The following is a 115343-nucleotide window of genomic DNA, read 5'->3' on the forward strand; positions in this document are numbered from 1 at the left end:
TGTTGTTAGGGAATGAAAATTTTATTGTTAAAAAGGATGTTAAGTATGATAAGATTCTTGGGTATTACAGAAGAACATATTATGGAAAAGCATAGTTCCATCAATAATCTTGATTTTGAAAAATATAGCCGCTTTTGGGTTGATATAAATGCACCAACAGATGAAGAGAGTAAATGTTTATCCGATATTTTCCATTTTCATCCTCTTGCTATTGAAGATTGCCTGAATAAAATACTTCAAAGACCCAAATTAGATTACTATGATGACCATACATTTTTTGTTACACATATTGTTCGTGAGGACGAAAAGGAAATCATAAAAGAAGAGTTAGATTTTTTTGTGGGCGAAAACTTTATCGTGACTTTTCAGCTTATGCCGTCAAAAGAGGTTTCTCAAGTTTGGGATGAAGCATCTACGCAGAATAATGTAGAGAAATTTGGCAGTTTACATGTATTTTACCGAATTCTTGACAAAATAGTGGATAATTACTTCCCGATCATTAACAGTATTGAAGATAAATTAGATGAAATAGAAGAAAATACCTATAATAAACCAATGAACAATTTATTGAAAGAATTGTTTGATACAAGATACTTGTTACTTAATTTAATGCACACGGTTAATCCAATGCGTGATTTGCTATATCGTATGTTAAACTCCCATCGTCTTAGCGATATAATCAATAGAAAAGAATACTTCTCGGATATCTATGACCATCTTTTAAAACTCTCGGATATGGTCATGTCGAATCGTGAAATAACAGCCGACATTAGGGAAAATTATCTGTCAATAAATTCACATCAGACCAATAATGTAATGAAATTTTTAACCATCATGACCTCTATTTTTGCTCCATTAACCCTAATAGCAGGAATTTTTGGAATGAATTTTAGGCACATGCCCGAATTGTCATGGAAATATGGCTACGGGTATTCGCTTGGATTAATGGGGGTCATTGGAATATCGATGTTTCTTTGGTTTAAGAAAAAGGGATGGTTTTAAATTCAAATAGATTACCTAAAAAGATCCCCGGCGAATGACTTCGCCGGGGATTTTTTGTGTTATTTAAATCTAGTTTGACTAATACATCACTCTTTTTTATAGTGGTGTTTTGACCGGTCTACTGGTATAAAACCCTTTGGAGAGTAGAATCTCATTAAATCACCATTTACCACTTTATCTGATAGAGTTAGCTTTTCATTCACCATTTTCTGGTCTTTCTCGGCAGACGATAACTGATCCTCAGGTAATTCCTGACCTGTAGCTGTGTCATAGTATTTTCCTTCAATCGCGGTTATTTTCGAACTAACAAAATCACCATTGCGGAAAGGTATCAGATCATCATGCTGTTTCGACAGCAAATCAGTACCGAATTGAATATATTCTTTGGAATCAATTCCTAACAAGTGAAGAAGTGTCGGAAGAACATCAATCTGGCCGCCATATTCGTGGTGTAGCCCGCCCTTTATACCAGGAACATGAATGAATAAAGGCACTCGTTGTAATCCGGTGCTCTCAAATGGAGTGATTTCCTTCCCGAGCACTTTCCCCATTTCCGGATTGTTTTCCTTTGAAATTCCATAATGGTCCCCATATAAAATAACAATCGTATGATCGGCCAATCCGGATTCTTTTAGATCACTAAAAAACTGTTTTACAGCTTCGTCCGCATAGCGGGCAGTTTGAAAATACGAATCAACAGATGGGACACCGGTTGAGGCTGGTTCGATTGTGGCGTCTTTTTTATCAATAGGAAATGGAAAATGATTCGTCAGGGTTATGAGCTTCGTATAAAAGGGCTGTTGTAACGTTTTTAATAGCGGCATGGACTGCTTTATAAACGGCTTATCCATCAGACCATACTCTGTCAACTCTTCTGGATCCATCATATAGTAATTAGAATCAAAAAACTGATCATAGCCAAATGATTTATAAATGACATTACGGTTCCAAAAGCTTCCCGCATTACCATGAAAGACTGCAGAGGTGTACCCTTGCTGGCCTAATATCGCAGGAGCCGCTTGATAGGTGTTGTAGCCTTTTAACATGTAAGCAGAACCTTGTGACAGCCCATATAAAGAATTTTCCAGCATAAATTCAGCATCAGAGGTTTTACCATGTGAAGTTTGATGGAAAAAGTTATCAAAATATAAGGTATTTTTATCATTGGACAAGGAATTTAAGAATGGAGTCACTTCTTCTCCATGTAATTTATAATTAATTAAAAAGTTCTGGAAGGATTCAAGATGATAATATATGACATTCATTCCCTTGCCTTTTCCAAAGTACTCGGGATTTGGTTCCGCATAATTGGATTTTGTATAATTGTAAACTTCTGTAATATCGTTACTGTCAGCCAAAACTTTTTGTGCGGATGCTTTTGTGTTTTGAACGACATCATTAATGGCATAATTGTATAAACCAATATATTTGATTAAATAATTGTGGTCAAACTCTCTTGTTAATAATTCAGGACGGTCTATTTCGGCAAGACCTATATTGGTACAAAGAATGGTTGCCGTTAGCGAATAAAACACGCTAACTTTCCGACGTTTTACATCTTTCATATCGATTTTTACAAATTTGAGACCTAGTAGTACAAGCAGCACGATCAAATCGATAAAGAATAAAAAGTCATAAGGTTTTAATAAGGAAACTACACTACCGCCTATTTCTCCGGCGTTTTTTGTCTGAGTCAACGTCGGTAAAGTAATATAATCACTAAAGAATCTGTAATATAAAATATTGCTGTACAACAGGGCGGATAATAGAAAATAGATGACCATCAGCCAGGTATATTTTTTCCGTCCTTTTAAAAAGTGAGCTAGTCCTAAAAAAAGAAGGGCAGAACCCAAAGGATTGATAAATAATAAAAACTGCTGGAATGGGCCATCAATTCCCAATTTAAACTGTGTTAATTGAGCTAAATACGTTTTAATCCATAAGAAGAGAACAGCTACAGTGAAAAATCCAAAATACCTGTTCATCATTTGTTGGCCTTTTTGTAGTAGATTACTCATGCTGCTCCTCCATCTTGTTCGATCTGATCTTCAATGTTTCTTTCATTTTATGTATATCGGACATATTGGTTTTTGCCATAAATAAATAACATAAAGAAGAAGGTATAAGAAAAATCTCTAGGAATGATAAGGTCATGATATAGTTAGTTGGTTCCTGATAGTGGACGGTGATAACGCCCAGGAGAGTTCCGAATCCCAAATTCCCAACCGTTCTTCCTAAACTATTAAAGAGGTTAGCAACACTAAAGGCAGTGCCGCGATGTTCTGGAAAATTCACATCAGTGATAAGCGCAAGCCAGTTTGGCGTATTAGCTGACTGTGCTGCAGAAGCAAAAAAAGATACAACAAACAGGAAAGCAATCCACGGATTTAGAAAGATTTGTTTAATTAAATTCACTAAAATCAGAATAGCATTAGGATCTTGTGGCAAGATCAGGTTATTCATTGGGACAATAAACATCACTATATAAAAAGGCATTGTAAGAAAGACAAAAATGGCTGTAAAAAAAGCTCTCCCTTTATAGGATTTTTTTTGAAATTTGTCGCCAAGATGACCAAAATATGCGGATGTCATTCCACCAATTTGAAAGATTGCGTACAGATAACCCGACGCGATCATAGCTGTTCCCATACTATATCCTTGTTGTTGAATTTTGAAAATAAACAAGGTCGGTATCCAAATTAGACTTCCCGTTGAAATATTCATAAAAAATGCCTGTAAAAATAGTAACACATTACTTTTTTTTAATAAAATAGAACGGATTTGCTTTGCATCAATAAAATGATCATAGGCCTGTCCGTTTTTAACGAGATTGATCAATTCAGGGTCAGACTGGCCTCTCGTTGGTTCTTCAACAAATAGATATAAAAATATCAGTAAAAAACCAATAATACCTACGACTTCAAAGGGCCATCTCCAACTATGAGTAGTTGCAGTTAAAGAAGCCAATAACGATCCAGAAATCCCCCCCAGACCTTGTGCCATGCCCCAAAGACTTAATACCGTACCTCTTTTTTCATAGTGAATAAAATCTGTTAATATACTAAAGCCGATCGAAGCAATACAACCTAAACCAATTCCCGTTACTATTTGAAAAAGGATCAGTTGCAAGTAGCTTTTGCTTATGGCCGTCAAAAACACAGCTGCAACCCAAATTAACGTTCCGATGATAATCAATCTTTTCCGTTTGAATTTCCCAGAAAGATAGCCCCAATAAACGGAAGAGATGGCTGTTACTATAATATTGACAGCGGAAACTATCCCCAATTTAGCAATATCGACATTTAGGTCCTGTGCGATAAACTTGAATAGTGGTGGAAATAATCCGATGATAATATTATCAAAAGCTGCCAGCGCAATAAATACTGCTATCGTGAATTGCGTTTTGGCATTTCTACTTTCCAAATACATTAACCCCCCAACTGATTTGCCACTGCAGAAAAAGACTTCCCATCGTATAGAAAAGGTGCGGAACATATCGTTCCTCACCAATAGTCTTCCTAATATATAGGCTGTGTTAAATTTGAATGTTGATTTCCGTTCCGGGCGCTCGCTTTCCGCCGGCGTGCCGGGGAGCCTCCTCGGCGCTAAAGCGCCTGTGGGGGGGTTCCCTAGCCCCATAATCCCGCAGGACTTTGTATTTGCATCGTCGAATCCGCCCACGTACGAAGGAAATGCGATAGCATTTTCGAGGAGTCTTCGCGCCTTCCACTCCAATCAACATTGCTTAAAATCAACAGCATTTACTAACACAACCTTTATCTAAATAAAACTCTTTTCCTACTATTAGGCAAGCTGCAGCTCCCTTTCAGATTGATTTTCTACCTCTAAAAGGAATTGAATAATTTCTTCTGCCACTTCAGGCTTTATATAACTTTTTTGACATTCGATAATATTTTTTAGTTTCTCCGCTTCATTGGCAAGCAATTCGCTAATCATATGTTTAATTTCACTTGTTCCCTCACATATTACTCCCAAATTTAAGCTTTCGGCAAAGTAGGGATTGTCCTCTTCTTGGCCAGGTAAAGCTCCTGTTATAATAATTGGCGTATTGGAAGAAATTGCCTCAAACATTACATTCGGGCTGCCTCTTGTAAACGCGATATCGGAATCGAACATAAGATCTTGAATATTTTCGGTAAAACCAAAAATCTCCACTTTATCTCCATATTTACTGTTGAGCGATTGCTCTAACAATGATTTTAACTTTTTATTTCTTCCTGCTACTATTTTTACATTGCAATCAAAATGATCGAGCAACACTTCGGCAATATTCATCATATTGCCCACACCCTCGCCACCGCTCATGATTAAACATTTTAAAGGTTCCGCACCGCTATAACTAACCTTTTTATTCATACTGTCTCTAAAAAATCTGGAGCGTACAGGAAACCCTAAGACTTTTAGCCTCTCTACTGGTAAGCCATATTCGATACACTTGTCTCGTGATTCAGTCGTGGGACAAATCGTATAATCAACTCTCTTATCGGCCCATAGCGGGGATATGTTTACAAGATCGGCAATAAGAACAAAAAATGGTATTTTAATAGTATGTTTTTCTAAGATATTTAAAATCGACCCATTAAAATTTGGATGAACCGATAAAATTAAATCAGGTTTTTCTGCAATCAATAATTTTAAAAAAGTATCTTTTATTAAATTTTCTATAAATTTATTAATTAACTCTGGGTTTTTAGCTGAAAAATTAAATACCATTTTCCATAGGTTTTCTGACATTCTTGTTATCGGACCATAAGACTTGCCAATCTTCATCAATAATGGTCCGCCTAGTGAAAAGCCGTCTATTACTTTGACCTCAATATTAGTGTCGAGTTTGAATTTTTCATTCAATGATTCTGTAATACTTTTATGTCCATGTCCTGTATTATCAGAAGAAATAATTAATACTTTTTTCCCCATGTTTATAACCTCGCTTAAATCCGAATATTCCAAGTAGTTATCGATCATATAACTATCATTAAAAAAGCTGAAAGTGTTTAAACACCATTAAACGGGTTAGAAATATCCAAATTTATTGATGCACCATTTTATTACAGCCTAACCTTAAATATATACCCTTTCTATTTTAAAAAAAAGAAAATTTACATTAAAATTGTATTATTTATTTATGAAATGAGCAAAGGAAAACTATTATTGATAACTACCAATTATTCTATCAAAGAAAAAAGACTTGAGTGACAGGACACTCAAGTCTTTTTATCGGTTGGTAAAATAGAGATGTTTATTTATTTGAAGCAAACGCAAACGCAAAGCCAAATCTTTTTTTCTTCACAGGCACATACTCCTGTTCTTCCACCGAGAGCAGAAAATTCAAAATATCATCGGCTGCCTGCTGGTTGATAAAGTTTCTTTGCGATTCCCTGATAGAGGTTAAACGTTCCCCATTATTTGCTAACATTCCTTTGATAATGGAAGTAAGGTGTTCAGTATTTTGGCAGAACACACCTAAATTATGCTTTTCTGCAAAACTTGGATTGTCTTTTTCTTGCCCCGGCAAGGCTCCTGTTATAATAATAGGTAAGTTTGTCGCAACAGCTTCAAACATTACATTCGGGCTTCCTCTAGTAATCGCAATATCTGCTGCCTGCATCAAATCTTGAATATTTTTAACAAACCCATAAATTTGTGCTCGGTCTCCAAAACGTTCTTTTAATGATGATTCCAATTCCATTTGCAATTTTTCATTTCTGCCTGCAATGATGCTAACAGTACAATCAAAGTGTTCTAGCAGTTTTTCTGCACTCACACGCATATTACCTACTCCTTCACCACCGCTCATCATTAAAAAGTTGAGAGTGGATCTTTCATTGGTCCGCTTGCGTGAATAGCGATGAAATCTTTCCCTAACAGGAAATCCAACTACACGGATTTTTTCTTCCGGAACGCCAAATTCTAAACATTTTTCTTTAGCTTCCTCCGTAGGGCTAAGGATAAAGTCTACTCGTTGGTCTGCCCATAAAGGATAAATATTCACAAGATCGGCTATCAGGGTGCCAAATGGAACGTGAATGTTTTCTTTTCTCAGGATATTTATAACGGATCCATTGAAATTTGGATGAATCGATAATATCAAATCTGGTTTCACTTTATTTAGTAAAGACAGGAAATTTTTTTTAATCAGTGCTTCAACGAATTTATCCACTAAAACAGAATTCTTTGCAGATAAATGCCAAATGGTGTCCCACAGTTTTGCAGAATAACGGGTAATCGGTCCGTACGATTTACCAATGTTTAATAAAGCTGTTCCCCCTAGAGCAAAACCATCGACCACATGGATATCAATCTGGGTATCTACATTGATTTTTTCATGTAAAGCTTCAGCGATACTTTTATGTCCATGACCGGTATGGTCAGAGGAAATCACTAGAATTTTTTTAGTCACAGAATCATTCCTTTCAAGAAACTTCAATCGAACGAACATGTTAGTTAAAATAATTCTACAGCTTTTCATGAGGAAATTTGCTTTTAAATATTAATCATGCGAAAAAGCTTTCGATAAAATCTTCGGTTAATAAGGTATCTATGAATCTTTTAAAGAATCTTGAATCATTATATGTAAAATCGTTTAGATAATAAAGAATTTATTTATGGAAAATCTATGAACGTTTAAATTTATTTTGCTGGAACCAAATATAATCACCCTCTAAATTTAGGTGGTACTCTGTTTTCCCGATGGCAAATTCTTATAGACTTACCTTTTTGAACCAAATGATTAAAGTTTTATTAACAAACTATGTCTTTTATGATTTATATTATAATAGGTAGAAGGTAAATGATTGAAAACGATTGAGGGTGCAAAATGTTTAAAAAAATAGTCATCGTCATTATGCTCATTACCATCTTAGTTGTTGGAATGACTCAAAAAAATATTCTGATTGAAATGGTTAAAGATGGCGGTAGTCATGCAATTCTCCTTAGTATATTACTGCTTACGATAAACGTTTTCTTTCCACTAGTTCCTTTTGCCGTTTCAACTGGTATTATCGGAGCTGTTTTTGGAACCCTACAGGGAACGGTAATCTCCCTTTCTGGCTCCATGCTTGGTACTGTCCTTCTCTTTTTTGTAACCAGATATGGCTTTAGAGATTGGGCACAAAAGAAATTAAAAAAGTATCCTAAGGCTCAACAATATGAAGAAGCCCTTAATCGCAAGTCCTTCTTAGCAATTTTAACAGCACGATTAATCCCTATCATTCCCGCGCCAGTCGTTAATGTCGTTTGTGGCCTAAGTAAAGTCGATTGGATTGTGTTTTTTGCAGCTTCAGTTTTAGGCAAATTACCAAATATATTTGTCCTTTGCTACGCAGGAGCAAATTTCCATCAAAATACGTGGGTCTCTATTTTGATGTACGCTTTCTACTTTACCGTTATTCTTATCTTCAACTTGGTGATTGTTTTTCGAAAAATACCTAATGATCGCTCTATAACTAAATAACCCGCCATCTTATTAGAATCATGGTCATATCCTAAAAAATATTTCACCACAAATAACTGCCAAAATGATAAGAATATCGAATATGATGAGTGTCAAAATGAAGTATTTCATGTAATAATCTTCCTTTTGTGTATTTTGAGGTGCTAAATAAAATACTCCTAAACGATTATTAATAGATTACCATTTTACACGCTTTAAGACTACAACTATCCATAAACGAAAAATGGAATCGTCCGTTTAAATAATAAAAGCGCACGCGGCTGCATGCGCTCTTGTTTCCAAAATGTTTACTTCCAATCCTCATAAGCAACGGTGCCTCCTGTTAAATCGATGGTATTCCGTTCCCCTTTATAATAAGTCTTTCCATTTTTTTTAACCAAAAAATTATCATAGGTGTAGACCTTTTGACCATTTGGTAAGTGAATCACCACTTTTTCTCCTAATTGTTCTGCAGGTGCGTCAATTTTTATCGTACTTTGATAATAATAGCGAAAAACAAAGAAACCGGCAGTTAAGATTAAACTTGCTGCTAAGGAAAAAATTAGACCCTTCCACGGTAACTGCTTCGTTTTTTGTTGATGATATAGTTCTAATCTGGTCAACTTTTTCTCCTCCCATTGTATAAAACAGATTGATTCAAGGTGCTCCCCTATTTTTTCTTACTATTTCGTATTCCCTTTATTCCCAGATTCAATTGTATTTATTCCCCAAAAATAAAAATACGACACTTGTTAACGTATGCATCAAATGTAAAAAGTTGACCATAAGATGGTTTAGAACCACTTCTTTTGCCAAGATTAGGTATAATAAAAGAGAGTGAAACAGAAAAGGGGTAATGAAAAATGAACCAAATCAATTCAGAAGAAACAATGAAGCTGATTGCCGATTTAGTATCCATTCCGAGCCCAACCGGAAATACGAATAAGGTCATCACTTTTGTAGAGAAGTTCCTTCAAGAGCTAGAGGTTGATACATATCGAAATCGAAAAGGCGGCTTAATTGCCACCTTAAAAGGACAAGACAGCAGCAAACAACGGATGCTTACCGCCCATGTGGATACCCTTGGGGCTATGGTAAAAGAAGTAAAAGCAAATGGCAGATTAAAAATTGACTTAATTGGCGGTTTTAAATATAACTCGATTGAAGGTGAATACTGCCTAATTGAAACGCAAAATGGCAAAAAATATAGCGGAACTATCCTGATGCACCAAACCTCTGTCCATGTGTATAAAGATGCGGGCAAAGCCGAGCGGAACCAAGATAATATCGAAATACGGATTGATGAAAAAGTACATACTGCGGAAGAAGTGCGTGCGCTTGGAATTGAAGTTGGTGATTTTGTTGCGTTTGACCCGCGTGTAGAACTTACCCCAAGCGGCTATATTAAATCACGCCATTTAGATGATAAGGCAAGCGTAGGGATACTTCTTCAATTGATCAAACAAATCAAAAATGAAGGAATTATTTTGCCTTATACGACTCATTTCTTAATCTCTAACAATGAGGAAATCGGCTATGGCGGGAATTCCAATATTACACCAGAGACAGTTGAATACTTAGCAGTCGACATGGGGGCTATGGGTGATGGCCAATCCACAGATGAATACACCGTTTCTATTTGTGCAAAGGATTCTAGTGGCCCTTATCATTATGAGTTACGGAAACACTTGGTACGTCTTGCCGAAGAAAATAAGATTGGCTACAAACTAGATATTTATCCCTTTTATGGTTCAGATGCTTCTGCGGCGATTCGCTCCGGACATGATATCGTTCATGGCTTAATCGGGCCTGGTATTGACTCCTCACATGCTTTTGAACGGACTCATGTATCTTCGATTGAAAATACAGCCAAGCTTTTATACTTCTACGTACAATCAACTCTTGTTATTTAAGATTGACTTATTTTAAAACCACGGCCGGAATACTTTTCTCTCCGGCTGTATCCTTCAAAAAGGGATATCTCCAATTTATATATCAACTAAAATCCCCCACCATGGACTGCACTTCTCATTAAAATTTCATAATTTCAATCTATAATTTAAAAAGATTAAGAAAAGGTGTGTGATTAACATGAAACAAGATTCCCTTTCGCACAGAAAAACTGGTTTCTTAGCAAACTTTATTCCAAATCCTAAAGAACGGGAAAGAGTTAATCTATTTTTGATCGTCACGGTCTGTTTAATTTTAGTTGAAGTACTGTTTGTATATTTATACCGCCATACATTAATGACTCAAGATTTCCGGCAATATAAGGGTACTTTTAAGCAATTCGGTTCGATTGCGCAAATTGGATTTTATGCTGCCCTCTCTATTTATCCAATCTTTTTATTATTAAAAATGAAAAAGCTCAAAGGCATTAAATGGGGAGCAATCGAGTTAAAAGCAATTTTACAATTTATCGGTAAATTGGTGCGCAAGTGGCATGTTCCTGTTGCACTCCTATCGACAGGAGTCGTTATTCTGCATGCCTATATGGCGATTTTACGTGGATTTAAACTGGACTTCACCTATATTTCTGGAATTATTACAGCCATTGGTCTCTTTCCCTTACTATTTATGGGACTTAAGCGTTTTAAAAGAAATGACCGCAATTGGCATTTCAAACTTGCAATTACTTTCTTAATTTTATTTTTCATCCATGCGAACTTCTCTTAAACATTCTTCACTAGTACAATAGAAAAAAAAACGTTATAATAGCGTTGAAATAGTTACAACTCATCACTAGGAGATGAAGAAATGTTTTCTAATATTGGTGTACCCGGATTAATCTTGATTTTAATAGTGGCTTTAGTAATCTTCGGACCAAACAAACTTCCTGAAATCGGACGAGCATTTGGGAAATCGATTCGCGAATTCAAACGAGCAACTGAGGGAATTGCAGAGGATATTAAGGAAGAAATTAAAGAGGATATCATTGAAGCAAAGAAAGACCAAATCGATCTTAAAAAGTAGGGAATTAACGGAGGCATCCCCTGGCTTGTCAAGGGATGCCTCCGGTTTTACCCTTTTTTTGTTTTTGCGTGGAACTGAAAATGGTACCTGTTTTTTACTTTGATAGTTTATCTTTCATTAACTGATTATGCTGTTTAGTTTGATCTAATAGCCGATTTAAAAGCATCGCTGCTTGTTTATTATCCTTTTTATCAACAGCTATTCTTAGTTCATGGAAGGTTTTCCAATGTCCCATCTCTTTTCCGCCATGTGCTTGTTTAATAAACTCCTCTTTAGTGATCTTACCTGATTCAAATTGCTTCTTCAGGCCCTCAATTTTAGCGATTCTTTCTTTTTTCCATTGCTCACGTTTGGCGGAATTTTCCGGGCTCATCCATTGGGTACGGAGGTCTTTCTTTTCCTTGAGAACCCTAGTCCATTCTGCCTTTTTTTCAGGGGTATATTGACCTACCCATCCAAGGAGCTTTTGCTCTCTTTCTGCCATCATGGCCTGCCAATCTTTATGGTTCATATGGTGGCGGTTTCCTTCTTTACAATCACACGGTTTCGATTCATGATTCGCAGGGATCGTATCATTAGCCAGCGCAGCAGCAGGCATTATGAAAAATGCTAGTGTGAAAACTAATCCTCTAAGCTTCATTTTTCTAACTCTCCTTCCGGTTGTCTTAAATTTTCTTTTTGCACGGAATTATCATGCCCCATTCGTCAAAAAAAATTTACCAATCTGACAAATTTTTAGTTAAAAACCTCTTGAGATTTTTTTAGGATTAGCGTATCCTAAAAGCATCAATTATTGTGAATTATTTCACAATATTTAAAAAGGAGCTCGGCTCTATTTTTTTAACAAATAGAATGTGAATGAATTCACAAAAAAATATAGATAAATAAAGTTTGGAGTGGGGAGTTAAATGAATAAGCCAAAAGTTGTAATCTTAGGTGCCGGTTATGGTGGAATTATCACAAGTAAAAGTCTTGAAAAATTATTAAAATCAGGAGAAGCAGATGTTACCCTGATTAATAAGCATGAATATCACTACATTACCACGCAGCTTCACAAAACAGTAGTTGGGACAGCAGCCGATCGTCAAATTGCAATGTCTATTCCTGAACTAATTGATCCTAGCAAGACTCGCTTTCTCCAGGCAGCTGTTTCATCTGTCGATATAAATAAACAAGAAGTCTTCCTTGAAGGCGGCGATAGTGTACAATATGATTATTTATTAATCGCGCTTGGATTTGAGGTTGAAACATACGGAACGCCTGGTATCAAGGAAAATGCCTTTCAAATTAGAAGTTTTCGAAGTTCAAAAGCTATTTACAATCAAATTATTAAACAGTTTAACTTATATAAACAGGATCAAGACCCTTCTCGCTTAACTTTTGTTGTTGCCGGTGGTGGTTTTACTGGTGTCGAGCTGCTGGGAGAGTTTGCGGATGGGCTTCCTAAATTATGTAAAGAACACAATATTCCGTTTGAAAAAGTAAAAATCATAGCCATTGAGGCGGCACCTTCTGTGATTCCATTCTTCCCTAAGCAATCGATTGAATATACAACAGAAGTCTTAGAAAAGATGAATATTGAACTGATTACAGGTAGAAAAATTCTTGAATGTACACCTGAAAAGGTTGTCATAGATCCGAATATCGACATTCAAACCCGGACTTTAATCTGGTCTTGTGGTGTCAAGGGAAATTCGATTGTTCATAATTGGGGACTGCCAATTGTAAAAGGAAAAATTGAGGTTGATTCGTACCTTCGCGTTAAAGACATGAAAAATGTCTTTAGTCTAGGAGATTGCTCGCTATTTATGAAGGACGAAAAGAATGCACTGGCACCAACAGCCCAAGTTGCTCTGCAGCAAGCACCTGTATGTGCGAAGAATATTATTGCTTCCATTCGCGGAGAATCCTTAAAGGCTTTTGAATATCATCATAAGGGCTCTGTTGCCTCGATTGGGCTTAAAGTAGGTGTCGGAAAGGTTGGCAGTGTCCGGTTATCCGGCCTAATTGGAGCTTTTATGAAATTGGTTATTGAAGCTCGCTATCTGTTTAATCTTGGCGGTCCATCTTTAATACTCAAACAGCATTTTGGAGTCGACCGTGCACCTATTAAAACAACAGCAAAAAGCAAGATAAATTAATTTGTTCTTTTCCTAGCAGAGGAATCCCCCTCCTCTCTGCCAATGATTTGATAGATCCCGAAAAATGATTGCCTGGTATCCCCCGATAGTAAGGCGCACCCCCTATCCCCTAATGGGATGGGGGTTTTTATTTTACAAAATTCTGTTAGTCCCATTCAATAAATTCAAGACGATTGCCAAATGGGTCAAAGACATGAATCCTACTCGCCCCTGTTAGGTTATCATCTTCTGTAAAAGCAATTTCTTGCTCTTTTAGGTGGCTTTTTAAGCCTTCTATATTTTCAACGATTAATGCTGGATGTGCCTTTTTAGCAGGTAAGAACGGATCTTCTATGCCTATATGCAGCTGAAAGGTACCAAACTCAAACCATACTCCACCGCGTTTTTTTAACTCTTCTGGTTTTTCCACCTCTGTTAATCCAAGGATGCCTGAAAAAAATTCTCTTGCGGCTTCCTCACACCCTTTTGGACCGGCAAGCTGGACATGGTCAATTTTTTTTACCGCAAATGTCATTGGGATCCCTCCTTTTTTCGTGTTTCAACACTATTTTATAAAATTAATAATATTCAATCAAATTTTAAGAAATGCCACTTTTCACTTACCTTACATAACTAAGACCACACAAAATAAGCTATTCCAAGAATAGGAATAGCTTCAAAGACTAATAAACATCTTTTTTTGTAAATACCGTGAAGGAAATAAGTAAAGCGACAGCCCACCAAATAAATAATACCATCATGGAGAAGGAGAGATCCATGCCCTCTATCGGTGGAGCTGTTCCCTTCATGTAATCCGTTAACCGTAAATTGACCATAAAAAAATATTTGGCCGATTCCCATGAAGATACCATATTACTTAAGATTGCTCCTGAGATGAGCGCTGCGAGCATAACCCCCATTCCGGCGGCGGTGCTCCGGATAAGAACAGACAACATGAACGATAACGTACCAACAACTATCGCCACAAACCAAACTAATCCAAAATCCATCAATAGAAATTTCCACAGGCTGAGAAGTTTTACATCTGTCGTATTTAATCCTGTATCTGTCACGTTAAATCCTGTCAGGATTGGCGCCCCCCAGCCTTTATAGCCAAAAACTAATCCAGAGATTAGATAGGAAAGGAAACCGGTAATGGCTATGATTAACGACACCGCTAAACAAAGTGTGATGTATTTACTTAACAGCACTTTCCATCTTTTTACTGGCCTTGTCAAGAGCAGCTTAATTGAGCCAAGACTATGTTCTGAAGAAACCAAATCACTGGCAATGACCATGACCATCAAAGGGATAAATAAATCAATGGAATTCTCCAAAAAGATACGGATGAACGTGGGTGCACCGGGCTCAGATGGGTTGATATCATGATCTAAATAGTATTGCTGCTGCTGTAATGAGATTTGCAGCTGCTTTTTCCATTCGTCTGATAATCGGCTGCTGCTTAAACGGTTGGTCGTATCGACAATTTGCTGCTGCAATATCGTACGCCAATCACTTGTTCCTAATTTTTCTCGCTGCGTCTCGACTTGCTTATATTGGGCATATGTAAACAATAAGACTAGTACACCAATAATCAGGGCAATGACCACTAGCCTTTTCTTGGCAATCAGCTTCATCATTTCATTTTGGATTAATTTATTCAATTGAGTCACCCCCCGTTAATTCGAGGAATAAATCTTCCAACACAGGCATTTTCCGATTAATTTCCCTGACGGAAATCCCTGCCGCCACTAGCTGTTTATTCCATTCCGGTATTTTCTGTTCATCATATTCCGTTACAAACGTCCCATCGTCACTTTCCTGCAATTCAGTAACTGTACTTAATACTTGTTTCCCTTTTTCAAATGGAGAAACACGCCAGACAGCCCGTTCACGATTCGCAAGGAGCTGCTCAACTGTATCAATTTTTATAATCTCTCCTTTTGAAATAATCGCAACCCGATCACACAATAACTGAATTTCACTTAATAAATGACTCGAGACAAGAACGCTTAGTCCTTCCTTTTCTGCCAAGAAACGGATAAATTGCCGCATTTCCCGAATTCCAGCCGGGTCTAGACCATTTGTTGGTTCATCTAGGATTAAAACCTTGGGCCCGCCTAAAAGGGCTTGGGCGATCCCAAGACGCTGCCGCATTCCCAACGAATAAGTTTTCACTTTATCGTGTACCCGGTCCGTTAAACCAACAAGCTCGGTGACCTCTTTAATACGCTCTTCGCCAATCCCATCAAGCATACGGGCAAAATGAAGCAGGTTGTTATAGCCAGATAGGTAAGGATATAATTCTGGGTTTTCCACAATGCAGCCGAGATTGCTCATCGCCTGTTGGAATTGATCAGCTACATTGTAGCCGCAAATTTGAATGTTTCCAGCAGTCGGTTTGATTAGTCCAACCAGCATCCGGATGGTGGTCGTTTTCCCTGCACCATTTGGTCCCAAAAATCCAAATACTTCCCCTTCGTGCAGATCAAATGTTAATCCTTTTATAATTTCTCTTTTTCCAATGACTTTTTTTAAATTTTCAACAGCTAAGGTAATGTTTTTCTCCATATTTTCTTCTCCTTACCAGGTAAGCAGTGAAGCTACACGTTCTGCAATTAAACGATAACCTTTTGAGTTCGGATGAAACTTATCTGAATATAGATAATCATTTACTTTTAATTCAAACAAGTCAAATGTTGGCACAAAGACAATTTTCGGATATGCTGCACTTACCTCGGCACTGTCATAATTCCAGTGGCGGACCACCTTTGACATCTCTTTACCCTGATCTAACTCAATAAATGGATTGTATAATCCAATGAAAAAGACATTGGCCGTTTTGTTGTTCTTACGTATCTGCTCCAAGATAAACTTTAAATTTTCTAGATATTTTTTTTCAATAGCTGCGATATTTCCTGTTGAATAATCAGTTAATCCTTGACCTCCGCGAAACAAATCATTTCCGCCAATCGTTACTAACACCATGTCAGCCTTTTTGATTTGCCGTCCGACTTCTGTTTGCAGGACCTGTTTACGAAGTTGGTCTGAGGTCTGCCCATTGATGCCTAAATTGGTGAGTTGGACCTGCTTTTTTGTTTTTTCTTTAATTTGATCAGTCAGATCTCCGACGTACCCTTTTCCAGTCTCATCACCAGTGCCCCTAGTTAACGAATCCCCCAAAGCCACGATTGTTAGACCTTTTTTGTTCTCCACTTTTTTGCTGGCAGTATTTGTAATCGGAACCTTGTCCGGTTTGTCTGCATAATATTGACCTACTGCCCAGCCAAGTCCAATCAGCCACAGGAGACAAAACAATGCCCCGATGACCGTGATGGAGCGGATGGTATTCTTACCCATGTGTGACACCCTTTCTGGCCTTTTTCTTTTATTAAATCACAGTTGTGTTCCTAAACAAACTTTTGAGATAGGTGTCTTAGATTAAAAAAACATTAAATTCACTTGTCGTTAACTTTTGATTAATAAAAAGCCGATTTCCAAGTTGGAAACCGGCTAATTCATTCTCTATTCTTCTAAATTCCCCATTGGTCCAAAGAACTCAAAGTGAATTCTGCTTTCATTGACACCTAATTCTTTTAGAGAACGATTGATGGATTTCATAAATGGTACTGGTCCGCAGAAATAAAAGTCTGCATCCTCAAGCGATACATTTTCTTGAAGCCACTCACGAGTTACATACCCCTCAACATCAAATCGTTTGTTTAGGCGGTCCTCTTCTGTAGGGGCATCATAAAAAATATATGACTTCACATTATCGAGACCAGATAATTCTTTAACTTCATCGCCTAGGGCATGAACATTGCTATTTGCTGCTGCATGGACAAACGTTACCTGACGTCCCGGCTGCACTTCCACAACTGTTTTCAGCATACTCATCATTGGTGTTAAGCCAACGCCTCCACTTAATAACACAACAGGAGTAGTTTTTTTAATATCAAGGATAAAATCACCTGCGGGTGCACTGATTTTAAGAATATCTCCTTCACTCACCTTGTCATGTAAGTAATTAGAAACCATTCCATCAGGATTTGCTGTTCCAGTCTCTTTTTTAACACTGATGCGGTAATAACCTCTGCCAGGGGCATCTGACAGACTATATTGGCGGATATGGGTAAACCTTTCTCCCTCAATTTCTAGTTTAATACTAATATACTGACCAGGGATGAAACCAGCGATTTCGCGTTTATCTTCTGGTTTTAAATAGAAAGATGTTATGACGTCACTTTCCATTACTTTGCGGTCAACAACAAAGTTACGGAAACCGCTCCAGCCCCCCTGTTGGTGTGTGGCTTCATCATACATTTCAGCTTCCACACTGATAAAAGCGTCTGCAATTAAATTGTAAGCTTGAGCCCAAGCATCGATAATTTCATCTGTTGCCGCTTCACCCAAAACATCCTTAATGGCCATTAATAAATGTTTTCCGACAATTGGATAATGTTCTGGTTTAATACCAAGACTTCTATGTTTATGGGCTATTTGTTTTACTACTGGCAGGATCGCTTCAAGATTATCAATATACATGGCAGCAGCATATACCGTTCCGGCAAGAGCCTTTTGCTGTCTTCCCTGTTTTTGATTTGCATGATTGAATATATTTAATAATTCTGGATGGTTTCCAAACATTAATTGATAAAAGCGAGTGGTGATGGTTTCTCCATGCTTTTCTAATACCGGTACTGTTGATTTGATAATATCGATTGTATTTTGATCTAACATAATTAAACACTCCTTATTTAGTTATCACTATATCCATAGTGATTATATGAAATAAATGGTCGCAACTAAGTGATTCAAATCACACTTTTATATATTTAAATAACAACTCCAGTGATTTTCACAAAATGTTCAAAGTTTAATATGACAAATATAACTAGTGAAACTGTTTTCAATATAGTAATGTTAATTATATTGAAAGTATTTACCGGAGGAAAAGATATGAGCAAATCAAAAATTGCATGGATTACAGACACAACTGCTTCTCTTAGCAAAGAATTTATTGAGAAACATCATATATATGTCATTCCCTTACACGTTGTCATTAACGATGAGTTTTATAAAGAAACGATTGATATAACGGAACAAGAATTTTATGAGCGGATGAAAAATGAGGAAGGAAAGTTTCAGTCGTCTCAACCTTCCATTAACGATTTTGTTGAACTTTATAAAAAATTGAAAGAAGACTATGATTTTGGGATCGCCATACATGCCTCCAGTGTATTAACAGGGACCTATCAGTCCTCCGTTATGGCGGCTGATATGGAAGATTTCAAGCTTTTCGCCATTGATTCGCAGATTGGTTCCTATCCTCTTTCTTTTTTAATCGAGAAAGGGATAGAACTAGTTGAGCAAGGTATGGATGCTGAGGAAGTGGTTGATAGGCTAAATGCGATGAGGGAGAATACCCGTTTGTATTTGATTCCATCTAATTTGGACCAGCTTCACAAAAGCGGGCGAGTCTCAGGCAGTCAAAAGATATTGGCTTCTTTGTTTAATATTAAACCGATTCTAGCAATTGAAAACGGCTCTGCCCAGATAAAGGACAAAGTTAGGACAGAAAAGAAGGTTTTAGCTTGGCTGGCAGCTACGTTAAAAGAAGATCTTGACACGAAAATAGTAAAAAAGGTCGCGATTGTTCATGCGAATGATCTGAAAAAAGCAGCTGAGGTTGAGAAATACATTAATGACAGCTTTCCAGCAATTGAAACAGAAGTCATGATGCTCATTACGGTTGCAGGTGTCCATACTGGTGTAGGGACAATAGGTCTTTCGTGGGTGTGTGAGTGAGTATATCGTTATTCAAGGCACATAGAATTCATGTGCCTTTTCTTTTCGGAACAAAAATTGTAATATTATGGTATTGTCTAATATAGAAAAATACTAAAATAGGATTTGAGAAAATGACGAAAAACAAACGACTTTTATGGATAATTGGTTTCTTGACAATAATGGGGATTATTTATATTAGTTTTTTACAAGTAAAGATAATCCATTATAGCCAACTAAAAGCACCAAAGGATGCTGATTATTTGATTGTTCTCGGGGCGAGGGTTAAAGGTGTGGAGCCTTCTTTGGTGTTAGCCAAGAGGATCAATGCTGCAGCAAAGTATCTAAAAGAAAATAGGGGTACCGTGGTTATTGCGTCAGGCGGCAAAGGACCTGGTGAGGACATTTCGGAAGCCGAGGCCATTAAGAGAGAGTTAGTTAACCAAGGTATTAACAAATCTCGAATCCTATTAGAAAACCGTTCGACGGATACATATGAAAATATAGAATTCTCGAAAAAACTCATTCCTGCACAACTCGATTATGGCCTTGTAGTAACGAACACCTTCCATATGTATCGTGCCCTTTCCATTGCACATTACAAGGGTGTGAGGGTGGATGGTCTAGCTGCTCCTACCCCCTGGTCCGCTGTTTTAAAATCATACTCACGCGAATATCTGGCCATTACTAAATTCTTTTTAGAAAGATATATACTAGGTTTCTAGTAATGAAAACTCGACTAGTGAGAACTCTAGTCGAGTTTTCTTCTGCCCTATTGTGTTTTTGCGTAGATACAAGTATCACGGATTTCTTGGCGATCTGCAGAAATACTGTCATTTTTTAGGATTCCTTCTAAGGGAAATCCTAATTTCTCAGGAATAGCGCGACTTTTTGTATTTCTACTGTCACATCGAATTTCTACCCGTTTTGCGTTTAGTTCATGAAAGGCAAAGTCAGTAATTGCTTGAGTAGACTCCGTAATATAGCCTTTTCCGCTTTGTCTGGTATCGATCCAGTAGCCGATTTCGAATTTTGGTATGTTCCAATCCATGCGATGCAAACCTGTTGCACCGATAAACCCGCCTGTTTCCCGGTCAAAGATATGTAGTCTTAGGTCCTCTCTGGTTAAAAATTTCGCATGTGCGTCGCGCATGTTGGCCTCGACCTCTTGCTCGGTTTGATCTCTATTGGCCCATGGCATCCACGGTTTCAGTTCTTCTAAAGATGCCTGCATAGCTTCAAAGACCACTTTTCCATCTTCAGGCATCGGCTTTCGAATATATAGTCTTTCAGTATAAATTTCTTCAGGAAATTCCATTAAAATTGGTTTCATTTAGCTACAACCCCCTTCTGAATCATTAAAATTCGCTATAGGTCTTTAGTTTTCCTTTTTTATAGGGGTCAATTTGAGATATCTATTGCAAAAATTCACTAGATATTACGACGCAAGTTCTTAGAAAAGTATCATGTGGACATGTTGCTCTATTTTTTTCTATGTAGTGTCCTCATGAACCTGTCATGTGGACAGGTTCCTCGTTTTTTCTTCTTGGATTGTCCTCATGAACCCCTCATGAGGCCAAGTTCCTCGGTTTCTTCTCTTAGATTGTCCTCATGAACCCGTCATGTGGACAGGTTCCTCGGTTTCTTCTCTTACTTTGTCCTCATGAAACCCTCAGGTGGACAGGTTCCACGGTTTCTTCTCTTACTTTGTCCTCATGAACCTGTCATGTGGACAGGTTCCTCGTTTTTTTCTCTTGGATTGTCCGCATGAACCCGTCATGCCTCAACATGCCTGTTTTTTGTCCACTATAATATAAAAAGACTCTCCCACAATGGAAGAGCCTTCACAGGTTTTAGTAAGCCTTTGCCCAATAAACCATTCTTTCTGTTTCTTTACCGCAGCATACACATTTATCCGCCACTTTTTCTTGCTCAAACGGTATACAACGAGAAGTTGCTCCTGTATCTTCTTTGATCTTTTCCTCACAGGCTAAATCTCCGCACCACATAGCTTTGATAAACCCTGGTTTCGCTTCAAGGCTATCCTTTAACTCCCCAAGAGTCGTCGCAACCGAAGTTCTCTCTTCACGATGATTTAATGCCTTATTGTAAAGGTTTGACTGGATATCTTCTAATAATTCAACCAGTTTTGTTTCTAACTCGTCTATAGAAACAACAACCTTTTCTAATGTATCCCTGCGAACCAAGACAACCTGCTTATTTTCAATATCCTTAGGTCCGACTTCAAGACGAACAGGGATCCCTTTCATTTCGTACTCATTGAACTTCCAGCCTGGTTTTTTATCGCTGGCATCAATATCAACACGAGCAACAGAAGCTAGAGACTTTTTCAACTCATAAGCAAAATCAAGCACGCCTTCTTTATGCTGTGCAATCGGAACAATCATCACTTGAGTTGGCGCAGCTTTTGGAGGTATGACCAAACCGCGGTCGTCACCGTGAACCATGATCAATGCACCGATGATTCTGGTTGTAAAGCCCCATGATGTTTGATGAACATACTGCAGTTTTCCTTCTTTGTCTGTATACTGAATGTTAAACGCTTCAGCAAACCCAGTACCAAAGTGATGGGAAGTTCCGGATTGTAATGCTTTTCCATCATGCATTAAGCTTTCAATCGTAAAAGTAGCCTTTGCTCCTGCAAACTTTTCTTTTTCCGTTTTTTGGCCCTTCACAACAGGAATCGCAAGAATTTCTTCACAAATAGCTGCATATACATTTAACATTTTAATCGTTTCTTCCATTGCCTCTTCATCCGTTGCATGGGCCGTATGACCTTCCTGCCATAAGAATTCTAATGTTCTTAAGAATGGACGTGTGGTTTTTTCCCAACGGACGACGTTAGCCCATTGATTATATAGTTTCGGGAGGTCCCGATACGAGTGGATGATATTGCTATAGTGCTCACAGAATAATACCTCTGATGTTGGGCGCACCACTAAACGTTCTGTTAAAGGCTCAGAACCGCCGTGTGTTACCCAGGCTACCTCAGGAGCAAAGCCCTCAACATGATCTTTTTCCTTTTGAAGCAGGCTTTCTGGGATGAATAATGGCATATAAACATTTTCATGCCCTGTTTCTTTAATACGTCGGTCTAACTCGTTTTTAATGTTATCCCATAAGGCATAGCCATAAGGACGGATAATCATCGAACCGCGAACACTTGAATAATCAATTAAATCTGCTTTCGTTACAACATCTGTGTACCACTGGGCGAAATCCTCGTCCATACTGGTTACATCTTTTACAAATTCCTTTGCCATTTTGACACCCCATTAATTTTTTAAATAGAAAGTTTTAGAATTTGAGTTCCAGCCCATACGCCGCTAAACGGGCGATTACACTTTTAAATATAAAAAGGCCTTGATCCTAAAAAAGGGACCAAGGCCTGGCGGTACCACCCTAAATTCATAAAGCAAAAGCTTTAAACTCTCTCGCATGATAACGGATTTTATCCGCATGTATCTTCAAGTAATAATCCGATACAGAACTCGTGAGGCAGGTTCAATTGATTGTCTTAAGAAACCTCACACCACTGGTTTCCTCTCTTGGTAAGACCCGAGTCAATTTACTAATCCCCGTCAACGTTTCAAATAGTATTTTTGAAAAAATTATATATTTCTCTATAATAAAAGTCAAATAAATTATGGATTATTCTACTCTTTAAGCTAAAATTAGGATAAAAGGGGTAAAAGGATGACAAAAGAAAAGGACGAAATAGTACAAGAAGAAGCAGAAAAAGAAATTTTACTCGAATATATGAAACTTCAAAATGAAGCCCTAAAAAGAATTTATAAAAATACTTTGGATAAAGACAAAACCAACGGTCATTCTTGATAAGAGTCATAAAACGTTCATATAAATCACAGAAAATACAAATTACAATCCATTTTTTACATTTATAATACTCTTATGTTGTTTAATTATTAAGGCACATAAGAGGAGACAAAGCATGAATATATTTTCTATTATTTCAGCCGCTTTTGTGGCCATCGGCACAGGCTATTCCATTTATCTAGTTTATCGAAATAAAAGCAAACTGAACAATACTCCAGGCATCCTGGTAAGTATGGTCATTGCGGTGATCACTGGTTTACTTACTGGAACCATCAATGGGCTGGTTTCCGGTGAGACCTTCCTGACAGTAGGAATCAGCATGATTATTGGCTTCGTCGTTGGTTTCTTAGCCGGACATCCGGTTGGGATCTTAGCGATATTGATGGGAGCAATATCTGGTTTAATGGGCGGGATAAATGGCGCTATTCTTGGACTTTTCCTCCAGTACATTAACCCGGCAATTTTGCTTGGTATCTTATTAGGATTTTATGTTGTCATTATCGGCTTTGTTATTGTGTATATCCATGTGACGACTAACAGCAAATTTTCGATCAACACAGAAGAGCTGTCACCTTTTGCCATAATCGGTGGTGGCATTGTCCTAGTTTCTTTGTTCCTGTTTATGTACAGCAGTGACATGGTAAAGTTTCCTGGTAAAAGCGAAACTGCTCAAACTCAAGCATCACAAGAAACGAGTACAGTCCCGACAGAAATAAATGTAAGCGGAGATCTTGCTCCAAAAGTCAAAATGATGGTAACCGATAAAGGTTATTCCCCTAACGTGATCCGGGTCAAAAAAGGTGTTCAGGTGGAACTTGAAATTACCAATCCATTAGACAGCAGTAACTGCTTATCTACCTTTATGATACCAGATTTGAACATTAATAATATAAAATTGAAGACGGGAACGACAAAACTGTCATTCGCCTCAGATAATAAAGGTGAATACATATTCAGTTGTGGAATGCAAATGTTTAAAGGGAAAATTATTGTCGAATAAACAAAGACGCACACGAGCAAGCCTCGTGTGCATTTTTTTATCAGATATCACTACACATATCCGTTTGTAGTTTTTTTCGCTTCCCTTCCGCACCTAGGACCCTAATTGATAGGTAGATTCCCGTACCTGTTAAAGCGATCATGGCAAGCGCAACTAAATCTATTAACCATTTAATATCGGTATTGCCAATACGGCCTTCATGCAGACCACGGATGATTCCCATAACTGAGGTTTGTCCAAATCTTTCTCTGTTCATTATGCCAGCTGGAAAATTCCCACTTCCACTAAAATTGCCGCGTCCTTGAAACTGGCCATTTCTATTAAACCTTTGGTATTGATTACCATTTTGCCCTTGTGGTTGACCGGCAGTTTGTCCAGAATTCTGCGTCATACCTTGTCTTGCTTGTCCCTGATTGGTCTGACCGTTATTAAATTGGTTTTGATTCATTTGACCTGGTTGAAAATTGCCCCTGCCACCCTCCATTGATGTTTGTCCAATTAACCATGGTTCATTCATCAATAGACCTGTAATCGACTCCATAAAGATAAAAATAGACGCAATTAAACCAATCCATAAATGAGCTTTTCTAGTACTTCATCTGTTTTTCTCCCTTCAAATATCCTGAAGCTTTAGTAAGTAGACAAACAAATTATGAATCGGTTTCCTTAAGTTTTTCTTAAGATTTGGCTGTGTTAATCTTGAATGTTGATTTCCGCTCCAGGCGGCTTCGCTTTCCGCGGGCGTGCCGGGGAGCCTCCTCGGCGCACTTGCGCCTGTGGGGTCTCCCCTGCCCCGTACTCCCGCAGGAGTCTTCGCCGCCTTCCGCTCCAATCAAAATGCTAAAAATCAATAATAACCTTTAACACAGCCTAAGATTTAAATAAGCCCCAAAAATTATTTTTGGGACTTTGGAAAGATAATTTCAATATTTGTTCCTTCACCTAAAACACTCTGAACCTTTGTCTTGCCATGATGCTTCTCAATAATCCATTTTGCTATCGACAAGCCAAGTCCTGTACCGGCTGCTTCCGTGCGCGCTTTATCACTTTGGTAAAAACGATCAAATATCTTTGGAATATCTTCTTCAGGGATTCCGATTCCTGTGTCGTTTACCTTTAAGTAGATGGAGGAATGACTCTGAGTGCAGGAAAGCGAGATTTCTCCGCCCTCTTTTGTATACTTTATGGCGTTGTCCAATAGAATGACAATTAATTGATGAATTCTTTCTTTGTCGGCAAAAAAAGTAATAGGTTCTGCAGCTTCTAGGCGCAATATTTTCTCCTGATACATCGCAAACTCTTCATACTGTTGAATAATCTCTTTTAAAAGTTCATCCAATTGGAATTCTGATTTTTTCATTTCAATTTGATCGGAATCTGACCGTGCCAGTGTCAGTAAATTGGTTACTAATTTGGAGAGCCGCCTTGATTCCTTTGAAATCGTGGAGATATCGATTATTTTTTCCTGTATAGTTGCGGTGGGCGAGCGAAACAGGATATCCGTTTTGGCCTGAATAACTGCTAAAGGCGTTCTCAACTCATGGGAGGCATCGGAAACAAACTCTTGCTGCTTTTGCCATGATTTTTTTATCGGAACCAATGCTCTACCAGCCAGGAAATAACCGGAAGCAACCGCACAAATAATTCCTACACCGCAGCCAATTAATATGATTAACAGAAGCCTTTCAAGCAGTTCATTTTCTGAATTCACATTACGAATTACTTGGACTGTAATGTTCCCTAATTCTGGAACCTGAGCCTTGAATGCCACATAGCGAAAAGTAAAGTCCTCTACATCGACGTCCTCTAAGGTGCCGTATTTCTTGGGGCGAATCAGTTTTTCATTGTCCTGAAATAACGCTGCACCGCGATCTTGCCCTGCCAACAGCTTCCCCTTGCCATCCCAGATTAACGTAATAATTCGTGGATCTCTTCGCATGAATCTTGGTTCTTCCTGATCCCCTTCAGGTTTACCATCTTGTTTAGTCTCTTGCCCGTTTGGCTGCTGATAGTGCTCAACCGATTCCAGTAATGATTGGTTAACATCCTGATATAGTTTATTATCTGTATAAAAATAGATGATGCTCCCTAGTATACTAATTAAAATAATAAAAACAATTGAATTGATAAAAGTAAGTCTAATGTGTGTTTGACGAAACATAGGCGGCCCCTATTCTTCGTTCAGCATGTAGCCCACACCGCGGATTGTTTTTATATCAGTATGGTAGCCGAACGGCTCTAATTTTTTGCGAAGATGATGCATGAACACCTCAACAATGGCAACCGTTGTATCGGAGTCGAATCCCCATACACGATCATATATTTGTTCTTTTGTTAAAATAACTCCCTTATTTTGAATTAAATATTCCAATAGCTCATATTGCTTAGCTGTTAGTTTGATGGATTCTCCATCCACAAGAATATCGCGTTCCTTGCCTAATAACTCAATGCCGCGATATTTAATAGTTTGATCGGTTGTTAAGCTGCCGCTTCTTCTTAATAACGCTCTGATTCTCGCCTTCAATTCGGCAGCTTGAAATGGTTTTACTAAGTAATCATCCCCGCCAAAATCAAGGCCTTTTACGCGGTCCTCTAAAGAGTCTCTTGCTGTCAGGAATAAGACCGGGATTTTTAATCCTTCCTTACGGATGGTCTGCAGCACTTCAAAACCATCGATTTCAGGTATCATGACATCCAAAACAATTAAATCATGGATGTTTTGCATCGCTAAGAATAAAGCATCCTCTCCGTTTGAGGCATGATCAACCTCAAATTCATCCGATAAAAGTTGAACAATCGATTCTAATAAAGAAAGGTTATCCTCTACCACCAATAATCGCATTTCTATCTCTCCTTAACATTAATTACATTCTTTTTATTATAGAGGAAACGAAGCGGACGCAACAGTAGCGTACCGCTTCATTTTCCCAATTATTCATACCTTAATGCCTGAATTGGATTTAACTTGGATGCTTTATTTGCCGGGAATACACCAAATACGACTCCAACGACTAACGAGAACAAGAAAGAAAATAGGATCACGTTAGAAGAGAAGGAGACACTTAGGCTGAATAGGGATGAAACTAATTTCCCTATACCTACCCCTGAGATAATCCCTATTAGTCCGCCGACACCGCTCAATACAACTGCTTCAATTAAGAATTGCACAAGGACATCCCGCCTTTTGGCCCCAATGGCTTTACGTATACCAATTTCTTTTGTTCGTTCGGAAACAGAGACAAGCATAATATTCATAATACCGATTCCACCGACTAACAAGGAAATACTTGCAATACCGCCAAGCATCAATGTCATCGTGTCCGATACAGAGCTCATCGTATCCATGACGTCCTGCTGATTTGTGACACTATAAGAATCAGTTTGCCCTGGGAAAAGAGACGCCATTTTGGTCTCTACTAAATTCATGACAGCATCCATCTGGTCTTCACTTTCACCTTTTAAATAGACTGTGCTAATCGTAGTACTTCCAATTAAACGCTGGCCCGTGCTAAGTGGAACGATAACGGTATTGTCACCGCCTTGTCCCATTGAGCTGCCTTTCGAAACAAGGACTCCGACAACTTTATATGAAGTTCCTTCAATTTGCAGATATTGACCAACAGGGTCCTCTGTTCCAAAGAAAGTGGTGGCTGTAGATGAACCAATGACAGCCACCTTTTGCCTATATTCAATATCCAAATCAGTGATAAATCGTCCTGCACTTACTTTGGTATCGCGCACCTCTGAATAGGCGGCATTCGTTCCAGTCATGGCCACCTGAGAAGTGGTCCGGTCCTTTTTAACGTTTACTCGTCCAGATACAACTGGTGATACTGCTTTTACACCATCTAATTTACTAATTTCGCTGATTTTGTCCTCTGTTAAAGCCACATCTGTACTAAATGTATTTATGGTTAATAGATTGGTCCCTAATTGGTTGATTTGACTCGTCACATTTTTTGTAGACCCTTGGGCAATGGAGACTAAAACGATTACCGATGAAACCCCAATAATCATCCCAAGCATGGTAAGTACCGATCTTAGTTTATTTCCCTTTATACTTTTAAGAGCCATTTTAATGGATTGCAAGATGCCCAATGAGTTCACCTCCATCTTCCTGTAATCGACCATCCTGAATACTGACCATCCGTTTTGCTTGCTTGGCAATGTCCAGGTCATGGGTAATGAGGATAATTGTATGGCCCAATTCATTTAGTTGTTTCATAATCTGCATGATTTCCTTACTTGTTTTACTGTCAAGGGCACCAGTCGGCTCATCGGCTAGCAGGATGGCCGGATTACCTGCAAGTGCTCTGGCAATAGCAACCCGCTGCTGCTGTCCGCCAGACAGCTGTGTTGGCAAATGACCTGCCCTCTCTCTTAACCCCACTTTATCTAAAGCTTCGATAGATCTCTCCCTTCGTTCCTTTGTGGATACACCGGCATATAATAGCGGGAGCTCAACATTTTCGATTGCCGTTAATTTTGTTAGCAGGTTGAAGTTTTGGAAAATAAAGCCGATTTTTTGATTCCGAATCGTCGCCAACTCATTGTCATCCATTTGAAAAATATCCTTACCATCTAGAAGATATTTTCCTGACTGTGGTTTATCAAGACATCCGATCATATTCATTAATGTTGATTTACCTGAACCCGATGGGCCAATAATCGCTAGAAATTCTCCTTTTTGAATCTCGATGGAAACATCATTTAATGCATGGACGATTTCGCCGCCCAGTCTGTATGCTTTCTTTAGGTTACTAATTTGCATAATCGGTTTTGCCATTATTGTCCACTCCTTCTGATACCAGTGCCGCGATACATTGATCTCATTGCGCCCGTTCCCCCCATGCCGCTAAGACTGCTTTGCAGTGTATTGGTTTGTGTGGTAGAGGTCGTTGTACTTGCTTTTGCTAATTTTGGCAGTTGTACGGTTTCCCCTTCTGCAAGTCCATTTGTGATTTCTACATAATCTTCATTTGCTATGCCAGTTGATACGGTTTTCTTGGTAATGTTTGAAGGATTATCTGATGAAACGACATTGACATATTTTTTTCCATTTGACGAATGGACCGCATCAAGGGGAACATAAATGATATTTTGTTTATTTTCCGTTAATATGCTAGCTTCCACGCTCATACCTACTTTAAGATTATCAATTTTATCGATTGTAATCGTAACGGTAAAGGTAGAAATTCCATTTGAAGAAGTACCTTCTTTCGATATATCGGTAACCTTTCCAGTATACTTCTCGTCAGGGAATGAACTTACTTTTAAATTGACCGTTTGTCCTTTCTGGATTTTAGAAATATCCAGTTCATCGATTTGAACAGCGGTTTGCAAGCCACTGTAATCCGTTACATGGGCGACCACTTGTCCGGAGGTAACACTATCTCCTGCAGAAACAGATATTGAAGTTATTTTCCCACCTGCAGGTGCTGTGATCGGGTCACTGCCATCCGTAAATGTCAGCAGTTCATCACCTTTATTTACTTTTTCGCCTGTCCCAACCAATACTTCATCAATTTCATCATTATTAAATGTTGACATAACGTCTTGACTAGTTATTGCCTGAACAGTCCCGGAACCACTGATATTGACAGCTAATGTTCCTTTTTTCACCACTACCGTACGTTCTTGTGATGATGTTGTCTTGGCACTTATTTTTACTGCGTACCATTGATAGCCGGAGAAACAAACGACTACTGCAGCCACCGCTATTAAAATCCATTTTTTCATCTGTGCTGGCTCCCTTTCCTGAACGGTTTTCATTTGAATAAGCCTATTATTATCTTAGTTTCTTAACTTTTCCTTAAAGGAATAAATGGACGGTCATTTCCTCTTAGATTACTGTTAAACAAGTGAATAGTTTATGAAAAATAATGATCGCAGGATCAATCATAACCATTAAAGAAAAAGCACACTGTTCGACTGTGGACAGTGTGTTTTCTCTTATCATCTTGAAACTTTTCATCGAGTCATTCGTAAATACTAAAGAAACTTACTAAAGGCGGACTAGAAATTTTTCCCTTTTTTGATTTAACTAGTATAATCTACATAGAGCATATGTTAAAGGAGTGAAAATTGTGGGTGTTACTCTTAGCAAGGGGCAAAAAGTTGATTTAACGAAATCACACCCCGATCTGAAGAATGTGGTTGTCGGGTTAGGCTGGAATATAAGCCAGCTTGGCTCTAATTTTGACCTGGATGCTTCAGCCTTTTTATTAGGACCTGCGGGGAAAGTAAACAGTGACCAGGATTTTGTTTTTTACAACAACCCCTCGGGCGGCAATGGTTCCATTATTTACAGTGGTGACAATCGGATTGGTTCAGGAGTACGTGATGATGAACAAATTAAGATTGATTTGGAGAAGGTTCCAGACTATATTCACCGAATTGCCTTTACGATTACGATCCATGATGCACAAGTAAAACGGCAAAATTTCGGACAAATCTCAGATTCTTATGTTCGAATTTTTAACGAGCTTACCAATGAGGAATTATTGCGTTTTAACCTAGGCAAAGATTTTACCGTTGAAACAGCTATTGTTGCAGCAGAGCTTTACCGTCATAACGGAGAGTGGAAATTTAATGCAATAGCCAGCGGATTTCAAGGTGGACTAGCCGCCTTATGCCGAAATTTTGGTGTTACAGTTGATGACCCGCCTCAAAACTCACTGGTTCAGGAGCCAAATTACCAGCAGGATTTGAGAAATCAACCTGCTAACACAAGCACATATAATCAAAATCAGTCTAACTATGATCCCTACCAGCAAAACCGGTTAAATCCAAATGCAAACCAACAGCGTGGTTATCTTCAGCCTGATTCGACTCAACGGCAGCCTGCCTATGGGTATCCGCAGTCGACTCAATCGCCAACTCCAATTTCCAGTCATTCTTCTTACGGCGGAGATGAGATTATGTGTCCACGCTGCCATTCGACCAGTGTGACAACTGGAAAAAAAGGATTTGGTTTAGGCAAAGCCGCCATCGGTGGATTAATCCTTGGTCCAGTTGGGTTACTCGGCGGTTTTATTGGAAAAAACCAATTAAAGTTTACTTGTAATCATTGCGGTAATTCGTGGTCCCCTTCCCAAACAGATTATGTCGAATGGGCAAATAATCAAAAAAGAAGGGCTCAAGAATTGTTCAATCGGTATAAAAGTCAGGATCTTCTTGATGCTGTCACAGCGGCCTGCGCTTTAGTGGCCATGGCAGATGGTTATTTAGATCAGACAGAGCGGCAAAAAATGATTGAATTCGTCCATCAAAGTGAGGAATTACGCGTTTTTGATACAAATAAGGTTATTCAAAAATTCAATCTGTTTGTATCACGGATGGAAAATGACCGTATGATGGGTCGTACTGAGGCTTTTCGTGCCCTCGGGAAAATTAGGACAAAACCTGAAATAGCTCGGTTAGTAGCACGCTATTGTATTGCCATCGGCTACGCGGATGGGAACTTTGACCAAAATGAAAAGCAAATGGTTGCCGACATTTGCCGGGAGCTTGGCTTAAATCCAACTGAATTTCTTTCCTAACAAAAAGCCTCCAATCCACTAGGGACGGAGGCTTTTTCCAGATTATTTTTTCCATACACGTTTATTTTCGACACGCTTGGTAAGTCCCTTGGCATCCAATCTTTCTAAAAATGGGATCATGTATTTTCTAGATAAATCAAGGACATCCTTTGCATCTCCAACCTCAAACTCGTCCCCCGTCCCGTTTTTCAGTTTTTCAACTGCTTCCGTAAAGACATCCCCATGGTAAGCAAATTGGTCATCAAGCTCAACCAGCAAATTTTGGTACTCAAGGAATTTTTTTAAATCATATTCAATTGATTCGGGAATACCTGCAGCAGAAAAATAATCTTTTAGATAGCGTACCTTAAGCCCATCCTTTTTGAGATCATAGAGGAGATTTTCTCCACGCTTAGCCCAGCTTTTCGGTACATGTGGTACAAACCCTGCAAGCGATACAAATTGTTCTTTTCTCTTAAACACCCCACACGTAATTCCATTTTCCACAACAAAATCAAGCAGGGATTTAGGAAATCTTTTTTGAAGCGATTGTAAAAGTTCCGCTTTATTCATTCCGGCCTTCATGGAATAGCTCTGATGGAACTCTTGCAATACATCAAAGATGTCTTCCTCGATTGAATCGATTAGGAGTTTAAGTGTATACTCCTTCCCATTATAGAAAACAAATTCAGGGTGAGCTAAATGCTCTGTTAATGTAGATTCATCCAGGGCAGTCCGCTTAATCAGTTCCGTTACCGGAAGGCTTTTAGCGTCCATGAGTGCAGCGGTAATCCGTTCTCTAGGCGTGCCTGCTTTCTTCTTTTCCAGCTCTTCGATTGTCTGATTCCCGAACCGATATTTATTCGCTCGCGGATCAATGACCCAGCCACCGCCAATGGTTTCCTGAGGACTTGGACGCCGTAAAATAAAACGATCCCCCCGCTTGGTTAGGATCTCGTCTTCAAGTCGAAGCTGACAAAGGATATCCCCATTTTCTTCTTTAATTTCATTTCGGTCGAAGAACACAATCCGGCCCATAACCTCCGTTGTTCCAATATGAAGCTTAATGGGCATCCGCTGCTTTACAATATGTTCAAGGTCCTCGACAACCCGTATCGCGACATCCACTGTTTTGGTTACAATGAAATGCTCGGATGACACTAAAACATCACCACGCTGCAGCTCTTCCTTCGACACATTTGATAAATTAATCGCTGCCCTTTGACCAGCATAGGCCTTTTTTGCAGGATGATGATGGACCTGAACTTGCCTTGCTCTTACTTCAAGACCTTTTGGCATTATTTTTAAAACTTGGCCCTCTTCGACCGTTCCTTCATATACCGTTCCGCGTATAACCGTACCTTGGCCTTTTACTGTAAAAACCTGATCAATCGGCAGACGAAAGGCTCCTTTCGCATCACGCATCTCTTGGCCCTTTAAGGTTTCAATGATTAATTTTTTGATTTCAGGGATTCCTTTTTTGGATAAACTATCCACTAAAACAAATGGGGCATCCTCAAACACAGTCCCAGCGAGCTCTCCTAAAATATCATCCTTCACTAGTTCAATGAATTCTTCATCCACTCGATCAATTTTTGAAATGGCTACGATACCATTTTTCACACCTAAAAATTTTAAAATGTCGAGATGCTCCTTCGTTTGCGGCATTACCCCTTCATCCGCTGCCACTACTAGGACGACCAAATCAATCCCGGCTACGCCTGCAATCATTTGACGGATAAAGCGTTCATGGCCAGGAACATCGATAACAGAAATTTGAATTTCCTGGTCTTCATAAAGGGGTGCAAAGCCCAATTCAATCGAGATTTGCCGTTCCTTCTCTTCCTTTAACCGGTCTGTATCCACATTGGTTAATGCTTTTGTTAACGATGTTTTCCCATGATCAATATGGCCGGCCATCCCAATTGTAAAATAACGTTTTTCCAAGATTAACACCTTCTTAATCGTTCTACCCTTCTACTGTAGCCTTAAATAGGCATTTGTACAAGCGAACTTTTTTCGACATAATACCTCCTCTTTTCACGAATCCTCCACATTATTCATGCTCACTATTAAGGAGGATATGCTATGTTGAGGATAGACATTTAAACAACAAGGGACGAAGAATAATGAAAAAAATAATGATAACAATGATTACTTCTTTTATTCTGTTAGCTGGCTGTCAAAGCAATCAACCTAAGGCAAGCGAACCAAAACAAGCCCATCCACAGCACGAAACAGCAGTAGAAACAAAGTCTGTGCAAGCTTTTCCTTATCCAAATTTACTTGCTTCAGACGAACAGACTTATTCTCTATTAGTGATTGGAGAGAATGATGAACAACCTCCGATTGAAAAAAATCAAAAGGTCACCGCACATGTAAAAAACATTTTGAGTTTACCTACTAAGGAAATGGCCCAAAAAGCGTATCCCGAACTTGAGATTAGCAAAACCGTTTCCTATATTCTCTTCAATCAAACGGGGATTGTTCACCGCTCAAAAAACACCACAGAACTAACCAGTTTTTTACAGAAAAATCCTCCAGCAAACTAAACCAGAGCCCTTCTGGTTTTTTATTTGCCCTTTTTTTAAAAAAACACTATTAATATAGGCAAAAATATACACAAATATTGTGAAATTTATTATAATGAAACTAAAGAATTTGCACGAGTGCAACATTTGTTGATGAGCGAACAAACCTTGCGCCTATGAAAAACAAATGGAGAAAGGATGGTGTCTTATGAGTCAGTCAGAATCACTTGCAGTTGAAAAGGCTCGAGCTGCAGAAATAAAAACAGTTTCTGCCGCAAGAGATGCCATAAATGGAAAAGTAAAAGGCATCCGGGCCTTATTGCCCTTCCTTGGGCCAGCCTTTATTGCTTCCATTGCATATGTAGATCCGGGAAACTTTGCAACTAATATACAAAGTGGAGCCCGTTTTGGTTATAAAATGCTTTGGGTCATTGTCCTAGCGAACTTGATGGCGATGCTCTTACAGAATATGTCAGCCAAGCTTGGCATTGCTACTGGCAGGAGTTTACCTGAAATATGCCGTGATCGTATGCCAAAATGGCTCACGATGATTATGTGGATTGTCTCAGAATTTGCCGCAATGGCGACAGATCTTGCTGAATTTTTAGGTGCAACACTGGCACTGAATTTACTAGCTGGTATTCCCATGATCTATGCCACAATTATCACAGGAGTAATAACCTATTTAATCTTAATGCTTGAAAAATTCGGCTTCCGGCCATTAGAAAAATTTATCGCTGCTTTCGCTATGCTAATTGGTTTATGCTACTTGGTCGAAACGATACTCTCACAGCCTGATTTTTCGCAAATTGCTTATCATAGTGTGGTCCCATGGCTTGGTAATAATGAAAGCATTATGCTCGCCGTCGGGGTGATTGGGGCAACCGTTATGCCGCACGCAATCTACTTACATTCAAGTTTAACTCAAAGCCGAATCGTGCCAAGAAATGATACAGAAAAAATAAAGATTCAAAAATTTAGTACAAAAGAAATTATCATTGCAATGACATTGGCAGGCTTCGTTAATTTGGCCATGATGTATATGGCGGCCTCTGTTTTTAATACAACAGGTCAAAGCCATATTGCTGATTTGACAACTGCCTACCATACCCTAACACCGTTGTTAGGCGCGGCAGCTGCCAGTGTTTTCCTCATCTCATTACTTGCTTCTGGTCTTTCAAGTTCAGTTGTCGGTACAATGGCCGGTCAAGTGATAATGCAGGGATTTGTGGGTTTTAGCATCCCGTTATGGATACGCCGGTTAGTAACCATGCTGCCAACTGTCATAATTGTCGCACTCGGAGTCGATCCGACCCAGACACTTATTATAAGCCAGGTCATTCTAAGTATTGTCTTACCATTCCCGATCATTGCCTTGATTTATTTCACGCAAAAGAAAGAATTAATGGGTGTACTAACCAATAAGAAAATGACCACTGTCGTTTCTTCCCTGTTTGCCATCATCATCCTTGGCTTGAATATTTGGATGGTTTTACAAATCTTAATGGGTTAAACCGCAGAAAGAGCAAAAACACCATCTTACACGGGAGGGCACTGAAAAAGCCTCCTAAGATTTTAGTTGTGTATGTAATTTGTCTGTTGATTTCCGCTCCAGGCCGCTTCGCTTTCCGCAGGCGTACCGGGGAGCCGCCTTCCGCTCCAATCAACAGAGTTCTTTTACTTAGTCTAAATTTAAAAAGGTATAATCTCTCATCATTAAGAGAAATTATACCTTTTTTGTTGTTACTTTAAGATTCTTAACAAACTGACGGTTTTTCAGTGCCCTATTACACAGGATGGTGTTTTTGCTTTTTAAAGTGACTAATAAATAAACCTGGTATAACCTCTAGGTCAGATACAAATTTGAAACCATTTTTCAAATATAAATTTTTAGCCGGAGGATTTTCCTTTCCTGTTGATACGGATAGAACGGATATGTCCTGATTCTGTTCCTCCACTTTTGTCAACAGCTGTTGGGCAATTCCTTTCCGGAAATGACTCGGATGAACGACCATCCGGCAAATGGTCAGTTCATCATCACCAATCGTGTACGAGATTGCACCAACAAGAGCTTCACCTTCAAAATACCCCAAAAAGGTTTCGCCACAATCTTTTAATTTCTCCTTGGTTTCTATTAATGGGGGGATATCATCGAAATGAATCAATTGTGCCTCTATTATGTACGATGCTCTTTGCAGTCTAAAGACGTCTGCTAAAATTTCAGGTTGATTTAAATCAAGTTCTTTAATCATTTATTTTTCCTCTCCCTAAAAAATCCCCCACAAGGTGAGGGATCCCTATTTTTAGGCGACTTTAATGGCTTTACCAAATGGGACGCGCGGCAGAAAATCCCCGGGCACAAGCCAAAATAATTCAAAATCAACCTTTTCTATATCTTCTGAAAAAAAGCCGGTGACATCGGTGATATAAAATAGTGTATCAATCTTCTCTTCTTTTGCCCACTCTAAAACTAATGTATAGGAAGATTTCCCATGTGTATGATATTTAATTGAATCGCTTTGTACTGGGGAAATACTTCTAATTTTAAAATCTGCTTGAACTAACAAAGTATCTGGTTTTAATTGTTCAAACAGTTTGACTATGTTATTAATAAGTATTACTGGCGCTTCATTAGTGGAGGTATCTACTGCTAAGGCTACCTTTTTATCCTGCCTTTGCTGAATCATAGAAAGTATCGTTTTATGCCATCTCAACCCCAACAACCCCTTTGTTTTGAATGAGTGAACTATCTTATTTTGGGTTTTAAGGTAAGGGTTTATGATTGGTTAATTGCGGGAAAATAGTTCTATTTTATTATAAACTTCTGTAGTTATCTGCCAAGTACTGCCAATCCTTGATAAAAGTCGGCCAAAGATTAGGGCGTCTTCTTACTGCTAACGGATGGTAACTAGCAGTAGTCCGATAACCATGGAGGTTATGTAATTTGCCATGCAATTGCTTTACATTCACTTCAGAATCTTGAAAAAAGGACTGAACCGATACATTTCCAAGACAAAAAATAAACTCGGGCTGTTTGACCGAGAGCTGATGATCTAGATGCACCATACATGTTTTCCGGACCTCATCTTTATTATAAGCCCTGACAGGTTTTCTTTTTAAGATGTATGTTATATACAAATCATCTTCTGTTAGACCCACCTCTTGTGCAGCCTTTTGAAGTGTTTGTCTTGTCCCGCAGACAAAGGGATTCCCATCCCGGTCTTCACGGGCCCCCGGATTATCAAGAAGAATCATAATCGGTGCATTCGGATTTCCTTCTCCCCAGATTAGCCTTGATCCATGCTGATCAAGTCCACATTCACTACAAGTTTTATATGCATCCGGAGTTGGCTCTTCCGGCCATAAAATTGGACAAAAGTCAGTCAATACTTATCCCTCCGATGGCTAGCTTCATTGTCTTTTTGTTTTGTTACCCATGGTCAAGTTAACTTTACACTTCAGGATTATTTTCTCAGGAGAATTTTTGTTTTACCGCTAATAATAACCTTATTGGTTAGAAAACTCTCGTTTTTTCTTTATGTATTCTTTTTCGCACTTTAACAGCTTGTAATGAATGGCATTTCCTTCTTTTTTATTCTTTCCCACCACAACCCATTTAAGATCAGTCAGTTTTAAATGAACGGCGACGTTGGTATTATCAGGCTTTTTATAAAGCAAATAGGCTTCAGATGGTTTCACAAAAAGAGTCGGTTTTCCACGTGAGGCCACAATAAATTGCTCATGTAAGGATTGGTAATTCTCATCAACTTCTTTTCCGCCATAAATAAGATGGGCTGCATCTAAATCCTTGTCCGAAACTTCTAAATAGTTTTGTGAATCGATATCCAATCCTAGTTCGGTTATGATGTCCCTCATGACGGCTTTATTATAAAGAAAATCGCGATTTTTCATCTCTTCAAGGCAATCGGAAGACAACCTAGGGAGATCTTCGGCACGAGTATTTAGTGGACAAAGAACTACGAAAAGGCTCCACATAAGGATTGTCATTTTTTTCATCTATACCCTCCTAACCTGGTTTGAACCTATTATTCGGTATTTCCGGATAATCTATTCTATTAGAGGGGAAAAGAGTAATTTCTATAACTCAATCTGTTTAATAATTTTGGCAGGATTTCCTCCCTCGCTCACATTATCTGGAACATCCCATGCTATAATAGAGAATATTGACTATTCAGAAAACAAAAATGTGGATGAAACGGGGGATGAAATTGCGGTACGATGTTATCGTAGTTGGGGCTGGACTGGCCGGCTTAGCAGCAGTTGCAGAACTAGTTGACGCCGGTAAAAAAGTACTTCTCTTAGATCAAGAGCCGGAAGCCTCTCTTGGCGGCCAGGCTTGGTGGTCATTCGGTGGTTTGTTTCTAGTAGATTCTCCTGAACAAAGAAGGTTGGGGATTAAGGATTCTCGTGAGCTTGCCTGGCAGGACTGGCTAGGATCAGCCGGCTTCGACCGTACAGACGATGAAGATTATTGGGGAAAAAAGTGGGCAGAGGCCTATGTTGATTTTGCCGCTGGCGAAAAACGTCAATGGCTATATGATATGGGAGTTCGTTTTTTTCCGGTGGTTGGCTGGGCTGAGCGCGGAGGATATACAGCCGAAGGCCATGGTAACTCCGTGCCCCGCTTCCATATCGTTTGGGGGACAGGCCCGGGACTTGTCAAGCCGTTTGAGGAACGAGTCCGTCAAGCAATGGCGAAAGGTCTTGTCGACTATCGTCCGCGCCACCGTGTTAATGAATTAATAAAAAATAATGGAACAGTCGCTGGCGTCCGTGGTGATGTTCTAATCCCTAGTTCCGCTGCCCGTGGAGAAGCAAGCTCGCGGGAGGTTGTCGGGGATTTTGATTTCAATGCCCAAGCAGTTATCGTAACAAGCGGCGGCATCGGCGGAAACCATGAGCTAATTCGAAAAAATTGGCCCTCCCGGTTAGGTGAAGCACCGAAACAGATGATTTCTGGCGTACCTGAACATGTTGATGGCAGGATGCTGGCAATTACCGAAAAAGCGGGCGGCCGAATTGTGAATCGTGACCGGATGTGGCATTATACGGAAGGCATAAAAAACTGGAATCCGGTTTGGCCAAACCATGGAATTCGGATCCTCCCTGGTCCCTCCTCCCTCTGGCTTGACGCCAAAGGAAATCGCTTTCCTTCACCAAATTTCCCAGGCTTTGATACGCTCGGAACGCTAGAAGCCATAATGAAATCTGGTTACGATTATTCGTGGTTTATTTTAACTCAGAAAATTATTGAAAAAGAGTTTGCCCTATCCGGATCGGAACAGAACCCAGATTTGACAGAAAAGAGTATCAAAAAGGTACTGGCCCGTGTCCTTCCTGGTCCTACTGTACCAGTTAAAGCGTTTATGGATAAGGGTGAGGATTTTATAATTGCAAAAACGTTGGATGAATTGGTTATGGGGATGAATAAGCTGATCGGCAACCAGCTCCTCCAGGTTGATGTAGTACGACGCCAAATTGAAGCGCGCGACCGGGAAATAGATCATAAATTTACCAAGGATCTGCAAATTACTGCCATGCGCGGAGCTCGAAATTATTTAGGGGATAAACTAATTCGTGTAGCAAAACCACATAAGATTCTTGATCCAAAAATGGGCCCGCTAATTGCTGTCCGCTTAAATATTGTCAGCCGTAAAACGCTGGGAGGGCTGCAAACAGATTTATCCGGAAGAGTACTTGATGCTTCAGGCAGCCCTGTGCCTGGATTATATGCCGCCGGCGAGGTATCAGGCTTTGGCGGCGGAGGGATCCATGGGTACCGCTCACTGGAAGGAACATTCGTCGGGGGCTGTCTGTTTACCGGCAGGCAGGCTGGACGAGCACTTGTACAGGAACTAAATGGTTGAGTTTTGTGTGTGCTGCTTTTGTTACTGTTGAAGTTCTCTTTCTCATCACAAGGTCACAATTATTTTTTTTATTGACTGTTTAATCTATTTTGGGATGATTCGCGGGCACAATTACCCTTTATTTTGACCGTTCCAGCTATTATTCCCGACTCGCGGGCACAATTACCCTTTATTTTGACCGTTCTAACTATTTTTTCCCGACTTACGGGCACAATTACCCTTTATTTTGACCGTTCTAACTATTTTTCCCGACTCGCAGGTACAATTACCCTTTATTTTGACCGTTCCAACTATTTTTCCCGACTCGCTGGAACAATTGTCTTTTATTTTGACCGTTCCAACTATTTTTCCCGACTCGCTGGCACAATTACCCGCTAATTTGACCGTTCTAACTATTTTTCCCGACTCGCAGGCACAATTACCTTTTATTTTGACCGTTCTAACTATTTTTCCCGACTCGCAGGCACAATTACCTTTTATTTTGACCGTTCTAACTATTTTTCGCGACTCACGGGCACATTTAGAATTCGACAACAATAAAGCAGTGAATTTCCCTTTCCAGGGAAACCCACTGCTTTTTAAAATTAATTAGTAAACATAAACTCTGTCCGACTGCCGGTCTGAGCGGCAATCACTTCCAGTCTAACATCTATTCGCTCTTTTAACTCGGGCACGTGAGAAATGATCCCGACCAAGCGCCCGCTGCTTTGGATATCCATTAGGGCTTCAATTGCTTGGTCTAGTGATTCAGGGTCAAGGGTACCAAACCCTTCATCAATGAACATGGTCTCTAGTGAAACACCGCCGGCATAATTTTGCACTACATCAGCTAGTCCCAATGCCAACGACAAGGATGCCTTAAAACTTTCTCCACCAGACAACGTTTTAACATGACGCTCCTGACCGGTATATTGGTCAAACACAAGCAATTCCAAACCGCTCTGGGCATTCCCTTTCGACCGGTCTGTCTTACGTTGTAATAGATAGCGTCCAGAAGTCATCTTTCTCAACCGAACATTTGCTTCTCGTAATATATCATCCAAGAAAGCAGCCAGAACATATCGTTCAAACGTTATCCGTAAATGATTCTGCCCCCTGGCAATATCAGAAAGATCACCGATTATGCTGAACCGCTCCTCTAATTCTTTTACTTCGTTGTTCAGACTCTCAACTCGCTGATGAATGTCCTCATTATCCCGTTTTTTTACATATAAATCAGTTCGTTCTTGAGTAAGCTGATCAATCTCGCTTGCAAACTTCGCTAACTCCAGTTTGATCACCTCTACGTCAGGTGTTTTTACATCGGCTAGAAGCTCCGTTAGTTCCTTCAAGCGGTCAGATACTGAGCGTAATTCTTCGCGGTACCTGCGGATCTCATCCTGAAGGTGCAGAATTTCTCGTTCTGATTTTTTAGAAGCAGCGTAAAGCCCATATTTCTCAAATCCCTGTTCTGATAGTTTGGCAACAAAGATGCCGCGTTCGATTTCGAGCTCCTGCTGTTTGGCAGCATGATGCTTCTTTGCATCTTGTAATCTAGCCGTTTCACTAGAGAGCTTTTCATTCACAACTTGGAGACTTTTCCGTGCTTCCTCCAGCTGTTTCACTAATATGTCATGACGATTTCGTAAGGATGAAAGCATCCTTTCGTATTCCACTTCTGAACGAAGATTTTCAGGAATCACCTTCATCATTCTAGTAAGATCTGTTTTCTTTTCAGTAAACTGAACCGTTAAATCATTCACCAATGCTGACAGCTGCTGAATTCCGGACTGTAGAGCAGCTCTTTCTGATTCTCTCGTCTCCATTTCTGACTTAATGCGACCAAGTAGTTTAATTTGTTCCTCCAGCTTGTTTTGAAGTTGAACCAGCTGACTCTTAGCCGCAGCCGTCTCCATTTTGACATGGGGTAATTCTTCAACCGTAAAATCTGGACGCTGCACACGTATTTCGTTAAGAATGTCTTGAACTGCTTCCTTTTGGATTCTTTCTTCCGATTGACACTGATAAAAACTCGCTTCTATTTGTGATTTTTCTTGTTCCCATTTCGAAGCTTGGTGCTTAGCAGACTTCAAATCTTCTTCCGTTGGAATATGATTTTCTTGTTCAATCGCAGGTGCCGGATGATCCAAAGAGCCGCATACAGGACATGCTTCACCAGTACGGAGATTAGCAGCTAAAATAGATGCCTGACCATGGATCCATTTTTTCTCCATCTCTTCGACACTGGCTTTAGCATCATGATATCGAGCCATGGTATTTTCGTAACGACCGCTAATCGTAACTAGATTTTGTTCCGCCTTTCGATGACGTGCAAGCCATGTTTCTAGTTTTTCGAGCCGGGCAAGATCGACTTTAAGTTTTTCGAGCTTACCTTCATTTTCTAAAAAGAGTAACTTCCCGTTTTCGATTTCTTCTTTATGGGTTTTCAACGTACTGATTCGCTCTTCTAATTGTCGAAGACTCTGCTCATGATTAGCTTGCTTTTCCTTTGCTGCCTTAAGCTCGGCATCCTTCTGCTTTGTCTCTTTTAGCAATGCCGAAAAGGAGTATACATCCTCCTTCATACTAACCAATCGATTGACTTCATCGAGTACAGTCTGACGCTCACCCTCACGCTCTTGCTCCCTTTGCAGCTGCTGTTCAGATTGCTTTGAGAGTCCGTTTAGTTTTTCAATCTCGGCGGCAATCACGTTAATATTTTCCTGAAGCTGATCTGCCTCCCGTTTTAACCGGTGGCATAACTCCTCTTGTTTCGCTAAAAGTGCAGCCTTTTGGGCCCGTTGCACCTGAATTTCTTTCTCGGTGTACTCGTCCTCTTGAGCAAGTAAGCGTGTCTTTTGCCCTTTTAACTCCTCTTTTGCTTGCAGCTGCTTTAGGATTGCTTCTGCTTCGTATAGCTGTTCCTTTAGTTTATCTTGGGCTTGTACCTTGTTTGTTAATTGACTAGCTAATTGTTGGAGTTTATCTGTCATATTAACAATTTCTGCTTGTAAAAGCGGCATGATGACGGTGTGATTTTCCGGGTCAGTTTCTAGTGCTTGACTGAGCTCATCATTTGTAAATGAATGGATCCGGCGTAAGGCTTCATTTCGCGATTTCTCAGTTTCTTCCACCGTCTTTTTCAATTCACTTGCTTCCTCTTTAAGCTTTTCTTCTATTAGTTTATAAAGCTGGGTGTGAAACAAACGCTGCAGGATCATTTCTTTGTCCTTACTGTCTGAGGTTAGCAGCTTGCGGAATTCTCCCTGTGGAATCATTAAGATTTGCCGGAATTGATTGGCATCGATTAGCATGATCTCTTTAATTTTTTCCTCGACATCATTTGTTTTCGATGCAAGCAATTTTCTTTCTCCATCAGTGTCCCACATATATAATTCCGCTTTTGCACCGATCGTGGTAAAGCCATCGCCTCTATCTTTCTTCTTAAGCTGCTGCGGTGACCGGGTAATGGAATAGACTTTGTTACGCAGGGAAAAGTCTAGAGAAACCTCTGTTAATAACTCATCCGTTGCAAATTGGCTGCGTAGTTCGGGCCCATTGCGGTCTTCTCCGCTGGCTTTGCCATAAATGGCGTAACTAATCGCGTCAAAAATCGTCGTTTTTCCTGCGCCAGTTTTTCCGGATATAACAAACATGGTGCGGTTTCCAAGCTGATTAAAATCAATTTCCTCTCTGCCTGCATATGGACCAAATGCCTGCATCGTTAATTTTAATGGTTTCATCTATTCCCCTCCTCCCGTAATACCTTTTCAATGATTTCCGTCATTGCATCTCTTTTTTTCATTGTAAATTCAGAGGTTGTCATGTCTGTGTAAAATTGTTCGAACAGGTCGATCTCAGACTTTTTCTCGCTTTTTAGGGCAATGTAGGATTGTTTTTTCTTGCTGTCTGTCAGGTCAATCTTTTTTTCCAGATGAAGGACATTTGGATAAACCTGACGCAATTTATTAATCGGATCGAGCAATGCTCCTTGATCCAGAAGGGTTATCTTTAAATAATCTTCTACTTGTTCATTTCCATAAAAAGTAGGGTCAAGTAATTCTTCTATATGTCCTTCAATTTCCCGCATGTCATGTTTGGGCGTAAGTGAGCGATAACGGTGAATGAAATTTCCTTTTTCATCCATTTCAATTATTGATATCGACTTCTTTTGCTTTGCCTCGGAAAAAGAATACTTTAGGAGAGATCCTGAATATTTCACTTTCTGATGGTTAATCGCATCCGGACTATGGAGATGCCCAAGTGCCGTATAGGAAAAAGGAGCGAATAACTCTGCTCCGACACAGCCTGAGCCGCCTACAGATAATATCCGTTCAGAATCTGACGTTTGACCTCCTAAAACAAAGGCATGTCCCACTAGAACATTTGGTTCATTCGGGTTCAAGGTCTCTTCTATTTTTCCAATCAAGGCCTTCATCGCCTCTTGATGGGAATGAATGGAATCATCGTCAAGCAGCTGGCGAACAACGCCCGGCTCTGCATAGGGAACAAGGTAAAAATTAACTCCATTAATCTGAAAGGGCTTGAAGTTAGTTGTAAGTTTACCTGTTAAATAGAATTGGCTATGTTTATACCATGAACTGCCGAAGGAAAGACGCTCTGCACTGTCATGGTTCCCAGCAATTGCTACAACAGGTGTTTTTAGCTCAACATTGATTTTAAAAAGAATTTCATCTAATAACTCAACCGCATCAGTCGGCGGCACAGACCGGTCATAAAGGTCACCGGCAATGACCACCGCATCTGGCTTCTCTTCTTCCACGATCGATACAAATTGTTCAAGTGCAGCACGTTGATTCTCCGTCATATAGACACCGTGGACTAATTTTCCTAGATGCCAATCAGCGGTGTGAATAAATTTCATTTTGGTCACCTCTTGCATATTTGAATACTCCTATTATAGCAAAATACCAATTGGATTGAGTCTGGAAATAACTTTTATACTCACTTTTGGACAATAAAAAACAGCCTGCGACTTTTGTCGAGGCTGTTGTAATGTTTGTTTTTGGTAGGATTACTTCTTTGTTACGTTAGCAGCTTGTGGTCCACGAGCTCCTTCAACGACTTCGAAAGAAACTTCTTGACCTTCTTCTAAAGTTTTGAAACCTTCTGTTTGAATGGCAGAATAGTGAACGAATACGTCGTTTCCGTCTTCTGCTTCAATGAATCCAAAACCTTTTTCTGAGTTAAACCATTTTACTTTACCGTTTTTCATGTAAAAAAATCCTCCTATTGGCTTACAATCAAGCCATGTGTAAAATTCACCAAAGTACAACGTGATAGCTTTACTTTTATTTCCTCATCCAATCATCGGTTAAAACTTTGAACAAGCTGTAACATAAATCTAATCTCGTGTTCAACGGCTGTCTAAAATTTATCATTTATATTAAAATATGTCAAAAAGGGCTTTACGACACAGTTCTACATGGTTCTGCAAATCTCTATTTCTCTCATTTTCATACCGCCTATCTATAAGTCATAAAAAAACAGGTTTTGTCGTATTTTACAGAAAAATAATTAGCCGATTTGCATTTTATTACGTGTATACTTCTTATTTTCTGCTATACCATTGCTGTTTTATTGAAGTGGGTGTCAGTCAACCTGCCATTCAACTTTTCCTAACCGGCACTTAACCCATTTAATCCAATCCTTTAACAATAACTCGAGGCCATATAGGTTAAGGACGGAATGTCGGTACTACGTAAAAAAAGCCGAAGATATTAAATCTTCGGCTGCGGCAGGACTTCCTCATCTTCTTCCTTAAACTTATCAAGGATAGTAATCGTATCTACTAAATGATTATTAAAAATCTGACGGGCAACAGCCAACAGTTCAATAATCATCGGATCCTTCAATGTATAAATGACCTTATTTCCTTCTTTAGTACCTAAAACAATATTTTTTGCTCGTAATATGGTCAACTGTTGTGAAACCGCAGAACCTTCACTGCCAACAAGGGTTTGAATTTCATTGACATTCTTATCCCCGTCTGCGAGCAGCTCCAAAATGCGGATTCTTAATGGATGAGCCAGTGCTTTAAAAAACTCCGCCTTAAATTGCTGCATCTCCAAATTCAAATCATCACTTCCTCTGTTTTAAAAGGTGGCTGTTAATTTTGCCCGATTTTCCACAAACTCTGTCGCTGACAGTTGTTTACATTCTCTAAAGGCAAAATGCTTACAGCCAAGGCATTTAGTTTCATTTATCTGTGATAATCCATACTGAATCGCATCGCCTGTATGTTCAAAAAAGTGGTCCTGCCCAATTAAATCAAATAAACCTGTCTTTTTTAGCACACTCTCCGGCTGCCGATTCAATCCCGATACCAACACTATACCACTTTTGGTAAAATGTTTCACAATACTTGTTAGAATCGCTTCACCGGTTGTATCCATTAACGGCACCTTGCTCATTCGCAAGAGGAGAATTTTGGGCCGATAATTAATCGTCTCCATTATGGTCTTCTCAAATGTTTGGGCTGCCCCAAAGAATAACGGACCTTCCACATTAAAGATGCTAATTTGCGGACAATCATGGGTATCTGTGACCATGGATGTTTCTACTTTTCCTTGTTTATGCAGTGGATTTGGCAGTGCCTTTGCGGTCTTCGTGACATCGCTCATCCGTTTCACGAACAGGACAGCAGACAAGATTAAGCCAATTTCAACCGCTGTCGTTAAGTTAACAAAAACGGTTAGCAAAAATGTCACCAAAAGCACGATTGAATCTGTTGATCGTGTTTTCACAATGTGGGTAAATACCTTTCGTTCGCTCATATTCCAAGCAACTACCATTAAAATGGGTGCCATACTGGCAAGCGGTATATAAGATGCCTTTGGGGCTACAAACAATAAAACGAGTAAGACCACGATCCCATGGATAATACCAGAGAATGGGGAAACTGCGCCATTTTTGATATTTGTAGCAGTTCTCGCTAATGCACCAGTGGCTGGAATTCCGCCAAAAAGCGGAGTAATCATGTTTGCTATCCCCTGACCAATTAATTCTTTATTACTATTATGGCGGCTATTGGTCATTCCGTCAGCTACAACAGCAGAGAGAAGTGATTCAATTCCCCCAAGCATAGCAATAACAAACGCCGGCTTTAGCAGTTTGATGATAATATCCAAATTTAGCAGAGGTACATGTATCTGCGGTAAAGTACTAGGAATTTCACCATATGCTGTACCGATTGTGGCAACTTGACCAGGATAAAATAATGCAGCTACAAGTGTTGAAACTAATAGTCCAATTAACGGCCCAGGAATTTTGGGGGCAACTTTTGGCGTTAATAATACCATCAATAAACATATCCCTGCCGTAAGCAGACTATATAGATTGATTGAGGCTGTATGGACAAAGATTTCCTCTAGGTTGAGAATAAATTCTTCATGCTTTTTGATTCCTGTTAATCCCAGAAAACTAGAGATTTGTCCAGTAAAGATCGTAACGGCTATCCCTGCCGTAAATCCGATTGTTACCGGTCTGGGGATCCATTTAATTAGTGAGCCTAAGCGGAATATCCCCATCAACGTTAAAATTATCCCTGCCATAAATCCTGCGATAAGAAGATTTTCATAACCATATGACATGACAATCCCAAATAAAATCGGAATAAACGCTCCTGTTGGTCCTCCAATTTGGTATTTTGAACCGCCAAGAAGGGAGATAAGAATCCCAGCCACGATAGTAGTATAGATTCCATACTCCGGCTTCACCCCAGAAGCAATTGCAAACGCCATCCCCAGCGGAATTGCGATCACACCAACAATTAAACCTGAAAGCAGATCCTTTTGAAAACTTCCTACTGAATAATGCTGGAACCTTTTGTCCATAAACATAGTAACCCTTCTTATCGTTTTATTTTAGTATATCTGATTATTTGAATATAGGGGAATACAAAGTTATATTCAAGTAGTTTTTAAAAAAAGTTTTTCTTGTTTTCTTTTGTTTTATCGTGCTATAATGATTAAGCGATGAGCTGAGTTGTGTAAGCCGAGAAACATTCCTTTATTGGAGCACACTATGTGGAGTGTGGTTTTTCGCCTCAATACGCAGGAGACGCCTGATTATTCAGGCGTCTTTTTTATTTGAAAAGCGGAAGCGCACGAACGGTTAGCGAAGTCTCCTAGCCACTATGAACTGGACTAGACACTGTTCAAATTACAATTTTCTATTTTGCTTTAATTAAAATTAGCACTTTTTTCCTAATTTTTTTATAATAAAAATAGGCTTTTATTATAATTAAATGTGGAGGGATCCGGATGAATAACCATCAAATCGATTTTAAGATATATGGTGATGATATGCAGTTTGTTGAGGTCGAGCTCGATCCGCAAGAGACAGTTGTAGCGGAAGCAGGCAGCTTTATGATGATGGAAGATGACATACATATGGAGACCATTTTTGGGGACGGGTCCGGCGGCGCTGGCAGCGGGATAATGGGCAAATTATTTAGTGCCGGCAAACGGATTATTACGGGTGAGAGTCTGTTTATGACCACCTTTACCAATACAGGCGTTGGTAAAAAGCATGTTTCGTTTGCATCCCCCTACCCGGGTAAAATTATTCCAATGGATTTAAGTGAACTGGGCGGCAGGATCATTTGTCAGAAAGATGCTTTTCTAGCAGCCGCTAAAGGGGTTCAAGTAGGGATTGAGTTCCAACGAAAAATCGGTGCCGGCTTTTTCGGCGGAGAAGGCTTCATTATGCAAAAACTCGAAGGTGACGGCATGTGTTTTGTTCACGCCGGAGGTACAATTATTCGTAAAGAGCTCCTCCCAGGTCAGTCTCTAAAAGTAGATACTGGTTGTTTAGTGGCGATGACTAGCAATGTTCAATATGATATAGAGTTTGTAAAAGGAGTTAAGACGGCCTTGTTCGGCGGTGAGGGCTTGTTCTTTGCAACATTAAGAGGCCCGGGTTCTGTTTGGATTCAATCACTGCCATTCAGCAGGCTGGCAAGCAGAGTATTTGCTGCAGCCCCATCGCGCGGCGGTGCTAAAGATGAAGGCAGTCTTGCACGGGGAATTTTTGATATGTTTAATGGAGATTAATGTTTTCGGGCAGGGTCGAATTTGGGACCCTGCTTTTTTATATTTTTCCATTCGTAAATAAAAGGCTAAATTAACTAGCTACCCTTCCGCCTTCCTCCGCCCAACAAATTCAAAATCAGCATCTGATGAAGGCTCGACTGTATATTTTTTTACTTTTGTCCTTTTCCGATCCCTTTTCAGTACCTCTCGTCCATTTAAATTCTCCTCTAATTCCTTTTTAATCATATTCACGATCACAATCACCGCAAAATAGCCCATAATCGGAGTTAAAACCGTCCATGGTGCCCGGATAAATTCACTGAAGTTTTGACCAATTAAACCTGCCCATTCATTTGATAAAGTCGCCGGCTTGGGCGGTTCATCATACCCCATAATTCCTGCCCGGTTGCGGCCTCCTAAAAACATGCCAAATATGCCAAGCTGCATGGTAATGTGCAGCGTACTGATAATTTGTTGGACCGTAAATAAGATTCCATACGAACGGATATGCGGCCAAAGTTGACGCCTGATGATATGCAGTTTGCCTGCCCCCATTAAATAAGAGCTTTGTACATAGGTGGTTTTTAACAGATCATCTGTAACATCAGAAGCAAACAGCGTTACAGATGGAATCCCAATAAAAATGAGAATAATAATTTGATAAGTAACAATAGAAGAAATCGCAACATTATTAAAATCCCCAACTATCGGCAGCATTAAAATAAAGCCTAAAAGGACGGATGGGATATACCGAAAAATAATAAACAGATCCTGTATATAGCTTTTTAGAAAAGGGGCCCAAAGTGAGAGAATCAGCCCTAAACCCCCACCGATAAGAACCCTAATGAGAGCAACGCTCAATGCTGTGATAAGGGTGAACTTCGCACCGTATACTATCAACAAATGTATATCTTCACCATTTCGATCAGTACCCAGCAGGTGTTTTCCAGAAGGAGGAAAGGGTGCACGTCCAACAACATCTCTATGCTCGTTAGTAACAATTACCTGGTGATTAAAATCCTTCGGACCATAATAAGGATATAAAAGACTTATCATTAAAAGGACTAACAGAAAGATGGAACCAATAAGGGTTTTTTGATACATTTTCATCTATTTGCTTCCTCCTTTCCTTGAATCTTTGTGGATAAGAACCATCCCACAGTCTCAATAACCAGCAACGGAACCGTTAACATCAGCAAAAAAACAACAAGGGTCGTTATATTCCCTCCGATAGAAACTACTTTTAATAATTGTTGATTAAACCCGTTAATATTAAAGATCACTTCTACTAAATAAATATTGGATAGTAATACTAAGACAATGGTCCTTAATTGAACAATGGCAAGCGGAAAAATATTCCTCATGATATGTACAAGGAGTACCCTCAACTGCCCTATCCCCTTCGCTTTTGCATATTCTACATAAAGCTGATTTTGTTCATCTGTAATTACCTTTATTAAAAACTGTAACATTAAAAATAATGGTAAAAACGAGACTGTCATAATGGGTACAAAATATGGTTTATTTCCGAAAACTCCATAGAGTTGTAAAAACTTCAAACCGGTTGTTTTATAAAGAGTTACCACAAAAAACATAAATAAAAAAATAATCAGTAAATCTGGAACACCTTCAAAAAAATTGATGATATTTTTTAAAACGTTCCTCACTTTAGGCGGTGAAAGAATCACAGCAATCGCCATTCCCACCGCCAAAATAATGATTAGTATGATACTCAGTAATAATAGGGTCATGGTATAACGGTAGCTTTCCACAATGTCTACCGTATGAAGGAACTCCCAATATCGTGGATCATTTATCGTGAGAAGGCTATGAAAATCATAGGTTACCTTGCTCCAAAAGGTATGTAAATTGATTTGAACGCTGTCTTGCCCGATTCCTAATAAAGTGGGTAAATTAAAAACAAATAGAAAACTTACTAAGATTAGCACGATCCTAATTAATATACGGAATAACCGTTTCATTTCTTCCCCCCATCCCTTAAAAATTTTTATTTTCCTGTGAATTCCCTTATAGTTCCATTTCACATTGTAACCTATTTTTCCTAATATTCTCAATTTAAATCTGAAGGGATCAAAAAAGCATGCATATTTAATGCATGCTGCGACACTGAAACCTACTTCAATTGAAGTTTGTTTAATTTTTCAGAAGCTCGTTCTCTTTTTAGATTATAAGATTGCCAAGTATGACTTGCAGTTCGGGATTCGGTTTGTTTGTCACGTAAAATCCTTTCTAATTGAGGTATAGGTTCACCTCGTTCATAGAGTTCTACCAATCCGAGCACCCCAGTTGCCGATAAACGGCTTAGGTAGGAAGCGTCAATTTTACCGGTTACCTCAAAACGGTTGATATTTTCCTTCACAACAATTCGATCCAAATCAATGACGTTTATAGTCGTGTAATAAATCAATGCCGTGATAAAATAAAAGTGAAACAGGGATAGTTTTTCCACCCAAATCTTGACCAATGTATAGGTAAAGATGACAACGAGGAAGATCATAAAGGAATGAACCAATACCCTTGTAAAGGTAAACCCATAGGCTTCCTCATACATTCCTAATCGTAAGAAGGCGGAGCTAAGCATAACTGCGCTGGATAGAACCAGAATGGTCAGCAAAACCTGCCTCATCCTTCTGATTCCATTTTTCCCGCTTTCCCCAAACGATAGAACCACGATGGTGATCGATAAATTGATTAACGTCACAAAAAGCAGTTCAAAAAAACCTTTTCTTGCATATTCTGCGTAAGTATAATCCCCTTGCAGGCTGCCGCTGAAGAAATACCTAAATTGAACGATCGTAAATAGGATATAAACCAGATTGATTAAGACCAGAACGGTTACCGAAATAATCGTATCCAGCTGAGCCGATGCCTGCCACTCCTGCTGTTTCATGACTTCCATTTGTTTGTTTAAGAGCACCTGCATCAAGCCAAAGAAAGCACCCATACAAATAAGAATAACGACTAGTCTCATGACCCCTTCGGCATCTACCACTCGAAATAAATCAGGAATCCCCCCTACCAACAGCGCAAACTGGCTATCAGCGGTCATTAACAGGCGCAAAACAACGGCTAGAACAGGTAAAGAAATGACAATCCCAATCAAGATTTTCTTCCAAATTAAAAGCTTATGATCGTCGACACCGTTCTTAGCGGATTTTCCAAATGATGAAGTAAAAGCGAGATTATATTTTAAAGCGTCAATAAGTCTTTTGATGATATAAAGGATAAATGACGGCTGGTTCCAACGAAAATTTTTGGGGCTGGTTACTAAGACAAGATGAAATATAACCAATACCGGAATCCCCACGATATTCAAAATGTAAAAAAGGATATTTTCATTCAATACATAGCCCGCGGATAATAACCAAATACAGATCACGATTAGATAGCCTAAGCGTTGGTGGGAAAAGGAAAAACGCCGGTATCTCCAAAAAAATACAGCATAAAACGCCATGATAAAGATAAGATAAGAAATTCCAATCATTTCTCGGAAAAAAGATTCCTCCGCTAAAACTCCAAGCAGCAAGCATAAAAATAAAAACAGCCAATCTTTTTTGTTTACGTTTATTTCCATTGTATATCCCTCACCTTTGTATAGAAATTCTACTTATATAGTTTTACTAGGTATATAAGCAAAAAAAGCCGCTTATATCGAAGCTTTCCTTCCCCACCGGTATCCCAACCAGCTTACCGGATAAAGAATTATCGTAAAAATGATACAAGCAATAATAAAAGTTTTTGTTAGAAGCGGCGCGAACCAAGAATGCGGAATAATTTCAAATACGGTCAAAATCATCAGTACTATATTAGGAATCAATGATAATAAGAAAGTTTTTCTTAAAAGTCTCCGCCCGCCATGTCCAAAGCCCTTGCCAATTTCGTAACCAAGTAATGCCCAAAAAAACATATATAAAAAGGCAATTAGGGTTGGAACCGATGTTAAATGACCCCAAAGGGCCGTTAACCAGCTCCATTCATAAAGATTATGTGCGAGTGTTATGATACTTCCGCCGCCAAAAAAGACAATGTTTAGTAAAATAAAGAGCCACTTCATATTACTTGGAGTAACAGACAACTCTTCCTGCCACATCGCAGCAATTTCCGCAGGGCTTCCGAGCCTTGACACAAGGCGGTCCATCACTTGCTCTTCTGTTAAACAATCCGAAGATTCGTGTAGAATTTCATCAATATGGGCCTCATATTCTAAGAGAATACTCTTCTTATCTTGATGGCTGCCAAGTCCTTTATCTAATTGTCTAAGAAAATCACTCTTCGGCCGTTCCATGTTTTGATCTCCCTATTACCTTGTTCATCACTTTAACGAAATCCTGCCATTCACGCGTTTTTTCATCTAACAATTCTCTTCCCCCATCGGTGATCCGATAGTACTTGCGCGCTGGACCTTTTTCCTGTTCCACCCAGTAGCATTCAATGTATTCCTGTTTTTCAAGTTTATGAAGCGCAGGATATAAGGTTCCTTCCTTTACGCTTAAACCATTGTCACTGCGCTGTTCTAACTCTTTTACTAATTCATAGCCGTACATATCGCGCTCATTTAATAATTGCAGAAGGATTAAGGAAGTGCTGCCCTTTACTAATTCACGATTAAACATTTTCTCACCTACCTAGAATTTTTAGGTACATAGAAATTCTACAGCTATTTTGCTTCATTGTAAAGAATGTTTTGCCAAATTTTCAAAAAATAAAAGTGACGAAGTTATCGTCACTTGATCAGTTGTTATTTCATTTTTAAATTCTTTTTTTGTCTTTGGATGAATTGATCCCGTTCGCCACCATCAGATAATTCCTCCGAAAATTCGTGATCTGGTTCTTGCCCGACAAATTCACCTGTTTTTAACGTCTTCGGTGCTATATTATTATTTGGGGCCGCCTGTTCATTCCAATCTTTCATCTATATCACCTCTATCATAGTATTCTTTGTTTCCGATACTTTATCCCAAAACAAAAGCGCTTGGATGGATCCAAACGCTTTTGTTTTGATTTAGATAATCATTTTTTTATTTTCATTTAGATTTAATTCCTGTTCAGCTCCCCGCTCCATTTCGCGGTTCTTTTTGATTTTAAAATGGTAGATTAAATAACAGGCCACCACAAAAGGAACACCTAAATATAGGGCCAGACGCTGTTCAGAATCAAATGCTAAACTGGCCAAAACCAGACAATTTAAGGTTAAGCCAATAATCGGCAAGATAGGGAATACTGGCGTTTTAAACTTTAAATCCGCGACTTTGCCGCCTTCCCGAATAAATCTCCTGCGGAAAGCAATTTGTGAAGCTGTAATCGAAATCCAGCCAACTTGTGCACCCAGACCAGCCACCGATAACAGCCAAACAAAAACGGTTTCTTCGGCAAAAAAGCCTGATAATAATGATAAAAGGGCAATGCCAATGGTTAAGACAAGCGCGTTAAAGGGAACCCCTTGTTTATTGACTTTTGCCAGCCTTTCACTTGCCATCTTCTCTTTTGACATCGCATATAACATCCGCGTTGCGGCATATAAGCCAGAGTTAGCAACTGAAAGTAGCGCAGTTAAGATAACAAAGTTCATAATATCCGCTGCATAAGGAATACCAATACTATCAAATACGACGACAAATGGGCTTTCAACAACCCCTGCTTGTTTCATGGGGATTAAGCTTGCTAACACAAAGATGGCTAAGACAAAGAAAAATAATGTACGCCAAACGGTTTGTTTAATCGATCTAGGAATCGTTTTCTCGGGCTCTTCGCTTTCTCCTGCGGCAATCCCAATAAGTTCCGTTCCTTGAAATGAAAAGTTAACGGTTATCATGGTAATTAAAAGGGCGGTAAACCCATGTGGTAATAAACCATGAGCCGTGAAATTGGATAAAAATGGCGCAGATTGTCCACCCTTCAAGCTAATCAACCCAAACATTGCAGCGCCGCCAAGAACAATGAATGCTAAGATTGCAAGGATTTTAATGCTCGAAAACCAAAATTCTGTTTCGCCAAATGCACGGGCAGAAAGTGCGTTGAGTGAAAATAGAACGATGGCAAAAATGGCGCACCAGATCCAAACAGGTGAATGCGGGAACCATCTTTGCATGAGCTGGCCGGCAGAAAGTAACTCCAGTGCAACAGTAACAGACCAGCCTAGCCAATACAGCCAGCCTAGTGCAAATCCTGTGCCAGGGCCAATAAACTTTGTTGTGTAGGTTTGAAATGATCCGGAAACCGGCATTGCGACCGATAATTCCCCTAAGCATAGCATGGTTAAGAACATAATAAAGCCGCCAACAATGTAGGAAAGAATCGCACCCATTGGACCTGCCTGACTAATCGTATAACCAGAACCCAGGAAAAGTCCTGAACCAATGACCCCTCCTAAAGAAATCATGAACAAATGCCTGGACTTCATCGTTCTTTTTAATTCATGTGTAGTTTTGTTTTCTTGTAAATTCATTAAGTTTCCCCCTTTTTCTTTTTGAGAATGCGCTTACAAATTTTTTCCATCCCATTCATCTAGGAAAGGAAACAATCAACAGTTATTTCTTCCTGTTGATAAAAAGAACTCTGTCGTTCTACCATTTAACAACGACAAAATCTTTTTAATTTTTTCACTTTTCCAATCATTATAATGCAATTTTTGTGCCAAACATGATAATGCTAAAATGTGAACATTTTTTGACTGTTAATGCCAATTTTTTTGGCATTATTCGTAAAAATTTTGCATATAATACGCAAAAATCCCCCATCCAACTACTGGAAAGGGGATTTCTCGATCAATCACTACCCGTAATGATTAAATCGTCCTTTATTACTGCCAAGGCAGTTTCAGCATCCACTTTTTGGCCGTCCTTCACATTCAAGGAAGTGATATGTCCGCTAATGCCAACCGAAATCTCTTCAATTTTACCGTTGTGAGCTTTAATTAAAAACAATTTCTCCCATTCATATACATGGCTGTCTTTTTCAGTTAATACTTTTTCAACGGTACCGGAACATGGACTGTAAACCGTTTCTTCAATCCTTGGCAAGTTATTCACTCCTCATAATTTGAATTCGAATCGACAAAGCGAATGTTTCTTCTATACCCAGCCGCGGAAGCTGGAAGCCTCAGCTACTTTTCTAATTCCAACCATATAGGCTGCTAAACGCATATCTACTTGATGTGCCTTGGCCGTTTCATAGATCGTTTCGAAGGATTTCGTCATTACCTTTACTAGTTTTTCAGCTACTTCTTCTTCTGACCAGTAATACCCTTGATTGTTCTGAACCCATTCAAAATAGGAAACGGTTACACCGCCAGCACTTGCCAAAATATCTGGAACAAGCAAGACACCTCGTTCCGTTAAGATGGTGGTTGCCTCTAACGTGGTAGGCCCATTGGCAGCTTCCACCACAATCGAAGCTTTAATATTGGCAGCATTTTGCGCAGTGATTTGGTTAGAAATTGCCGCAGGGACAAGTATGTCACATTCTAACTCTAGCAGTTCTTGATTGGTTATCGTGTCATTAAATAATTGCGAGAATGTTCCAAAGCTATCTCTTCTATCAAGCAAGAAATCAATATCAAGACCATTTGGATCGTAAACGCCGCCGTATATATCAGAAACAGCTACTACTTTTGCACCTGCGTCATGCATAAATTTTGCAAGATAACTGCCGGCATTCCCAAAGCCTTGAATCACTACACGTGATCCTTTTAATTCGATGCCCTTCTTTTTAACCGCCTCTTCAATACAGATGGTCACACCAGCGGCTGTTGCCGTCTCACGACCTTTGGATCCTCCAAGGACTAAGGGCTTTCCTGTAATAAAACCTGGTGAATCGAACTCGCGTAAACGGCTGTACTCATCCATCATCCAGGCCATGATTTGTGAATTAGTATATACATCTGGTGCAGGAATATCTTTTGAAGGGCCAACAATTTGGCTGATGGCCCGAACATATCCGCGGCTTAGTCGCTCAAGCTCTCTAAAGGACATTTGTCTTGGATCACAAATGATTCCACCTTTACCTCCCCCATAAGGAAGGTCGGTTATCCCGCACTTTAGACTCATCCAAATGGATAAAGCCTTGACCTCTTCTTCATCTACCTCTGGTTGAAAGCGGACACCGCCTTTGGTTGGCCCTACAGCATCATTATGTTGTGATCGGTAACCTGTAAAGACTTTTACGGTACCATCATCCATTCTGACTGGAATTCGAACTGTTAACAATCGAAGCGGGTCCTTTAATAGCTCATACATTTCGTTTGTATACCCTAACTTATTAAGTGCTTTTCGGATTACCGTTTGTGTGGAATAAAATAAATTTAAAGACTCTTGTTCCTTTTGTTGTTCTTTTGACATTTCATCAACCAATTGATTTGCAGGCATCAATGCCACCCCTTATTAAACTAGACTTATATTTTATGATAAAACGCTTTTGATTCTCTCAATAGCCCAATCAATTTCTCCTTTCGTGATAATAAGTGGCGGTGCAAAGCGGATAACTGTATCATGTGTTTCTTTGCATAATAACCCTGCTTCTTTTAATTGTTCACAAAAGGCCCTGGCTTCAACGGTTAATTCCACTCCGATAAACAAGCCTTTACCACGGATTTCTTTAATAATTGGATTATTTATCGCTTTTAATTCGTCAAGGAAGTACTTTCCTAATGCAAGGGAGCGTTCGGTTAATTTCTCTTCTTCAATAACATCTAAAGCAGCAAGTGAAACAGCGCAAGCAAGCGGGTTTCCTCCAAAAGTAGAACCATGTGAGCCAGGATTAAATACTCCCAAGACATCTGAGTTTGCCACAACGCAGGAGATTGGGAATACGCCGCCGCCGAGGGCTTTTCCTAAGATCAACATATCAGGCTCAACTTCTTCCCAGTCACAGGCAAACATTTTTCCGGTACGTGCCAAACCAACTTGAATTTCATCAGCAATAAATAAGACATTATTTTCTTTACACAAATCAGCAGCTTGTTTTAAGAATCCATCTGGGGGTAATATGATTCCTGCTTCACCCTGGATAGGCTCCATTAAGAATGCAGCTGTATTCGGTGTAAATGCTTCCTTTAATGCCGCTAGATCACCATATGGAATTAATTTAATGCCTGGAAGCATTGGACCAAATCCGCGTTTGTACTCTGGATCTGATGATAACGACACAGCCCCCATTGTCCGGCCATGAAAGTTCCCGGTGCAGGCAATGATTTCAGCCTGATTTTCAGCAATACCTTTTACTTCGTAACCCCAGCGCCGCGCTGCTTTAAGCGCCGTTTCAACAGCTTCAGCACCTGTATTCATCGGGAGTGCCATGTTTTTATTTGTGAGTTTGCAGATTTTTTCATACCAAGGTCCGAGCTGGTCATTATGAAAGGCACGTGAAGTTAAGGTTACTCGGTCTGCTTGGTCTTTTAATGCTTGAATGATTTTCGGATGACGGTGCCCTTGGTTCACAGCTGAATAGGCGCTAAGCATATCCATATAACGATTACCTTCTGGACTTTCCACCCATACCCCTTCGGCCTTCGAAATGACGATTGGCAGTGGATGATAGTTATTTGCCCCAAATTTATTGGTTTGTTCAATAATTTCCGTCGTTTTAGTTGTAACTGTCATGATCGTTTCCCCCTCTATTCTTAGAGAGCATCACAAGACGCCCTGGCTTTTTAAGTTTAAAGCATTTCTGAAGTTGTTTTTGCCTGCATGTGAAGCAATAAGTAATCCGGGCCGCCGGCTTTTGAATCGGTTCCAGACATATTGAATCCGCCGAATGGCTGGTAGCCGACAATCGCACCCGTACATACACGATTAAAATAAAGATTTCCTACGTAGAACTCTTCTCTAGCTCGTTCAATGTGCTCACGGTTATTTGAAATTAGGGCTCCGGTTAAACCATAATCAGTGTTGTTGGCAATTTTCATCATATGGTCAAAGTCACGTGCCTTACAGAAGGTTACCACTGGACCAAAAATTTCTTCCTTCATAAGTCGGGCATCCTCATTCAAGTCAGCGAATATCGTTGGTTGAATAAAGTATCCCTTGGAGTCATCCCCTTCGCCGCCAGTCATTAACCTGCCTTCTTCTTTTCCAATTTCAATATAGCTCATAATCTTTTTGAATGATTTTTCATCAATAACTGGTCCCATGTAAGTGTCTTGTAATTCTGGATTACCAAGGGTAAGTGTTTTTGTTAGCGCAACCGCCTTGTCAAGGACAACATCATACACATCTTGGTGTACCACAGCGCGGGACCCCGCAGAACATTTTTGACCGGAGAAGCCAAATGCTGAATAGACGATTGAAGCTGCTGCCAGATCCAAATCGGCTTGATTATCAACTACAACGGTGTCTTTCCCACCCATTTCGGCAATCACACGCTTTAACCAAATTTGTCCTGGATTTACTTTTGCTGCCCGCTCATAAATGCGGCAGCCAACCTCGCGGGAACCTGTAAACGACACAAAACGAGTTTTTGGATGATCGACTAAATAATCTCCGATTTTAGCACCACTTCCAGGCACAAAGTTTAACACTCCTTTAGGAAGACCTGCTTCATGCATAAGCTCTATAAATTTGGCGGCCACAATTGGTGTAGAGTTTGCCGGTTTTAAAAGAACCGTGTTCCCGGATACAATGGCTGCAACCGTCGTACCAGCCATAATCGCAAGCGGGAAGTTAAATGGTGAGATGATAATTCCGACTCCGAGTGGAATATAATTGTACTGATTTAATTCACCTGAACGACTTTTTACTGGCACACCTGCTTGGATGCTTACCATTTGTCTAGCATAGAATTCAAGGAAATCAATCGCTTCGGCTGTATCTGCGTCTGCTTCGTTCCATGGTTTCCCTGCTTCTTTTACAAGATAACTAGAGAATTCATGTTTCCTTCGGCGCATCATCGCTGCTGCACGAAATAAGATATTGGCGCGATGCTCTGGCTTCCATGTTTTCCAAGATTCAAACGCTATTAAAGCTGCCTGCATTGCTTTTTCTGCTAGCTCTTGATTTACCATTGAAACACTGCCAATAACCTCTTCTTTATTAGCTGGGTTTATCGAGAGAATTTTTTCTTCAGTTATTATAGCTTCTCCGTTAATTATTACTGGGTAGTGTTTACCTAGTTCTGAATGCACGAAGGCGAGCGCTTCTTGAAATGCCTGAGCATTTTTATCTTCCGTAAAATTAGTGAATGGCTCATGTGAATATGGATACATTGTTTTTCCCCCTTTTGTTGTTCGTTAAAAGTAAATGCAAGTTCCGTGCCAACTTGAATTTTGCAGTTTAATAGCTTTTCTATGATAATAAGAGCAAATAATTTTTGCGCAAAATTAAATTTCTTTAACAAAATAGCAAAATTATTTTGCATTAAGCTATTTTCTTTGATTTAATAGATGGATATAGGACAACAAGGGGTATAGATAAAATGGATAAATCAAAGGATGATCTGCTCTATTTAACGAGGATGTATAAGCGGATTCTGGACGAGATCGATGTCGGAGTGCATGCGGTCGATGATACCGGTAAAACAATTATTTATAATAAAAAAATGATGCAAATGGAATCGATGGATCTGCAGGATGTTATCGATAAAAATCTGTTAGACGTGTTTATGTTTAAAGACGACCAATCTAGTACACTAGTAAAAGCGCTCCAAGAGGGAAAAGAAACAAGTAACGTGAAGCAGACCTATTTTAATAATAAAGGACGAGAAATTACCACGATTAACAACACAATCCCGATCTTTTCTAATCATGAACTACAGGGTGCGGTGGAAATTGCTAATGATGTGACGAAGCTAGAACGCTTAATTAAGGGCAACATGACGAAAGGGACTACTAAATACACGTTTGATCATATTATTGGGACCAGCCCCGCTATTAAAGAAGTAATAGAATCGGCGAAACGGGCGACAAGAACCTCTTCCTATGTATTGATAGTCGGTGACACTGGGACGGGTAAAGAACTTTTCGCCCAAAGCATTCACAACGCAAGTGAGCGGTTATCTGGGCCATTTATATCGCAGAACTGCGCGGCCCTGCCAGATAATTTAATTGAGAGTCTTCTGTTCGGTACAAAACGCGGTGCATTTACAGGGGCCATGGATACCCCAGGGTTATTCGAACAAGCGAACGGCGGCACTTTGCTGCTTGATGAAATTAACTCCTTAAATATGAATCTTCAAGCAAAATTGCTTCGCGTCCTTCAGGAAAAAACTATCAGACGGATCGGTGATACAAAGGACACACCTGTAGATGTCAGGGTCATCGCTAATATGAATGAGGATCCGATTGATGCCGTTGCTAATAATCGGATGCGAAAAGACTTATATTATCGACTTGGAGTTGTAACGATCTTTGTGCCACCCTTAAAAGATCGTAAAGAAGACATTCCGTTATTAGTGGAGCATTTTGTAGAAAAATACAATGAACGATTTCAAATGCAAGTAAAAGGCTTATCGGAGGAGGTCAGACATTCCTTCTTTGATTATGATTGGCATGGAAATGTACGTGAACTCGAGCACATTATTGAAGCAGCCATGAACATCATGATGGATGGTGAAGACTTTATCATGTACCGTCATTTGCCATACCAGTATCGAAACAAAATACAGATGAAAGAAAGAATGATGCCCCTTTCAACGGTTGATACCTTTATGAAAGAAACAGGAGACGTTACGGTTCCATTAAAAGAGCAAATGGAGTTATTTGAAAAAACTTATATTGAGCATGTACTCAAGAAAAATGAGTTTAATATTTCCAAAACGGCAAAATCGCTGGGGTTAAGCCGTCAAAGCTTGCAGTATCGATTAAAGAAATTAAATTTTGAGGTAAATAATTTATAGTCACCGCGCAAAGGCGGGTTGAAGATAACGAACATTGGAGTTTCACGACCCAAAGTTCGTTATTTTTTTAAAAAAATTTCGTACAAGCTTAACAACGCAAGACTCACTTTCTGGGGAGCTATTTCATATAATATAGCAGGAGCAAAATGATATCTATCAACATTTTTGTAAAATTACCCATTTTAATAATAAAACATACAAGCATAAATATTCCATTTTTCCCCCATACTAAGAAAAAACGATGAGGTGAAGAAAATGGGACTACTCAACTCATTTAATCAATGGAAAGAGGCAAGATATCAAAATCATGTCTCTACTATGAAAGACCAAGGCAAATGCCCTGATTGTGAGGGTAGAGGGTATACTGTATATCCTTATAATGAGTTTGCCTACTTTAATTCATTTGAATGCCCTGGATGCCAAGGCAGTGGTCAATATGTTGATTGGGAAGAAATGAGGTAGTTGGAGAGAATTTCCCTTTAAAAGGATAAAAAAATCCCGGCATCGAGGTATGCTGGGATTTTTCCTTTTTAACTCGTTTTAACCTGACTTTGATAAACCCTCGCTGTTCTGATTTCAACCGTGAGAGATCCTCTCCTGACAATTGTTTTTATCATAAGGGGAACACCAGTCGTATTTTTAAATCGGAAATCGTACCCGCCATAAGATACGGTTGCATCCCTTCCAGTAGGTACATAGCCCACATGAAGAGAGTGATGATGTTTTTCAATATAACTGACGGCTAATTTATCAATAGCGTTATACAAGGTGGATGAGGTTTGACAAATGCCGCCGCCAATTCCGTCCACTAACTTTCCATCAAGGGCTTCCGGCGCGGGTTGATAGCCATGCTCGGCATCACTTGGTCCTACAGTGGTGTTAAAGGAAAAGGAGTCTCCGGCGCCAAGAATGACATTGTTAATCGCCTCAGCCGATAATGCAATATTTTTCGACCTGCCGGCCACGCCGCTATTAAAGCGGGTCGTATAGGATGCAACGACAACCTCACCTAATTGCGCTGCCTCTTCCGGTTTATAGCCGCTTGCATTTACATACAATGGGATTACAATGTCGCCTCCTTTTAATGATGCTTGGATGATTTTCTCAGTCAGTTCTTCCTCTTCGAGAATGGTTTGCGGCGAGCCTTTAATTACCTGTCCATTTACATCGAGTTTGTCGAGGATCATTCTTTTATCATATCCAGGGGTACCATTCGTTCCCCTTGCCAATTCTCTCGTTAATTCGGCTAATTGGGCCTTATATTTTTCATCATCTGACCCATATCCCATTTCTTTCGGTTTTAATGTTTTAATTACCTTTTTGGTATTCGGGTCGATAAGATTTATTAAAACTGGTTTTTCCACTTTCTCTTCCTTCAATTGTTTCTCTTTGGTGTTATTTTGCGGACCCGCCGCAATCGCTTCTTTTTCTTTTGTTGTCTGCTCTGAACAACCTGCTAATCCTAATAAACCGCCTGCCAATAAAACGGTGATGATTCTAGTAAACTTTTTCATTTTCCCCCAACTTTACTCGTTATTTCGTTTGAATTTTCCACTAAACCTATTACTATATGATTTGACGAATATCACTGAATTTGGTTTCATAAATGATCCTATTTATTCCATTTTTATTTCCACTTTCCTGCATTTGACATGGGTTCATTCTATCACTTTTTACTAGAAAAAAATGGCTTTTCTGATGTGATGAAGAAAAATAATTTTTTCACACTATAAACTTTGAATAAAAACACGAGATAAGTAAATAGTAATACCTAGGTTTGTTTATTTATTGGAGGTGCTTTAATGTCTGTTTATGTCCATCAGACGTTTGTCATTAAACAAGATAAATTTAAAGAAGGAATTGATAATTTAAGGGAAATTAAAAAGTTCAGAACCGAAAATTATGAACACAAGGTAGAGATACTGACCCCGATATCAGGAGAGGATCATACCTACGCCCTTCTCTCCATTTATGAAGGATTAGCGGAAATGGAATTACAAAATAAAAAAATGTTTGAAGACGAAGAATACATAGAGCTTATCGGTCCTTTCTTCCTTGAAAACATTGAGCAAGGCAGTATGTATACACAAATTTATCGTTCCTTAAGTGAACGAAAAACGGATAAGAAGAAGGAAAAAGAAAAGGATTAATCGAACTGCAAAAAACAAAAAGGGCGCTATAGCCCTTTTTGTTTTTTGTCTTATAACAGCATATTTATGAGCAATGCGCCCCCAAACGCTACAAATGAAAGGATGGTTTCCAAGACTGTCCATGTTTTAAACGTTTCCGGAACACTCAATCCTAAATATTCTTTTACCATCCAGAAACCCGCATCATTAACATGTGAAAACATTAACGATCCTGCTCCCGTCGCTATTACTAGTAATTCAAGATTCACGTCTGTCATCCCTGCAACCACTGGCGAAACAATTCCTGCAGCGGTGGTTAAGGAGACCGTAGCCGATCCAGTTGCGATCCGGATTAGACCTGCAATTAAAAAGGCCAAAACCAGTGGGGATAGAGACAGATTTTCAGCCATCCTCGCAATTGTATCCCCCACCCCGCTTTCAATCAAAATTTGTTTAAATCCACCTCCAGCTCCAATGATTAAGGCGATTGAACCAACGGGTAATAAACATTCCTCTGTTAATTTTTTGACCGCTTCTTTATCCATCCCTCTCCGCATTCCAAGGAAATAATAGGCTACAAAAACAGAAATTAGCAGGGCAATGATTGGACTTCCAATGAAAATGAGAAATTTAGTGATTCCGGCCGTTAATTTTAAGTAAGGGGCAATCGCTGAAAGGATCATCAGTAATACCGGCAGCAGAATGATAAAAAAAGAAATACCTGTGCCTGGTAAAGATTTGGCTTTATTGCTGATTCTAATCAACTCAGGTTCACCTTTTGGTACGACTCTTCTATTAATCCACATGGCAAACAATGGTCCAGCGATTATCAGTGCAGGAATCGCAATAATTAATGAATATAATAGAACCTTTCCTAAATTAGCCTTATAAATGCTGATGGCTGCTAATGCCCCTGGATGTGGCGGAACCAGGCCATGGACAATCGATAATCCGGCGATACAAGGCAAGGCAATGAGCAATATATTTTGTTTAGATGATTTATGAATCGAGATGACTAAAGGCAAAAGGATTAAAATTCCTACTTCAAAAAATACAGGAATCCCAATAATAAAGCCTGATAACATCATGGCCCATGGCAATTTGTTAACTCCAAAAACGCGAATAAAGTATTCGGCAATCTGCATCCCTGCTCCAGAGTCTGCCATCATTTTACCTAAAATGGTTCCTAAAGCCAAAATGCCGATTAAATGCCCAAGGACCCCGCCTACCCCCGTTTCATAGGCAGTAACAATTTTATCAAGTGATAGCCCTGATACTAAAGCTAAAAACAAGCTGGCCACTAGTAAGCTGATAAATGCATGCCATTTAAACCATGATACTCCGAGAACAACGATGACAATTGACACGAGCGTCATAAGTAATAAAAAAGTATCCATAAACACCATCCCTCATTTGATATTGTGGTTATATACCTCTCTTATTGTTAACATTTGATATATTAAAATTCAGTTTACTCTAGGTTACGATCTATCAAACAAAAAAAGCCTCCATCCTAACACTAAGGATGAAGACTCAATAATTAATCTCTATCTAACAGCGCTGCACCAGCTATTCCTGGTTTAGTCATTTCAAATATATTTAAGATAAGGTCTAATTCTTCTTCAGTCAGCACATCATGCTGCAAACATAATTCGCGAACAGATTTTCCACTGACAATCGCTTCTCTGGCAATTCTAGCTGCCACTTCATATCCCAAATGCGGATTGACGGCTGTGATAATACCGACACTTTTCTCAACATATTCTTTTAAACGTGCTTCGTTTGCTTCAATTCCCTTCAGGCAAAAATCAGTAAAGGAACGGAAACCATTATTCATAATACTGATTGACTGAAGTAAGTTAAAAACTAATACAGGCTCCATCACATTCAATTCCAGCTGGCCAGCTTCTGAAGCAAGACAGATGGTATGATCGTTGCCGATTACCTGAAAGGCAATTTGGTTGATCAGTTCGGGCATGACCGGATTTACTTTTCCTGGCATTATCGACGAACCCGGCTGGCGGGGCGGCAAATTAATTTCCCCAAGGCCGGCTCTCGGGCCGGAAGCCATTAAACGCAGGTCATTGGCGATTTTCGACATGTTCATCATACAAACTTTTAATGCAGCCGATACCTCGGTATAGGCATCCGTGTTTTGGGTCGCATCAACGAGATGTTCAGCATTGACTAATGGGAGTCCGCTGATATCGGCTAACTCTTTTACTACATCTTTAATATATTGGGGGTCGGCATTTAGACCCGTCCCAACTGCTGTAGCACCCATATTGACCTCATACAAATGTTTTTTCGAATTTGAAATCCTCTTAATATCTCTTTTCAGAACACGTGAGTATGCTTCAAATTCTTGTCCAAGTCGGATCGGAACGGCATCCTGTAAATGAGTCCGCCCCATTTTGATAACGTTCTCAAATTTTTTCGCCTTCTCCCTAAAAACAGCGAGCATATCATCCATCGTTACAAGTAATTTCTCCAGTAATTTTAGAGAAGAGATATGAATGGCTGTCGGGAAAACATCATTCGTAGATTGTGACATATTGACATGCGTATTTGGACTTAAGTGAATATATGTACCTTTGGCATGACCAAGTAATTCAAGTGCACGATTAGCGATCACTTCATTTGCGTTCATGTTCATGGATGTCCCCGCGCCGCCTTGAATCGGATCGACAATAAATTGGTCATTCCACTTACCAGCAATAACCTCATCTGCTGCTTGACAAATAACCTCACCAAGCCCTGAATATAACCTTTTAGTATTCATATTGGCTATTGCAGCTGCCTTTTTTACCATTGCCAATGCTTTGATCAATTCTTCGTGAATGGAGTACCCAGTAATCGGGAAATTCTCAACCGCCCTTAGTGTTTGGATTCCATAATAGGCATCCAGTGGGATTTCTTTTTTCCCTAAGAAATCTTGTTCGGTTCTGTTTGTAGTCATCGCTTTCTGTCTCCTTTATATAAACCAACTATCGATACAAAAAAATAATAACAATAAAAAATGACTCTGTCTCTACTTTCGGTCATAATTTCTGCCTCAAATTGAAAATTGTTCTGTTAAAATAATAATATTTCGAGACACGTTATAATTTTTATTATATTTTTGCCACATAAGCCATAATTTTGTCATTATTACCTACAGAAGGAGTAGTGGTTTTGTGTCGGAACTTAATAACTATGTAGAATTTTGTCATAATCTTTATTTGGCTACTATCTTATATTAATAAGTTATTCATGTTATAATCATCTCAATATTATTTCAATATTATAAAATTTTAAAATACGAAGGTAATTTGAAAGTGAGGTTTACTAGCAGAAATGGTAACAACTACTCTTAGAATAATTCCACAACCGAAAACGTACGGCCCGCTTGGCAATCTCCCACAACTAGATTTACATCAACCATCTCAATCCATCATGAAACTTTCCTATGAATATGGTCCCATTTTTAAACTTAAATTTCCGACCGGCACAGGTATTTTCATTTCTTCTGCTGACTTAGTGGAAGATGCGTCGGATGAGTCCCGTTTTGATAAGCTCGTTAATGCCCCATTACAAAAGGTACGCGCATTTTCTGGGGATGGCCTGTTTACAAGCTGGACCAAGGAGGATAACTGGCGTAAGGCCCATAATATTCTTCTTCCCAGCTTTAGTCAAAGTGCGATGAAGGGCTACCATTCCATGATGGTTGACATTGCCTTACAGCTCGTACAAAAATGGTCGCGCCTAAATTCGGATGAAAGTATTAATGTTCCTGAAGATATGACAAGACTTACACTTGATACCATTGGTTTATGCGGTTTCAATTATCGCTTTAATAGTTTCTATCGGGAAAAGCCGCATTACTTTATCAAAAGTATGGGACGAGCCCTTGACGAAGCGATGAATCAAAGCAACCGTCTCGGTGTCCAAGACAAGCTGCTGATCAAAAAAAAGCGCCAGTTTAACCGTGATATCGAGTACATGTTTTCTCTAGTGGATCGAATTATCAAAGAGAGAAAACAGACCGAAAGCCATGATGCGGAAGATTTACTATCCCGTATGCTAGATTGTGCAGACCCGGTCACAGGTGAAAAACTAAGCGATGAAAATATTCGTTATCAAATTATTACATTTTTAATTGCCGGACATGAAACAACCAGCGGGTTACTATCCTTTGCCCTTTATTTCTTAATGAAACACCCTAAAGTTCTGGCAAAGGCCTATGAAGAAGTGGACCGGGTTCTGACAAGTGCTACCCCAACCTACCAGCAAGTCCGCCAATTAAAGTATATTCGAATGATTTTAAATGAATCTTTAAGACTCTGGCCGACCGCTCCGCTTTTCTCTTTGTACGCAAAGGAGGATACATTATTGGCAGGAACCTATCCGCTTAAACGAAGAGATGTTGTCAATATTTTATTGCCCGTATTACATCGTGACCCAAAGGCCTGGGGTGATGATGCCGAAGAATTTAATCCTGAGCGGTTTGCCGACCCTAAAAAAATACCACACCACGCTTACAAACCATTTGGGAATGGACAGCGCGCTTGTATCGGACAGCAATTTGCCATGCATGAGGCTGTCCTATTAATCGGGATGATTTTAAAACAGTTTGATTTAATTGATCATACGAACTATCAATTAAAGATTAAAGAAACGTTAACATTTAAACCGGATGAATTATACATAAAAGTTCAACCGCGTAAAGACGATGCCGCTGTCCCTCTTTTACCGGAAACACCACGTTCATCTATTATGGTGACAGGGAACAAATTTCTAGCGGAAAAGAATATTCAAATGCCTGCAGCTTCCCATAATACACCGCTGCTAGTGTTATTTGGATCAAATATGGGAACTGCTGAAGGGCTTGCCCATGATTTAGCTGTAACAGCTCGTTTCAAAGGGTTCCAAAGTGAGGTTGCCCCTCTCGATGATTTTGTTGGCAAACTCCCAAGACAAGGGAATGTTTTCATAATCTGTTCTTCTTATAATGGAAACCCGCCAAAAAATGCTCGTAAATTTGTGAAATGGTTAAAAGAAGCGGAGAGTGAATCACTGTCATCAGTCCGGTTTGCTGTGTTTGGCTGTGGCGATACCAATTGGGCTAGTACATATCAAAGTATTCCTGCCCTCCTTGATGAAAAGCTTGCTGAAAAAGGAGCTAGCCGGATCGTTCAGAAGGGTATGGGAGATGCCAGTGCTGATTTTGAAAACCAATTTGAAACATGGCACGAGAAATTATGGCCCGAGGTTTTTAAAGCGCTGGGAATCGAGGATAGGGTAAAAAGGGCAGAGGAATTGCTCTCAATTCAATTTGTAAATGGGTATAACGAAGATTCGCAGCAAGTTACTTCTTCTATGGACGGTCTCCAAACCGCTCCATTGCCTCAGAATCCATCGGAACTGGTTCACCGTGTATTGAAGCGTTTTGCTTTAGAGAGAAATGAACAATTAATCCTATCGGGAGACAAGGGAAAACTGTTTCATCTTCCGTTTGATTTTCCTGTTCGTGCTTGGGACTTATTGGCTTATAGTGTTAACCTGGAAGAAAGAGTCACGCAGCTCCAGCTTCGCGAATTGATTGAATGTACCATTTGCCCTCCTCATAAAAAGGAATTGGAGCAGCTCGAAAGAAATGAAGAATTGATTGCTCAAAAAGAGCTGTCAATGCTGGATTTACTAGAAAAATATCCAGCCTGTGAACTTCCTTTTGAACGGTTTATCCAAATGTTATCACCTTTAAAAGGGTAAATTACTAACGCTTCTCCGGTTACTGGCGCTTAGCACTTGTTTACTGGCGCATCGCATCCGGTTACTGGCGGGTCGCACCCGGTTACTGGCGCATCGCACCCGGTTACTGGCGCAAGGCACTCGTGTACTGGCGGATACCAGCTAATTTTTTAAAGAGGTAACCAATGAGTACTTCTCATCGGTTACCTCTTTTACTTTTCTATGGGTGGTGAAAAGTCTACCGTTCTAAAAAAGAATGATTGAATTTTCTTAGCAGCTCGCCAAAAACTCGGCACTCCTCTTCAGGCCAATCTTGAAGTAATTCTGTAATGCGTTCGAAACGCGCCTGCATATGTTCTTTTAATTCTTTTTTTCCTAGCTCGGTGATTTCAAAAGTATAAGCCCTACCATCTAACGGATCAGGAATTTTATATAAGTAGCCTTTCTGTTCTAAAGCAGCGGCTTGTCTGCTTACCGTTGATATATCGAGTTGAAATTCACCGGCTAATACCTTTACGCCGACAGCCCCTTTCATTGCGATGCGACGAAGTAACAGATAGGCAGATCGGTCTAGGCTCCCAATTTTCTTATGATTATTATCAGAAGTCGTTCGTCGAAGCAAGATCGCTAATTCAAGTTCGATCATTTCTAGGGCATTTTCATTCATTTTATAACCTCACAGTATTCAATATTCCTACACATTATCATATCATAATCATAATTGATTTTTATTTTCTCGTCAGCAATAGAAAACATCATTGACGTAGGGAAAAATAGTTGTATAATACAATCATATACTTTCATTATACAACTATATCACACAATTAAAAAGGAGAGATATGAATGTCATCCACACCGCACTCGATTGCGTCAACTTCAAAACCTGAAGTACAACCATCATTACTAACACAGCCAAAATCAGTATGGGCCGTGTTTTTCGCCTGTATCATTGCTTTCATGGGTTTAGGCTTAGTCGACCCCATCTTACCTGCAATTGCAGAACAATTGCATGCTACACATAGTCAAGTAACCTTATTGTTCACGAGCTACAATGCGGTTATGGCAGTCGCCATGCTCATAACCGGGATGATTTCTTCAAGGCTCGGAATTAAGTGGACCCTGCTTTCTGGTATTGTCATCATTGCTGTCTTTTCCGCACTTGGAGGAATTTCAAACGGAATATGGTCCCTTGTAAGTCTTCGAGGCGGTTGGGGATTAGGAAATGCTTTATTCGTTGCAACGGCACTTGCAGCGATTGTCTCGCTATCGAAAAGCGGAACAGCCAAAGCGATTATTTTATATGAAGCCGCTATTGGTCTGGGAATTTCTGTAGGCCCGCTGCTCGGCGGCTGGTTAGGGGCAATGTCCTGGAGAGGACCGTTTCTGGGTGTTGCTGTACTAATGGTAGTAGCTTTTATTGGATTAATCGTATTAATGCCAAAATCTCAACAAGATCAACAGGCTAGCCAGGCAAAAACATCTATACTAGATCCCTTCCGCGCCCTTAAACACCGTTCGTTACTAGTCTTTGGAATTGCGGCAGCCCTTTATAATTTTGGCTTTTTCACGCTGCTTGCCTATGCCCCGTTTGTCATGGGATTGGATGAACATGGACTGGGCTTTGTATTCCTAGGATGGGGAGTCTTACTTGCAATTACTTCTGTCTTTATGGCTCCTGAATTACAGGCAAGGTTTGGAACCATTAAATCGATGTGTGCGATGTTGGTGCTGTTCGGTATTCTTCTTTTTGTCATGGGTACATGGACATCATCACAAGCCGTTATTATTACTTGTGTTATTGCTGCCGGTGCATTATTAGGTAATAACAATACACTCATTACTACTGCTGTTATGAATGCTGCACCTGTACAACGCTCAACAGCGTCTGCCGCTTACAGCTTCCTTCGCTTTATCGGCGGTGCAATTGCCCCCTTTATGGCTGGTAAGCTGGCAGAAATTTATAATGCGTCTGTTCCTTTTATTGTTGGAGGAAGTTTTGTCATCATTTCTGTACTGTTCATTTTAATAAACAGAAAGCACATTAACCATGTTGATGATGTTGAATTAGGTCATTAAACGTGGATAAAGGAAGGTGTCCCAAAAGTATAGCTTTTTGGGGCATTTCTCTTTTTTATACATTAAACTAGTCTGTTGATTTCCGCTTTAGGCGGCTTCCGCTTTCCGCGGGCGTGCCGGGGAGTCTTCGCGCCTTCCGCTCCAATCAACAGAGTGTGAAAAAGTTGTTATCAACTACCTTTTGGGGCAGCCCCTTTTTCTTTTTCCAATCTGCCATTAGTCAGTGAATATCCCGCTTTTTAAAACGGCCGCCTCGAACTTCTGCAATGTCAGCTATAGCTAAAAATGCAGTAGGATCAATATCTTCAACAATGGTCGTGAGTTTTGATTCTTCCAATCGAGAAATGATACTGAAAATAACTTTCTTATTATCTCCTGTATATGCACCTTCACCATTTAAGTAGGTTACTCCCCGTCCTAACCGGTCATTCACGGCATTTCCGATTTCATCGGCATTGTCACTAATAATCCAGACAGATTTAGTTTCTTCGAGCCCTTGAACAACCGTATCGATTGCTTTCGAAGCAATGACATACGCTAATAATGAATACATGGCGCGGTCCCAGGTAAAGACAAAGCCTGCTGCACCTAAGATAAAAATGTTCATAAACATAATGATTTGACCAACTGAAAAAGGAACCTTTTTGCTAATAACAAGAGCTAGGATTTCTGTTCCATCTAATGCTCCGCCATTACGAATGACAAGCCCTACTCCTATTCCTAAAATCATACCGCCAAAAAGGGTGGCCAAGAGGATATCTTCTGTAAAAGGGGGAATGGGATGAAAAAACGAAGTGAAAATCGATAATACGATAATTCCATAAACAGTTGAAAATGCAAAGGTTTTTCCCATTTGTTTGTAGCCCAGATACACAAAAGGCAGGTTCAATATAAATAGAAAGAGTCCTAGTTTCCAGCCTGTAAGATGTGCAAGCATGATGGAGATACCGGTGATTCCCCCATCAATAACGTGGTTTGGCACTAAAAATATTTCTAGTCCTGTTGCCATTAGAATAGCTCCAATGGTAATCGCGATGATTCGAATAATCACCCTGCTGAGAGGCAGTTTCCGATGCTGAAAATTTCCCTTCATCAATTCTGTCATTAAACCACTCCTTATTCATTGGATTTTGCTATAGGATCATCCAATCTAGCAGGAATACCCATATAAATATGTTCTTTATATGATTATATCATATTTTCAAGAAAATTTGAACTAGAGTTCATATTTCTAACATAAAAAAGGGATTGCAACTTTTTGCAATCCCCTTTTCTTATACCATTACCTTACATATATTATTTGTAAATTCGACTGGATCTTCGATTGGTAAGCCTTCAATTAGCAAGGCTTGATTATATAATAAGTTTGTAAATAAGGTTACCTTATCTTTATCCTGTTCGAAGGCATCCTTTAATGATGCAAACACCTCGTGGTGGACATTAATTTCTAAGATCTTATCTGCTTTAATATTTTGGCTGTTTGGCATAGCATTTAAGATTTTTTCCATTTCAATCGAGACTGCCCCATCCGTAGCTAAACATACTGGATGAGATTTAAGTCGTTTCGATGCCTTTACATCTTTAACCTTATCGTTTAGAACATTTTTCATAAAATCAAATAGCTCTTTATTGTCTTGCTCCTCTGCAGACGTATCTTGATTTTCATCGGCTTCAAATCCTAAATCACCGCTGGAAACCGATTTAAACTCTTTTTCTTTATAGGACATTAGCATTCTAATTGCAAACTCATCAATCTCATCCGTGAAATAAAGAATTTCATAGCCTCTATCCGCAACTAATTCCGTTTGTGGCAGTTTATCAATACGATCATTCGATTCACCGGTTGCATAGTAAATATATTTTTGGTCCTCTGACATTCTTGAGAGATACTCATCAAGAGTGACCAATTTCTTCTCCTTAGATGAATAGAACATTAATAGATCCTGAAGTTCTTCTTTATGGGTTCCATAATCACTGTAAACACCATACTTTAGTTGTCGGCCAAATGATTTAAAGAACGTTTCGTACTTTTCTCGTTCATTCTTTAAAATCGACAACAATTCGCTTTTGATTTTCTTGTTAATATTTTTGGCAATAAGCTTTAATTGACGGTCATGCTGAAGCATTTCTCTTGAGATATTTAAAGAAAGATCTTCAGAGTCCACCATACCCTTCACAAAACTAAAATAGTCTGGAAGTAAATCAGCGCACTTATTCATGATTAACACACCATTGGAATATAGCTCTAACCCTTTCTCAAATTCCTGGGTGTAATAATCAAACGGAATGTTTTCCGGGATATATAGAATGGCGTTGTATCTTACCGCGCCATCAACGCTGATATGAATATGTTTAAGCGGCTTATCAAAACCGTAGCGTTTCTCCGTGTAAAAAAGTTCATAATCCTCTGTTGTTAGATCCTTCTTATTCTTTTTCCAAATAGGAACCATACTGTTAATGGTTTGTTCTTCCACTACTTCTTCAAATTCATTTTCACTGCCCTCTTTGAGCTTACGTTCTGTTACATCCATTTTGATTGGGTAGCGAATAAAATCTGAATACTTTTTAATGATCGACTTTAATCGGTATTCTTCAAGATACTCATCATAATTTTCATCTTCGGTGTTTTCTTTAATTTTCAAAGTAATCTCAGTACCAACTGATTCCTTCTCACATGGAGTGATGGTATATCCGTCTGCTCCTTTAGATTCCCATTTGTAGGCTTCATCACTGCCTAGAGCCTTACTTATTACAGATACTTCATCTGCCACCATAAAGGCTGAATAGAAACCAACCCCAAACTGACCGATGATATCATAACCGTCTTTAATTTCATTTTCCTTTTTGAAAGCTAGCGAACCACTTTTTGCGATCGTACCAAGGTTATTTTCAAGTTCTTCCTTTGTCATACCAATACCGGTATCCGTGATCTTCAATAATCTATTGTTTTGATCTGCAGTGACTTTTATGTAATAACTTTCCTGGTCAAATGTCAACGCATCATCTGTTAAGGCCTTATAGTATATTTTATCAATTGCATCGCTTGCATTAGACAATAACTCTCTTAAGAATATCTCCCGGTGTGTGTAAATAGAATTGATCATCATGTCTAATAATCGTTTGGACTCTGCTTTAAATTGCTTTGTTTCCATTAAGACCTCTCCTTTTATCAACAATCTATACTTATATTTTAGCACTCTTAACTCGTGAGTGCTAACCATTATTTTAATAACATATTTTCTTTTTTGTTGTCAAGATAAAACTAGTCTTTTGACTTCCGCTCCAGGCGCTTCGCTTTCCGCGGGCGGTACGGGGAGCCTCCTCGGCGCTTAAGCGGAGGGCACTGAAAAAGTTCACATTTTAAGCAGTTGAAAGGTAGACTTTATCGACCTTTTAACTGCCTTTTTGTTTTATAATAAAATTATAAAATTTTGCGGGTGGTATTCAGATGATTTCCGATCAAGAATCTTTTACTCTTAGTCCATATATAGCAATTTACGATCTTGTTGTGCCACAAGAAAATATGCTTCGACGAATTAAAGAATTAGTGGATTTTTCGTTCATTCTCGAAGAGTTAAAAACGAAATATTGCCTAGATAACGGGCGGAATGCGGTGCCACCAATCCGAATGTTCAAATATCTATTACTGAAGTCGATTTATGATTTATCAGATGTAGATATCGTACAGCGTTCCAGATATGATATGTCGTTTAAATATTTCCTCGACATGGCACCAGAAGACCCGGTAATAGATCCAAGTTCGTTAACAAAATTTCGTAGGCACCGTCTTAAAGATGTGGGCTTATTAGATTTGCTTATTGGGAAAACCGTTGAGATAGCACTTGAAAAGGAAATTATAAAAAGTAAAACAATAATTGTGGACTCCACACATACGCAGTCACGTTATAACCAAAAGTCGCCAAAGGAATTTTTGCAAGAGAAGTCAAAAAGTCTAAGAAAAGCAGTTTATCAAATCGACGAATCAATGAAGGAGAAATTTCCACCAAAATCAACTTCTGACGAAGTTGGAGATGAATTGAATTATTGTCGTCAAGTTATTTCTGTTGTCGAATCGGAACCACTAATAGCTGCAATTCCTAACGTTAATGAAAAATTAAATGTCCTACATGAAGTAGTAGAAGATTACACAGACCATATGAGTCAAATGAATTGTTCAACTGATACAGACGCACGGGTAGGACATAAAACAGCAGACTCTTCATTCTTCGGATATAAAACACATATTGCAATGAGCGATGAAAGAATAATAACAGCTGCAGTTGTGACAACGGGAGAAAAAAGTGATGGAAAATATCTGCAGGAGTTAATTGAAAAAAGCCAAGCAACAGGAATGGAAATTAATACAGTAATTGGTGATACAGCCTATTCTGAAAAAGACAATATTAGCTATACAAAAAAAAATCAACTTGAACTTATTTCTAAATTGCATCCACATATAACACATGGAACACGGGCAAAAGAAGATGAATTTGAATTTAATAAAGATGCTGGAATGTTCGTTTGTAAGGCAGGGCATATGGCAATTAAGAAAAAATATGAAGAAAGAAAGGGGCAAGACAAAAACCCAAGAATCAAGTTCTTTTTTGATATTGAGAAATGTAAAGGTTGTGCATTCCGTGATGGGTGCTATAAAGAAGAAGCAAAAAGTAAGACATACTCAATAACAGTTAAATCAACTGAACATAAAGATCAAGAAGAATTTCAAGAAACAGAAAGATTCAAACAACTAGCAAAAACTCGCTATAAAATTGAGGCCAAAAATAGCGAACTTAAACACAGACACGGGTTTAAAATAGCAAATTCCTCGGGTCTATTTGGCATGGAAATTCAAGGGGCAACAGCGATGTTCGCAGTGAATCTTAAGCGGATTCTAAAGCTCCTAAATGAAAAAGTGTAAAAGAAGACAAGGAAAAAGGTGACATTTCATCTAATTTAAGACGAAATGTCACCTTTTTTTATATTAGCTCGTAATTTTATCTTATCTCAAATTGAAAAGTTAAAAAAACGTAAGTTTTTCAGTGCCCTCGCTTAAGCGCCTGTGGGGTCTCCCCTGCCCCGTACTCCCGCAGGAGTCTTCGCGCCTTCCGCTCCAATCAATAGAGTGTGTAAAAATTATTTATCAACCACTTTTAAGGTCAGCCTCTATCAAACTAAATATTAAATTTCGCAAACCGTTATTGGATAATTTTTGATGCCCTTGCTAGTGCTGCTGTCTTTTGAATCCTTTGGCTTAAAGGTTTTTTTAAGACGAGGGCTAATAAAAAGCTGAGAGCCGCAAAGACAAGCAAATAGGATACATCCCTTATCACTACATCCACTACCATCCCACCGACTGTTTCCCGGAGCATACTTACCGCATACGTAAACGGCATAAAAGGATAAATCATTTGGAAAAACGCAGAAGTAGTACTAACAGGAAATGTCGCACCGGAACTTGAAATTTGCAGCACCAAAAGAATGATCGCTAAACCTTTTCCGATTGTTCCAAAGACAGAGCATAACGTAAACGTGATAATAACAAATACACTCCCGATCAAGATACTAAGAAGGACAAACCAAAGTTTATCGACCGCATACGTATGGATGAAATATAAGTCACCGAGTGAAACAATAACAGCTTGAAGGATTCCGATCGTAAGAAAGGTAAGCAGCCTTCCAAAATAAACCTGATAGCTTTTATACTGTTGAGTGTTATCATCTACATCTACTCGAAGTGAGGCAATCAGAAAGGTCGCCCCCACCCAAAGGGCGAGCATTGTATAAAAAGGGGTCATCGCTGATCCATAATTTGGAATAGGGAAGATTCTTTTTGTTTTTAGCAACACAGGGCTCGACAAAAAGCTACTTTCTGCTTGCGGGTCATGTTTCAAAAATTGAATTAAATCATTTACATTGACACTTCCTTTTAATCTTCGCAATTTATCAGCTGTGCTCCTTATCTGTGCTTCAAAGCCTGGTAAATCATTTCTTGCAAGATCGGCAGCCTTATGGACAGCTGCTTCTAACTCCGGCAGCCTTGTTCGAATCAGATTTGCAGCCTTCCGAATATCGCTTTCAAGAGCAGGCAGGTCGTTTCGAACAAAATCAGCCGCTTGATGAATCTTTTTTTCAATTGTGGGAAGATCATTTTTCATGAAATTGGCGGAGCTGTTTATTATTTGTTCCCCTTCTGAAACTTTCTGCTGCAGATTAACCCGAGCTTGCATAACGGTATTGTGAAGGCTTACTAGATCATCATGAAGAGTTGTTAACTTTGTCTGATTTTCACTGGTTTCAGCCTGTGTGGCGGCTTGTTCAGAACGAGCAATTGCTTGATTAATATTTGTCTCCAATTCGGATAAATTATCTCCGACTTGAGTTACAATTTCATTTACACGATTCAAATCACTCAACTTTTCTTGAAGGGCCAATACCTTATCGCTAGCTTCATTAATGAGCGGAAGATTCGCTTCTACTTTTAGAATACTGCTGCCTGCCTGGGTAATTTCTGGGATTCTTTGTTCCAGTTCTATTATTTTTTGTCCTTTTTGTCTAATTTCGGGCAGTTTTCCTTCTAACTCAATTGCTTTCTTTCCCATCGCGTCAATCTCCGGTAATGCCTGCTCTAGTTTAAAAATTTGGTCCTCCATATTGTGAATCGATGGCAGGGCCTTCTCTAACTCAATTCCCGCTTTATAAAAACCGGAAAAAATGGCATCTCCCACTGTTTTGACAAAGGCCTGACTGATTTGATTGGTTATACTGGTTGCCCCGGAGCTTGCAATTTTTGGAGCAACGGCATTAATCTTTTCATTTACCCCAAATAAGATCTGCGGTTTTTTCGGATTAATTTCCAGAATGCTCGTCATTTTTTTTGAAAAGTCGGTAGGGATATAGAGATATGCATAATACTTACCTTTTTTGACCCCTTCTTTGGCGGTAGCATAATTCACAAAAACCCATCCAAGTTTCTTGTTATCTTTAAGATTTCGGACAATTTCTTTCCCTACGTTTATCTTTTTCCCTTGGAGCTCTGCTCCTTTATCTTCGTTAGCCACTGCTACTATAATTCCCGAGGTGTTGCTGTATGGGTCCCACATTGCTTTAATATTAATCCAAGCATACGCCGATGGCAGTATGGTCAGTGCCCCCAATAACAAAATCACAATAGGTACTTTGCTTATATTTTTCCAATCAGTCTTATAGATGTTCCATATTTTCCCCATTGTCTCCCGCCTTTAGCAAAAATTTCTTCGCTTATCCTTCCACTATTTGCTCAACTAGATTCAGGGAAATTAATAATCCTATTTATTGTGTGATCTATTTAGGAATTCGGTTCAGGTGAGTAAGAGGGTAGCTGCATATGCTGATATAAAATACTTCCAGTAAGTTTGTTGAATTAGATGTTCTGTAATTAAACTGTGTTAACAAAAATAGAGTAGGCGCATGAAAATTTCATGCGCCTCTCACAGATCCGTACGTGCGGGTCATCGCATACGGCTCCTCCACTTTATCCCCTTTGAGGATGTAGTTCATTGTAAATGTCTAAAAGAAAAACAAGTTTAATTTCTCGAAACCTTTCATTAGGAATCGCAAAATGTACTTGTTCGGTTTTAGAATTCCTCCATCTAGTCATTGAAAGACGCGGAAGGTCGCCCTTCCAATTCCTTTTTCGAAGCTCCCTATGGAGCTTTCTTATTTTTCTCCAGCTTCTTAGCTGAATCATCCTAAGCCTTCTTCGAATCCATGAGTCTAACTTTTGAAATAAAGTCTTTGAAAATCCAACCCCAAAGTATCTTCCCCATCCTCTAACAATGGGGTTTATTCGATTCTTGACGAATTCTTCCAAATTAACTGTTAGGTTTCTTCTCGTTACATCTTTGATACTTTTCTTGAATTTCTTTACTGCTTTGTCTGATGGAGAATGGAAATACCCTTTTTTGAAAACGTAACCTAGGAAGACAAACGGTTCTTCATAATTATCTACAATTTTAGTTTTGTCAGGGTGAACTTTCAAACCTAATTTTTCCTCTAAGAGCTTCACTACGGTTCTTAGTACTCTTTCTGCACCCTTTCGGGATTTGCAACAGATGACGAAGTCATCCGCATACCTTGTAATACGGTGACCTCTTTCCATCATCATTTCATCGAGTGGATGCAGATAGATGTTTGCTAATAATGGACTGATTACGCCACCCTGAGGACTCCCAGTGTCACTTTCATAAAAACTTCCGTTTTCAAGGATTCCCGATTTTAGGAACTGCATTATTAATGCTAGTACGCTACTGTCCACAACTTCTTCTTTGATTAAATCGATAAGCTTATCATGAGGAATTGAATCAAAATAGGTCTTTATATCCGCATCAATTACAAAGTTATACCCATCCATCAAATCCTGTCGGATTTTATCTATCGCCATATGTGCACTACGGTTCGGACGAAATCCAAAACTACAGTCTAAGAATTTCTGTTCAAAGATTGGTTCAAGTATTCTTTTGGTTGCGGCTTGGAGAATACGGTCTTCTACTGTTGGAATTCCTAGTGGACGTTTTGTACCATCAGCTTTTGGAATGAAAACTCTTCTGACTGGTTTTGCACGATATGTTTTTAAACGCAGAGATTCTTGGAGCACTCTTAAGTTGTGTTCCAATTCTATTTCATACTCTTTAATCGTTACTTTATCCACTCCGTGTGAACCGCGATTTTTCTTCACGTCATAAAAGGCTAGTTCCAGGTTTTGATAGTTCCATAATTTGTCCATTAAGCTGTACCACTTGCGTTTCTTTTTAGAATTCTCCACTACACGTAAGCTTCGTTTTCCTATTGCTTCATTCATGCATTCGTTTCCTTTCCCAATACAATATCAACTGAATAGGTAAAACCAATGGCTGATATTTAATATTAGTACTTCGCCCTAAACAACCTACTTTCTTTCGGTCTCGATTCTTCGGCTTTCTGCCTCATCGACTTCTGTTTAGTACATGACGAGTAGATAAGTTCGTATTGCTTATCTTCCATGGACAGACGGGCTTCGCATCAGTTCACTGCCTTTTGGGTCAATGTCTGCCTTATCAACATTGTGATAAGTCACTTGTCTTTGTGGCGTTTCCAACAAGTTTAATCACTACTATCCCCTGCTCTGACTTCTCACCTTCCATAGTCCATTTCTTGTCCTTCGCGGCTTTGAAAAAGAGTTACCACCTACGGTGGAGATGATGAGATCTCCTTGGGTCACGTTCATCGCCTTTCACTCGAAGCCAGTCCTCATAACTAATAAGATACAGTGTGGTATTGGGCGTCCCCATTTTGCGCAGGGTTATCCCATCTTATCAGCCAAAATGGTTACAGCCACCTGTTCCGAGCTTTGCCTTCAAGTCCTCCGCACGAAATCTCACGATACTCGCACTACCTGTTAGCTATACATTTCCGCCACAACGGCATGTTAGGGACTTTCACCCATTAGAGCGATGCGCTGCCAAGCGCACACAAAAAAGACTGCCAAGCGGCAGCCTTTTATCATTGAGTAGTTTCCTCTGTTTGTGGAGGATTATAATTATAATTTGAACGGTCAACAGGTGTAAAGTTTTTTGGAGTATAGAAACGTAATAAATCACCATTAACCACTTTATCAGAATAAGTCAGTTTTTGCTGGACCAGTTCTTTGTATTTCTTTGCCTCATTTAGTTTGTCCGCTTCTAATTTTAAGCCTGTAGTGGAATCATAATATTTACCTTCAACAGAAGTAATCGTTGGACTGACATAGTCGCCGTTACGGAAAGCTACTAGGCTATCATGCTGTTTAGATAATAAATCTGTTCCAAATTGTAAATAGTCTTTAGTATCGATTCCTACTAGGTGCAGAAGTGTTGGAAGCAGGTCAACTTGTCCGCCATATTCATGGTTCATTCCACCCTGCACACCTGGAACACGGATAAACAACGGAACACGTTGTAATCCAGCATTCTCAAACGGAGTAATTTCCTTCCCAAGAATCTTCGCCATTGCTTTATTATGATTTTCCGAGATTCCGTAATGATCACCGTACATAACAATAATGGAATGATCATATAATCCAGATTTTTTAAGGTAATCAAAAAATTGCTTTAACGCTTCGTCCGCATAGCGTGCCGTTTGGAAATAGCCATCGACAGACTTATCTCCGGTAGTGGCAGGCGCAATGGTTGTATCTTTTTGATTCATTGAATACGGATAATGATTTGCTACTGTAATAAATTTGGTATAAAACGGCTGTGGTAATGATTCCAGCAGCGGAATAGATTGCTGAAAAAATGGTTTATCCATTAAACCATATTCAGCTTCTTCACCGGAATTTATCTGATAATAGTTGGCATCAAAAAACTTGTCAAAACCAAACGATTTGTATATTTCGTTACGATTCCAAAAGCTTCCAGAATTACCATGGAACACAGCAGAAGTATAGCCGTTTTGCCCAAAAATGGCAGGTGCAGCTTGGAAGGTGTTTAACCCCTTTGTCGTAAACACGGAGCCCTGGGGTAAGCCAAACAGGGAATTCTCAAGCATAAATTCAGCATCGGATGTTTTACCTTGCCCTGTTTGATGGAAAAAGTTATCAAAATACATGGTGTTTTGGTCTTTAATTAATGAATTCAAAAATGGGGTAACTTCTTCCCCATTTAACTTATAATTAATTAAAAAATTTTGCATGGACTCAAGGTGTAAATAAATTACATTCATCCCTTTACCGACACCAAAGTAAGCTGGGTTCGGTTCAGCATAATTAGACTTTGTATAGTTAATGACTTCCGTTGTATCATCGCTGCTAGCCATTACTCTCTGCGCAGAAGCATGAGTGCTTTTAACCGCATCGTATATGGTGTAATTGTACATGCCAAGATATTTGACAATATAGTTTCGGTCAAATCCCCTTGTTAACAATTGTGGCCGATCTAATTCCGCCAAAGATAAGTTAACACAAGAAATCACCAAAGATAGAGAAAATAAAATCGATATTTTTCCTCGGTTCATATCTTTAACCTCTATTTTTACAAGACGGAAAGCAAGTAATGCAACTAAAACAATAAAATCAATAAAGAAAAGAAAGTCATAAGGTTTTAATAGCGAGAACACACTGCCACTTACGTCGCCAAAGTTTTGTGTCTGAGTTAAGGTCGGCAGTGTAATAAAGTCGTTGAAAAAACGGTAAAATAAGACGTTCGCATACAATAAAAAAGATAAGAAAAAATAGATAATCATCATCCAAATATATTTTTTTCTTCCTTTAAAGAAGGCAGCAATCCCTAAAAAAATTAAAGAGGAACCTAATGGGTTAAGAAATAGCAGGAATTTTTGTAATGTATTTTCAATCCCTAGTTGGAATTGTGTTAATTGAACAAAATAAGTTTTGATCCAGAGAAAGATTACAGACAAAAAGAAAAAGCCAATATATTTATTAAAAATACTTTGACCCTTGTTAAGTAAATTATTCATTAGTCGTTTCACCTCATAGTGCAATATTATGACAATAAAAACAGAACTATTAAATAGAAGATCCGTTCCAATTTCCCTAACATCTATCATATCAGGAAAATATGAACAAACCATGAACATTTTTTGAACTTGTGGTTAGAGTACGGCTTCTTTTCTCTTCTATTCGATAAAAATCTATCGTAAAGAGAATTAAATTGATAATGTGGAGGAAAAACTATCACTGTGCACTTCAGGAAAGGAGGCACTTATCCTGAACCATTTTTCTAATACGATAAGGAGGGTAACAATGGGAATCTTAAGTGGAAATCCAAAAGAAGAGCCCTTGCACTATGGTGAGGTTTTTGATATTTGGGCATCACAATTAGCTGGAAACAATATGATCTCCGGTTATAAAACCATGTTAAACCATGCAGGTGATGAGGATTTAAAAAAGTTACTAGTAGAAGCAATCGAAACAGGCGAACAGCAAAAAAAGCAAATTGAGGAGATGTTAAAGGAAAATGGCATTGGTCTTCCTCCAGCACTGCCTGACCCGCCAGAAGCCTGCTTAGAAGATATCCCAATGGGTGCTCGAATTCCTGACCCAGCCATTGCTGCAACCCTTGCAGCAGATACCGCTGCAGGGTTAGTTGCCTGCAGTCAAGTGATTGGAATGTCTATCAGGGAAGATGTAGCCATGATGTACGGACAATTCCATATGCAAAAAGCTGCACTTGGTGCGAAGATTCTGCGGTTAAATAAAGAAAAAGGCTGGCTGATCCCACCTCCGCTTCATCTGTCTAAACATCACGACTGTTAAAAGAGAGCCTTCCTGAGCTCTTTCACGTGGAGGTGAATTTTAATGTCTACACAAGACCGGAAGCAGCCAAACAATAATGCAATAGATAGTCCGCAAGGATCTGGTTCTGAATATCACCGTGAGCATGCAGGGAATGTTCCAGATTACGGTGGAAACAGTATGGAGCAAATCGCGAAAGACGAATTAAAAAATCAAACCGACAGTACAAATATGTAACTCTTATAAATTATAAAAGAGGTTGACCCAAAAGGTGGTTGATGAATCATCTTTGCACACTATGTTGATTGGAGCGGAAGGCGCGAAGACTCCTGCGGGAGTAAGGGGCAGGGGAGACCCCACAGGCCGCTTAAGCGCCGAGGAGGCTCCCCGGACCGCCCGCGGAAAGCGAAGCGCCTGGAGCGGAAATCAACAGACTAGTTCTAAGTATAAGAAAGAAGGTGCCCTAAAGTTATACCTATGGGACACCTTCCTTTACTGTTTAGATTGGTGCTTTCTGCGATGTTAATCTATTTCGGCCACTCATTTTAGATTCAAGCATTAATTGGTCAGCTTGAACATATCCTTTTTCTATTGATAAACTTTCATTTAATTTAAAAAAGTAAAGTCCCATTGAAGAAGTATATTGAACCTGAATCGTTTCACCTTTGTACTCTAGGTTTAGGGTACAATTTTCAATGTGCGTAAGAATTTCTTTTAACAATAAAGTTGTTTCCTCATATTCTTTATTTCGTATAAATAAAGTAAACTCTTCGCCGCCACTCCTAAATAAGAGATCATTCTTTCCAAGATAGGATCGAAGTTTATTGGCAAAATGGATAATGACTTGGTCCCCAACGGCATGATTATAGGTATCATTTATTCTTTTAAAATTATCAATATCACCGACTACAATCCCTATCCATTCATCACACTGGTTTAACTCGGTCATTTTCTGATCCATATAAGCCCGATTATGAACCCCGGTCAAGAAGTCTGAATACGCCATTTGTTCAAATTGATCCCGTTCAAGCTTATGCTGAATTAATTGTGCCTTTGAAATAAAAGAATGACCTACTAAATAATTGATAATAAATAGACCAAGGACCATTTCCCATAATCCTTCTTTAATTAGTAGAAATAACATCCCATTTATAAAAGAAATTCTAAGGAGATCAAGAATACTTCTACTTTTCACAAAGCTAACCAGTTCTTTTTTTGTGCTGATTTCTTTCATCAAATAAAAAATGATAACTAAGAAAGTATCTGATAAAATAGCATTCACAATGACAAGGATACACATCAACATCCAAAACCCAAACGGAAAGACAGAAAAGGATTTGTTTAGGGCTTGGTATATGAAATAGGTTACCGTATTTTGCAGAACAAAAGAACCAATGTTATAAAAGATGTGTAGAAACTCTTCAGGGTCATCCGTTTTTGTTACTTTTTTATAAAAATACGCTGTAATCCGAAAAAGGGATTCATATATTAATAAACCAACTGGACCAAATATTAAAATAAACGATAAACTATAATTTAGCCCATAATCAACAGTGACATTACCTTTTTTACTAATCGTTCGTAAATGGAAGGAAAGGATCGTAAATATCCAATAGAGGAATAATGCTTTGAAAAAAAACGTTTCTCCAAACGGGTTATTCTTTGGGAATAATGAGCCCAACAGTGATACTAGAAATAAGATGATGATATAAATTTTATCCTTACTCATTCTATATTGGCCCTCCCTCCATCTATACTTAAAATACTTACATCAAAAATAAGTTAAAAAAGACCATAATAATATTAATATATTAACAAAATATTAAGATATAGTTAATGATTATTTTTAATCAATAATAACTTTTCAAAATATTTGCATCGATCTGTTATTTACTCCTATTAATATGGATTGTTCTTAAAATAAAAAAAGTCCATTCCATTGCCGGAATAGACTTTTTCCTGGTTTGTTTCACCATTGACTAAAAACTACTTCGTTTTATTGTAATAAATAAACCCGTTCCGGCCGGCCTACTGTTCCATAGGACAAATCCGCTTCTATTTTTTCAATTGATACGAGATGTTCCAGATACCTTCTCGCGGTAGTTCGACTAACGCCCACCTCTTTCGCAACGGTTTCTGCTGTGAGTCCGTCGGTTACTTTTCCAAGGACTTCAATTACTTTTTCGAGTGTAAGTGGATCAATCCCCTTTGGAAGGTAAGCCTTTTCATTTGTAGTGTTATCGTTCTCTTTTCGTAACAGCATGTCTACTTCCTGCTGTGAGATATAGAAATTCTCCTTGGTTAGTTTTAAATATTTCCTATGATATTCCTGATATCGTTGTAAAGACTGTTTAAATCGTTCAAAAATGACCGGTTTTATGATGTAATCAAACACACCTAACCGAATAGCTGATTGAACCTTATCAATCTCTTTAGCTGCTGTAATCATGATGACATCCATTTGTTTCGTTTGGAGCTTTGTTTCTTTTAGTAAGTCTAATCCATTCATATCAGGAAAATAAACATCAAGGAGAATTAAATCAGGCTGCAGTACGTCTATAAGCGTTTTGGCTTCTAGATAGCTCACGGCAATTCCAACAGGTTGGAAGCCATCTATGAGCTCGAGAAATCGTTTCTGGATTTCTGCAATTCTCAAATCATCCTCAACTATTAACACTTCGATATCTTTGTTCTCCTTCATTTAACATCCCCCTGCACTTTGGTATCGCTGCCGTGAAAATAGTCCCTTCCCCTTTAGTTGACGAAAATGTCAAATAGCCGCCTAAATCATTAATGGCCCTTTGTGCCAAGCTGAGACCGATACCGGAATTACTGTTTGTCTTTTTAGTAGAAAAACCAGGTTTGAAGATGTAATCCTGAACGTTGGTGTCTATGCCAACTCCATTATCCTCCACCTCAATAATTAATTCCTTGCCAAGATCGGTTAAGAAGAGTGAGACTCTTTTTTCAACATTTGGACTTTCTCTAACCGCCTCAAAAGCATTATTGATGAGATTGCCGATAATCGTTACTAACCTATCACGACTAACTTCAACAGGTACATCTTTAAAACTGCTGCCTCGATCAATGGAAAGATCAATTTTTAATTCGCTCGCGAGACTAACTTTTCCTAAAACAAAGCCGGCAATAATCGGATCAGGTATTTCTTTCATTAAAAATTGGATAAAACCTTGCGCTACATCCACTTCCTTGGCGATAAAATCAATCGCTTCTTTATAAGAGCCAAGCTGAATGAGGCCGAGCAGTGTGTACAGTCTGTTCGAATATTCATGGGTTTGGGCCCGTAATCCCTCAGCATATGCCTTAATATGAGATAATTCCTTTAATAGATTGGACAGCTCTGATTTATTCCGAAAGCTTGCAACCGCCCCTATTACCTCTCGGTTCTTATCAAAAATCGGAATGCGATTGGCCAAATATACATCACCGTGAATGAGAATTTCTTGATCATATTCCGCCTGTCCTGATTTAACCACTTCATATAGTTGTGTATTTTCAAGGACGGTTTCAATTCGTTTACCACGTAAAAGGACTTCATTCGGGACACCTAAAATCGTATGGGCCGTTTCATTTACCACCGTAATTCGCCCAACCGTATCGATGGCAATGATTCCTTCATGAATAGACTCGAGGATGGCATGCTTTTCCTGGTACATCCAGGCAATCTCTCTCGGTTCTAGCCCAAATATCGCCCGTTTGATATTTAACGAGATTAGTATCGCTGCAATTAGACTCCCTACTAAAATGATTAAGCTGGTAACAAAGATCTTTTGCTGTATTTTTGCTATCTCTTTTTGAATTTCTGTCTGCAGGTAGCCAACTGAAACCACTCCAATTACCGTTCCTCCACTAATTATTGGCGCTTTGCCTCTGAGTGAAGGACCAAGTGTTCCGGTCGATTCTGAGATGACAGATTCTCCTTTAAAAACACGACCATTATCACCACCAACCATTTTTTGGCCGATTCTGTTTGGATTGGGGTGGGAATATCGAATTTCGTTCCGGTTCCCAACAACGATAAACTCGGCTCCGACTTGTTTTCGAATTTTTTCAGCTATCGGCTGAATTATTGCGGACGGATCATCGGTACGAAATGCAGTCTGGATATTCGGCATGTTCGCAATGGTTTGTGCAACTGATAAGGCCTTCGTGCCAATCTGATGCTTAAGATTGGACTCCATAATGTTTTTAAATGAAAATTCGATAATCGTCCCCATGATAATAATTAAAATAGATATTCCAAGCATTAATTTTGTATGTAAACGCATGCAGACACCTCTATTTCCATTATATTAAAAAAACTCCTTATTAAAAGGAGTTTTTAAACTATTTAAAAAATTTACCCTTCCATATTGATAATGACTTCCTTTCCTCTTCTCTTCATCATAAACGGAATCACTAACCAAAGAGCGGTAATCAGTAGAAAGATAAGCGAAATCGGACGAGTAAAGAAGACACCATAATCCCCATTTGAAATCGTTAAGGCTCTCCGTAAATTATTCTCAACCATTGGTCCTAAGACGAGCCCAAGAACAAGCGGTGCAATTGGGTAATCATTTTTACTAAAGAAATATCCAAAAAGCCCGCAGCCGAGTAAAAGCAAAAGATCATTGGTTGAAACTTGAACGGCATACACCCCAAAAATAGACACGGCGATAATCATTGGTATTAAATATTTCTTAGGGGTTTCAATGATTTTCGCAAATACTTTCACAAGCGGCAAATTGAGGATGAGCAGCATGATATTTCCAATAAACATACTGGCGATTAATCCCCAGGCTACCTGTGGATGGTCTTCAAATAATAACGGACCAGGCTGAACATTATACATCATCAGTGCACCCATTAAGATGGCTGTTGTTCCGGAACCCGGGATTCCAAGGGTTAGTAACGGAATCATCGCACCGCCAGAGGCTGCGTTATTGGCTGATTCCGGTGCAGCTACCCCGGCAATGGCACCCGTACCAAATTTCGAAGGGTTTTTAGAGATTCTTTTCTCTAGTAAATAAGAGAAGAACGAAGCAAGTGTTGCCCCCGCTCCTGGTAAAATCCCAACAAAGAAGCCTAAGATCGAACCGCGGGCAATCGGTCCTGCCGACTCCTTAAATTCTTCCTTGGATGGAAGTAAATTAGTAATTCTAGCAATCTCGCCATCTTCCTCTTCTTTCTCTAAAATGGTCTTAAATACCTCGCCAAGTGCAAACAATCCTACGGCTATCGTTAAGAATTCAATCCCTTGAAAGAGCCAGGGTATATCAAAGGTAAATCGGGCAATTCCCGAAACTGTATCAATTCCGATTGTACCAAGCAATAAGCCACAAACCGTCATGATTAATGCCTTGGTAACTGATTTTCCAGCAAGACCGCTTACTGCTCCAAGACCCAAGAGCATTAAGGAAAAATATTCGGCTGGACCGAACTTAAGGGCCACAGCTGACAAAGGTTTTGCCAAAGCAATCAAAGCAACCAGTGTAACAATCCCTGCCACAAACGAACCGATGGCCGCAATTGATAGTGCACTCCCAGCTCTCCCTTTCTTAGCCATTTGATACCCATCAAGAGTGGTAACCACTGAGGAAGACTCACCGGGAGTATTTAAGAGAATGGAAGTGGTAGAACCGCCATACATCGCCCCATAATAGACGCCTGCTAATAGAATAATTGCACTTGTAGCTGCTTGTTCTGGCGGGAGACCGCCCGTAATCGAGGCTGTGACGGGAATAAGTAAGGCGACCCCGCTCATCGGTCCAATTCCTGGGAGCACCCCAACAGCGGTACCAATTAACACGCCAACAAAGGCAAATAGGATATTATACCAAACAAGTGCTGTTCCAAATCCTTGCAATAAATAATCGAGTGTATTCATCTTTGCACCCCTTCTAGTGATTCAAGTATGATCTAAAACCAAATTGGCCAGCCTGGGAGTGTTCCCTTTAAGACATCTACAAATAAGAAATAGACGATACCTGAGAAAAAAGCTGCAATTATAATAGAAGAAATCAGCTTTTTCCTCTCCATGGTTTGGAAACAAACCACTAAAAAGAGAAAGGTGGTAATGACATACCCGACCGATTCCAGGGTTAAAATATAAACCAGCGCAGCAATAAAAATAATGAAGAAAGGCTTGTACTGCAATGCCTCTTTCTTGCCTTTGCCGTACTTGTTAATGAATGTTTCATAGAATAAACGGATACTAAGTAAAACAAGAATAATCCCGAGAACAAATGGAAAAATATCAGGGCCGACGACACTTCCATAGGAAGAGCTCGAAATATGTTTGCTTCCAATCATAAATAGAACACCGACTGTTAAAAATAAGATAGATGCACAGCGATCAAATTTTATATCCACATAAGACACCCCCTATAAAAATAAGGAGGAGATGTTACCCCCTCCCCTTTCTGCTTACTTCTGCATTCCTAACGCAGTTAATAATTGCTGGACCTGCTTATCTTGTTCTCCTAAGAATTTTTTGAAGTCAGAGCCGTTTTTGTACTCTAATTCCCACCCTTGTGTCTCAACTTCCTTTTTCCATTCAGGAGATTGAACTAATTTATCAATGGTTTTTTCCCAATAGGTTTTGGCTTCCTTAGACATTTTTTCTGGACCAAATACCCCGCGCCAAATGGTAAATTCCGCATCAATTCCTTGTTCTTTTGCTGTTGGAACATCCTTAAAATCGCCAGCTAATCGTTCCGAAGCTGTAATGGCCAGAACTCTTACTTTTCCTGCTTTTAAAAACTCCTTTACACTCGACGCATCGGTACCAATAACGTCAGCATTACCACCTAGAAGGGCGGTAATCGCTTCCCCGCCGCCATCGTAAGAGACATACTTAATTTTGGTTGGATCTACGCCAAATTTATAAGCTGGAAGAATAGAAATTAAGTGGTCCATCGAACCTGGAGCGGAACCGCCGGCAAACGTTAATTTTGTTGGATCTTTTTTTACTACTTCTAATACTGATTTTAAATCCTTAAATTTAGAATCATTTTTAACCACGATTGCCCCATAATCTTTGGTTAGCTGGGCCAGTGGAGTTGTATTTTTGTACCCATATGGACTGTTCCCTTCCTTTTTGAGATTGTTGATAATAATTGGCGGTGAACTCACAAACAGCATTTCATTATTTTCAGCTTGCTGGGTTGCGTATTCGGCCATAAAGACTGCGCCTCCACCGCCCGGCTTATTCTCCACCGTCATTGGCTGATTAACTAGTTTTGTCTCACTTAAAATTTTTGTAAAAGAACGGGCTGTTAAATCCCATCCACCTCCTGCACCAGATGGAGCGACTACTGTAATCGCTTTCGTCGGATAGCCGGTACTTTCCTCTTTTTTACCTGAATTCGTACCTGCTGTTTCCTTACTACTGCTGCAAGCCCCTAAACTTAATGCCAAAGCACCTGCACACATGACTGTTGAGATTTTTCTGAAAGAAAACATTTCACATTCCCCCTTGTAAACGTTTTCTTTATTTTACGAGTTTCACGAATATTATAAATATTATATATTTAAGTCGCATTAAAAACTTAATCACCATTTTGTTCATAAAGTTCATGAAACCAAAAAGAATACCACTAGTTTTGTCTCTAGTGGTCCTCTTTTTATTGTTTACTTTTTGTCAAACTTGCTATATTCTATCGTCCCTGTTTTAAGAGATATTTAGATGTATTTTCTAAGATTGCTAAGCGGATAAGTTTCACCTTTATATCCTTACTAAGTGAAAGCCATTCAGGTTTATTAATTTTCAACTGAAACTCCCCCTTCAGATAATAGTTCAACATTTATTTAATCAATCCAATGTTTGATATAACAATTATTCATATTTATGTTCTTCCCGCATCTCCAATGAGTCTAACCTTCTTTTCATCACCAATTTATTTGAAAATTCTACATATTTTTCATCTAGTTATTTGGTTCTAGTTAAATCAATTATTTTACTTAACATTAGTAGTATATAACTAATTTTCAAAATTTTTTTAATTGATAGTTTATTAGGTAAACGAAGTATGTTAGTATTTCTTTGATTTAATAACACTTGGAGGGAATAAGTGATGAAAAAGAAAAAAGTATTCGGATACATACTATCAACCGGCATTCTAGCTGCTACACTTGGATGCGGCACCACGGCAGTTTTTGCAGAGCCAACCACAACGCCAAATGGACCATGGGTACAGGACCAACAGAACCTTTCCTTTGAAAGTTTTATGTCGAATGAACAATTAGAAGCAAAATTGAAACAATTGGAACAAGCCTCTAATGGAAAAATGAAGTTGGAACAATTTGGCACATCCAATGATGGCTATCCCCTTTATGTTGCGAAACTAGGCGATAATAATCCAAACAAAAAACGTGTACTAGTGTATACGCAAATTCATGGCAACGAACCGCTTGGTACTGAAGCTGCTGTCGAGTTAATCCAAAAACTATCAGCTGGAGGCAAAGAAGCTGCTAATATATTGGACAAGGTAAATGTTTGGTTCGTCCCTCGGGTCAATCCGGACGGTACAGCAAATCAATACGAAGGCAAGCCATTCCCTGTTAGATACTCGCACCAAACTTGGAATCCAGAAGAATTAGGACTGCCAGCCGGCACTACCGCTCCTTGGTATTACAATGCTGAAGGCAGTGAACGGGCGCAAAATAATGAGGGAAAAGTCGTATACGGAATCCCTGGTTTTGACCTGAATCGTGATTTCAATCCAAATTACGACTTTAATATAAACGACGAAATTAAAAAGGATCCACAAAAAGTTGCCAATCTCTTAAATAGCACTAGCACGAACAATGGTTCACAAGCATCATTTGTTTTTTCGCCTGAAACACGTGCCTTAACATCATTAGTAAAACAATTTAATCCGGATGTGGCGATTGACCTTCACCACCGCGGTTTTAACCAATTATCAGAAGAAGACAATCGTTCCGTCTCTATTCAGCTTTTAGCTCTATTTACAACTAAACCATACGTAGATCCTTTCAGTGGAAGGACGTATAAAGTGGATAAAGATGTAGAAACATTTAGCAAAAAGGTAAATGCAGTTGCCTATGAATCCTTACAGCGGGGAAATTCCTCTTACGGGGCGATTCAAAAATATCCTCAGGTTAACTATCCAGGATCAGGATTAGGCGCCATTCAATTAAATGGAACTGCCACCATGTTGATTGAAATAAAGGGACAAACCCAAACATTGGGTCAAAAGCAAAATGGGATGTTAAAGGAAACAGCAAAAGTACCGGTTATGGCTGTTCTTAATAGTTTAGCAGAGGGTTCAATTGAGAACGTAGATCCGGCAGTTTATGATGCAATCCCAGATTATTCATTGCCAGTAAACGCAGGCGGGAAGAAATAAAAATAATGATACAAGGGATGGGCTTTTTTTAGCTCATCCCTTTTACTTTTTTAAAAACCTATTTATGACTCTCCATTTCGAGAACGGTAGGAATATCTTATCACCCCCAAAGTTTTTTACTTTTTGTGTAAGGAAACCTAACACATTCAATGAAATCCTTATTTTTCTCCTATATACTTCAACGTATCAACCAAATAAAGGTTTCTCGACTTTTAAAAGAGGAACAAAAATTGCTCTCTAGGGTTCCGTTTAAAGAGGTCTTGAAAGACTCCTTTAAGGACTGGTCCGAGAGGGAGCGTACAGTTCGCTGTATACACGGAGGGATAAAAGCCCGGGAGAATTTTATTTTTAAAATTCTCCCGGGCTTTTTCTTTTCCAACCACAACGGAAAAGGATGGATGAAAATGAATGGAAAACCAACACTTGCAAAATCACTGACACTGCACCAAGTAGTTTTTATGGGGCTGGCCTGGATGACGCCAATGATCTATTTCACTGTTTATGGTGTCGCCTCCCAAGCTGCAGGTGGGATGCTGGCAGCTGCTTATGTAACAGCATTTATTGCGATCTTCTTTACTGCCTACAGCTATAGTCAAATGGTCAAGGCCTATCCGATTTCTGGTTCTGCTTATATCTATACGAAAAAAGCGATCCACCCGATTGCTGGTTATTTGGTTGGATGGGCCCTTCTATTAGATTATATTTTCTCCCCAATTATTGCGATTCTTACTTTCGGGATTTTTATGAATACCGAATTCCCTACTATTCCAGTATTTGTTTGGATTATCGTGATGAACGTTGTCCTAGCCATCGTTAATATTGTCGGTATTAAATCAGCTGCACGCGTTAGCGGTTTGTCGGTCCTTTTCCAAATTGCCTTTATCCTTCTCTTTTGCATTTTTGTAGCTAAGGATATTCTTACTGGCCAGACAGATTCTAACTCTATACTTTCTTTAGCCCCATTTTTTAATGACCATACGTCTGTTGGCGGAGTTCTATCAGGCGCTGCGCTTATCTGTTTTTGTTTCCTCGGCTTTGACGCTGTAACAACAATGGCGGAAGAGACCATAAATGCGAAGAAAACGATACCGAAAGCGATTTACCTGATTGTCATCATTGCCGTCGTTATGTATCTTGCCATATCTTATTTATCGCAAATTGCCTTTCCAAATTTCACGTTTACCAATCCAGATAATGCCGCATACAGCCTTGTTCAGATTGTTGGCGGCAACTTGCTAAGTTCGTTTTTTATCATGGTACTAATTGTTGCGACTTTTACACAGGGTGTCTCTTCTGTTACAAGTGTCAGCCGCTTCCTTTTTGCTCTAGGCCGTGAATCGATTTTACCAAAAAAGTTATTTACGACGATCCATCCAAAATATAAAACACCTGTTTCCAACATATTGTTTGTTTCAGTGATTTCCCTTTCAGCTGTGTTTATTAACCTTGATTCAGCTGTGTTATTTGTAAGTTTTGGCGCACTAACTGCGTTTACGTTCGTTAATCTCTCCGTCATCTTTCATTATTATATCAAGCAAAAAAGAAGGTCACCAAAAGAAACATTTTTGTACCTAGTCTTCCCTCTCATTGGTGCAGGTTTTATCGGCTGGCTGCTTACTTTGCTTGATAAAACTACCCTAATAATTGGTTTGATTTGGGTAGCTGTTGGGTTCGTTTACCTCTTTATTAAATCAAAATGGCAAGTGGCAAAGGAGCGAAAATACTCCATTTCAAAGGTTAAACAAATAGCTGACTAACAAAAACCGTGTTAGAAAATATAACATGAATGTTGTTGGATCTCACAGCCAAACGATATACTGAAACCATCATAAATAAAGGTTTCCACAAAAGGTTGGAAACAAAAAGCTGTCTAGGGTTCCGTTTAAAGATAACTTTAAAGACTGGTCCGAGAGAGAGCGTACAGTTAAACTGTATACACGGAAGGATAAAAGCCTGGGAGATTCATCTCCCTATGGTTTTTATCCTTTTTTAATTACTGAATAGGAGGAAAGATGACATGAACACTCTATCACCATCCAAGATTTCAAAAATAATTCCGGCGGGCGGAAAATGGTCTATCCAGATCAGCCGTGGAAAACAAATCACGTTTACTGCTCTCGAAGAGGGTGCGAATGTTTCCCTGCTGCTTTATAACGCAAATGATCTGTCCGAACGTTACAATATGCCGGATACCCTGAAAGCCCAGCACACTTCCCATTTAACAAAAGGAAATGTTCTCATGAGCGATAACGGCAGGGTCCTAGCGAGCATCATTGAGGATTCACTCGGCTGGCATGATACCATTTCGGGCTACACCTCACGTGTGCTTACCAATCAAAAATACGGTATTACCACCTATCAAAACCAACGAAATGATTATTACAAAAGCGGCGAAGAAAACTTTGCAGTAGAGCTATTCCGTAATGGTTTAGCCCCTCAAGATCTTACGCCAGTCGTCAATTTATTTTCTAAAGTTTATTGTGATTATGATGGAAATTTGCATTATGTTACAGATCACAGCAAAAAAGGTGACACCATCACGCTAAGAACAGAGATGGATGTGATTTTGGTTCTATCCAATACGCCGAACCCGCTAAACCCGGCGACCGCTTACCCAGCTGTACCTGTACAATTGACGATTGCCGGAGCTGAACCGCTTCAAGAAAATGATAGTTGTCTGAACCATCGACCAGAAAACCGACGTGCATTTGAAAATACATGGGAATACAATTTACTTTCCAAAGGAGGAATTCAATAATGGCCGTTTTAAATCATGCAGTAAGTGAGAGAAAAGTGGAAAATTCATCTTTTAACAAAACCATCCCTGCTGGGGAAGGATGGATCTACACCCTTGAACCAGGTCAGGTTCTTCGGATCGTTGACTTAGAAGGAAATCAAGCGGCAGATACCCTTTTTTATGACGCTGACAAACCTTCTGATCATTACAGTGCAGTCAATACCATTCAAAGGCAAGGTAATGTTTATTTATCAACAGGATCCGTTCTTGTCTCCGAATCTGGAAAAGAGTTAGTTAAAATTGTCGCGGATACATGCGGCCGTCACGATACACTTGGGGGTGCCTGTTCTGCGCAAAGTAACACAGTCAGGTATTCGCATGAAACCCTGCCAATGCATAATTGCCGCGATACCTTCATGCTCCAGTTGGCTAAGTATGACAGCCGCTTTTCAAAACGAGATTTGGCTCCAAATGTCAATTTCTTCATGAACGTCCCGGTTACACCAGCAGGAGGATTGACATTTGAAGATGGTGTCTCAGCACCAGGCAAATATGTTGAACTGCAGGCCATATGCAGAACACTCGTCTTAATCAGCAACTGCCCGCAGCTTAATAACCCATGTAACGCTTATAACCCTACACCTATTCAAGTTTTAATTTGGGATAAATAACCACAAAAGGAAGTGCTCATCATGTTTAAAAAGATATTAATTGCCAACCGCGGCGCGATTGCCGTTCGAATTGAAAGAACATTGCGAAAGATGGGCATCCAATCTGTCGCAGTGTACACGAAAGCCGACCAAGACAGCTTGCATGTTGACCATGCCGACCAAGCTATTTTAATTGGGGAAGGTAGCGCTAAGGAAAGTTACTTAAATGCGGACCTCATTTTGAAGGCAGCAATTGAAAATAAAGTAGAGGCTATTCATCCCGGCTATGGATTTCTTAGTGAAAATGCCGATTTCGCCCGGGCTTGCCGTGAAAAAGGAATTACCTTTATAGGACCTACTCCCGAACAAATGGAAGTGTTTGGTTTAAAGCATTCCGCACGTGAAATTGCTGTAAAGGCTAATGTTCCCCTCCTTCCAGGAACATCACTTATTACTGAGTTAAGCACTGCCTTGGCAGAAGCAGAACGGATTGGTTATCCGGTTATGTTAAAAAGTACCGCCGGCGGCGGCGGGATTGGAATGCGTGTATGTCTAGATCAACAATCCCTTCGTGATGCATTCGATTCCGTCTCGAGGCTGGCAGAGGCCAACTTTAATAATGGTGGTGTATTTTTAGAAAAATACATCCAAAAGGCCCGTCATGTTGAGGTTCAGATTTTTGGAAACGAGTTTGGTGAAGTAGCAGCACTCGGCGAACGTGATTGTTCAATTCAACGCCGGAATCAAAAAGTTGTTGAAGAAAGTCCGGCCCCTTGCCTCCCTGCTTCCGTAAGAGATGATATGCTGGCTTCTGCGAAACGATTAGCCGAGGAAGTCGGCTATCGGAGTGCCGGCACGGTCGAATTTTTATATGATCCAGATCAGGAGCGCTTCTACTTCCTCGAAGTGAATACACGTCTTCAAGTGGAGCACGGTGTGACGGAAGAAGTTTTGAAGATTGATTTAGTCGAATGGATGGTCCGTGAAGCAGCCGGTGAATTACGTTCTTTAGATTCACTTTATTCAATACCAAAAGGACACAGTATCCAGGCTCGCATTTATGCTGAAGATTGCTTAAATGATTTCCGGCCGAGCGGCGGACAGCTTGATAATGTTCAATTTTCCGATGCTGCCCGTATTGAAACATGGGTTAGAGATGGTTTGGTAGTCACTCCCCTTTATGATCCTATGCTTGCGAAAATCATTGTCCATGCAAAGACCCGTGAAGAAGCGCTTAATCAATTAAGTTTTGCCCTCGGGCAAACCCGACTTTATGGTGTTACGACGAATCTTCAATATATTCAGGCGCTTTTAGAAGAAGAGGATTGCCGAACAGGTAATGTCCATACACAAATGCTAAAGGAATTTTTCCCGGATGAATCTGCGATTGAGGTCCTTGATGGCGGCATCCAATCAACTGTCCAGGATTGGCCTGGCCGGGTGGGTCACTGGGATGTAGGTGTACCGCCTTGCGGACCTATGGATCCCTTCTCTTTTAGGATAGGAAATAAAATGTTAGGGAATGTCGATCACGCTGCCGGACTTGAATTAACGCTTCGCGGCGGCTCCTACCGTTTCCGTAGTGATATGTCGATTGTACTAACCGGTGCTGATATGAATGCCAAGCTTGATGAGAATGTTGTTCCCATGTATAAGGTTGTTTCTGTAAATCGTGGCCAGGTTCTATCTTTTGGTGAAGCTGTTTCAGGGATGAGAACTTATTTATTAGTAGCAGGCGGACTGGATATGCCGCTGCATCTTGGCAGTGCTTCCACCTTTACGCTTGGTGGATTTGGCGGTCATGGCGGCCGGGCACTCCGAACCGGTGATGTATTACGTGTTAATAAATTTACAACCGTCATTTCAAGTGAGCTTCCTGGCGTAAAACAGCCTATCATAGAACAAAACTGGACAATTGGTGTGATCCCTGGCCCGCATTGTACTGAGGAATTTTTATTACCAGATTATTTAGATCAATTAACAAGCACTAGCTGGGAAGTACATTTTAACAGTTCACGGACAGGTGTCCGCTTAATTGGCCCTGCTCCGCTTTGGGCACGAGAGGATGGCGGTGAAGCTGGTCTCCATCCATCCAATATCCATGATAATGCCTACGCGATTGGAACACTGGATTTAACTGGTGATATGCCGATTTTACTCGGACCTGATGGCCCAAGTTTAGGCGGTTTTGTGTGCCCTGTTACGACTGCTTCCGCTGAATTCTGGAAAATCGGTCAGCTTCATGCCGGTGACCGGATCCAATTCCATTTACTTACTTTAGAAGAAGCAGATAAATTACGTAAACAACAGGAAGAGTTCCTGGAATTGATCGGAAGTACAGAAAATGCCCACTCTGCGGTTTCTTCCTTGCCTAAAGAAATTAGACAGTTTACACCTGATTACCCTATTTTAAAAAGAGCAGTAAAAGGTAACTTTCCAATGTGCATTCGTGCAGCTGGTGATGCGAATATTCTAATTGAATACGGAGATTTAGAGCTTGACCTTCTCCTTCGGTTCCAGGTTCACGCCTTGATGGAAGCCATCAAACAACAAACAGAAATTCCTGTTCTTGATTTGACTCCGGGTATTCGTTCCCTGCAAGTTCATTTTGATTCAAACAAAATGTCGATCCTATCAGTCTGCGAAATGATCGAATCTATTAATGAAAAACTGCCTCGATTAGAGGAAATGGAAGTTCCTTCGCGTATTGTTCGTCTGCCGCTATCATGGGATGATCCGGCAACAAGACTGGCAATTGATCGCTATCAACAAAATGTACGGCCGGATGCTCCATGGTGCCCTAGCAATCTAGAATTTATTCGCCGGGTGAATGGTCTTAATGATATTGAGGATGTGAAGAGAATCGTTTTTGATGCCAACTACCTCGTTCTCGGTCTTGGTGACGTTTATCTAGGGGCTCCTGTTGCCACACCAGTTGATCCCCGTCACCGATTAGTAACAACTAAATACAATCCGGCACGAACTTGGACACCGGAAAATGCCGTTGGAATTGGCGGAGCCTATATGTGCGTTTACGGAATGGAAGGGCCAGGAGGTTATCAATTTGTTGGCCGCACGGTTCAAGTATGGAATCGACTTCGTGAAACAAAGAGCTTTCAAGCTGGCACACCATGGCTGCTTCGCTTCTTTGACCAAATTCAATTTTACCCAGTCAGTGCCGAGGAATTGCTTGTAATGCGTGAGGACTTTTTACGTGGCCGCTTCGAAGTGGATATTACGGAAACATCGTTTAAACTCGGCGACTATTTAACCTTTCTTGATTCTATTAAAGAAAGTACTGACGCTTTCCGCGAAACCCAGCAAGCTGCATTCCGTGCAGAGCGTGAAAGCTGGAGAAAAAACGGCCTCGCCGAATTTGTTTCCGAACATGAAGTGGCAGAGACCATTGAAGAAGTTCTGCCTGAAGGTGCTGAAGGGGTTCGTACCGCCCTGCCAGGAAGCATTTGGAAAGTGCTTTTTGCTCCAGGTGATGAAGTAAAAAAAGGTGACACATTAATAATAGAAGAAAGTATGAAAATGGAGTTTCCACAGCTGGCCCCATGTGACGGGTATGTTCATTCTGTTCATGTCTCGCCTGGAGATGAAGTTCATGCGGGTCAGTTGATTGTTTCTATTACTAAAGAAAAGCGAGGTGCAGCCGATGCAAACCATCAACATACCACAAACGCTGTCCATTCATGATTTGAAGAAAAACTATCAATCTAAAAAACTTACACCTGAGGCTCTTTGCAAGGAAATTGTTAAGCGTGCTGAAGGAGACAAAGAGTTTAATATTTGGATTACTCCTCCTTCTATGGAGCTGATCGAGCCCTATCTTGATGGTTTGAAGCAGATGGACCCAGAGCAAACACCGCTTTGGGGAATCCCTTTTGCGATTAAAGATAATATTGATTTGGCAAATGTTCCTACGACTGCCGGCTGCGCTGAATTTGCCTACACCCCGAATGAACATGCAACAGCAGTGAAACGCTTGATTAAAGCAGGGGCAATTCCCATCGGCAAAGCAAACCTCGACCAATTTGCAACAGGACTTGTAGGTACACGCAGCCCTTATGGAGAAACGAAAAACGCCCTCTCCCCCGACCTAATCAGCGGCGGATCAAGCTCTGGTTCTTCGGTTTCCGTAGCCAGAGGACTTGCTGCTTTTTCCCTGGGTACAGATACCGCGGGTTCGGGCCGTGTACCTGCAGCATTAAATAGGCTTGTTGGCTTTAAACCAAGTCTTGGAGCTTGGCCGGTGAAGGGAGTGGTTCCTGCTTGCGCAAGCCTTGATTGCGTAACCGTCTTTGCTAATAGCCTCGCCGATGCATTACTTGTTGATGAAGTAGTCCGCGGGTTTGAGGAAAATGATCCTTGGTCTCGTGACGTAAAACGCAGCACAAATGCCCTGCCGGAAAAAGTTCTACTATTAAAAGAAGAGCCTGAATTCTTTGGCCCTTTTGCAAACGAGTATCGACAAGCTTGGGAGCAAACTATTGATCGGATTAAGAGTCTTTCTATTCCCATCGAATTTATCGATGGAAGTTATTTTTCTGTGGCGGCTTCGATCCTTTATGATGGACCATGGGTGGCGGAGCGCTGGTCCGATTTAGGATCATTCATTAACTCAAATGAAGGAGCTGTATTTCCAGTAACAGAAAAAGTGCTTCGCAATGGGGCTAATCCGAAATATAATGCGGCTTCCTTATTTAAAGCGATTCACAAACTTCAAGCATACAAACAAAGAGCACATCAAGAACTTAAAAATGCTGTTTTGATTATGCCTACAAGCGGTGGTACCTGGACCCGTGATCAAGTAAGGGAAAATCCAATTGAAACAAACAGTAAAATGGGACTTTATACGAATCATTGTAATTTATTGGACCTGTGTGCGATTGCTGTGCCTTGTGTTGATGCTGCGGAAAATATTCCTTTTGGAATCACGATGTTTTCTAGTCTTGTGAATGAACACTTGATTGCTGGGCTATCGGATTTATTTTTAAATGGTTTAGGTTCCTCAGTTAATAAAATGACTACACTAGTAGCCGTTTGCGGCCTTCATATGAGAGGCTATGCGCTTGAAAAACAAATGAAGGATCATGGAGCGTTATTTGTTCGAACAGCTAAAACTGCTCTTAAATACAAAATGGTTAAATTAGCCTCTCTTCCTCCAAAACCAGGGCTAATCCGTACAAATGGTGCAGGTGCTTCGATTGAAGTGGAGTTATGGGAAATGCCTTTATCAGAGCTTGGATCATTTGCTGCTCTAATCCCTTCCCCTCTAGGACTTGGAAGAGTTGAACTGGGGGATGGGACTGAAGCACTGGGATTTGTATGTGAGGCAGTCGCTGCCAAAGATGCCGAAGATATTTCGTATACTGGTGGCTGGCGCTATTTATGATTAATAAAAAGGCCATGTAGACAGGGCTCTGCATGGCTTTTTTATCTTTTATAGCTGATACTTTGGACGTCTTATACCCTTGATTTTTTAAGCCAGGTTCGGGCAGCTCTAGACAGTAATGATGCTGGGCTGTCCGAAGTTATGCCAGGTTCGGACACCTCAAGCCTGTAATCACGCGGAACTGTCCGAAGTTATGCCAAGTTCGGACAGCTCTAGCCTGTAATCACGCGGAACTGTCCGAAGTCAAGCCAAGTTCGGACAGCGCAAGACCGTAATCACACGGGGCTGTCCGAAGTCTAGCCAAGTTCGGACAGCTCTAGCCCTTAATCACACGGGGCTGTCCGAAGTCTAGCCAAGTTCGGACAGCCCAAGACCGTAATCACACGGGGCTGTCCGAAGTCATGCTAAGTTCGGACAGCTCTAGCCCGTAATCACACGGAGCTGTCCGAAGTCAAGCTAAGTTCGGACAGCGCAAGACCGTAATCACACGGGGCTGTCCGAAGTCTAGCCAAGTTCGGACAGCGCAAGACCGTAATCACGCGAAATTGTCCGAAGTAAATCATAGTTCACTCTAGTCCACTAATTCTACCTCTAACCATTTCCGTACACTGTTAATAAACCAGATCTTTGAGCACTGCCGCAAGTCCGAAATGGTTAAGACCCTCTCATGAATCCTTCCTTCCTTCACTAACATCTCTCGGAAGGTACCGGCCAGCAAGCCACAGTTCACAGGCGGTGTCCATAATTCCCCTTCTATTTCCAAGACAAGGTTCCCGTTTGTAAACTCCGTTAACTCCTCATCTTTATTCCAAAGTAAGACATCAAAAACGTCCTCAGGCTTCGACACTTGGAAATCAGTATAAATTGAACGATTGGTTGTTTTGTGATAGTAAAACGGATTATCCATATCCATTGATTTGCCGGCAAGTATAACCTTTATTGGCGCTTGCATAGTTAAGACAGGTTGTGCATCTAGTTTTACTTCTCTTTCCCTATTTACTAAAAGCCGCACCTTTAACTTACCGTTGCAGTTTTGACAAGCAAATTCATCCAATTCCTTTTTGATTTCATCAATTAGAATAGAAAACCCAAAGTATTTGGCAGATTTTTTTAACCGCTCAAGATGTTCATCTAATAAGAAATACTGTCCGTCATCGAGAAGTAAGCTTTCTAATAGGTCAAACTCAGGTCTATCTTCCTCCAGTAAACTCGCTTTTGCAAGAACTTCTTCATATTCCCCTTCAGAAGTAGAATCCCAAGTAATCCCACCTCCTACCCCATAGGTTGCACGGCCGGATTGCTGATCAATCAAGACTGTTCTAATTGGAACATTAAAAACCGCTTCTTTACTTGGAGATATATAACCGATGGCCCCACAATACACCTCACGCGGCTCCGGTTCCAAGTCTGCAATTATTTTCATCGTGCTGACCTTAGGTGCACCAGTTATCGATGCACAAGGAAAGAGTGCCTTAAAAATATCAACTAGCTCCGTCCTTTCAGCAACCATTGCGGTTATGGTTGAAGTCATTTGATAGACAGTTGGATATGGTTCAATGTCGTATAAGTTTGGAACCTGAACGGTCCCTAATTCCGCGATAACAGATAAATCATTTCGAAGCATATCGACAATCATGACATTTTCAGCTCGGTTTTTTTCGGAAAGGTAGAGCCAACGGGCATTCTCCTCGTCTTCTTCAAAGGACTTCCCGCGTTTAATGGTCCCTTTCATAGGCCGAGTAGTAATTTGGTTACCCTCCCAACGGAAAAATAGTTCGGGTGATGCCGATAAAATACTATGTTCCCCCGTATTGATATACGCGCAATAATCCGAAGTCTGTGCTTTTTTCAACTTCTCAAAAAAGGCATAATCATCCCCTTGAAATTGGCTTTGCATCCGGATGGTATAGTTTGTTTGATAGGTAACCCCTCTCTCAATTCCGTGCTTTATCGCATCGATGGATTGAGTGTATTCTTCTAAACTAACGGATGGCTCCCACTCTGTTAATGTATAAGTTCCTTGACTGCTAATGATATGGGACCCGGGTTCCGTAAATATTCCAAACCATAATAACGGCATTTTACTATCTGAATTTGTAATAAATGCACCATCAAATGCCGCCGCGCTTTCGTATGATAAAAATCCTGCCGCGTAATAGCCATTATTTACTTCATCCTGAACAAGCTGAAAACAAGGTAATACATCCTCTATTGTAAAAGCAGCAATCACTTTTCTGGGCTTGCTAAATACAAGAGGTTCAATTTCACCGTTACTATTAGCAAACTCAAAAACGATCCATGGTTCTCTATGTTTTGTATCCATCATGACGTCCTTTAATAATAATTTTTTTACATTATAAATAGTGACAATAATTAATCTGAAAAGCAACTCTTTTCCTTTTATTTTATCTACTATTATAATAGATTAAAGGACATCGAAAGAATTAAAAAGGAGCTAATGATAATGATTAATGTTTTATTTGTCTGCTTGGGGAACATTTGCCGTTCACCTATGGCAGAAGCTTTATTTCGTGACTTAGTAAAAAAAGAAAATTTATCTGACCAAATAAAGGTCGATTCGGCTGCTACCAGTTCTTGGCACATTGGATCTGCACCCCATAAAGGAACACTTGCCATTTTAAAAAAATATCACATTTCAGCAACGGGCCTAGTCGGAAGACAATTATCAAGGGAGGACTTTGAAAGGTTCGATTATATCGTTGGAATGGATGAAAATAACGTAAAGAACATCTTTGAGATAACCGGGCGGCCTAAGCATCCGAAAATTCTTCGCCTGCTTGATTTAACGGAACACAAAAAGGATGTGCCAGACCCCTATTACACAGGGGATTTTGAAGAAACCTATCAACTCGTTTCAGATGGATGCCTAGCATTATTAGAGAAAATTCATAACGAACATAACTTAACATAATCATTTCATCACTTGGAAGGGATTTTTCCGGATATAAGGTTGGAAATAGGAAAATGATTTGCACAATTTAATTTGAGGTGAACTTCTTGGGGGAAAAATCCGCTCGTATCTATCTATTATTTCTTTGTTTATACGCCGTTTCTTATATGGGCAATGCCGTCTACGGTACATTTATGCCCGTCTACTTAAAAAGTATTGGCTTAAGTCAGACGTCTATTGCTACCCTATTAAGCTTTGGCCCATTGATTGCGATCCTGGCGCAGCCACTTTGGGGAAGTATTGGCGACCAGGCACAAAGTAAAAATCGTGTTCTTCAGGTCCTGTCATTAGGAAGTGCGGTTTCCATATTGTTACTGCCAGTATCCCATCAATACCTTTATTTATTGGTGATTATTTGTATGGTCACCTTTTTTCAAACGTCGATCAATCCCTTAAGTGACGCAATTACGTTAGAACATCTAGCCAGGACAAAATGGAATTTCGGTCCGATCCGATTGGCTGGTACCATCGGCTTTGCAATTATGTCTGTTGCTTTTGGGATCGTCGCAAAAAAGAATATTAATAGTATCTCTATCGTTTATTCTCTAGTCATGCTGCTTACTCTTATCATCTGTACGCAATTGCCCAAAATAAAAGGTCATCAGTCTAGTAAAAACAAGGTTTCTCTCTTAGTTTTATTAAAAAACAGAAAGCTTATGTTGTTTACCTTATTAAATTTTATCGTTCAGATTACCCTTGGGTATTATTACGCTTTTTTTCCAATTTATTTTAATCAATTAGGAGCAGATAATAGTTTGCTTGGCTGGTCGATGCTTTTTTCATCGCTGAGCGAGCTGCCTTTTTTACTTTTTGGCCATAAAATCATCGAGAGATTTGGTATTCCCGTTGTCTTGGTTGCAACTGCCTTTTTCGCTGGACTGCGCTGGCTGTTCTGTTATTTTGTTCACAATCCGTATCTTGTTCTGCCGATACAAATGCTGCATGGATTAATTTTTATCGTATTATCCGTAACCCTTGCGATCTACATCAATCAAGAAGTTCCCAAAGAACTAAAGGCCTCTGGGCAAACAATAAACGGTTTGCTAAGTTTAGGATTAGCTAGAATTATTGGCAGCATGGCAGGCGGGATAGCGAGTGAGTATATCGGGATGCGGGAAGTATTTTTATACAATTCAGTGGCTGCTTTTATTACCTTTTTCGTATTTATCTTTATTTTCTTAAAAGAATCTAAAACCGTGCAAAAGGCAACGGTGTAACAATGCAATTACAACTATAAAGCAAGTGACTCCTCAAATTTATCCAAAAATTCATAAAAAAAGCTGTCCTCAAAAAAGTTGTCCTTCAACTTCTTATGGGCAGCTTCTTTTATTTTGGTCTTTTATTTACTTCAATACTGGGGCACCACGCTTTTTCGAGTGTTGTTCGTACGAGTATGCAAGTTCAATTAAACGGGGTTCACTATAAGCCATGCTCGAGAAAGTTACTCCTACAGGCATTCCAGAGCTTGTGTACCCAGCTGGGACAGTGATGGACGGGTAACCCGCTTTAGCCGGTATCCCTGCCCCGCGATTATTAGCGAACAATAAGGCGTCGAGATTATTTTCCTTCATCACCTTATCAATCCCAAGTTCTCTAGAATATTTGATATCATCCGCTCGTTGCTGCAAATAAGCAGGATCGTCCAAACCTTTCATACTTCGTGAGCGTTCTAAAATCGATTGACCATATTTCATTCTGACTGCCGGATCCTCTTTATTAAAGTTAATAATATCTTCAAGAGTTTTCACTTTTACAGAATCGGGAGTGTGTTTTAAATAGTCATTTAGATTTTGCTTAAATTCGTAATATAGGACATTGGAAGTATAGCTATATCTCGGAATCGTCACTTCTTCAATAATTGCACCTTGGGCTTTCATCACTTCGATTGCTTCTTCAATCAATCTTTTTTGATCTTGACTTTCTTTAGATGTGCCAGTCAGATAACTGTAATCAATGCCAATCCTAGCACCTTTTAAACCGTCAATTTTGAGATGACTGGTATAATCTGTGAGGGCTTTCCCTTCACTTGTTTTTGTAATTGGGTCTGTTGGATCGACACCCGTTAAAGTTCCTAATGTTATCGCTGCATCTGTAACAGTACGGGCCATTGGACCTGCTGTGTCCTGACTCATCGAAAGCGGAATAATTCCTGTCCGGCTAATTAAACCAACAGTCGGCTTAATTCCGACTAGGGAGTTTGCACTTGAAGGACTTAGGATGGATCCTGATGTTTCTGTACCGATTGCGACAACTGCGAAGTTAGAAGCAATACTAGCACCAGAGCCGGAACTGGATCCGCCTACACTTCCTACAGGGAAAGTAGTTGGTCCATAAGGATCTAAGACTTGTCCGCCCATCCCACTGTATCCACTCGGAGCACTACTCGACATAAAGTACGCCCATTCACTCATATTGGTTTTTCCGAGAATAATAGCGCCTGCTTCGCGGAGCTTTTTGGCAACCCATGAATCTTCAACTGCATAATTATCTTTTAATGCAATCGCTCCTGCGGTTGTTGGCATAGGATCTTTAGTTTCAACATTGTCTTTCAATAAAACAGGAATCCCAAATAATGGCCCTTGTTTACCTTTTGCACGCTGCTTGTCCATTTCTGCTGCAATTTTTAATGCATCTGGATTAAGTGTTAGGACTGAATTAATTTTCGGGCCATTTTTGTCATAAGCATTGATCCTGTCTAAATACGTTTGGACCAATTCAACTGAGGTAATCTTATTCGTTTGCAACGCCTTCTGTATCTGGGCAATCGTTGTTTCCTCAATCTGAAAGGTCCCAATTCCTGTTGCTAACCCAGCTTTCGGATTTTTTAACACATTTTCAACAGCGGTAGGATTTTTGGAAATGGCTGTTTCTGCATTTCCATTTGCTAATACTAGAGTTGGGATTGTCATAATCGCACTGCACAATGAAAGTGTAACGAACGTTTTGGTACCTTTTCTAAAATTCATCCGGTATTCCTCCTAAATATGTATAATTTGGTGTCCCTTATATTTAGCTATTCTAAACTATTAAAAAGTTAAAACTACTAACCTGTCAGGAAACCTCACAAATAACCATTCGACAAAATGTGAATCTTTTTGTAAGATGGATCGTTCCCAAGAAACATCTAGTTGAAACCATCCTCTCGCGACGTAAAAAAGCCTTTGGAATAATCATTCCAAAGGTTCTGCCGCAGACATAACTTTTAAAAAAAGATACCTGATAAATACACAGTAGTTGTCACGGTAATCATGCTGACAATAGTAGACATCAAAACTACTTGTGCTGCATATTCAGGATGATTTCCATACTCTAATGCGAATAGAGCACTATTCCTTGAGGTAGGAAAAGAGCTGGCAATAAATAGTGCCTGTGCCGTAGTTCCATCCAAATCTAGTGATAAAATAATAATCATCGCGATGATAGGTGATAGGATGAGACGGCCAAATAAACTTAAAAAAAGCGGCAAGGAAAACCGGCTTATTTTTATATAAGCACTTTGTGCACCAAGCGTAACTAATGCCACAGCTAAAAAAGCATTTGACGTATTATGAATGGGTTTCCAAATAAATGCCGGGATTTTAACATGACAGGAGTGAAGGACTAATCCTAATAAAAATGCATAAATGACAGGATTCTTTAGGAATTCCTTTAATGCTCTAAAGCCCCTTTGATCTACTGAAACGGAATTAAACAACCCGTAAGTATAGGTTAATAGATTCTGAAAAATCATCACCACAATCTGAATCGATGCACCTAAAGGGTTATGTTGAAAGACCAGCTGACTTACTGGCAGCCCAAAGTTCCCGGCATTATTAAGTACGATACTATTTTTAAAAGTAGAGGATAGTCCGTTTTCAAACTTTGCTGCTTTTGATATAACTGCGCTTATTATCATTAAACATGTACATTGAATTAATAAAAAAGCAAGGATATGTACAAGTGTTTCTCCACCCACATTATTTTGATAAATATTTACAAAGCTGACAGAAGGCATAAGAAAATAAGTATTTAATTTCGATAGAGTGTTCATATCAAACTTAAACTTTCGATGTAAAAATACACCTGCTGCTATTAACAGGAAGACAGGTAAAACAACATTTAACAATATTAGAAAAAATACATCCATTAGAATCTCCTGGTTCACAGACAAAATCCAAAAACTCCAATGAAGGAGCCTGTGGATTTTGTCTAGATTATTAGAGTGGTATGATAGATAGGACTAGCGCAACTAAAATCATCACTGCGGTCGAACCGCAAGCCCATTTTAAAAAGGAGCGCTGTAAATCACCGAAATCTTGACCCACCATTCCAACTAATAAATAGGTTGAAGGGACTAACGGACTTAATAAATGGACTGGTAATCCTAATAATGATGCCCGCCCAATCATTGCAGGATCAATACCATAGCCGTTAGCAGCTTTCGCGAGGAGTGGGAGCACCCCGTAGTAAAAGGCATCATTTGACATAAAGAAGGTAAATGGTGCACTGATAATTGCTGTAATCAGGGCAAAATGAGAGCCTAAGTCTGCGGGAATATGCGTAATCATCGAATTAGCCATCGCATCGACCATTTTTGTTCCAGAAAGAATACCTGTAAATATCCCGGCAGCAAAAACCATTGAAACAACTGATAAAGCATTATCGGCATAGTGCATAATCCGTTCTTTTTGTTCATGGATATTTGGATAATTAATCGTAATGGCAATTGCAAATCCAATCATAAATAATACGGTGCTCGGCAGTAGTTCCTCAATTAGTGCCACTAAAAGGACAATGGTAAGCAAGTAGTTTACAACAATTAACTTTGGACGTTTAAGGTATGCATCCTCTGTTGTAGCTGCCATCATTGCAAGAGTACTATAATCGATTTCTAATACACCAATTCGTTGTCGTTCTTTTCTTCCAAGACAAAACGCCATGAACAATACAAACAACACACCGCCTACCATACTCGGAATAACTGGAGTAAAGATATCTCCCATTTCAAGATGAAGTGCGGTCATGGCTCTAGCAGTAGGCCCGCCCCATGGAAGAAGATTCATCACCCCTGAGGAAGAGACGGCAATCCCCGCGAGGATTAATGGTTTCATACCAATCCGTTTATATAATGGAAGCATGGCTGAGATGGTAATCATATATGTAGTGGTGCCGTCACCATCAAGGGAAATCAATAAGGCAAGTACCGCTGTTCCAATCGCTATTTTTACAGGGTCCCCTTTAACTAGCTTTAAGATGGTTGAGATAATCGGATCAAAGACTCCAGCATCAATCATGATACCAAAAAAGAGAATCGCAAACAGAATCATGATTCCTGTAGGTGCAACGCTTTTTATCCCTTCAAGCGCCATTGGCCCCAATTCTTTCCCGAACCCACCTATTAAGGCAAAGACAACAGGCACCACCATTAGTGCGATCATGGCAGATAGACGTTTGGTCATAATTAAAATCATAAAAATAAGTATCATTAAAAAACCTAGAATTGCTAACATCATTCCCACCCCTTTTGTTTGTAAATTTATAATAGTCTAAATTTTAGAGGTTGAAAACGATTACAAAATTAAGTTTTTAAAGTAATTTAAAGTGTATTTTGTACATATTGTTCACAAGTCACCTGCATAGATCTCATAAATAGAAGATGTCCCAAAAGTATAACTTTCAGGGGCATCTTCTTTCTTATACTTTAAACTAGTCTGTTGATTTCCGCTCCAGGCGCAAGCGGTTCGCGGGCGGTCCGGGGAGCCTCCTCGGCGCTTAAGCGCCTGTGGGGCTCCCCTGCCCCGTACCCCCGCAGGAGTCTTCGCGCCTTCCACTTCAATCAACAGAGAGTAAAAAAAATTATTCATCACTTTTTCGGCCAGTCTAACTATATTGGATAATACTTTCTTTCTGGTCTTCCTACGATTCCATAGACCACTTCTGCTTTAGCTTCATTAATCGAGGACAGATACTCTAAATAACGGCGGGCAGTAATCCGCGAGGCACCAATTTCTTTCCCCACTTCTTCAGCGGATAAGCCATGGTTTTTATTCAGCAGAACGTTCTCCACCTTACTGAGGGTAATCTCATCAATCCCTTTTGGTAAGCCATTCCCTTTTCCCACATTTTCCGCTTCTTTTTTACCAAACAAAAGGTCAACATACTGCTGATTTATTTCCTGTTCAGAAGCTAACAGAGAGTATTTTTTTATATATTCTAAAATCACTTCATCAAATCGTTCTCTGTTCACTGGCTTAATTAAAAAATTCTCTACCCCATAGCTTAATGCTTTTTCTAGAAAAAGCTTATCAGTGGCGGCGGTTATCATAATAATCCCTACCCTGGGAAACCGCTCTCTTATGATTGGAAGTAGATCTGAACCAAGCATGTCAGGCATATACACATCTAGAAGCAATAAATCAATGGCTTCCTCTGTCAGCAATTCCAATGTCTCATTCCCATTTAATGCCTTTCCAGCGACCTCAATTTCCTTAAATTTCTGTAAAAATTTTTCATGGATCTCGGCAACTCGAAAATCATCTTCTGCTATCGCTGCTTTTATCTTATGCATGTTCTTTGCTCCTCTCATATTGCTTAGGAAGATACACGGTAAAGACGGTTCCACTGTCCGGGTTACTTTGGACCTCAATCATTCCATTCATTTCGACCACCGCTTCTTCAGCATTGGATAGTCCAAAGCCTCTTGGTTTATCACCGTTTTTTAAAGTAAATCCTCTTTCAAATAATAGAGGAATATCCCCTTCACAGATCCCTTTGCCGTTATCAGAAACTTCAAAGATGATGTCACTGCCAATATCTGTGGCAAAAAATTTAACCATAGGAGAATTACTGTTTGTGACAGCCTCAAAGGCATTATCAAGTAAATTACCAAGGATCACAATCAAATTAGATAGCTTCATATGGGGTGGCAAATAGTCTAAATAACTCTCAGGAAGAATCTCGAACTTTATCTTTTTTTCTGAAGCTTTTCCTAATTTCCCTAATAAGATTGCTTGGATTTTAGAATCTTTAATCTGGTTAAATAAAATCGTATTTTGAACTTGTAAGACCTGAGTCTCCGCTTGTATCATCGCAATCGCCTGTTCAAATTCACCGAGTTGAAGCAAGCCTGATAACACATACAACTTGTTCGTATATTCGTGTGTTTGGGCACGTAGATCCTCCGAATAACTCTTTACCTCTGATATCGTGTTGACCATCTGCTCAATTTCTGTTTTATCACGAAAAGAAGCCACTACCCCGCTGATCCCATTTTCGTCAAAGAGTGGCGTGCAATTGACAATGACCGTTTTATCTTTCCAAATTAATTCCTTATCAACGATCGGACTTCCTGTATTTAACACTTCATATAAATAGCCTGAAGGAAAGAGACCCTCGACTTTTATATGGCGGACAGATCCTTTAATATGCAATAGTTTTTTAGCAGGCTGGTTCATCATAGTAATGAATCCGTCTTTATTAACGGCTAAGATTCCTTCTTTCACACCATGAAGGACGGCGTTCTTTTCCTTATATAATGCTGCAATTTCATACGGTTCTAGTCCGAGCGTATCTTTACGAATATCCCTTCCTAGCAGCATACTTCCGAAAAATGAAATGATTAGAGCCACAATAGAAACTAAGAGTACTTTTATGATATTTTTGGTGATTTGCTGGTTAACATCTACTAATAGAAATCCCACTGATACGACCCCTATCACTTCTCCGTTTTTGTTTAGGATCGGTGATTTTCCTCTAATCGAAGGACCTAGAGAACCGTTTGCTTTGGAAACATAGTACTCCCCTTTTTTAATCGCCTTATCATTGTCCCCACCCTTCATTTTTTTTCCGATCATCGATTTTAATGGATGTGAGTACCTTGTTCCGTCCACGTTTCCTACTACCACAAATTCAGCACCCGTTTCTTTTCGGATTTTTTCTGCTAAGGGCTGAATGGTTTTTGATGGATTACTAGATTCGAAGCTCTTAATAATCGTAGGCATAAATGAGACTGTTTTTGAAATTTCGAGTGCCAATTTCCCCTTGTTTTCCTCTATTTGCTTACTTTCCATATAGCTATAAAATGCACTCATCAGCAGGATTAACACTAATCCCAGTAATAGGGCCAGCCCAAAGATTTTTGTCTGCAGTGATATATTTTTAGTTTTCAGGCATCATACCCCCTTGATTACTTCGGCAATAGAAACATGGTTTTATTATAACTTTTGTTGATATAAATTTCTTATTAAAAACGAAAAAAAACTATCATTTTGATAGTTTCTGATCGGACAATTTAATGATCGCGATTTACCATATAATTTAATAAATGCTTTAAGAAAGTGATATTACGAGGGACTTCTTGAAGTGCCTCAATGGCTAGACAGTAATGCTCCCACATCTCTTTTCTTGCCTGTTCTGGACCTAAGATTGATACAAATGTGGAGTTGTTATTTTCTTTATCTATTCCAATTAGTTTGCCAAGTTTACTTTGATCCCCTTCCACATCCAACAGGTCATCCTTGATTTGAAAAGCAATACCAGCATGGCGGGCAAATTTTTTCAATGCCTCCATTTCGGATTCCTTCGCTTGTGCAAGGATGGCAGGCATAATGATGGAAGCTTCGAAAGCAATTCCAGTTTTATAAAAACTCATGATTGTTAATTGTTCCAGTGTTAACGGCTTTCCTTTTGAGGCTAAATCCATTGCTTGCCCCTTACACATATTCTCTGTCATCCGGGCAGAGTACTGGATCATTTTCAATACTGTTTTCGCATCAAATTCATGGAGTGATGCTTGCTCCTCAATCGCTTTCTGGGTTAGAAACAAGCCAGCTAATTCCGCAATGGCTGCGTTATACACCCTATGCAGGGTCGGACGCCCCCTGCGGATGGAGGCATTATCCTGTGACGGAAGATCATCAAATATCAGGGATGCCGTATGCATATATTCCAAGGATTTTAAAAGAGGCATAATGGCCGTTGGATTTAATCCAAACCCCTTCACTGCCAATTCCCAGGCGATAATCGGCCTTAATCTCTTACCATCCCCAAAAAGAGAATAATTGGAAGCTTCCATGATAAGGTCATCCTTCAGGGCAGCTTGTTCTCCCTGGGAGATTTTTAGACTATGATTAATTTGAACCCGTGCTATATCGATTTCTTTTAAAAAGTCATCTTGTTCCTGCCGTTCCTTTTTTAAAATCGTAATAATATGGTCGCGAAGCAGTTTATCGAAGAAATCCACATCGTCTGCTTTATCAACCATTTTTTGGATCAGTCGATTAAAAAGTGGGTTCCCTGCTGCAAAAAGCTCCATTACTTCATTATATTTTGTTGTTCCCATTCGTTCTTTGAACCGTTTCAGACCATTGATGGCACGGTCAAGAATAACCTCACAGGTTTTTATATCGGATTGGTATACTTGATGAATCAAATTGGCGATAACCGCCCAGTATAATTCAAAGGGATTGATCAGATCCGGCCGCTTATCATGATAGGTTAAATAGTACGTATAGGGAGTAACAGCACCCTCCTTCCTATCATCAAACATGTCAGCAAAATCATCCGCGAGCTGATTGTAAATTCCATAATAGAAGGTCCGGTTATCAAAGCCTTCATCTTCAGGGGCACTAAGTACGGAGCGGACAATTAGCCTCGACGAAGCGGATTTTAAGATAACCGGTATATAAATCTCTTCATTGGTGTAATTGGCGTTTGACAGATCTTTTTTGCGGTCTATTTCCTGTGAGTTAAAAAATACGTAGGACTGATCAAAAAAGGACTTTAATGTTTCAGCCTGCTGATTATCCTTAATGTATTCATAGGCCTCACGGAGCTCAGAATGAATATAGTGAATGAGTGAACTGTTCTTTCCAACCCACTCCCCCAACTCCGGGACAGTCCCTGTTATAAGTGACGTCCGAATTAACTGGGTGTAATGGTTTTTCTCCACATCTGATAAAACATGGGAATCGAGCAGATCATCAATGAAGGGATAGGTCAGACCATAGCAGTAACCAAGCCTAATGGCTTTTTCTAATCT

Annotated in this window: 92 protein-coding genes, 2 pseudogenes, 2 riboswitches and 1 other annotated feature (1 of these 97 running past the window's edge); of the genes and pseudogenes, 32 read left to right on the plus strand and 62 right to left on the minus strand. The window is 39.6% G+C overall.

What is annotated here, in order from left to right:
* Positions 1 to 45: 45 nt before the first annotated feature.
* Positions 46 to 1002, plus strand: a complete 957-nt coding sequence (corA, locus tag ACZ9EE_RS04575; protein ID WP_476025488.1) for a magnesium/cobalt transporter CorA — start codon at positions 46 to 48, stop codon at positions 1000 to 1002.
* Between the two features lie 86 nt (positions 1003 to 1088).
* On the opposite strand, the gene ltaS (ACZ9EE_RS04580) is transcribed toward corA, so the two are convergent.
* The 4 genes from ltaS (ACZ9EE_RS04580) to ACZ9EE_RS04595 form a co-directional block, all read right to left on the minus strand.
* Positions 1089 to 3020 carry a lipoteichoic acid synthase gene (gene ltaS, locus ACZ9EE_RS04580; RefSeq protein WP_476025489.1) on the minus strand — a complete coding sequence of 644 codons (1932 nt, stop codon included), beginning with the start codon at positions 3018 to 3020 and terminating at the stop codon, positions 1089 to 1091.
* The gene (locus ACZ9EE_RS04585) at positions 3013 to 4425 is read right to left on the minus strand and encodes an MFS transporter (RefSeq protein ID WP_476025490.1); all 1413 of its coding nucleotides are present in this window, start codon (positions 4423 to 4425) and stop codon (positions 3013 to 3015) included. The genes ltaS (ACZ9EE_RS04580) and ACZ9EE_RS04585 overlap by 8 nt, the downstream gene beginning before the upstream one ends.
* A gap of 381 nt (positions 4426 to 4806) precedes the next feature.
* Positions 4807 to 5940 carry an MGDG synthase family glycosyltransferase gene (locus ACZ9EE_RS04590; RefSeq protein WP_476025491.1) on the minus strand — a complete coding sequence of 378 codons (1134 nt, stop codon included), beginning with the start codon at positions 5938 to 5940 and terminating at the stop codon, positions 4807 to 4809.
* A gap of 322 nt (positions 5941 to 6262) precedes the next feature.
* The gene (locus ACZ9EE_RS04595; protein WP_476025492.1) at positions 6263 to 7450 is read right to left on the minus strand and encodes an MGDG synthase family glycosyltransferase; all 1188 of its coding nucleotides are present in this window, start codon (positions 7448 to 7450) and stop codon (positions 6263 to 6265) included.
* 390 nt (positions 7451 to 7840) lie between these two features.
* Here ACZ9EE_RS04595 and ACZ9EE_RS04600 point away from each other — a divergent pair, with 390 nt between their 5' ends.
* A complete protein-coding gene (locus tag ACZ9EE_RS04600; protein ID WP_476025493.1) occupies positions 7841 to 8476 on the plus strand; it encodes a TVP38/TMEM64 family protein in 636 nt (211 codons plus the stop codon).
* A 287-nt stretch (positions 8477 to 8763) separates the two neighbouring features.
* Here the strand turns inward: ACZ9EE_RS04600 and ACZ9EE_RS04605 are convergent, their stop codons facing one another.
* Positions 8764 to 9078, minus strand: a complete 315-nt coding sequence (locus tag ACZ9EE_RS04605) for a hypothetical protein (RefSeq protein ID WP_476025494.1) — start codon at positions 9076 to 9078, stop codon at positions 8764 to 8766.
* A gap of 240 nt (positions 9079 to 9318) precedes the next feature.
* On the opposite strand from ACZ9EE_RS04605, the gene ACZ9EE_RS04610 reads away from it, so the two are divergent.
* The 3 genes from ACZ9EE_RS04610 (at position 9319) to ACZ9EE_RS04620 (ending at position 11428) form a co-directional block, all read left to right on the plus strand.
* Positions 9319 to 10368 carry a M42 family metallopeptidase gene (locus ACZ9EE_RS04610; RefSeq protein ID WP_476025495.1) on the plus strand — a complete coding sequence of 350 codons (1050 nt, stop codon included), beginning with the start codon at positions 9319 to 9321 and terminating at the stop codon, positions 10366 to 10368.
* A gap of 178 nt (positions 10369 to 10546) precedes the next feature.
* Positions 10547 to 11131 (plus strand): hypothetical protein, encoded by a 585-nt coding sequence (locus ACZ9EE_RS04615; RefSeq protein ID WP_476025496.1) that lies wholly within the window; start codon positions 10547 to 10549, stop codon positions 11129 to 11131.
* A gap of 81 nt (positions 11132 to 11212) precedes the next feature.
* Positions 11213 to 11428, plus strand: coding sequence for a twin-arginine translocase TatA/TatE family subunit (locus ACZ9EE_RS04620; protein WP_476025497.1), 216 nt, complete (start codon positions 11213 to 11215; stop codon positions 11426 to 11428).
* Between the two features lie 94 nt (positions 11429 to 11522).
* Here ACZ9EE_RS04620 and ACZ9EE_RS04625 read toward each other — a convergent pair whose 3' ends face one another.
* A complete protein-coding gene (locus tag ACZ9EE_RS04625) occupies positions 11523 to 12068 on the minus strand; it encodes a hypothetical protein (protein ID WP_476025498.1) in 546 nt (181 codons plus the stop codon).
* A gap of 268 nt (positions 12069 to 12336) precedes the next feature.
* On the opposite strand from ACZ9EE_RS04625, the gene ACZ9EE_RS04630 reads away from it, so the two are divergent.
* The gene (locus tag ACZ9EE_RS04630; protein ID WP_476025499.1) at positions 12337 to 13569 is read left to right on the plus strand and encodes an NAD(P)/FAD-dependent oxidoreductase; all 1233 of its coding nucleotides are present in this window, start codon (positions 12337 to 12339) and stop codon (positions 13567 to 13569) included.
* A gap of 145 nt (positions 13570 to 13714) precedes the next feature.
* Here the strand turns inward: ACZ9EE_RS04630 and ACZ9EE_RS04635 are convergent, their stop codons facing one another.
* From ACZ9EE_RS04635 to hmpA, 5 genes are all read right to left on the minus strand, one after another.
* Positions 13715 to 14083 carry a VOC family protein gene (locus ACZ9EE_RS04635; RefSeq protein ID WP_476025500.1) on the minus strand — a complete coding sequence of 123 codons (369 nt, stop codon included), beginning with the start codon at positions 14081 to 14083 and terminating at the stop codon, positions 13715 to 13717.
* 148 nt (positions 14084 to 14231) lie between these two features.
* The gene (locus ACZ9EE_RS04640) at positions 14232 to 15212 is read right to left on the minus strand and encodes an ABC transporter permease (protein ID WP_476025501.1); all 981 of its coding nucleotides are present in this window, start codon (positions 15210 to 15212) and stop codon (positions 14232 to 14234) included.
* On the minus strand, positions 15205 to 16119 hold the full coding sequence (locus tag ACZ9EE_RS04645) for an ABC transporter ATP-binding protein (RefSeq protein ID WP_476025502.1): 915 nt from the start codon (positions 16117 to 16119) through the stop codon (positions 15205 to 15207). Before ACZ9EE_RS04645 ends, ACZ9EE_RS04640 begins: the two co-directional genes overlap by 8 nt.
* Positions 16120 to 16131: 12 nt before the next feature.
* Positions 16132 to 16908: an SGNH/GDSL hydrolase family protein gene (locus ACZ9EE_RS04650; protein WP_476025503.1), complete on the minus strand. Its 777-nt coding sequence runs from the start codon at positions 16906 to 16908 to the stop codon at positions 16132 to 16134.
* A 165-nt stretch (positions 16909 to 17073) separates the two neighbouring features.
* On the minus strand, positions 17074 to 18288 hold the full coding sequence (hmpA, locus tag ACZ9EE_RS04655) for an NO-inducible flavohemoprotein (protein ID WP_476025504.1): 1215 nt from the start codon (positions 18286 to 18288) through the stop codon (positions 17074 to 17076).
* A 219-nt stretch (positions 18289 to 18507) separates the two neighbouring features.
* Here hmpA and ACZ9EE_RS04660 point away from each other — a divergent pair, with 219 nt between their 5' ends.
* Both ACZ9EE_RS04660 and ACZ9EE_RS04665 read left to right on the plus strand, forming a co-directional pair.
* On the plus strand, positions 18508 to 19356 hold the full coding sequence (locus ACZ9EE_RS04660) for a DegV family protein (protein ID WP_476025505.1): 849 nt from the start codon (positions 18508 to 18510) through the stop codon (positions 19354 to 19356).
* A 113-nt stretch (positions 19357 to 19469) separates the two neighbouring features.
* Positions 19470 to 20060, plus strand: a complete 591-nt coding sequence (locus ACZ9EE_RS04665; protein WP_476025506.1) for a YdcF family protein — start codon at positions 19470 to 19472, stop codon at positions 20058 to 20060.
* Between the two features lie 47 nt (positions 20061 to 20107).
* Here the strand turns inward: ACZ9EE_RS04665 and ACZ9EE_RS04670 are convergent, their stop codons facing one another.
* Entirely contained in the window at positions 20108 to 20668 is a 561-nt protein-coding gene (locus ACZ9EE_RS04670) for a GNAT family N-acetyltransferase (RefSeq protein WP_476025507.1), read from the minus strand.
* 520 nt (positions 20669 to 21188) lie between these two features.
* Positions 21189 to 22619 (minus strand): proline--tRNA ligase, encoded by a 1431-nt coding sequence (gene proS / locus ACZ9EE_RS04675; RefSeq protein WP_476025508.1) that lies wholly within the window; start codon positions 22617 to 22619, stop codon positions 21189 to 21191.
* Positions 22620 to 22729: 110 nt separating this feature from the next.
* Positions 22730 to 22950 (minus strand) — a binding site (T-box leader).
* 102 nt (positions 22951 to 23052) lie between these two features.
* Here proS and ACZ9EE_RS04680 point away from each other — a divergent pair.
* Both ACZ9EE_RS04680 and ACZ9EE_RS04685 read left to right on the plus strand, forming a co-directional pair.
* A complete protein-coding gene (locus ACZ9EE_RS04680) occupies positions 23053 to 23193 on the plus strand; it encodes a hypothetical protein (RefSeq protein ID WP_476025509.1) in 141 nt (46 codons plus the stop codon).
* A gap of 115 nt (positions 23194 to 23308) precedes the next feature.
* Positions 23309 to 24193 carry a cupredoxin domain-containing protein gene (locus ACZ9EE_RS04685; RefSeq protein WP_476025510.1) on the plus strand — a complete coding sequence of 295 codons (885 nt, stop codon included), beginning with the start codon at positions 23309 to 23311 and terminating at the stop codon, positions 24191 to 24193.
* A gap of 40 nt (positions 24194 to 24233) precedes the next feature.
* Here ACZ9EE_RS04685 and ACZ9EE_RS04690 read toward each other — a convergent pair.
* The 6 genes and pseudogenes from ACZ9EE_RS04690 to ACZ9EE_RS04715 all read right to left on the minus strand — a co-directional run.
* Positions 24234 to 24773, minus strand: a pseudogene (locus ACZ9EE_RS04690) (PepSY-associated TM helix domain-containing protein); the annotation flags it as partial.
* Between the two features lie 315 nt (positions 24774 to 25088).
* Positions 25089 to 26354, minus strand: a complete 1266-nt coding sequence (locus ACZ9EE_RS04695; protein WP_476025511.1) for a sensor histidine kinase — start codon at positions 26352 to 26354, stop codon at positions 25089 to 25091.
* A 9-nt stretch (positions 26355 to 26363) separates the two neighbouring features.
* A complete protein-coding gene (locus tag ACZ9EE_RS04700) occupies positions 26364 to 27035 on the minus strand; it encodes a response regulator transcription factor (RefSeq protein WP_476025512.1) in 672 nt (223 codons plus the stop codon).
* Positions 27036 to 27124: 89 nt separating this feature from the next.
* A complete protein-coding gene (locus tag ACZ9EE_RS04705) occupies positions 27125 to 28291 on the minus strand; it encodes an ABC transporter permease (RefSeq protein ID WP_476025513.1) in 1167 nt (388 codons plus the stop codon).
* Positions 28269 to 28979, minus strand: a complete 711-nt coding sequence (locus ACZ9EE_RS04710; protein WP_476025514.1) for an ABC transporter ATP-binding protein — start codon at positions 28977 to 28979, stop codon at positions 28269 to 28271. Before ACZ9EE_RS04710 ends, ACZ9EE_RS04705 begins: the two co-directional genes overlap by 23 nt.
* Positions 28979 to 29932 carry an efflux RND transporter periplasmic adaptor subunit gene (locus ACZ9EE_RS04715; RefSeq protein ID WP_476025515.1) on the minus strand — a complete coding sequence of 318 codons (954 nt, stop codon included), beginning with the start codon at positions 29930 to 29932 and terminating at the stop codon, positions 28979 to 28981. The genes ACZ9EE_RS04710 and ACZ9EE_RS04715 overlap by 1 nt, the downstream gene beginning before the upstream one ends.
* Before the next feature lie 347 nt (positions 29933 to 30279).
* Here ACZ9EE_RS04715 and ACZ9EE_RS04720 point away from each other — a divergent pair, with 347 nt between their 5' ends.
* Positions 30280 to 31734, plus strand: a complete 1455-nt coding sequence (locus ACZ9EE_RS04720; RefSeq protein ID WP_476025516.1) for a TerD family protein — start codon at positions 30280 to 30282, stop codon at positions 31732 to 31734.
* A gap of 42 nt (positions 31735 to 31776) precedes the next feature.
* Here the strand turns inward: ACZ9EE_RS04720 and selB are convergent, their stop codons facing one another.
* On the minus strand, positions 31777 to 33660 hold the full coding sequence (gene selB, locus ACZ9EE_RS04725) for a selenocysteine-specific translation elongation factor (RefSeq protein WP_476025517.1): 1884 nt from the start codon (positions 33658 to 33660) through the stop codon (positions 31777 to 31779).
* A gap of 182 nt (positions 33661 to 33842) precedes the next feature.
* Between selB and ACZ9EE_RS04730 the strand changes: the two genes are divergently transcribed.
* Positions 33843 to 34265, plus strand: coding sequence for a hypothetical protein (locus ACZ9EE_RS04730; protein ID WP_476025518.1), 423 nt, complete (start codon positions 33843 to 33845; stop codon positions 34263 to 34265).
* Positions 34266 to 34452: 187 nt separating this feature from the next.
* Positions 34453 to 35757 (plus strand): Nramp family divalent metal transporter, encoded by a 1305-nt coding sequence (locus tag ACZ9EE_RS04735; protein ID WP_476025519.1) that lies wholly within the window; start codon positions 34453 to 34455, stop codon positions 35755 to 35757.
* A 274-nt stretch (positions 35758 to 36031) separates the two neighbouring features.
* Here ACZ9EE_RS04735 and ACZ9EE_RS04740 read toward each other — a convergent pair whose 3' ends face one another.
* The 4 genes from ACZ9EE_RS04740 to ACZ9EE_RS04755 all read right to left on the minus strand — a co-directional run bounded on the left by ACZ9EE_RS04740 (position 36032) and on the right by ACZ9EE_RS04755 (position 38261).
* Entirely contained in the window at positions 36032 to 36496 is a 465-nt protein-coding gene (locus ACZ9EE_RS04740) for a GNAT family N-acetyltransferase (protein ID WP_476025520.1), read from the minus strand.
* 51 nt (positions 36497 to 36547) lie between these two features.
* Positions 36548 to 36958, minus strand: coding sequence for a vWA domain-containing protein (locus ACZ9EE_RS04745; RefSeq protein WP_476025521.1), 411 nt, complete (start codon positions 36956 to 36958; stop codon positions 36548 to 36550).
* 100 nt (positions 36959 to 37058) lie between these two features.
* Positions 37059 to 37631 (minus strand): uracil-DNA glycosylase, encoded by a 573-nt coding sequence (locus ACZ9EE_RS04750; RefSeq protein WP_476025522.1) that lies wholly within the window; start codon positions 37629 to 37631, stop codon positions 37059 to 37061.
* Positions 37632 to 37751: 120 nt separating this feature from the next.
* Complete coding sequence (locus ACZ9EE_RS04755; protein ID WP_476025523.1) at positions 37752 to 38261, minus strand: hypothetical protein; 510 nt, start codon at positions 38259 to 38261, stop codon at positions 37752 to 37754.
* Positions 38262 to 38473: 212 nt separating this feature from the next.
* On the opposite strand from ACZ9EE_RS04755, the gene ACZ9EE_RS04760 reads away from it, so the two are divergent.
* Both ACZ9EE_RS04760 and ACZ9EE_RS04765 read left to right on the plus strand, forming a co-directional pair.
* Entirely contained in the window at positions 38474 to 40132 is a 1659-nt protein-coding gene (locus tag ACZ9EE_RS04760; protein WP_476032856.1) for an FAD-binding dehydrogenase, read from the plus strand.
* Between the two features lie 226 nt (positions 40133 to 40358).
* On the plus strand, positions 40359 to 40724 hold the full coding sequence (locus tag ACZ9EE_RS04765; RefSeq protein ID WP_476025524.1) for a hypothetical protein: 366 nt from the start codon (positions 40359 to 40361) through the stop codon (positions 40722 to 40724).
* Here the strand turns inward: ACZ9EE_RS04765 and ACZ9EE_RS04770 are convergent.
* The 5 genes from ACZ9EE_RS04770 to ACZ9EE_RS04790 form a co-directional block, all read right to left on the minus strand.
* Entirely contained in the window at positions 40717 to 43854 is a 3138-nt protein-coding gene (locus tag ACZ9EE_RS04770; RefSeq protein WP_476025525.1) for an SbcC/MukB-like Walker B domain-containing protein, read from the minus strand. The genes ACZ9EE_RS04765 and ACZ9EE_RS04770 overlap by 8 nt on opposite strands.
* Complete coding sequence (locus tag ACZ9EE_RS04775) at positions 43851 to 44996, minus strand: exonuclease SbcCD subunit D (RefSeq protein WP_476025526.1); 1146 nt, start codon at positions 44994 to 44996, stop codon at positions 43851 to 43853. The genes ACZ9EE_RS04770 and ACZ9EE_RS04775 overlap by 4 nt, the downstream gene beginning before the upstream one ends.
* 150 nt (positions 44997 to 45146) lie before the next feature.
* Positions 45147 to 45347 (minus strand): cold-shock protein, encoded by a 201-nt coding sequence (locus ACZ9EE_RS04780; RefSeq protein WP_007083969.1) that lies wholly within the window; start codon positions 45345 to 45347, stop codon positions 45147 to 45149.
* 505 nt (positions 45348 to 45852) lie between these two features.
* A complete protein-coding gene (locus tag ACZ9EE_RS04785; RefSeq protein WP_476025527.1) occupies positions 45853 to 46209 on the minus strand; it encodes an ArsR/SmtB family transcription factor in 357 nt (118 codons plus the stop codon).
* Between the two features lie 18 nt (positions 46210 to 46227).
* A complete protein-coding gene (locus ACZ9EE_RS04790; RefSeq protein ID WP_476025528.1) occupies positions 46228 to 47973 on the minus strand; it encodes a SulP family inorganic anion transporter in 1746 nt (581 codons plus the stop codon).
* Between the two features lie 423 nt (positions 47974 to 48396).
* On the opposite strand from ACZ9EE_RS04790, the gene ACZ9EE_RS04795 reads away from it, so the two are divergent.
* A complete protein-coding gene (locus ACZ9EE_RS04795) occupies positions 48397 to 49188 on the plus strand; it encodes a TIGR00266 family protein (RefSeq protein ID WP_476025529.1) in 792 nt (263 codons plus the stop codon).
* 78 nt (positions 49189 to 49266) lie between these two features.
* Here ACZ9EE_RS04795 and ACZ9EE_RS04800 read toward each other — a convergent pair whose 3' ends face one another.
* The 11 genes from ACZ9EE_RS04800 to pruA all read right to left on the minus strand — a co-directional run bounded on the left by ACZ9EE_RS04800 (position 49267) and on the right by pruA (position 60385).
* Positions 49267 to 50277: an ABC transporter permease subunit gene (locus ACZ9EE_RS04800; protein ID WP_476025530.1), complete on the minus strand. Its 1011-nt coding sequence runs from the start codon at positions 50275 to 50277 to the stop codon at positions 49267 to 49269.
* Positions 50274 to 51149: an ABC transporter permease subunit gene (locus ACZ9EE_RS04805; protein ID WP_476025531.1), complete on the minus strand. Its 876-nt coding sequence runs from the start codon at positions 51147 to 51149 to the stop codon at positions 50274 to 50276. The genes ACZ9EE_RS04800 and ACZ9EE_RS04805 overlap by 4 nt, the downstream gene beginning before the upstream one ends.
* A 152-nt stretch (positions 51150 to 51301) precedes the next feature.
* Positions 51302 to 52762, minus strand: coding sequence for a DUF4153 domain-containing protein (locus ACZ9EE_RS04810; protein WP_476025532.1), 1461 nt, complete (start codon positions 52760 to 52762; stop codon positions 51302 to 51304).
* Between the two features lie 72 nt (positions 52763 to 52834).
* Positions 52835 to 53473 carry an HAAS signaling domain-containing protein gene (locus ACZ9EE_RS04815; RefSeq protein ID WP_476025533.1) on the minus strand — a complete coding sequence of 213 codons (639 nt, stop codon included), beginning with the start codon at positions 53471 to 53473 and terminating at the stop codon, positions 52835 to 52837.
* Positions 53454 to 53801, minus strand: coding sequence for a PadR family transcriptional regulator (locus tag ACZ9EE_RS04820; protein ID WP_476025534.1), 348 nt, complete (start codon positions 53799 to 53801; stop codon positions 53454 to 53456). The genes ACZ9EE_RS04815 and ACZ9EE_RS04820 overlap by 20 nt, the downstream gene beginning before the upstream one ends.
* A gap of 125 nt (positions 53802 to 53926) precedes the next feature.
* A complete protein-coding gene (locus tag ACZ9EE_RS04825; protein WP_476025535.1) occupies positions 53927 to 54100 on the minus strand; it encodes a hypothetical protein in 174 nt (57 codons plus the stop codon).
* A gap of 90 nt (positions 54101 to 54190) precedes the next feature.
* Positions 54191 to 55633: an amino acid permease gene (locus tag ACZ9EE_RS04830; protein ID WP_476025536.1), complete on the minus strand. Its 1443-nt coding sequence runs from the start codon at positions 55631 to 55633 to the stop codon at positions 54191 to 54193.
* A 319-nt stretch (positions 55634 to 55952) separates the two neighbouring features.
* Positions 55953 to 56207: a biotin/lipoyl attachment domain-containing protein gene (locus ACZ9EE_RS04835; protein ID WP_476025537.1), complete on the minus strand. Its 255-nt coding sequence runs from the start codon at positions 56205 to 56207 to the stop codon at positions 55953 to 55955.
* Between the two features lie 51 nt (positions 56208 to 56258).
* The gene (locus ACZ9EE_RS04840) at positions 56259 to 57524 is read right to left on the minus strand and encodes a Glu/Leu/Phe/Val family dehydrogenase (RefSeq protein WP_476032858.1); all 1266 of its coding nucleotides are present in this window, start codon (positions 57522 to 57524) and stop codon (positions 56259 to 56261) included.
* Positions 57525 to 57584: 60 nt separating this feature from the next.
* Positions 57585 to 58784, minus strand: coding sequence for an ornithine--oxo-acid transaminase (locus tag ACZ9EE_RS04845; protein ID WP_476025538.1), 1200 nt, complete (start codon positions 58782 to 58784; stop codon positions 57585 to 57587).
* 56 nt (positions 58785 to 58840) lie between these two features.
* Positions 58841 to 60385 carry an L-glutamate gamma-semialdehyde dehydrogenase gene (pruA, locus tag ACZ9EE_RS04850; protein ID WP_476025539.1) on the minus strand — a complete coding sequence of 515 codons (1545 nt, stop codon included), beginning with the start codon at positions 60383 to 60385 and terminating at the stop codon, positions 58841 to 58843.
* A 209-nt stretch (positions 60386 to 60594) separates the two neighbouring features.
* Here pruA and ACZ9EE_RS04855 point away from each other — a divergent pair, with 209 nt between their 5' ends.
* Together ACZ9EE_RS04855 and ACZ9EE_RS04860 are read left to right on the plus strand one after the other, a co-directional pair.
* The gene (locus tag ACZ9EE_RS04855; RefSeq protein ID WP_476025540.1) at positions 60595 to 62013 is read left to right on the plus strand and encodes a sigma-54 interaction domain-containing protein; all 1419 of its coding nucleotides are present in this window, start codon (positions 60595 to 60597) and stop codon (positions 62011 to 62013) included.
* Between the two features lie 255 nt (positions 62014 to 62268).
* Positions 62269 to 62475, plus strand: coding sequence for a DnaJ-like cysteine-rich domain-containing protein (locus tag ACZ9EE_RS04860; protein WP_215046289.1), 207 nt, complete (start codon positions 62269 to 62271; stop codon positions 62473 to 62475).
* Positions 62476 to 62543: 68 nt separating this feature from the next.
* Here ACZ9EE_RS04860 and ACZ9EE_RS04865 read toward each other — a convergent pair whose 3' ends face one another.
* Complete coding sequence (locus ACZ9EE_RS04865; protein WP_476025541.1) at positions 62544 to 63527, minus strand: VanW family protein; 984 nt, start codon at positions 63525 to 63527, stop codon at positions 62544 to 62546.
* A 288-nt stretch (positions 63528 to 63815) separates the two neighbouring features.
* Between ACZ9EE_RS04865 and ACZ9EE_RS04870 the strand changes: the two genes are divergently transcribed.
* The gene (locus ACZ9EE_RS04870; RefSeq protein WP_476025542.1) at positions 63816 to 64163 is read left to right on the plus strand and encodes a hypothetical protein; all 348 of its coding nucleotides are present in this window, start codon (positions 63816 to 63818) and stop codon (positions 64161 to 64163) included.
* Positions 64164 to 64213: 50 nt separating this feature from the next.
* Here the strand turns inward: ACZ9EE_RS04870 and ACZ9EE_RS04875 are convergent, their stop codons facing one another.
* Together ACZ9EE_RS04875 and aspA are read right to left on the minus strand one after the other, a co-directional pair.
* Positions 64214 to 65539: a GntT/GntP/DsdX family permease gene (locus tag ACZ9EE_RS04875; protein WP_476025543.1), complete on the minus strand. Its 1326-nt coding sequence runs from the start codon at positions 65537 to 65539 to the stop codon at positions 64214 to 64216.
* A gap of 143 nt (positions 65540 to 65682) precedes the next feature.
* On the minus strand, positions 65683 to 67101 hold the full coding sequence (gene aspA, locus ACZ9EE_RS04880) for an aspartate ammonia-lyase (protein WP_476025544.1): 1419 nt from the start codon (positions 67099 to 67101) through the stop codon (positions 65683 to 65685).
* Between the two features lie 377 nt (positions 67102 to 67478).
* Between aspA and ACZ9EE_RS04885 the strand changes: the two are divergent.
* Positions 67479 to 69887, plus strand: a pseudogene (locus ACZ9EE_RS04885) (cytochrome P450); the annotation flags it as partial.
* Between the two features lie 223 nt (positions 69888 to 70110).
* Here the strand turns inward: ACZ9EE_RS04885 and ACZ9EE_RS04890 are convergent.
* The gene (locus ACZ9EE_RS04890; protein ID WP_476025545.1) at positions 70111 to 70539 is read right to left on the minus strand and encodes a MarR family winged helix-turn-helix transcriptional regulator; all 429 of its coding nucleotides are present in this window, start codon (positions 70537 to 70539) and stop codon (positions 70111 to 70113) included.
* Between the two features lie 176 nt (positions 70540 to 70715).
* Between ACZ9EE_RS04890 and ACZ9EE_RS04895 the strand changes: the two genes are divergently transcribed.
* Positions 70716 to 71948 carry an MFS transporter gene (locus ACZ9EE_RS04895; RefSeq protein ID WP_476025546.1) on the plus strand — a complete coding sequence of 411 codons (1233 nt, stop codon included), beginning with the start codon at positions 70716 to 70718 and terminating at the stop codon, positions 71946 to 71948.
* A gap of 220 nt (positions 71949 to 72168) precedes the next feature.
* Here the strand turns inward: ACZ9EE_RS04895 and ACZ9EE_RS04900 are convergent, their stop codons facing one another.
* Positions 72169 to 73053 (minus strand): YitT family protein, encoded by an 885-nt coding sequence (locus tag ACZ9EE_RS04900; protein WP_476025547.1) that lies wholly within the window; start codon positions 73051 to 73053, stop codon positions 72169 to 72171.
* Positions 73054 to 73222: 169 nt separating this feature from the next.
* Entirely contained in the window at positions 73223 to 75100 is a 1878-nt protein-coding gene (gene htpG, locus ACZ9EE_RS04905; protein WP_476025548.1) for a molecular chaperone HtpG, read from the minus strand.
* 296 nt (positions 75101 to 75396) lie between these two features.
* On the opposite strand from htpG, the gene ACZ9EE_RS04910 reads away from it, so the two are divergent.
* Complete coding sequence (locus ACZ9EE_RS04910; protein ID WP_476025347.1) at positions 75397 to 76866, plus strand: IS1182 family transposase; 1470 nt, start codon at positions 75397 to 75399, stop codon at positions 76864 to 76866.
* Between the two features lie 277 nt (positions 76867 to 77143).
* Here the strand turns inward: ACZ9EE_RS04910 and ACZ9EE_RS04915 are convergent, their stop codons facing one another.
* From ACZ9EE_RS04915 to ltaS (ACZ9EE_RS04925), 3 genes are all read right to left on the minus strand, one after another.
* On the minus strand, positions 77144 to 79174 hold the full coding sequence (locus tag ACZ9EE_RS04915) for a YhgE/Pip domain-containing protein (RefSeq protein ID WP_476025549.1): 2031 nt from the start codon (positions 79172 to 79174) through the stop codon (positions 77144 to 77146).
* 284 nt (positions 79175 to 79458) lie between these two features.
* The gene (ltrA, locus tag ACZ9EE_RS04920; RefSeq protein WP_476025550.1) at positions 79459 to 80784 is read right to left on the minus strand and encodes a group II intron reverse transcriptase/maturase; all 1326 of its coding nucleotides are present in this window, start codon (positions 80782 to 80784) and stop codon (positions 79459 to 79461) included.
* A gap of 680 nt (positions 80785 to 81464) precedes the next feature.
* Positions 81465 to 83417: a lipoteichoic acid synthase gene (gene ltaS, locus ACZ9EE_RS04925; protein ID WP_476025551.1), complete on the minus strand. Its 1953-nt coding sequence runs from the start codon at positions 83415 to 83417 to the stop codon at positions 81465 to 81467.
* A gap of 286 nt (positions 83418 to 83703) precedes the next feature.
* On the opposite strand from ltaS (ACZ9EE_RS04925), the gene ACZ9EE_RS04930 reads away from it, so the two are divergent.
* Complete coding sequence (locus tag ACZ9EE_RS04930; RefSeq protein ID WP_476025552.1) at positions 83704 to 84216, plus strand: DUF3231 family protein; 513 nt, start codon at positions 83704 to 83706, stop codon at positions 84214 to 84216.
* Positions 84217 to 84258: 42 nt separating this feature from the next.
* Positions 84259 to 84432 (plus strand): hypothetical protein, encoded by a 174-nt coding sequence (locus tag ACZ9EE_RS04935; protein WP_476025553.1) that lies wholly within the window; start codon positions 84259 to 84261, stop codon positions 84430 to 84432.
* Between the two features lie 262 nt (positions 84433 to 84694).
* Here ACZ9EE_RS04935 and ACZ9EE_RS04940 read toward each other — a convergent pair whose 3' ends face one another.
* From ACZ9EE_RS04940 to ACZ9EE_RS04965, 6 genes are all read right to left on the minus strand, one after another.
* On the minus strand, positions 84695 to 85924 hold the full coding sequence (locus ACZ9EE_RS04940) for a GGDEF domain-containing protein (RefSeq protein ID WP_476025554.1): 1230 nt from the start codon (positions 85922 to 85924) through the stop codon (positions 84695 to 84697).
* Positions 85925 to 86191: 267 nt separating this feature from the next.
* Positions 86192 to 86896, minus strand: a complete 705-nt coding sequence (locus tag ACZ9EE_RS04945) for a response regulator (RefSeq protein ID WP_476025555.1) — start codon at positions 86894 to 86896, stop codon at positions 86192 to 86194.
* Positions 86859 to 88484 (minus strand): ATP-binding protein, encoded by a 1626-nt coding sequence (locus ACZ9EE_RS04950; RefSeq protein ID WP_476025556.1) that lies wholly within the window; start codon positions 88482 to 88484, stop codon positions 86859 to 86861. Before ACZ9EE_RS04950 ends, ACZ9EE_RS04945 begins: the two co-directional genes overlap by 38 nt.
* Positions 88485 to 88555: 71 nt before the next feature.
* Entirely contained in the window at positions 88556 to 90082 is a 1527-nt protein-coding gene (locus ACZ9EE_RS04955) for a tripartite tricarboxylate transporter permease (protein WP_476025557.1), read from the minus strand.
* Between the two features lie 32 nt (positions 90083 to 90114).
* Positions 90115 to 90567, minus strand: coding sequence for a tripartite tricarboxylate transporter TctB family protein (locus tag ACZ9EE_RS04960; RefSeq protein WP_476025558.1), 453 nt, complete (start codon positions 90565 to 90567; stop codon positions 90115 to 90117).
* Positions 90568 to 90621: 54 nt separating this feature from the next.
* Complete coding sequence (locus ACZ9EE_RS04965; protein WP_476025559.1) at positions 90622 to 91659, minus strand: Bug family tripartite tricarboxylate transporter substrate binding protein; 1038 nt, start codon at positions 91657 to 91659, stop codon at positions 90622 to 90624.
* A gap of 611 nt (positions 91660 to 92270) precedes the next feature.
* On the opposite strand from ACZ9EE_RS04965, the gene ACZ9EE_RS04970 reads away from it, so the two are divergent.
* The 6 genes from ACZ9EE_RS04970 (at position 92271) to atzF (ending at position 102354) form a co-directional block, all read left to right on the plus strand.
* A complete protein-coding gene (locus tag ACZ9EE_RS04970) occupies positions 92271 to 93566 on the plus strand; it encodes a M14 family zinc carboxypeptidase (RefSeq protein ID WP_476025560.1) in 1296 nt (431 codons plus the stop codon).
* Positions 93567 to 93792: 226 nt separating this feature from the next.
* A riboswitch (guanidine-I (ykkC/yxkD leader) is annotated at positions 93793 to 93906 on the plus strand.
* A 64-nt stretch (positions 93907 to 93970) separates the two neighbouring features.
* Positions 93971 to 95323, plus strand: a complete 1353-nt coding sequence (locus ACZ9EE_RS04975; protein ID WP_476025561.1) for an APC family permease — start codon at positions 93971 to 93973, stop codon at positions 95321 to 95323.
* 102 nt (positions 95324 to 95425) lie between these two features.
* Positions 95426 to 95528: riboswitch (guanidine-I (ykkC/yxkD leader) on the plus strand.
* Between the two features lie 55 nt (positions 95529 to 95583).
* Positions 95584 to 96324 (plus strand): urea amidolyase associated protein UAAP1, encoded by a 741-nt coding sequence (locus ACZ9EE_RS04980; protein ID WP_476025562.1) that lies wholly within the window; start codon positions 95584 to 95586, stop codon positions 96322 to 96324.
* Positions 96324 to 96974, plus strand: a complete 651-nt coding sequence (locus tag ACZ9EE_RS04985; RefSeq protein WP_476025563.1) for an urea amidolyase associated protein UAAP2 — start codon at positions 96324 to 96326, stop codon at positions 96972 to 96974. Before ACZ9EE_RS04980 ends, ACZ9EE_RS04985 begins: the two co-directional genes overlap by 1 nt.
* A gap of 21 nt (positions 96975 to 96995) precedes the next feature.
* The gene (gene uca / locus ACZ9EE_RS04990) at positions 96996 to 100655 is read left to right on the plus strand and encodes an urea carboxylase (protein WP_476025564.1); all 3660 of its coding nucleotides are present in this window, start codon (positions 96996 to 96998) and stop codon (positions 100653 to 100655) included.
* Positions 100615 to 102354: an allophanate hydrolase gene (gene atzF / locus ACZ9EE_RS04995; protein WP_476025565.1), complete on the plus strand. Its 1740-nt coding sequence runs from the start codon at positions 100615 to 100617 to the stop codon at positions 102352 to 102354. The genes uca and atzF overlap by 41 nt, the downstream gene beginning before the upstream one ends.
* 571 nt (positions 102355 to 102925) lie before the next feature.
* Here atzF and pabB read toward each other — a convergent pair.
* On the minus strand, positions 102926 to 104743 hold the full coding sequence (pabB, locus tag ACZ9EE_RS05000; RefSeq protein ID WP_476025566.1) for an aminodeoxychorismate synthase component I: 1818 nt from the start codon (positions 104741 to 104743) through the stop codon (positions 102926 to 102928).
* Between the two features lie 75 nt (positions 104744 to 104818).
* On the opposite strand from pabB, the gene ACZ9EE_RS05005 reads away from it, so the two are divergent.
* Positions 104819 to 105286: a low molecular weight protein-tyrosine-phosphatase gene (locus ACZ9EE_RS05005; RefSeq protein ID WP_476025567.1), complete on the plus strand. Its 468-nt coding sequence runs from the start codon at positions 104819 to 104821 to the stop codon at positions 105284 to 105286.
* Positions 105287 to 105372: 86 nt separating this feature from the next.
* Positions 105373 to 106542 carry an MFS transporter gene (locus tag ACZ9EE_RS05010; RefSeq protein WP_476025568.1) on the plus strand — a complete coding sequence of 390 codons (1170 nt, stop codon included), beginning with the start codon at positions 105373 to 105375 and terminating at the stop codon, positions 106540 to 106542.
* Positions 106543 to 106668: 126 nt separating this feature from the next.
* Here ACZ9EE_RS05010 and ACZ9EE_RS05015 read toward each other — a convergent pair whose 3' ends face one another.
* From ACZ9EE_RS05015 to ACZ9EE_RS05040, 6 genes are all read right to left on the minus strand, one after another.
* Positions 106669 to 108291 carry an amidase family protein gene (locus ACZ9EE_RS05015; RefSeq protein WP_476025569.1) on the minus strand — a complete coding sequence of 541 codons (1623 nt, stop codon included), beginning with the start codon at positions 108289 to 108291 and terminating at the stop codon, positions 106669 to 106671.
* A gap of 236 nt (positions 108292 to 108527) precedes the next feature.
* Positions 108528 to 109451, minus strand: coding sequence for an AEC family transporter (locus tag ACZ9EE_RS05020; RefSeq protein WP_476025570.1), 924 nt, complete (start codon positions 109449 to 109451; stop codon positions 108528 to 108530).
* 70 nt (positions 109452 to 109521) lie between these two features.
* A complete protein-coding gene (locus ACZ9EE_RS05025; RefSeq protein WP_476025571.1) occupies positions 109522 to 110814 on the minus strand; it encodes a CitMHS family transporter in 1293 nt (430 codons plus the stop codon).
* 374 nt (positions 110815 to 111188) lie between these two features.
* The gene (locus ACZ9EE_RS05030; protein ID WP_476025572.1) at positions 111189 to 111872 is read right to left on the minus strand and encodes a response regulator; all 684 of its coding nucleotides are present in this window, start codon (positions 111870 to 111872) and stop codon (positions 111189 to 111191) included.
* Positions 111865 to 113373 carry an ATP-binding protein gene (locus ACZ9EE_RS05035; protein ID WP_476025573.1) on the minus strand — a complete coding sequence of 503 codons (1509 nt, stop codon included), beginning with the start codon at positions 113371 to 113373 and terminating at the stop codon, positions 111865 to 111867. Before ACZ9EE_RS05035 ends, ACZ9EE_RS05030 begins: the two co-directional genes overlap by 8 nt.
* Before the next feature lie 221 nt (positions 113374 to 113594).
* Positions 113595 to 115343: the 3' portion of a polyprenyl synthetase family protein gene (locus ACZ9EE_RS05040; protein ID WP_476025574.1), read on the minus strand. Its footprint extends 624 nt past the window's final position; 1749 of the gene's 2373 nt are visible here — the last part of the coding sequence; its start codon lies beyond the right edge, outside the window — the gene reads right to left on this strand; its stop codon occupies positions 113595 to 113597.

Source organism: Bacillus sp. URHA0034 (assembly GCF_056280405.1).

Bases quoted from the DNA above. Each gene is read 5' to 3' on its own strand.
- atzF (WP_476025565.1), top strand. From the start codon at position 100,615: ATGCAAACCATCAACATACCACAAACGCTGTCCATTCATGATTTGAAG.
- ACZ9EE_RS04665 (WP_476025506.1), top strand. From the start codon at position 19,470: ATGACGAAAAACAAACGACTTTTATGGATAATTGGTTTCTTGACAATA.
- ACZ9EE_RS04865 (WP_476025541.1), bottom strand. From the start codon at position 63,527: ATGAAAAAGTTTACTAGAATCATCACCGTTTTATTGGCAGGCGGTTTA.
- ACZ9EE_RS04610 (WP_476025495.1), top strand. From the start codon at position 9,319: ATGAACCAAATCAATTCAGAAGAAACAATGAAGCTGATTGCCGATTTA.
- ACZ9EE_RS04715 (WP_476025515.1), bottom strand. From the start codon at position 29,932: ATGAAAAAATGGATTTTAATAGCGGTGGCTGCAGTAGTCGTTTGTTTC.
- uca (WP_476025564.1), top strand. From the start codon at position 96,996: ATGTTTAAAAAGATATTAATTGCCAACCGCGGCGCGATTGCCGTTCGA.
- ACZ9EE_RS04735 (WP_476025519.1), top strand. From the start codon at position 34,453: ATGAGTCAGTCAGAATCACTTGCAGTTGAAAAGGCTCGAGCTGCAGAA.
- corA (WP_476025488.1), top strand. From the start codon at position 46: ATGATAAGATTCTTGGGTATTACAGAAGAACATATTATGGAAAAGCAT.
- ACZ9EE_RS04900 (WP_476025547.1), bottom strand. From the start codon at position 73,053: ATGACAGAATTGATGAAGGGAAATTTTCAGCATCGGAAACTGCCTCTC.
- ACZ9EE_RS04710 (WP_476025514.1), bottom strand. From the start codon at position 28,979: ATGGCAAAACCGATTATGCAAATTAGTAACCTAAAGAAAGCATACAGA.
- ACZ9EE_RS04910 (WP_476025347.1), top strand. From the start codon at position 75,397: ATGATTTCCGATCAAGAATCTTTTACTCTTAGTCCATATATAGCAATT.
- ACZ9EE_RS04670 (WP_476025507.1), bottom strand. From the start codon at position 20,668: ATGAAACCAATTTTAATGGAATTTCCTGAAGAAATTTATACTGAAAGA.
- ACZ9EE_RS04590 (WP_476025491.1), bottom strand. From the start codon at position 5,940: ATGGGGAAAAAAGTATTAATTATTTCTTCTGATAATACAGGACATGGA.
- ACZ9EE_RS04815 (WP_476025533.1), bottom strand. From the start codon at position 53,473: ATGGAACGGCCGAAGAGTGATTTTCTTAGACAATTAGATAAAGGACTT.
- ACZ9EE_RS04830 (WP_476025536.1), bottom strand. From the start codon at position 55,633: ATGAATTTACAAGAAAACAAAACTACACATGAATTAAAAAGAACGATG.
- ACZ9EE_RS04915 (WP_476025549.1), bottom strand. From the start codon at position 79,174: ATGGGGAAAATATGGAACATCTATAAGACTGATTGGAAAAATATAAGC.
- ACZ9EE_RS04970 (WP_476025560.1), top strand. From the start codon at position 92,271: ATGAAAAAGAAAAAAGTATTCGGATACATACTATCAACCGGCATTCTA.
- ACZ9EE_RS04695 (WP_476025511.1), bottom strand. From the start codon at position 26,354: ATGTTTCGTCAAACACACATTAGACTTACTTTTATCAATTCAATTGTT.
- ltaS (WP_476025551.1), bottom strand. From the start codon at position 83,417: ATGAATAATTTACTTAACAAGGGTCAAAGTATTTTTAATAAATATATT.
- ACZ9EE_RS04955 (WP_476025557.1), bottom strand. From the start codon at position 90,082: ATGAATACACTCGATTATTTATTGCAAGGATTTGGAACAGCACTTGTT.
- ACZ9EE_RS05020 (WP_476025570.1), bottom strand. From the start codon at position 109,451: ATGGATGTATTTTTTCTAATATTGTTAAATGTTGTTTTACCTGTCTTC.
- ACZ9EE_RS04685 (WP_476025510.1), top strand. From the start codon at position 23,309: ATGAATATATTTTCTATTATTTCAGCCGCTTTTGTGGCCATCGGCACA.
- ACZ9EE_RS04680 (WP_476025509.1), top strand. From the start codon at position 23,053: ATGACAAAAGAAAAGGACGAAATAGTACAAGAAGAAGCAGAAAAAGAA.
- hmpA (WP_476025504.1), bottom strand. From the start codon at position 18,288: ATGTTAGATCAAAATACAATCGATATTATCAAATCAACAGTACCGGTA.
- ACZ9EE_RS04870 (WP_476025542.1), top strand. From the start codon at position 63,816: ATGTCTGTTTATGTCCATCAGACGTTTGTCATTAAACAAGATAAATTT.
- aspA (WP_476025544.1), bottom strand. From the start codon at position 67,101: ATGACTACAAACAGAACCGAACAAGATTTCTTAGGGAAAAAAGAAATC.
- ACZ9EE_RS04890 (WP_476025545.1), bottom strand. From the start codon at position 70,539: ATGAATGAAAATGCCCTAGAAATGATCGAACTTGAATTAGCGATCTTG.
- ACZ9EE_RS04775 (WP_476025526.1), bottom strand. From the start codon at position 44,996: ATGAAATTTATTCACACCGCTGATTGGCATCTAGGAAAATTAGTCCAC.
- ACZ9EE_RS04950 (WP_476025556.1), bottom strand. From the start codon at position 88,484: ATGCGTTTACATACAAAATTAATGCTTGGAATATCTATTTTAATTATT.
- ACZ9EE_RS04805 (WP_476025531.1), bottom strand. From the start codon at position 51,149: ATGAAACGGTTATTCCGTATATTAATTAGGATCGTGCTAATCTTAGTA.
- ACZ9EE_RS04800 (WP_476025530.1), bottom strand. From the start codon at position 50,277: ATGAAAATGTATCAAAAAACCCTTATTGGTTCCATCTTTCTGTTAGTC.
- ACZ9EE_RS05030 (WP_476025572.1), bottom strand. From the start codon at position 111,872: ATGCATAAGATAAAAGCAGCGATAGCAGAAGATGATTTTCGAGTTGCC.
- ACZ9EE_RS04965 (WP_476025559.1), bottom strand. From the start codon at position 91,659: ATGTTTTCTTTCAGAAAAATCTCAACAGTCATGTGTGCAGGTGCTTTG.
- ACZ9EE_RS04790 (WP_476025528.1), bottom strand. From the start codon at position 47,973: ATGTTTATGGACAAAAGGTTCCAGCATTATTCAGTAGGAAGTTTTCAA.
- ACZ9EE_RS04875 (WP_476025543.1), bottom strand. From the start codon at position 65,539: ATGGATACTTTTTTATTACTTATGACGCTCGTGTCAATTGTCATCGTT.
- ACZ9EE_RS04615 (WP_476025496.1), top strand. From the start codon at position 10,547: ATGAAACAAGATTCCCTTTCGCACAGAAAAACTGGTTTCTTAGCAAAC.
- ACZ9EE_RS04820 (WP_476025534.1), bottom strand. From the start codon at position 53,801: ATGTTTAATCGTGAATTAGTAAAGGGCAGCACTTCCTTAATCCTTCTG.
- ACZ9EE_RS04700 (WP_476025512.1), bottom strand. From the start codon at position 27,035: ATGCGATTATTGGTGGTAGAGGATAACCTTTCTTTATTAGAATCGATT.
- ACZ9EE_RS04935 (WP_476025553.1), top strand. From the start codon at position 84,259: ATGTCTACACAAGACCGGAAGCAGCCAAACAATAATGCAATAGATAGT.
- ACZ9EE_RS05035 (WP_476025573.1), bottom strand. From the start codon at position 113,373: ATGGAAAGTAAGCAAATAGAGGAAAACAAGGGGAAATTGGCACTCGAA.
- ACZ9EE_RS04985 (WP_476025563.1), top strand. From the start codon at position 96,324: ATGGCCGTTTTAAATCATGCAGTAAGTGAGAGAAAAGTGGAAAATTCA.
- ACZ9EE_RS04840 (WP_476032858.1), bottom strand. From the start codon at position 57,524: ATGTCAAAAGAACAACAAAAGGAACAAGAGTCTTTAAATTTATTTTAT.
- ACZ9EE_RS04660 (WP_476025505.1), top strand. From the start codon at position 18,508: ATGAGCAAATCAAAAATTGCATGGATTACAGACACAACTGCTTCTCTT.
- ACZ9EE_RS05015 (WP_476025569.1), bottom strand. From the start codon at position 108,291: ATGAATTTTAGAAAAGGTACCAAAACGTTCGTTACACTTTCATTGTGC.
- ACZ9EE_RS04825 (WP_476025535.1), bottom strand. From the start codon at position 54,100: ATGAAAGATTGGAATGAACAGGCGGCCCCAAATAATAATATAGCACCG.
- ACZ9EE_RS04770 (WP_476025525.1), bottom strand. From the start codon at position 43,854: ATGAAACCATTAAAATTAACGATGCAGGCATTTGGTCCATATGCAGGC.
- ACZ9EE_RS04625 (WP_476025498.1), bottom strand. From the start codon at position 12,068: ATGAAGCTTAGAGGATTAGTTTTCACACTAGCATTTTTCATAATGCCT.
- ACZ9EE_RS04980 (WP_476025562.1), top strand. From the start codon at position 95,584: ATGAACACTCTATCACCATCCAAGATTTCAAAAATAATTCCGGCGGGC.
- ACZ9EE_RS04650 (WP_476025503.1), bottom strand. From the start codon at position 16,908: ATGGGTAAGAATACCATCCGCTCCATCACGGTCATCGGGGCATTGTTT.
- ltrA (WP_476025550.1), bottom strand. From the start codon at position 80,784: ATGAATGAAGCAATAGGAAAACGAAGCTTACGTGTAGTGGAGAATTCT.
- ACZ9EE_RS04855 (WP_476025540.1), top strand. From the start codon at position 60,595: ATGGATAAATCAAAGGATGATCTGCTCTATTTAACGAGGATGTATAAG.
- ACZ9EE_RS04930 (WP_476025552.1), top strand. From the start codon at position 83,704: ATGGGAATCTTAAGTGGAAATCCAAAAGAAGAGCCCTTGCACTATGGT.
- ACZ9EE_RS04975 (WP_476025561.1), top strand. From the start codon at position 93,971: ATGAATGGAAAACCAACACTTGCAAAATCACTGACACTGCACCAAGTA.
- ACZ9EE_RS04740 (WP_476025520.1), bottom strand. From the start codon at position 36,496: ATGATTAAAGAACTTGATTTAAATCAACCTGAAATTTTAGCAGACGTC.
- pruA (WP_476025539.1), bottom strand. From the start codon at position 60,385: ATGTATCCATATTCACATGAGCCATTCACTAATTTTACGGAAGATAAA.
- ACZ9EE_RS04860 (WP_215046289.1), top strand. From the start codon at position 62,269: ATGGGACTACTCAACTCATTTAATCAATGGAAAGAGGCAAGATATCAA.
- htpG (WP_476025548.1), bottom strand. From the start codon at position 75,100: ATGGAAACAAAGCAATTTAAAGCAGAGTCCAAACGATTATTAGACATG.
- ACZ9EE_RS04635 (WP_476025500.1), bottom strand. From the start codon at position 14,083: ATGACATTTGCGGTAAAAAAAATTGACCATGTCCAGCTTGCCGGTCCA.
- ACZ9EE_RS04755 (WP_476025523.1), bottom strand. From the start codon at position 38,261: ATGAAAAAAATGACAATCCTTATGTGGAGCCTTTTCGTAGTTCTTTGT.
- ACZ9EE_RS05005 (WP_476025567.1), top strand. From the start codon at position 104,819: ATGATTAATGTTTTATTTGTCTGCTTGGGGAACATTTGCCGTTCACCT.
- ACZ9EE_RS04795 (WP_476025529.1), top strand. From the start codon at position 48,397: ATGAATAACCATCAAATCGATTTTAAGATATATGGTGATGATATGCAG.
- ACZ9EE_RS04600 (WP_476025493.1), top strand. From the start codon at position 7,841: ATGTTTAAAAAAATAGTCATCGTCATTATGCTCATTACCATCTTAGTT.
- ACZ9EE_RS04895 (WP_476025546.1), top strand. From the start codon at position 70,716: ATGTCATCCACACCGCACTCGATTGCGTCAACTTCAAAACCTGAAGTA.
- ltaS (WP_476025489.1), bottom strand. From the start codon at position 3,020: ATGAGTAATCTACTACAAAAAGGCCAACAAATGATGAACAGGTATTTT.
- ACZ9EE_RS04620 (WP_476025497.1), top strand. From the start codon at position 11,213: ATGTTTTCTAATATTGGTGTACCCGGATTAATCTTGATTTTAATAGTG.
- ACZ9EE_RS05025 (WP_476025571.1), bottom strand. From the start codon at position 110,814: ATGTTAGCAATTCTAGGTTTTTTAATGATACTTATTTTTATGATTTTA.
- proS (WP_476025508.1), bottom strand. From the start codon at position 22,619: ATGGCAAAGGAATTTGTAAAAGATGTAACCAGTATGGACGAGGATTTC.
- ACZ9EE_RS04780 (WP_007083969.1), bottom strand. From the start codon at position 45,347: ATGAAAAACGGTAAAGTAAAATGGTTTAACTCAGAAAAAGGTTTTGGA.
- ACZ9EE_RS04645 (WP_476025502.1), bottom strand. From the start codon at position 16,119: ATGGAGAAAAACATTACCTTAGCTGTTGAAAATTTAAAAAAAGTCATT.
- ACZ9EE_RS04940 (WP_476025554.1), bottom strand. From the start codon at position 85,924: ATGAGTAAGGATAAAATTTATATCATCATCTTATTTCTAGTATCACTG.
- ACZ9EE_RS04945 (WP_476025555.1), bottom strand. From the start codon at position 86,896: ATGAAGGAGAACAAAGATATCGAAGTGTTAATAGTTGAGGATGATTTG.
- ACZ9EE_RS04810 (WP_476025532.1), bottom strand. From the start codon at position 52,762: ATGGAAATAAACGTAAACAAAAAAGATTGGCTGTTTTTATTTTTATGC.
- ACZ9EE_RS04845 (WP_476025538.1), bottom strand. From the start codon at position 58,784: ATGACAGTTACAACTAAAACGACGGAAATTATTGAACAAACCAATAAA.
- ACZ9EE_RS04730 (WP_476025518.1), top strand. From the start codon at position 33,843: ATGAAAAAAATAATGATAACAATGATTACTTCTTTTATTCTGTTAGCT.
- ACZ9EE_RS04630 (WP_476025499.1), top strand. From the start codon at position 12,337: ATGAATAAGCCAAAAGTTGTAATCTTAGGTGCCGGTTATGGTGGAATT.